The following is a 111,071-nucleotide window of genomic DNA, read 5'->3' as shown; positions in this document are numbered from 1 at the left end:
TCGTTCGCCATCACGGTCCGGCCCGTCCGAACACAAAGCATCATATAGCTTGATGGATTCCTCACGGCCATGAACGTCAGGGCATACGACGACGCGCTGCAACCCGGTGGCCTCGGCACCCGTGAAAACGGATGTACCCCGTCTTACCGATCACCATGGCGGGGGCCGGATGTCCCCGGCCCCCGCGGAACCTAGGGTCTCTTGCCGGGGGACGGGGTGAACGCCACCGGGAGCGAGACGAGTCCGCGCAGCCACGGGGAGGGGCGCCGGGTGAGCGACTCGGCGGGGACGGCCAGATCGATGTCGGGCAGCCGGTCCAGGACCACTTCGATCGCCGTCCGGGCCATGACCTCCGCCATCTCCTGCGCGGGGAAGGGGCAGCGGTGTTCACCGTGCCCGAAGGCGAAGTGCGCGTGGTTCCCGCCGGTCGGCGCGGAGTGGTGGGTGCGCACATAGGGATCGTTGTTGGCGGCCTGGAAGCCGAGCAGCAGCAGATCGCCGGCGCGGATGTGCCGCTCGGCCAGGAGAGTGTCGCGCGAGGCCCAGCGGCCCGAGATGATCTGTACCGGCGTCTCCTCCCACAGCACCTCGTTCATGGCCTCGGCGACGCTGTTGCGGCCGCCGAACAGGGAGGCCGCGAACCGGTCGTCGGTCAGCATCAGCCGGATGGAGTGGCCGATCCAGTCCGCCACCGGCTGGTGGGCCCCGGCCGCGATCTCTATCAGGTCACGAGTGATCTCCTCGTCCGTGAAGCCCGTGTTCGCCGTGAGCATCCGCCCGACGATGTTGTCCGTGGGACGCCGTCGCTCGGAGGCCACGTGCTCGACCGTCTTGGCGAACAGGTACTCCATGCCCGCCGCCGCCCCCTCCTGACCGTCGACCATGTCGTTGAGCGCGGACACCAGCCCCGGGCCGTCCTCCTCCAGGAAGCCGAACAGCACGGCGAGGACACGCATGGGAAGCAGCGTCGCGTAGTCGGTGACGAGGTCCGCCCGGCCGCTTCCGCACACCGCGTCGATCAGTTCGTCCGCGAAACGCTCGGTGTCGCGGCGCAGCGCGAACAGGTCGACCTCGCCCAGCGCGGCGTTGAGCGCCGGCTTGCGCTCGATGATGTGTCTGCTGCCCTCGGCGGGAGTCGGCGGGAACTGCCGCAGGATCATCGGCAGGAGCGGCCAGTCCTCGGGAAGGTCGTGCCACTGGTTCCACAGTCCGAAATCCCGGCTGAACAGCACCGGATCGCCGGTCACCTGGTGCAGTTCCTGGTAGTTGACGACCAGCCAGGCCGGTACGCCGCCGTCCAGCACGACCGGCACAACGCCCCCGTGCTCACGCCTCAGCTCGCGGTAGGCGAGGCCGGACTCGGCCGGCATCGCGGGCCCGCTCAGGGGTACGGGGGAGGTCACACCAGCTCCTTCCGGGATGCGGGACTACGGGACTCCAGGAGCCGCCGCACATGCTCGACCAGCTCGATCAGCACGTTCTTGACGGACTCCCGCGAGCGCGCGTCACAGTCGATCAGCGGGACGTACGGGTCCAGGTCGAGGGCGGCACGCACCTCGTCGGCCGGATGGCGGGGACCGCCGAAGTCGTTGCAGGCGACGACGAACGGGATGCCCTGTTGCTCCAGCCGGTCGATGGCGTACCAGGAGTCGTCGACGCGTCGGGTGTCGACCAGGACGACGGCGCCCAGGGCCCCGGAGAAGAGCCGGTCCCACAGGAACCAGAATCGTTCCTGCCCCGGCGCGCCGAAGATGTACAGCACATTGCGGGCGTCCAGGGTGATGCGGCCGAAGTCGAAGGCGACCGTGGTGGCGGACTTGGCCCGCACCGCGCTGACGTCGTCGACCGTCTCACCGGCCTGGGTCATCGTCTCCTCGGTGCTGAGCGGCCGGATCTCACTGACCGAACGGACCAGGGTCGTCTTGCCGACGCCGAAGCCGCCGACGATCACGATCTTCAGGCCGTTGTCGGCCTGGGCACCCAGCGGGGCGCGGGTTTCAGAGCTTGCGGAGTCCAACGAGCACCTGCTCCAGGAGACGGGAATCGGGAAGCGGGGTGGCCCGCGGGTGACGGGCGCTCACACGGCCTGTCGCGAACAGGTCCGACAGCAGGACCTTCGTGATGCTCACCGGCAGCCCCAGGGTGGCGGCGATCTCCACGACCGCTGTCGGCCGGTCGCACATCCGCAGGATCGCGGTGTGCTCCGACTGCATGCCCGAGGTCGGCGCGCACTCCGCGACCACGAGCGTCACCAGGTCGAACCGGGCCGCCGGATCCGACCGGCTGCGGCCACCGGTGATGGTGTACAGGCGGTCGGGGGTGTCGTCCCTGCCCGGCCTGCTCATGACGCACGGGGAGGCGCTACGAGGTGCTCGCCGAGCTGCTCCACCAGTTCGCTCATGGTGTGCCCCACGAGACCGGGATCCACGTCCTCCGCGGTGACCACGGCGAGGTGGGCACCCGCGCCGGCCTCCACGATGAACAGGACTCCGCCGTAGAACTCGGTCATGGCGGAGCGCACTCCGCCGGTGCCGTCGCCGAACTCCATCGACGCGCCCTGGGACAGCGCCTGGATTCCGGCGGCGATCGCGGCGAGCTGGTCGGCCTGGTCGGCGGAGAGCTCGGGGGTACGACACAGCTTCAGCCCGTCCCGGGACAGCACGAGCGCGTGCCGGGCGCCGGGAGTGCGTTCCAGCAGGCCCTCGATGAGCCAGGTGAGCCTGTCGTCAGCGGTTTGGATGCCCGTCATGAGGTGGTTCTGCCTTCCGGGGACGAAGGATTGTCGGCCGTTTCGCGGGGGGCGGCGGACTGGGTGGGGTCGGGGGCGGGTGCTTCCGTGGTGCGGCCTTCGGCGCGTTCCCGCGCGGTGCCGCGCACCGCCTGGCGGAAACTGCTGAAGCGGGCGGTCCGCGTCTTGGTGTCCTCCGGGGTGAGCGGTTGCCGTGCGGAGCCGCCGGCGGCCCGGTCGCGGTTGTGTTCGGCCGCGGCGAGCGCCTGGCCGCGGCGGCGGCGGGGGAGAGCACCTGTGCCTGTGCCGTCGGGGGCGGCGGCTGGCCGGGCGTCCGGTGCGGGCAGGGCCGGCGCGGCCGTTCCCCCCGCTCCGGGGCGCAACGGGGCGGAGATCTCGGGGTGGGAGGCGTGGTGACCCGGGTGCGCCGGCACGGCCGGGGCCGGCTGGTGGACCGCCGGGGGCTGCGCCGCCGGGTGGGTGAGGATCTCGTGCGGGATCAGCAGCAGTACGCCGGTGCCGCCGCGCGAGGAGGGGCGGAAGGACACCCGCAGGCCGTACTTCTGGGCGAGCCCGCCCACGACCGCGAGGCCCAGCCGGGTGCCGCTGAGACCGGCGAGATCGGTGACGGCGCCGGAGACCGCGTGCTCCGCGCGGCGCAGCTGCACCTCGCTCATGACCAGACCCGCGTCCTCCACCGAGACGATCACGCCGGACGGCACTTCTTCGATGTACACGTGGACCTCGGCGGTCGGTGGCGAGAAGTTGGCGGCGTTGTCGAGGATTTCGGCCAGGGCGTGCATCACGCCCTCGGCGGCGTGTCCGGCGACCGCGGCCTCGCTGGAGGCGTGCACGCGCACCCGCTGATAGCCGCTGATCCGCCCCATCGCGCCGCGGAGGATCGACTCCATCGCGATGGGCCTGGCCCAGCGGCGGCCGGAGCGGGCGCCGGTGAGGACGGCCAGGGAGTCGGCGAGCCGGCCCGCCTGGGCGGTGCGGTGGTCGAGGTGCAGCAGGTCGGCGAGGACCTCCTCGTCCGTGTGCCGCTCCTCCATCGCGCGCAGTTCGGCCAGCATGCCGGTGGCGAGGGCCTGGAGCCGGCCGGCGACGTTGCCGATCACGGAGACCGCCGCGTCCCGGGCGGTGGTCGCCCGGCGCACTTGGCCGGACAGGGCGGAGTTCTCCCCGGTGAGCCGTGACAGCTCCGCGGTGAGCCGCTCGCGCTCATGGGTGTGCTCGTCGGTGAGCAGAGTGCGCTGGGATGCCAGTTCGGTGCTCAGGCGAGCACGTTCCCGCGTGAACTCCTCCTCCTGTCTCTCGCATTCGCGCTGCAGCCGGTCGGTGTCCCGGCTCATGTGTTCCAGGTCGCGGTACGCCAGTCGGGCCGCGCGTCTGCCGTGGACGGCCAGGGCGGCGGCCGCGCACACCAGTAGGGCGGCGACACCTCCGCTCCAGGCGACGTGGCCGCGTGCCCCGCTGGGCGCCGTCGCGGCGACCGCCGCGACGGCGAGGCCGCTCACTACGGCGGCGGCGAGCGCGGCGAGCGCGGCGGCGAGACGGGGGGAGCGTTCGCCGGTCGGTTCAGGGGCGGTCATGAATGGTGTCCTCAGTCGTGCTTCGGCGTCGTCCGGAGCAGGCATGGCGGGCAGGCCCGCCGGGTGTCGGCCGTTCCCGACACCCAACCGGCCTGAATATATAAAATGTTAAGTCAGATTGCGCCACCTTCGGACGCGCATCTCAGAATCCGGCCGGCGAGGACAGTCCCCTCGACGGCCCGGGAGCGGCATCCGAGTCGCCGCCCTGGGCGATCCACCGGACCACGTGCTGCAAACGGTCGAAGAAACGGGGTACGTTGACGCGGGCCTCGGGTGTGTCCGGATGGGTGACCTTCATGTAGGTGCGGTCCCAGCGGCGGTTCACCCACATCATGACCTCGCTGCTCGGGCTGGAGTCGTAGAGCCCGTTGCAGTTGGTGGCATCCCAGTCGCGGGAGCCCTGCGCGTGTCTGCCGTCGATGTAGGAGACGATCGGGAGCACCGCGGTGTCGTCGGACTGCAGGGGCAGACCCGCGAGTTCGGCGACCCGCAGCGGAGACACCCGGGCCAGCTTGCAGGCGCCGCGGAACCCGGTGCCGGCGGCCGCCAGGAGTTCGGCCAAGGGCAGGGGCCGGCCGCCCTGCTCCTCAGCGGTCAGCGGGAAGGCGACCGGCACGAGATTGATGAACCATCCCTGGGCGGTGAGCCAGCGCGGCTCGTTGCGGGTGTGGACCACGGACAGACCGCGGTACACCTCGCGCCCGCCCAGCTCGCGGTGGACCACACCCAGCGCGGCCAGCAGACCGGCGGAGAAGCCGGCACCGTGCGGCCGGCACACCTTGGCGAAGGCGTCGGCCTCGTCGGCGGTGAGCAGGTCGAGTTCGAAGGAGAGGCTGGGACGTGTCTCGCCGGCCGGCACCCCGAGATCGAGGGGGAAGGACGGCATCGGTCCCGACAGCAGGAAGTTGACCCAGCTCCGCACCCCGGGCGAGTCGGCCTGGAGGGCGGCGGCCCGCTCGCGCTCCAGGGCGCCGGCGTCGACGTAGCTGCCGGCCTCGGGCAGGACGGCCTCGACGCCCTCCAGCTCGGCCCGGTACAGGGCGCGCAGCTCGTCGAAGACGAGGAGGACGGAATAGGCGTCGCTGTGCGCGTGGTCGACGGCGAAGTAGACGGTGGACGAGTCCTCACCGACCACTGCCCCGGCGGTGAACGGCGGCCAGGCGAACGGGTTGGTGTCGCTGCCGAACTGTTCGCGCAGATGTTCCCGTACGGCGTCCGGGGAGGCGAAGACGCCGCGGGAGACGGGCTGTACGTCGACGTCCTCGGCGGCGACCTTGTGCCGGACCAGGCTCGTACGGACGCCGGCCGGGGTGGTCCCTTCCCCGGCCGGCAGGTCCGCGAGAGTGACGCCGGGGGCGGTCCCGTCCGGCTGGGCCGAGAACCAGGTGAGCACCGTCTCGTGGCGCAGCGTCCACTTCTTCAGGGCCACGGCCATGGCCGCGGTGTCCATCCGGCCCGGCAGGTCGAAGGCGAGCCCCACCCAGGGGGACTGGGGCCGGCCGGCCCGGAGATTGGCGAGGTAGCGCAGGAGGTGGTTCTCCTGCACCGGGGAGGGCGGCACCGGATGCACCGGTGCGTGCCGCGCCTTCTCGACGAGGTGGTCGGGAACCCGGAACTCGACCAGTTCGCCGGCCCGGGGCGCGTAGTCGGACAGGAAGGTCATCAGCACGGCGTGGGTTCCTTTCCTCTGCTGTCGTCCGCACAGGGCACGTGCGTGTGCGGGCGGTGGCGGGGCGCGGCGGACGGCAGCTCCCGGCCGCCGGCGATCTGCCGCACCAGGCGGCCGGTCTCGGCGAGGTAGGGCAGGACGGCGGCCCGGCCCGGCCCGGAGTCGGGGAAGCGGTGGCTCAGATAGACGCCCTCGCGGGTCCGCATGAGCCACAGGTAGACCTCGTGCGGGTGGATACGGCGGCTGCGCAGCGCGGCGGCCTTCCACTCGGTCCACCGGCCGGCTCCGGGCAGGGAGCGGATGTCCATGTACGAGATCATGAACCGGGGTTCGAGGGGGAGCCCGAGCAGTTCGGTGAGGCGGGCCAGGGGTGCGCAGGCCAACGGGCGGGCACGCCGGAGGGCTTCGCCGGACTCCTTCAGCACCTGCTCGAAGCCGTCGCCGCCGCGCACCGCGACACTGACCGGTGCGATGCCCACGTACCAGCCCAGGGACCGGTGGAACCGCCGCTCGCTGCGGGTGTGGAAGGGCGTCACGGTGCGGAAGCTCTCCCGACCCGACAGGTGCCGGCCGGACAGGGCGAGGCAGGCGAGGAGGCCGGAGAGGAAGTCGCCGCCGCCTCGTCTGCACACCATCTCGAAGGCGCGTGCGCCGTCGGCGTCGAGCAGCCATTCCAGGCCGCCGGTCTGGGCGACCGGTCGCGAGTGTTCCCCGTCGGCGAGGGGGACGACGAACTCGGGCAGTCTGTCACCGCCTTCGGCCACGAACTCCCGCCACTGCCGGACGGTCTCGTGGTCGCCGTGCAGCCGGGCGGCGTCCTGGCGTTCGGGACCGGCGAAGTCCAGGTAGCTACCCACCTCGGTGAGGCGGGCCCGGCGGCCTTCGAGTGCCGCGCCGTACAACTCGTTTATCTCGTGGGCGATCAGGAGGACCGCGTAACCGTCGACGTTGTGGTGGTCCAGGCCGACGCAGACGGTGGTGGAGTCGGGGTGCCGCACCGTGAGGAACACGAAGGACGGCCAGGCCAACGGGTCGGTGTTCCCGTCCAGGATCGCTTCGAGCCGGGCGGACAGCGCCCGGGGGTCGTCGAAGTGGCCGTGTTCGGCGCGGATCAGTCCGACGGCGCCCGGCCGCAGGGTGCTCCGGTACATCCCCAGCACGTCCCCGTCGGCGTACGGATCCAGCCGGCTGCGCAGCACCTCGTGCCGGTTGATCCAGTCGGTGAACGCCTTGCACAGGGCGTATTCGTCCAGTGGGCCCGGCAGTTCGAAGGTCGTGGCCAGCCAGGAGGGGCCCCGGCCGCTGGTCGCGGAGTTCAGGGCCTCGCCGAGGTGTGCTTCCTGGAGATACGACGCAGGCCGCGCGTCGGGCATCCAGTCGGAGCTGTGGGGTGGACCGGCTGTCGGGCGCCATACCGTCAGCTGCCCGGCTGTGACCTCGAGGTCCCAGATGTCGATGAACTTCACGGCCTGCCTCGTCTGTTGCCCAGCCGATACCTGATGGGGAGGGTGCTTCGGGGTGCCGGTGGGGAGGGCGGTGTGGGGGCGTGCGGGGAGGAGCGGTGCGTGGGGGTGTGGGGGAGGGCGGCGCGTAGTGGGGGGTGCCGAGCCGCGTGCGGCTCCGGTACGGCCCGCAGGCCGGGCCGGAGCCGCACGCGCTCAGCTCACTGGGACTGCGCGGGCACGATGACGGACGACGGTCCGTCGGCCCCCGAGATCCCCGTGTCGTACGCCGGGGCGGACTCGGTGAGCCGGCCGTCGGCGCCGATCGTGAAGGTGTGCAGCTTCGCGGTGTGCGGCTCCGCCCCCGAGGCGATGTCGACCGCGTAGAGGTGCTTGCCGTCGGGGTTCAGGAACGTGCGGGCCGGGCTGTCGCCGTCGGCACCGCTGGGGAAGGGCGAGCCCGGCAGCTTGACCAGCGCCCCGTTCCCCTGGATCTCGTAGCCCTCGATGTTGTGCGACAGCACGTTGGGGACGTACATGTAGCGGTTGTCGGGGGTGATGGTGACGGAGTGCGGCGTCGAACCCGCCGCGAACGGCGAACCGGAGATCGGGGTCAGTGAGCCGTCGGCCGCGATGGTGAAGCCGGAGACGGTGTTTTCGGTTTCGTTGACGTTGTAGAAGTGCTTTCCGTCCGGCGAGATGGTCGGGAAGCACGGCCCGGAGCCGCTCGCGACCCGCTCCAGCGGCGTCGAGGGGGTTCCGTCGCTGTGGAGGGCGAGCCTGACGATCTGGCCCTGCCGGTAGTCGCTGACGTAGAGGTTCTTGCCGTCGGGCGACACGGTCGACATCAGCAGACCGCTGGACGCCCCGATGTTCACCGGCTGCCCGACCTGCGCGGGGATCCCGTTGTCCGCCACCGTGTAGGTGGTGACGATGCCGCCCTTGTCGAAGAATCCGGTGCCGCTCGTGGCGTACATGTGCCGGCCGTCGGGGGAGAAGCTCAGTCCCATCGTGGTCGCGTTGCCCGGGATCAGGATCTTCGAGGTCTGCACCCGCGTCAGCTGCCCGCTGTCGGCGATCGCGTACACCAGGATCTCGCCGGAGCTGATGTTCGGCACGGTGTACAGGTACCGGCCGTTGGGAGAGGCCGCGACCACGAAGGCGCCGTAGCCGGAGGCGAACGGCGATCCCGGTACGCGCTGGGGCGCGGCACCCTCGTCAGCGCTGACGTTCACGCCCGCGAGGTTGTTGGACAGCACCCCGCCGACGTAGATGTGGCTCACGGCGGAGGACTGCGCGGCCACCGGGGCCCGGTCCGCGCCGAAGGCCGCCGGTGAGGAGGTGCCGAGCAGCGACAGCACCAGGGCGCCGGCCGCGGCGTATGCCAGGCGCCTGCGGCGCGTGGGGTGCGGTCCGGACCGACGCGGACAGGTGCCGGCGAGTTCGGAAGTGGTTGTGCTAGCCATGTCGTGCTCCATGAGGTTGTGGGGGCCGTGGAGTGGAATGTGTCGATGGCGCTGAACCGCGTAATGCGAACAGCGTCTTTGCGGCTCGTTCTCCACGATAGGAAAGGATCCGGTGCGCGCATGTCCAAAGAATTGGACACTCATTTCCGGGCTCGGGACGAAGGGGGCGAGAAGTACATTGGGCGCAGATGTCGACGCCGTCTGAACTGCAGGAATTGATCTGTTGACACGAATAAGGAAGATCTTTGAGAGAATTCCGGCTGGTCGTCGCGATTCCGGTGATCCAGGCCGCGCGAGCGCGCGACTTTTCGTCCGGGTTTCTTCATTTCCCCTGCTGGGCGAAGCGCAGGTCCGGGCCGGTTCGATGAAATCCGGTGACCGCGAATTTCATTGCCTGATCGTGCCGGTTTCGGCGACCGGGGCGGCGGGCTTCGGAAGCACGCCCGTGAACGCCGGGCGGGCCGGGCGATGGTCCGGCGCGCCCGGCGTCAGTGGATGCGCAGCGCCCGCATGCGGTTGTAGAGGGTGGAGCGGCTCACACCGAGTGCGCGTGCCGCCTCGCGCCTGTTCCCGTTCGCGGCCTCGATGGCGGCGATGATGACCTCACGTTCCGCCTGGCGGAACGGCGAGGCGGGCGAGGGGGCGCGGTGCGAGGCCGGCAGGTCCGAGGGAAGGATGTCCCCGGCCGTACGGATCTGGGCGAGGCCGCGCACCGTCCTGCGCAGTTCGGCCAGGTTGCCCGGCCAGGACTGGGCGGCCAGCACGCGCAGGGTCTCGGCGGTGAGGCGGATGCGGCCGAACGCCGAGGTCTCGGCCAGCATCTCCTGCGCCAGCTGCGGTATCTCGTGCCTGCGGCGGCGCAGCGGCACCAGGTCCTGGCGTGTGGCGCACACCCCCACCAGCGGCGCGTGCACTCCTTCGAGGTGCTCACCGAGCGTCGAGGTCAGGACGATCCTGCGCCGGGCGCCGGGGAGCGACTTGGCCAGCAGCATCGTCAACCGCTCGGACAGGAACTCGATGTTCTCCACGACGACGGCCGGCCCGTCCTTCTCCAGCAGCGTCGCGAGGGTCGCGGCCCACGGAGTCTCGCCCCGCAGGGCGGCCGCCGCCGCGTCGAGGGTGGTGGCGCCGGGGCCGGCCACCCGCCGTGCCTCGGTGGTCCGGCCGCTGCCGGGTTCGCCGACGACGAGCAGCGGCCCCTCGGCGGTCGCGCCGGTGCGGGACCTGCCGCGCCGGGTGCTGCGCTGCGGGACGATGTCGACGAGCACGCCGTCGGTGCCGTCGATCGTCGTGCAGATGAGCTGGACCGGGCGGCCGGAGGCCAGGGTGAGCCGGTGGGTCCGCTCGTGGGCGGGCCCCAGGGCGTCGGCGCATGCCTGGACGGCCGGGTGATCGGCGGGCTGGAGCAGGTCCAGCGCGGCCGGGTTGGCCAGGACGAGTCCCGGACCGAGGACGACGACCGCATGCCCGCGGTGGCGTGTCGCCGCCTGGAACGCGGCCAGCAGCCGCCGCTGGGCGAGGGGCGAGTCCTGCCGGAGCCGGTCCTCGATGTCCCGGGCCATGTGCCGGACCAGGGACGGCAGTACGGGGTGCTCCGCTCCCGCGGGGCAGCCGATGTTGACGACACCTTCGACCCGGCGGGTCACCGGATGGACGATCGGGTGCCCGAAACAGGAGAACGGATCGAAGGCCCGCATGAAGTGCTCGTGCCCGCGCACGAGCACTGCCTGGCCGGTCTCCAGCGTGGTGCCCAGCCCGTTGGTGCCCACCCGTTCCTCTTCGACCAGGACACCCGGTGCGATGCCGAGATCCGTGATCGCGTCACCGATCACCGCGTCGGTGTGGCGCGTGTCGAGGACACACGCCGTCCGGTCGGCGAGCAGCAGCACGACCGGAAACCCGTCGACCTCGTCCTGTGTCCGTTCCAGCACCGGATCCGCCGCGCGGGACAGACGGTCCTCCGCGTCGACCGTGCCCTGGACGAGACAGGGCGCCGCGTCCTCACGCACACCGTGGCGACGCGAGCGCGTCCATGACGACTCGATCAACGGTCGGACCTGCGCGGCCCCTCCTAAGGGAGCGGCGTTCATGCCGGCCCCTTGGGCTGGTGCCGGCTCCGGTCGACGGTCGAGCGGTTCCCGGAAGCGGCTCCGGACACCGAACGGCCGGCACGGCCCGGGCCCGCCGTCGGGCGCCCCTTGTGTCCCATGGCTGTCCCTGTACTCGATGCGGGCATGCTCCGCGTGCCTCCCGTGACTCGGCGGTGGGGTCCCACCGCCCACCTGATGCGGGAGAATCTCGTATCATATAAAAAATTTCAAGGGTCCTGACGGGATGGGCTGCGCGACAGCCCTGGTGTCGCGGTGGCTGCCGGGACGGATCGACGGGCCATCCATATCCGACAGACGTAGTATTTCGGGCGGGGGCGACATCCTCCCGAAGGAGGCAGATGGGCGGGTCAACCGCTGGAGCCGCGGAGGGAATGTACGCATCCGCCGACGTCGCGACCGCGGTGCTGGACGCGAGCGGCACGGTGGTGCGCTGGTCCCAGGCGGCTGAGGAGCTGCTGGGCTGGACCGCCGATGAGGTATGCGGCCGTCCGGTGAGAGACCTGTTCGCGGACGCCCCCACCCACGCGGCGGACGGCCCCCGCCTTCCCCTCGACGGCCGGGCGCTGCTGCGGCACCGCTCCGGCGATCCGGTCGACATCACCTACCGCGTGTTGCGTCTGCAGCCCTCCGCCGACTACCTCATGCTCGCCGCGCCCAGCCAGCGGGTGACCGACTGGGAGCAGGGCGCCCACGTCCTGGCCGGCCTGCTCAGCCAGGACCGCATCGCCTTCCGGGTGCACGACGCGGACCTGAACGTCGTACGGACCAACATTCCGCCGGGCGCGGCCGACGCGGACTCCGCATCCCCCTTCGCCGCCCGTCAGGTGCGGCAGACATCCGAGCGGGACACCGAGACGGCGCTGCGCCGCGTGCTGGAGACAGGTGTCCCCCTGGTGGGCGAGTACCTGGGCATGACGGCGCGGATCCCACAGCGGGACGAGGTCTCTCTGTCGGCCTTCCGGATGGGTGACGCCCAGGAGCCCCCGGCGGGTGTCGTGGCCCTCTACCTCGACACACTCGGTCAGCAACGGGTCCGCCGCGACCTGGCCCTGCTGCACCGGACCGCCACGCGGATCGGCGGCTCCCTGGAGGTCGCCCGGGTCGTGAGGGACCTGGTGGACATCCTCGTGCCCGCCTTCGGGGACCTGGCGTGGGTGGATCTCGCCGACGCCGTACCGGGCGGCGACGAGCCCCCCAGGCTGGCCGGCGGCGGGAAACTGCACATGCACCGCGCGGCGGTGGCCTCAGCCGGGGACAGCCCGTGGCCCGCCCATCTGCTCCGGCTCGGGCAGCAGACCCCGCCGGTGCCGCCCTCGGCCACGCTGCGGGCGGTCCAGGAGGGCCGGGCGGTGCTCCTGGACCGGACGGTGGTGGCCGACGTCCTCGGGAACGACGAGTCACTGGTCCGGCTGTTCGTCCCCGATCGCGGACACTCGGGTGTGTGGGCTCCCCTCTTCGCGCGCGGACTGGTGCTGGGAAACATCACGGTCTGGCGCACCGACCAGCCGGACCGGTACGACGAGCGGGACGCGGACCTGCTGGCCGAGATCGCCTCGCTGGCCGCACTGAGCGTGGACAACGCCCGCCGTTACACCCGCGAGCGCCGCTCGGTGCTGGCACTGCAGCAGCGTCTGCTGCCCCCGCCCACGGGCGACCATCCGGCGGCGGAGACGGCGGGCTTCTACGTGCCGGCCGGGGACGGCGCCGAGATCAGCGGCGACTGGTACGACGTCGTACCCCTGCCCTCCTTCCGGGTGGCCCTGGTCGTCGGCGACGTGGCCGGCCACGGGCTGTACGCCACCGCCACCATGGGCCGGCTGCGCACCGCCGTCCGGACGCTCGCCGACCTGGAGCTCGACCCCGTGGAACTCCTCACCCATCTCGACGACCGGGTGCAGCAGCTCACCAGGGAGTCCGACCCCGGCAGTCCCGTCGGCGCCACCTGTCTGTACGCCGTCCACGATCCCGTCACCGGGCGCTGTGCGATGGCGAGCGCCGGTCACCCGCCGCCCGTCGTGGTCCGGCCCGACGGCACCGCCGAGGTGATCGACGTCGTCCCCGGGCCGCCCCTGGGCGTGGGGGGCATGCCCTTCGAGATGGTCGTCGTCGACCTGGAACCGGGCAGCGTCCTCGCCCTCTACACCGACGGACTGATCGAACGGGAGGACGGCGACCTGGACGCCGGAGTGCGGTGGCTGGCGGACAGCCTCGCCGAGCTGTGCGGTCCCGACCGGTCCCTTGACGAGGCGGGCCGGACGCTGATGTCCCGGCTCCGCGGCACCTCGCACCGCGACGACGCCGCCCTGCTCCTGTCCCGGGTCCGGGCGATCACGGCGAACGACATGGCGCACTGGCAGTTCGCCGCGGACCCGGCCGCCGTGGCCCAGGCCCGACGGGTGGTCACCGAACAGCTGGCCGCCTGGGGGCTGGAGGAGATGGCCTTCACCACCGAGCTGATCGTCAGCGAGCTGTTCACCAACGCGGTCCGCTACGCCGGCGGCCCGGTCGGCCTGCGGCTGATCCGGGACGGCGTGCTGGTCTGCGAGATCACCGACCCCAGCAACACCCAGCCCCGCCTGCGCCGGGCCCGCTGGACCGACGAGGGCGGCCGCGGGCTGTTCCTCGTCGCCCAGCTCAGCGTCCGGTGGGGCTGCCGTTACGGCCGGCACGGGAAGACCATCTGGGCCGAGCAGTCGCTCACCCCCACGCCGGTCGACCTCGCCTCCCTGGTGTGACACAGGATCGCGATCGCGTGTCCGCCCCGTTCCCGCCCCACGAAGAAGACATTGACATGATATATATTATATACAAAACTAAAGCGACTGGTGAGTTCGACGAGATGTGCGCAAGCGCGGGACAGGAGTGTCGGCGGTGGCGGTCCTCGACGTGGGGCAGGAAGAGTGCACGCTCGTCGAGCCGGGACGGATGCTGATCGACGGTTCCTGGGTCCCCGCCCGCTCGGGCAGGACCGTGTCCGTGGTCGATCCGGGCACCGGCGACGTGGTCGCGCGTACCCCCGAGGGGGACGGGGTGGACGTCGACGCGGCGGTGCGGACCGCGAGGGAAGCCTTCGAGGACGGCCGCTGGACCCGGCTGTCCGGCGCGCAGCGGGCGGTGGTGCTGTGGCGGATCTCGGATCTGCTGGAGAAGCACGCCGACGAACTGGCGCGGCTGGAGAGCCTGGACGTGGGGATGCCGCTGCCTCAGGCGCGGGCGATGCTGGCCGAGGCGGTCGGCCAATTCCGCTACTACGCCGGCTGGGCGGACAAGTTCCACGGCCGCAGCGTGGAGATCGGACCCGCCGAGCGCCGCCTCCACGGCATCACGCTGAAGGAACCGGTCGGCGTCGCCGGAATGATCGTGCCGTGGAACGCGCCGATGCTCGCCGCCGCCCAGAAACTCGCGCCCGCCCTGGCCGCGGGCTGCGCCTGCGTCCTCAAGCCGTCGGAGGACGCGCCGCTCACCTCGCTGGCCTTCGGCCGCATCCTGCTGGATGCGGGGGTGCCCGACGGCGTGGTCAACGTGGTGACCGGGCGGGCCCTGGTGGGTGCGGCACTGGCCGCGCACGGCCAGGTGGACAAGCTCTCCTTCACCGGGTCCACCCATGTCGCCCGACTGGTCGTGGAGGCGGCTGCCGGCAACCTCAAGAAACTCTCCCTCCAACTGGCCGGCAAGTGCCCGGTGATCGTGCTGCCGGACGCCGACCTCTCCCAGGTGATCCCCGGCGTCGCCGCCGGCATCTTCTGGAACAGCGGTCAGGTCTGCACCTCGGGTGCGCGGCTGCTGGTCCACCGGGACGTCTACGACGAGGTCGTCCACGGAGTCGCGGAGTACGGCCGGTCGCTCAAGGTCGGCTACGCCACCGAGCCGGACGTCGATCTCGGCCCGCTCATCTCCTGCCGGCACCTGCACCGGGTCAGCCGGTACGTGGAGGACGGGATCGCGGCCGGCGCCCGTGTCGTCAGCGGGGGCAGCCGCATCGGGGAGAAGGGCTACTTCTTCGAACCCACGGTCCTGGCCGACGTCGACCCGACGATGCGGGTGGTCCGCGAGGAGATCTTCGGACCGGTGCTGGGCGCCATGCCGTTCACCGAGGTCGACGAGGCCGTGGCGGCGGCCAACGACACCGAATACGGCCTGGCCGGCAGCGTGTGGACCCGCGACGGCGCGAGGGCCTACTCCATAGCGCGCAGGCTGCGGGTCGGCCGGACCGGCATCAACGTCCACCGCGCCGGAGGCGTGCACATGCCGGTGGGTGGCTACAAGCAGTCCGGCTGGGGGCGGGAGAACGGCCCCGAGGCCATGGAGGAGTACCTGGACACCAAGTCCGTGGTGACCGTGCTGAACAGCTGAACGGACCGGAACTCCGGTCACGGAAGGCCGTCGGCCCTGCCGGCCCGCGACATCGTCCCTGCCCGGGGCCGGTCCCGGCCGGCGGTCGACCAGAACCGAGGAGATCGCATGCCCCACCCCTTCGACCCCTACAGCGTCCTGCCGCCCGTCGAGCGGTTCACGCTGAGCAGCGACGACATCGCCGACGGGCGGACCCTGGACGTCGCTCAGCGCAGCGGCCTGTTCGGCGGTCCCGGGCAGGACCGCTCCCCGCACCTGTCCTGGGCGGGGTACCCGGTCGGCACCCGGAGCTTCGCGGTGACCTGCTATGACCCGGACGCCCCGACGGGCAGCGGATTCTGGCACTGGGCGGTCCACGACATCCCCGCCACGGTGACCGAGTTGCCGGCCGGCGCGGGCGACGAGGGCGGGGCGAACCTTCCCGCCGGGGCCGGGATGCTCGCCAACGACGCGGGCCGGCGCAGCTTCCTGGGCGCCGCGCCGCCGCCCGGCCACGGTGCGCACCGCTACTTCTTCGTCGTGCACGCGCTGGACGTCGACACACTCGACCTCACCTCCGAGGCCACCCCCGCCTGGCTCGGCTTCCACCTCTTCGGCCACACCCTGGCCCGGGCCACGCTGGTCCCGGTCTTCGAGATCCCGGCCTGAGCGGGCGCCGGGCCGACGGCCAAGACGCCGGGACGGACGGCGGTCAGGACGCCGGTTCCCGTGTGTCCCACCGCCCCTGCCGTTCCAGTGCGTCCATCACCTGGCCGGCGCCCGCGTCGATGTGCCGTTCCATGAGTGTTCTCGCCCGGTGCGCCTCGTGCCGGCGCAGGGCGTCCAGCAGAAGGGGGTGCTCGTCGAGGGCCGCGTCGCCGCAGCCCTCGACCGCGGCGCAGAAGCGGCTGGGCACATGCGGGACCACGGCGTCGAGCAGCAGGGTCAGGCGGTGGGAGTCCGCCGCGAGGTTGATCCGGCGGTGGAAGGCGTGGCCGAGGTCGGTGATCCGTTCCTGGTCGCCGACGGCGACGGCCCGAGTGTGCGCCGCGAGGATCGCCTCCAGTTCGGCGACCGCTTCCGCAGTGATCCGTACGGCCGCCCGAGCGGCCAGCTCGCCCGCCAGCTGGGCCTGGGTCCAGAACAGGTCGTGCAGGTCCCTCCGGGTGAAGGGGGCGACGACGAAGCCGCGGCGAGGGACCAGTTGGACGAACCCCTCACTGCGCAGGGCGAGCAGGCCCTCGCGGACCGGGGTGTTGCTGACCCCGACCGCGGCGGCGATGAGGTCGATGCGCAGGAACTCGCCCGTGCGCACCTCGCCCGAGATGATCAGTTCGCGGACGTAGCTCGCCACCTCGTCGGGGATCGGCTTCCGCGTGATGCCGCGGTCCTTCACGTCGACTGCTGCTTCGGCCATCGTTGACTCCCGCCTCTTCGATGGATGAAGCATAATATTCGATCGATCACCTCCGGATTTCGTCCGCATGAACGGTAGGTCAGGTCTTGGGCGCGAACAGCGACGCCCCCGTGCCGGACCGGGGCGCGGGGGACGTCGTGTAGGGCGATCCGGTCAGGGCACCAGCGAGGTGCCGCGTCCGTCCGCGAAGACCTTGTCCGTCTTGACGGTCGCGGAGTCGTCCCGCACGAGCGTGCCGTCCGGCTGGACGTCGAACTTGTGCAGCGCCACGGTCGGCAGGCCGAAGCCGTCGGCGGGCACGCTGTCGGCGTCCCACAGCACCCTGCCGCTCGGCGAGAGCACCGCCATCTCCGGAGCGGTGCCCTCGGGGCCGCCTGCGAACGGACTGCCCGGCAGCTCCTTCAGCGCCCCGTCGTCCTGGATGGCGTAGGCGCTGATCGAGTTCGAGCCGGTGTTGGGCACGTAGAGGTACTTTCCGTCGTGGCTGGGGACCATGGCGTGCGGCAGGTTCCCCGCTTTGAACGGCGAGCCGGCGACCGGGGTGAGCGAGCCGTCGGCCGCGACGTTGAAGGCGGCCACGTCGGCGCCCATCTCGTTGGCGACGTAGAGGTGGCGGCCGTCCGGGGTGAAGGTGGCGAAGATCGCCCCGAGGTCGGTGGTGCTCTCCGTCTCCTGCAGGCCGCCCACCGTGCCGTCGTGGTTCAGCGCGTACCGCATGACCTGCTTCGCCCCGTAGTTGGTGACGTACAGGTTGCGGCCGTCGGGCGACACGGTCGGCATCGCCAGCGTGGCCGACCCCAGGGACTTCGGCGCGTCGACCGGCACGGGGGTGCCGTCCGGCTGGAACGCGAACACCTGCACCTTGCTGTCGAGGAGGCCCACGGTGACATAGCCGTACTTGCCGTCGGGCGAGAACGCCATGTCGACCGGCATGTCGGCCAGCGTGGCGGTCGACGGAAGGGCCGTGAGCCTGCCGTCGGCGCCGATCGAGTAGCCGCGCAGCTTCTTGTCGCCGCCGGGCGCGTACATGAACTTGCCGTTCGGCGACGGGACGACCGCCCAGTCGCCGGAGCCCGTTCCCTTGGTCGTCTGCACGAACCGGGGCTTCGTGCTGTCCGAGGCGGTGTAGGAGTCGATCCCGTCGCTCAGGAACCCGTGCAGGAAGATGCGGTACGTCGAGTCGGTGCCGGCCGCTGCGGGTGTCCCGTCGGCGGCCACCGCCGTCGAGGAGATCGTCGCCGATGCGAGCAGCGTCATCATGGCACCGGCCGCCACCATGAGCCGCCGGGGCGACGTGCGCCGCGTACGCCGTCGAAAGGTCTTCCCGGCGGGGTCGTCCGACATGTGGTTCTCCGCGTTCCAGGTCATCAGTCCACCTGCGCCTCTCGCGTCGTCGAATTGCGGGGGAGCGGTATTTCCGTACCGCCGGGGAAGAACGTTAACGGCAGGTTTCCGAGCCGGATGTCCAGAAAGTTGGACACGGTATCGGGGTGGCCGGAAACGTTCCGCACGCACCCTGCCGGAAACGGGTGAAACCCGGTCGTCCGGGACGACCGGGTTTCGGATGCCGGATTTGCGGCGGCGGTATGCGCACCGGAATACGGAAGGGCGCCGGGGCGCGCACCGCTACGTCAGATCGGCCATTGGACGCGCTTGACCTCGAAGAATTCGCGGAAACCCTCCTCGCCGCATGCACGTGCCGGACGCCACGCATTCGAGTTCGGTCCGTACTTGCTGTGGTCGGCGACAGGGACTCGCCGCCGCCACGTTTCGATACGGAATAACCTCGACCGCCGGTACGAAAAATACCCGCGGGGGCGACCTCGGCGCTGTTGTCGACGCCGGTGATCGGCGTCGCGCCCCGCTTTATGGCCCGCCCCGGAAAGCCTTTCGGGCATCGCAGGTCTCAGCGGTCCAGGAGTGTGATCACCGACTTCGTCTCCAGGTACTCCTCGACGCCCTCGGGCCCGTTCTCCCGGCCCCAGCCCGACTGCTTGAAGCCGCCGACGGGCATCTGGACCCCGCCCGCACGATGGACGTTGATCCCGATGCGTCCCGTGCGCAGCCGGCGGGCGATGGTGTGGGCGCGGGAGACGTCGCGGGTCCACACACTGCCCGCGAGGCCGTACTCGGTGTCGTTGGCGGCGGCGACGGCCTGGTCCACCTCGGTGAACGACATCGCGCTCAGCACCGGTCCGAAGATCTCCTCGCGGACCACGCGCATCGACTGGTCGACGTCGGCGAGGACCGTGGGCTCGAAGAAGTAGCCCTTGTCGCCGATGCGGTTGCCGCCGCCGACGACCCGCGCACCGCACTCGACGCCCTCCGCCACGTAGCCCGTCACACGCTCGAGCTGCCGGCGGGAGGCCAGCGGGCCGAGGTCCACACCGGGCTCGGTGCCGTAACCGATCTTCAGCGACCGGCCGTACTCCGCGATTCCCCGGACGACCTCCTCGAAGACGTCCTCGTGCGCGAACAGGCGCGTCCCGGAGGTGCAGATCTGCCCGGTGTTCCAGAAGGCGCCGAGGGCGACGCCCGGGATCACCTCGGCCAGGTCGGCGTCGGGGAGCACGATCACCGGGGACTTGCCGCCGAGTTCGAGGGCGAGCTTCTTCAGGTTGCCGGAGGCGGCCTCCACGATCAGCTTGCCGACCTGGGTGGAGCCGGTGAAGCTCAGCTTGTCCACCTGGTCGTGGGCGACCAGCGCGATGCCCGCAGTGGCGTGGCCGGTGACGATGTTGACCACACCCTCGGGAACCCCCGCCTCCAGCAGGAGTCCGCCGAGGGCCAGTACCGACAGTGAGGCGTCCTCCGAGGGCTTCGTCACGCAGGTGCAGCCGGCCGCGAGCGCCGGCGCCAGCTTCATGGACGCTCCGAGGAGTGGGGCGTTCCACGACACGATCATCCCGGCGACGCCGACCGGTTCCTTCAGTGTGATGCCCTGGAGGCGGCGCTCGGCCGGTCCGATCTCCACGGTCCGGCCGTGGATCTTGTCCGCCCACCCGGCGTAGTAGCGGAACTGACTGACCGCCTCGCCGACCATCGCCCGCGCCTGCGGCACCGGCATGCCCACGTCCATGCTGTCCAGCAGGGCGAGTTCGTCCGCGTGCTTCTCCAGCAGTTCTGCGACGCGCCAGAGCACCACGCCGCGCTGGGCGCCGGACAGGCGCCGCCAGCGCTCGTCCTCGAAGGCACGCCGGGCGGCCAGCACCGCTGCGTCGACATCGGCGGCGCCGCTGGTGGGAATGTGCGCGACGATCTCGCCCGTGCCCGGGTCCTCCACGGGGAAGGCGGCACCGGACAGCGACGGTACCCAGCGTCCGTCGATGAGCATGCGCTCCGGCTCGATGAGCGGGCCGGTCCTCGGCGCCACGTTGTCCTGTGCCATGGCCATCTCCTTCTGGAGGCGCGGCTGGTTGCTCGAAGTCTTCGCTGCCGAGACCGCCGAGAACCAGTGAGGTGAGCGAGGGGAGGGAAATCCGGGGCGGACGGCACGCGCACGTGTGCGCCGGGTCGATGTCGCGGTCTTCGCCCTCACGAGCCGGAAGAGTGGCGACTGTGCGACGTGCCGCTGCGCCCTCCGTCCGGGCGGGGCGGCGCCAGTGGAGCGTAAGCGCCGGCATCTCTACCGTCAACATTATATATGGAGTGGCGTCGATCGGTCCGTGAGTGCACTTCCTCAGCGCACCGGAAGGGCGGGGGCGACGGCTCACCGGCCTCCGATGCCGCCGGCCGCGCCGGGCTGCGGGCCCCCGGCCCCGAGGGGGCCGGCCCTGTCCCCGGACAGCTCCGTCGAGGGGCCGGGAACGGCCCATTGTGGGCGCCGGTGACCCATGCGAATCTCGATCCCGTGCCCGACGGACGTGCCGGACGTCCGAGTAGGCGAGAGAACCGATTCGTACAACACACCCCTTCCCGCCCTCCGGCGCACGGCATTCGGTGCACCATTCCGGACGGCTCGGTGGCGACGGGGGGACCGGGAGCGTATCGCTCCCAGAGGAGATGACGGCAAAATGGCCAGTGACACTGTCAAGTCGGTGCGCATCAAGGCGTGGGACTGGGACATCGCGGCGGACATCTACTTCCCGCCGGGTTTCGACGAGAAGCGGACGTACGCGACGGTGATCAGCGCGCACCCGACCGGCAGCTGCAAGGAGCAGACGTCGGGCAACGTGTATGCGACGGCGCTGGCCGCGGAGGGTTTCGTGGCGGTGGCGTTCGACGCCAGCTTTCAGGGTGCCAGCGGCGGCGAGCCGCGGTTCGTGGAGGACCCGGCGTTCCGCGTGGGCGACTTCAGCTTTGTGATCGACTACCTGGTCACGCAGCCGTACGTGGACGAGAACCGCATCGGTGTGCTCGGTATCTGCGGTGGCGGCGGTTACGCGATCAACGCCACGATGACGGAGCGGCGGATCAAGGCGCTCGGCACGGTCGTGGCGGGCAACGTCGGCCGGCTGATGCGCGAGGGCTTCGTCAACTACGACCCGATGGCCGCCCTGGAGGCCATCGCGGCCCAGCGTACGGCCGAGGCCCGTGGGGCGGACGGTATGGTCAACGACCTGCTGCCGTCGTCACCGGAGGCGGCCGAGCAGGCCGGTCTGACGGAGATCGACCTGTGCGAGGCGGTGGAGTACTACAAGACCGATCGCGGTAGCGCGCCGCACGGTGCCACCAGCTTCCTGTTCTCGCGGCAGGCGGCGCTGGTGAACTGGGACGCCTTCGACCGGGCCGAGGTGCTGCTGACCCAGCCGATGTGCGTGGTGGTCGGTGACCGGCCGGGCGCCTTCGGTTCCTACCGGGCCGGTCTCGAGATCTACGGCCGTGCGGCTTCGAAGGACAAGGAGCTGGTCGTCGTCGAGGGCGCGTCGCACTACGACCTCTACGACAAGGAGAAGCCGGTCTCCGTGGCGCTGGAGCACTTGATCCCGTTCTACCAGAAGCACCTCTGACAGCACCGGATCGCGAGGGGCGTCGTCCCGTCACGGACAGCGGCCTGCCGCCCGGCCCCGGGCGGCAGGCCGCTGTCGTGTGACCGGTTGCCGGACGCGGCCACGCCCGGCCGCCGGTCACTTGCCCCACAGCTTCTTGTACTGGTCGCGGTAGTCCTTGACCACGTCGGGGAACGTGTTCCCGGACGGCTTCGCCGGGACGTTGTCGAAGCTCTTGGACCACACCATGGGCCGGGGGTACTTCGTGTCCTCCCGCAGCGCGCTGTCCTGCTGACCGGTGAAGACGCGGGCCAACACGTCGAGGGTGCGCCACCCCTCCTCGCCCTGGTCGAGGGCCACGGAGGCGGTGAGCAGGCCGGTGGAGAGGGACGGGATACTCGCCGGGGCGGGGGCCAGCGAGTACGTCTTGGGGAGGGTGACGCCGGCGGATCGCGCGGCGGAGAACAGGTTGGTGCCCATCCCGTCGTAGCCCACGAACAGAGCGTCCATGCCGGAGTGTGCGCGCACGAAGTTCACGATGTCGCTTCCGGCGGTGGTCCCGAGCGACTGGGCCGACACCGCGGTGTCGGCCAGCGTGCAGGACGGGCACCGCCTCTTGATCTCCCGCTTGAACACCTCCACGTACTTGTTGATGATCGTGTAGCCCTGGATGTCGGCGATGCCGATGGTTCCCGGCTTGCCCATGTCGGCAAGCATCTTGTCCGCGATCGCCGTGGCGAGCTGCCCCAGGGCGTCGACGCCGTAGATCTGCATCACGATCGGGCCGCCGGAGGGGTCAGGGGCGGTGTTGGAGATCACGGGTATGTGCGCCGCCTTGAGCTTGGCGAGCTGGTTGGCGACCGGCGCCACTTCCACCGTGTTGATGATCACCGCGTCCGGGTGCAGCGCGATGGCCTGGTCGAGGGCCTGCTGGAAGAGCTGCGGAGTGGGCGCCTTCGGCTGGATGAACTTCAGCTTCCAGCCGAGGAGTTTCACGGCCTCGGCCATCTCGTTCTGCATGATGATGGTGCCGAGCCCGCCCGGTCCGGCGCCGATGTTCACAATCGTCTTGCCCCTGGGAATCGGTTTGCCGACGGGCTGGGTGATGCCGATGGACGTGGGGGCCTGCCGATAGCCCTCGGCGTCGGCCGTCGCCGCCTTGATGCCGGCGTTGTCGGCCGCGGTGGCGGTCCTGGACTCGGCCTGGTGCCCGCCGCACGCCGTCAGCAGAAGGGACAGCGCGGTGGCCGAGCCGGCCAGCGCCGCCGCGTAACGGGCCCGGCGGCCCGATCTGATGGACTTCGCCATGTTCGCTCCTTGGCAAGCGGGTGTGATCAACAGGTGTGATCGGTCGGTGTGACCGGTGGGTGTGATCAGAGGGCGTGGGGGACCAGGCGATCGGGCTCGGAAACCGGCGCCTCGTTCTTCTCCCCCCGTAGCTGCCGGGCGTTGGCACGTATCCAGGAGCGGGCGCGGATCGCCTGCTCCAGGTTCGAGGCGCCGAGGGCGAGCAGCAGGACGACACCGCTGAACATGCTCTGCGCCCATGGCGCGCCCCCGACGAGGAAGATGCCGTTGGTGCCGGTGGTGATCAGCAGGACCGAGACGACGGTTCCCCAGGCGTTGAACCGGCCGCCGAACTGCGTGGCGCCGAGGAACGCCGCCGCGTAGGCGTCCAGGAGGTAGGGCGGACCGATGTCGGGGGTGCCCGACTGGACGGACGAGGCGAGCAGGACCCCCGCGACGCCGACGGCGAAGCCGGCCACGATCAGACTGACGAACCTCAGCCGTCGCACGCGCACGCCGACCAGTTCCGAGGCCCGCTCGCTGAACCCGAGGGCGTAGATACGGCGGCCCGTGACGGTGTACGTCTGGAAGAACCAGATGTAGACCGCCACCGCCAGCATCAGGAAGAGCGGCACATAGAGTCCGGAGACACCCGTGGTCGCCACCTTGCTGAAGGGGCCGACGAGTTGCGTCCCGGTGATCGACTGCACCGAGAGGATCTGGCCGGCGGTGGCGAACAGCGCGCCGCTCGCGAGGGTGCCGATGAAGGAGTCGATGCGGGCGCCGACCACCACGACCCCGTTGAACACACCCATCGCCAGCGCGACGAGCAACGTGACCACGATCGCGGGGACCACGCCCCACCCCTGCTCCACCAGCAGCCACGCGACCAGCATGTTCGACAGACCCATGGCGTTGCCGATCGACAGGTCGAAGGTGCGGGCGGACAGCGGCACCACCAGGGCCAGGGCCATCAGTCCCGGCACCGCCATGCCGTTGAGCACGGAACGCACCGTGGTCATGGTCGGGAAGGTGTCCGGTGCCCAGACCGAGAAGACGATCACCAGCGCGAGCAGCACGTAGACGACGCCGACGTTGGTGAAGCTGAGGTGACGCAGCCAGGTCGGTCGCGTCCGGCCGCGCTCGCCTCCTCCGGCTGCGGTCGTCTCGTCAATCCTGCTCATCGTGTGCCCCTTCGACTGCGTAGGCGATTGCTGATTTGGTCATGCGGTCACCGCTGAACTCCCCGGCGACCCGGCCGTCCCGCAGGGCGACGACGCGGTCGCAGCAGGCGAGGAGGTCCTCGGTGTCGGAGGAGGCCATCACGACGGCGAGGCCGTCGGCGGCGCGGCGGCGCAACTCGTCGTAGATCACGTTCCGGGCGCCGATGTCGATGCCGGCGGTCGGCTCGGACAGGACGAGGACCTTGGGGCGCACGGACAGGGCCCGGGCCAGGACGGCCTTTTGCTGGTTGCCGCCGCTGAGGGTGGAGATCGGCCGCGGCGCGTGCGCGAGGTCCCCGTGTACCGAGGTGAGCCAGTCCCGTGCGAAGTGCCGCTCGGCGGCGGGCGCCACCACCCCTCGGGAGCGGATGGCGGCAAGGGCGCCGAGCGAGACGTTCTCCGTGGTGCTGAAGCCGTCGACGACGCCCTCGGCGCCGCGGTCCGCCGGTACGAGCACGACGCCGAGCTGCCGAGCGCGCCGGATCGACAACTGCTCGACGGCCACGCCGTCGACGGCGAAGGAACCGGTGACGCCGTCCGTGTGGGCGCCGGCGAGGACGTACGGCACCTCCTCGCGGCCCGAGCCGAGCAGTCCGGCGATGCCGACGATCTCGCCGGCGCGGACGCGCAGGTCCAGCCCGCGCAGACAGCGTCCACGCAGCTCGCCGACCTCCAGCGCCGGGGGCTCCTTCCCGGGGCTCGCCGATGTGGTCCTGGCCGGCGCGGCAGCCGGTGCGGAATCCGCCGACTTCTCCGCCGAACCGACGATCACATCGACCAGGCCTTCCATCGTGACGTCCCCGAGGGCGCCGTCCCACACCTTGCGGCCGTCGCGCAGCACCGTGGCGTGGTCGGCGACGGCCATCACCTCGTCCAGGCGGTGCGAGACGAGCACGACGGCGGCGCCGGTGGAGCTGATCTCGCGGATCAGCGCGAACAGCCGGTCCACCTCGTGCGCGGCGAGGGCGGCCGTCGGCTCGTCCAGCACCAGGACGCCCTGGGAGTCCTGCCAGTCGGCGAGCGCCCGCACGATCGCCACGACGGCCCGCTCCGGGGGCGATGCCTGGGACAGGGGCATCGTGGGGTCGAAGTGGAACCCGAACTGGGCCAGGAGTTCCCGGGACCGCCGGGCCTGCTCGCGCCAGGCGATGCGACCGAACGAGGCGCGCTCGTAGCCGGCCGCGAGGCCGATGTTGTCGACCGCTCCGAGCTCCGGGACGATGCCCAGGTCCTGGTGGACGAAGCGCAGTCTCCTGTGCTGCGCCTCCGGTGCGTCGCCCAGGGTCAGCGGTTCGCCGAACACGGTGGCCCGCGCGCCCGCGTCCGGCGTGTGTACACCCGCGAGACACTTGATCAGGGTGGATTTGCCCGATCCGTTGTGGCCGAGCAGGGCGTGCACCGACCCGGGCCGTACGTCGAAGTCGACGCCCGCCAGCGCCCTGACACCCGGGAAGGTCTTGGAGACGTTGCTCAGCCGCAGAGCGCGGTCGGCGGTGGTCCGCGCCGCTTCGCGATCGGGAGGGAGACCGCGCAGGACCCCGGGCCCGGGGCGGTCGGTATCCGTTGTGCCCATGAGATCCGCTTTCTTGGGATGACCTGCGCGACCCGACGAGAGCACAGGTGTAATATGAAGTAAAATATTTTCTGGCTGGATGGAAGTAAGCCTCGGACGGAAGGGTGGGTACCGGCCCGACCGGCCGACGACACGTGCGCCGCCGCCGGTGGGGGAGCGCGGGGGACGGGGAGAGTACGGCGGCAGACGGCGAGCGGCAACGCCGCGGACGCCGTCGAGAACCGGTCCGGTCCGACCCCGGAGGCTTCTCCCGGACCGCGCGCGACGAGGGCCGGCGACACGCACGCGACCGGCGTGAACGGCCGACCGCGCGTCCCGTCATGCGCGCAGCGCGGGGGCGTGCGCGCGGCCGGTGGCCACCCTCTTCGTCATAACGCGCGCCCGTGCATCGCACGCACCTTCCTGGGGGTCGTCGGGTTGCGGGCGTCTGGCCCTGGCGGACCGGGCAGGCCGGCGACCCGTGCTTTATTTGCGCACAAGCTCCCCGGATCAGGAAGACGTCCGCACAGGAGTGTCCAAGAACCTGGACACCCGGTTTCCGGAGGACCCGGCGCCGGTTGCTCCGGGGACACGGCACACGGCACTGCCCGGAGGCGGCACGGCGGGAACGCCTCCCGGGGCCCGGATCACCCCTCGCCGTTGTCGGCCCCGCTGGATCGCGGACCGGGCCGGCCCTCCCGTTCCCGCCAGAGCCCGCGCTCCTCCAGCACCCCGACGAGCCGGTCGGCGCCCGCCAGGATGTGCTCGCGCATCAGCTCCCCCGCACGGCGGGCTTCGTGCCGGCGCAGGGCCTCGAGCAGTTCGGGATGTTCGGTGCGGGTGGCCGCCACCTGCCCTTCGATCGCCGCGTAGAAGCGGTTCGGCAGATGCCGGACGGTGGAACGGAGCAGTAGCGCGAGTCGGCGCGCGTCGGCCGCGAGGTTGATCTCACGGTGGAAGAGGTGGCCGAGATCGGCGATGCGCTGCGCCGCCGCAGTCTCGACGGCCGCCTGGTACTCGTCCAGCACGGCCTCCAGACGGCTGATCTGCTCCGGGGTGATCCGCCGCGCCGCGCGGGCGGCCAGTTGCGCGGACAGCTGGGCCTGGGCCCAGAAGAGGTCGCGCACGTCCTGCCGGCTGAACGGCAGGACCATGAAGCCCCGGCGCGGGACGAGCTGGAGGAACCCCTCGGACCGCAGGACGAGCAGACCCTCGCGGGCCGGTGTGCTGCTGACACCGGCCGCCTCCGCGACGCGCTCGACGCGCAGGAACGCTCCCGGCCGGACCTCGCCCGAGATGATCAGCTCGCGCACATGACTCGCCACCTCCATGGGGAGAGGCTGCCGTCCGACGGCTCGATTCCGGTGATGTGCCGCGTCGTAGGTCGTCATGAGTCCGTCCGTCCTCCCGGATATGAACGCCGAGCGGCCCCCGTTGAGCCGCATCACCGCTCTTGCTTGTGCATAATATATTTTGTATCTTCCCTCTGCTTGGTACTCACAGCGAAAGGACATCCCATGGCCGGCCTTTACTTCGAGGAGTTCGAGCCCGGTGCCGTCATCGAGCACGCCAACCGGCGCACGGTCACCGAGACCGACAACGTCCTGTTCAGCACCCTCACGCTGAACCTGGCGCCGCTGCACCTCGACGCGGAGTACAGCAAGAACAGCATCCACGGCCAGCGCCTGGTGAACAGCCTGTTCATCCTGGGCCTGGTCTCGGGCATCACCGTCCCGGAGACGACCCAGGGCACCACGCTGGGCAACCTCGGCTTCCAGGAGATCAAGTTCCCCAAGCCGGTCTTCCACGGCGACACCATCCATGTGCGCACCGAGATCGTCGACAAGCGCGAGTCCAAGAGCCGTGACGACTCCGGGATCGTCACCTTCCGCCACCTCGGCATCAACCAGCGCGACGAGATCGTCTGCGACGCCCGCCGGGTGGGCCTGATGCTCAAGCGTTCCGCCGCCGAGCAGGCGACCGCGGCGTCCGCCTGAGGGCGCGGGCCAGGAAAGAGGAGCCATGCGAGACACCAGCCCGTTCGCCGCGCCGCGCGACCCCGTGTGGGTCCCCGGCGAAGCCGAGCGCGAGCGCAGCCGCCTGCTCATGGCCATGCGACGGTGGGGGTACGGCACGCTGGAGGAACTGCACCGTGAATCCGTCAAGGATCCCGAGTGGTTCTGGCGGGCCGTGGTCGAGGACCTCGGCATCGACTTCGCCGAGCCCTTCCGGCGGGTCCTCGACGAGAGCGAGGGCAAGCCGTTCCCGCGGTGGTTCACCGGCGGAGTCTTCAACGCGGCCGAGGTGTGCTCCCACCGCCACGCCACGGGACCGCTCGCCCAGAAGACCGCCGTGGTCTACGAGGGCGACGGAGGACAGCGCCGTACGCTGACCTTCGCCCAACTCGACACCGAGGTGCGGCGCTTCGCCGCCCACCTCACCGGCCTCGGCGTCGCGCGCGGGGACCGGGTCGTGCTCTTCCTCCCCGTCGTCCCCGAGGCCACCGTCGCCTTCCTGGCCTGTGCCATGATCGGGGCGATCTCGGTCCCGGCCTTCACCGGGTACGGAGCCGAGGCGCTCGCCACGCGGCTGCGGGACTCGGAGGCGGTGGTCCTGGTGACCGCCGACGGGACCACCCGCCGCGGCAAGCGCGTGCCGCTGAAGCAGACCGCCGACGAGGCGCTCGCCGCCGCGCTCACGGTCAGGCACGTCGTGGTGGTCCGCCACCTCGCCGACGGCGTCGACATGCGCGAGGGCCGGGACGTCTACTGGGACGAGCTGGAGCCGGACCCGGACCCGGTCGAGACCGTCGCCACCGACCCCGATGACCCGCTGACCATCGTCTACACCTCCGGTACCACGGGCGCCCCCAAGGGCATCGTGCACTCCCACGCCGGTCTGGCCGTGAAGGCCGCCTCGGACTTCGGCTACGGGTTCGACGTGCACAGCGACGACGTCATCGCCTGGATCAGCGACATGGGCTGGCTGGTGGGGCCGTTGCTGATCATGGGCGGTCTCCAGCTGGGCGCCACCGTCGTGTTCACCGAGGGCGTGCCCAACCACCCCACGCCGCAGCGGCTGTGGGAGATCGTGGAGCGCAACGGGGTCACCGTGCAGGGCGTCGCCCCCACCGCCATCCGCGCCGTGATGGCGGCAGGCGACACGACGTTCGGCGACCTCGGTACCCTGCGCGCGTTCGTCTCCACCGGGGAGGCATGGGACGAACCCACCTGGCACTGGCTGTTCGAGACCGTGGGCGAGTGCCGGCGGCCGATCATCAACTACAGCGGCGGCACCGAGGTGGGCGGCGGTCTGCTCAACAGCTACCCGTTCCTGCCCATGGCGCCGGCCTCGTTCAACGGGCCGCTGCCCGGCATCGACCTCGCCGTCCTGGACGAGGACGGAAAGCCCGTCGTCGGCGGGATCGGCGAGCTGGCGGTGCTCAACACCTTCCCGGGCATGACGCACGCCTTCTGGCAGGACCGCGAGCGCTACCTGGAAACCTACTGGGACCGCTGGGACGGCATCTGGGTGCATGGCGACCTCGCGGGCGTCGACCCGGACGGGACCTGGCGCATCCACGGCCGGTCCGACGACACCATCAAGGTGTCCGGCCGCAGGGTCGGGCCCGCCGAGATCGAGGCGTCCCTGCTGAAGGACCGCAGGATCGTCGAGGCCGCCGTCATCGGCGTCCCCGACCCCCGGCGCGGACAGCGCGTCGTGGCCTTCGCCGTGACCGGCGGCCCCGACATCGACGAGGACGACCTCACGGCCACCGCGGTGCGCAACGTGGGCCGTTCCTTCGCACCGACGCTGCACGTGGTGGCGACGCTGCCGAAGACCAAGAACGGCAAGATCATGCGCCGCGCCATCCGCGCCCGCCACCTCGGCGCCCCGACGGGCGACCTCTCGTCGCTCGACCCCCAGACCCCCCTGGACGACATTCCGGTCCTCGAAGGAGAGAACTGATGGCCACAACCGAACCCGGCGACCTCGAACTGATCCGGAAGTCGGTGCGTGAACTGGCACGCCGCTTCGACCTGGAGTACTGGCGCGAGAAGGACAAGAAGCACGAGTACCCCTGGGAGTTCGTCAAGGCGTTCGCCGACGGCGGCTGGCTCGGCGCGATGATCCCGGAGGAGTACGGCGGTCTCGGCCTCGGTGTGACCGAGTCGGCCATCATGATGACGGAGATCGCGGAGTCCGGCGCCGGCATGAGCGGCGGTTCGGCGATCCACTTCTACGTCTTCCCGCCGGCCCCGATCCTGCGCTACGGCTCCGAGGAGATGAAGCGCGAGTACCTGCCGAAGCTCGCCCGGGGCGAGATCCTCATGGCGTTCGGCGTCACCGAGCCGACGGCGGGGGTGGACACCTCCCGCATCCGCACCAGGGCCGAGAAGGTCGACGGAGGCTGGGTGGTCAACGGCCAGAAGGTCTGGATCACCAACGCGCAGAACGCGCACAAGATCCTGCTGCTGGCCCGCACCTCGCCGCGTGACGAGAACAAGCCGCTGGACGGCATGACCCTCTTCTTCACCGACCTGAACCGCGAGCGGATCACCGTCCGCGAGATCGACAAGCTCGGCCGTGCCGCGATCGACTCCAACGAGCTGTTCATCGACAATCTCGAGGTCCGCGACGACGAGGTGGTCGGCGAGGTCGGCCAGGGCTTCCGCTACCTGATCGACGGCCTCAACCCCGAGCGCATCGTGGTGGGCATGGAGGGCATCGGCCTGGGCCGGGCCGCACTGGATCTGGCGAGCAAGTACGCCAACGAGCGGGTCGTCTTCAACCGTCCCATCGGCAAGAACCAGGCCGTCGCCCACCCGCTCGCCGACTCCTGGATCCGGCTGGAGGCGGCCGAGCTGGTCTGCCTGAACGCGGCCCGGCTCTTCGACGCCGAGCAGAACTGCGGCAAGGAGGCGGCGGCCGCGAAGTTCCTGGGCGCCGAGGCCGGTTTCCAGGCCTGCGACCGCGCGATGCAGACCCACGGCGGGTTCGCCTACGCCAAGGAGTACCACGTCGAGCGGCTGTGGCGGGAGGCGCGGCTGCTGCCCAACGCGCCGTTCTCGCAGGAGATGGTGCTCAACTACATCTCCACCAAGGCGCTCGGGCTCCCCAGGGCCTACTGACCGGGCGGCACCGCACGGTGCCCCCGCCGCTTCCGAGAAAGACGACACTCCGGCGCGGACCGGGGGGATACCCGCCCCCGGTCCGCGCCGGAGGCGTCCGTGACCGCTCAAGAAGACGAGGACGAGATGCATGAGATGGTGATCCGCACACGGGACGACGGCCTTGCCGGTGGTGTGGAACGGGTCGGCGTGCCCGCCGGTGGCCGCGGATGAGCGGCCCGCTGAGCGGTGTGCGCGTGGTGACGCTCGCCGGCATGGGCCCCGTGCCCTTCGCGGGGATGCTCCTGGCCGACATGGGCGCCCATGTGGTCCGGGTGGCCCGGCCCGTCCACCGGCCGGCCCGGGAGCTCAGCCAGACCGACGGCATGCGGCCGGAGCACGACCTGGCCAACCGCGGCGTGGACACCGTCGCCGTCGACCTCAAGGACCCGGGCGGAGTGGAGTCGGTGCTCCAGCTCGCCGAGGCCGCGGACGTCTTCGCCGAGGGCTACCGCCCGGGCGTGGCCGAACGCCTCGGTCTCGGGCCGGAGGCGGTGCTGGAGCGCAACCCCGCCGTCGTCTACGCCCGGCTGACCGGCTACGGCCAGAGCGGACCGATGGCGAGGACGGCGGGCCACGACATCAACTACGTCGCGCAGTCCGGAGCGCTGCACGCCATGGCCCGCCACGGTGAGGCGCCCAGGCCGCCCGTCAACCTGCTCGGCGACTACGCGGGCGGCGGGACCATGGCCGCGTACGGCATCGTGTGCGCCGTCCTGGAGGCACGGACCTCGGGGCGCGGCCAGGTCGTGGACGCGGCGATGATCGACGGCGTGGCCCTGCTGACGGCGAAGCTGCAGGGACTGCGGGCCGCCGGCCTGTACGACGACGAGCCCGGCACCAACTACCTCGACTCCGGCGCCCCGTTCTACGACACCTACCGGTGCGCGGACGGCCGCTACCTCGCGGTGGGCGCGCTGGAGCCGGACTTCTACCGTGAGTTCGTCTCACGTCTCGGCGTGGACGTCACGGGCTGGCCGGCCCAGGACGACCGCAGCGCCTGGCCGAAGCTGCGCGAGCTCATCGCCGCGGCGATCGCGGCCAGGACGCGGGCGGAGTGGGCGGAGATCTACGCCGGCACCGACGCGTGCGTGACGCCGGTGCTCTCCTTCGACGAGGCGGCCGACGATCCGCACAACCGCGGGCGGCGGATGTTCCAGCGGGTCGGCGACGTCCTGCACCCCTCGCCGGCGCCGCGGTTCAGCCGGACGCAGGCGAGGCTGCCCGCCGCCCCTAGCCCCGAGCCCGTGGACCTGCGGCAGCTGATCCGGTACTGGAACCCGGGGCGCGGCTGAGACCCGCCGAGAACGGGGGGAGGGGGTACGGACACCGTCCGTACCCCCTCCCCCCGTTCTCGGCGGCCGGCCTCGTCAGTCGTCCGCGAAGAGGACCCCGGCGGCGAGCAGCTCCTCGACACGGGCGTCGTCGTACACCTCGCCGGCGATCTCACGGGTGTGCCGGCCGACGCGTGGGGCGACGCCTCCGCGGTCGGGCCGGGTTCCGGCGAACCGCCACGGCGGGCGCAGCAGTGAGACGCCGTTGTTCTCCGGCTCGAACAGCTCCAGCCACTGGGTCTGCGGGTGGCTCATGACGCCCGACATGGTCAGGACAGGGGCGAACGGGACGTCCGCGTCGGTGAGCCGCTTCTCCCACTCGGCCGCCGGCCGGGTGAGGAACTCGGCCTTCACGACCTCCACGAGCGTGAAGTAGTTGCGCTCGCGCTCCGGGTAGGTCGCGAAGCGCGGATCCTCGCCGAGGTCGTGGCGGTCCATCGCCCGGAGCAGACAGTCCCAGAACTTCTGCGAGGACGACAGGTGGATGGCGATGTCCTCGCCCGAGGCGGTCTTGAGACAGAAGTTCTGCGCCTGCGGATGCCGGCTCTCCCTGCTGGGATCCTGGCCCCCGTCTTCGAAGTACTGGCTGACCGCGTCGGCGGTGAGCGTGCTGACGGCCTCCATGACGGAGGTCTCCACGTGCTGGCCGGCGCCGGTGGCGTTTCGGCCGATCAGGGCCGCGAGGATGCCGGTGGCCGTGGCGACACCGGTGATCAGGTCGGCGAGGATGGTGCCGGACAGCTGGGGGGCGCCGGCGTCGCCCAGCAGGGAGTACAGGCCGCCGAACGACTGCCCGATGGTGTCGTAGGCGGGGCGCTGGGCGAGCGGGCCGCCGTTGCCGAAGCCGGTGACCGAGGCGTACACCAGATCGGGCCGGAGCGCGCGGCACTCCTCGGGGCCCAACCCGAGCGCGGCGAGTTTGCCGGCCCGCAGATTCTCCAGGACCACGTCGAAGCGCGGGACCAGGGCCTTCACCAGCGCCCTGCCCTCCGGCGTCTTCAGATCCACCGCCAGGCTGCGTTTGCCGGCGTTGTACTGGATGAAGTACGGGCTGCGATCGTTCTTGTGACGCCGGAAGTCCTCGCCGGTACCCGGCTTCTCGACCTTCACCACCTCCGCGCCCAGCGCGCACAGCAGTGAGCTGGCGTAGGGCGCCGAGATGTAGCCCCCGAGTTCCAGGATCCGGATGCCGTCCAGCGGCTTGTGCTGCATCGGTGACCTCGTTCCGCCGGCGTCGGGCCGGCCACTAGGAACATGTGAAATATACGATCAGGAAATGTCAAGGCTTCCGTGGCTCACGCGTACCTCTGCCGGTCGTGAGCCGGGCCCTCGGAGACAGTCGTGACCTGTGTCTCGTTGATCGCACTCGCTAGAGAATATATTTTATGTGAAACTTGAGCCGTTGGTAAGTAGGGAGCCCTGGATGACCGAACCCGTCGACTTCTGCCGGTTGGACGAGGCGATCTCTCGGTACGTCCGACCGGGGGATGCCGTCCACGTGATGATGGGGCACAGCCGCTGGAGCGCACTGGTGCGGGAACTCGCCCGCCAGCACTGGGAGAAGCCCTCCGAGTTCACCCTGATCATGGCAAGCCTGTCCTCGCTCGGGGCGGTGCTCTTCCGCGCGGGATGCCTCAAGAAGGTCGTCACCGTGTACTCGGGCGACTCGTTCCCCGTCTTCACGCCCAACCCCGTCTTCCAGCAGGCCTACGGCTCGGGCGCGGTGGACGTCGAGAACTGGTCCTTCCTCACCTACATCCAGCGGCTGCGGGCCGCGGCCACCGGCGTCCCCGCCGTCGTGACCGGCTCGGTCCGGGACTCCTCGATGGCCGGGAACGACGCCTACCAGGAGGTCGACACCGTCTTCGGCCGGGTCGGCCTGGTCGCGCCGCTGGTGCCGGACGTGACCCTCGTGCACGCCGCCGTGGCCGACCGGCAGGGCAACCTGGCGATCGCGCCCCCCATGTTCGAAGGCGTGGTCGGCGCCCTCGCCTCACGGCGCGGCGTCATCGCCACGGTCGAGAAGGTCGTCGACGACCTGCGGCCCTGGTCGACCCTGGTGCGGATCCCCGCGCACCGGGTCCTGGGCGTCGTGGAGGCACCCTTCGGCGCGCACCCCGGCGGCGTCTACCCCGGACCCGCCGGCTCGCGGCTGCCCGTGCAGGGCTACCTGGAGGACGTCCCCTTCTGGATCTCCGTCCGCGAGGCGACCCGGGGAGCGGACTTCGACGCGTGGCTGCGCGAGTGGATCCTGGAACCCGCCGACCACGAGGCGTACCTGGCGAAACTCGGCCCCGAACGGTTGGCCGACCTGGTGCGCGGGGCCGCGAAGGCCCCGATCGCGCCCCCGCGGGAGCGGCACGAGGAGCCGCCGACCGGGGCCGAACGGGCCGCGGTATGGCTGGCCGACCTGGTCGCCCGCCGTGTGGCCGAGATGCCGGCCGACACCGTGCTCGCCGGTGCGGGACTGGCCAACCTCGCGGCCTGGGTCGGCGTCGGCCGTGCCAAGGCGGCCGGTCACGAGGTCGCTCTCGCCGCCGAACTCGGGCTGTGGGACTACACACCCACCCCCGGCGATCCGTTCATCTTCAGCTTCCACAACTTCCCCTCGTCGTCCATGCTGCTGGACACCGAGCAGGTGCTCGGGAACCTGGTCAACGGCTCCTTCTTCCGGTCGATCGCCTGCGTGGGCGCGGCCCAGATCGACCGCGCGGGCGACATCAACACCACCCGGATCGACGGCGGCCCCTACCTCGTCGGTTCCGGGGGCGGCAACGACGTCATCACCAACGCCGACGAGGTGCTGGTGGTCGGCACGATGGGCCGTCGGCGCTTCGTCGACAAGTGCAGTTACGTCACCAGCCCCGGCCGGCGCGTGCGCGCCGTCGTCACGGACCTCGGCGTGCTGACGATGCGGGACGGCGAGCTCGTCCTCACGCATGTCGCGCCCGGACCCGAGCCGCTGGCCGACCGGGTGGCACGCGTCAAGGACCGGTGCGGATGGGACCTGACCATGAGCCCGCACCTCGAGGAACTGCGCGAGCCCACGGCGGCCGACGTCGCGGAGCTGCGGTCCTACGACCCGGAGGGGTACTTCCTCGGCCGCGCCCGCACCCCTGCTCCGACCACAGGCTCCACCACAGAGAGGTAGACCGAGATGTCCACCACCGTTCAGGAAACGGTCAGCGCGGAGGACTTCGCGCAGATCCGCGCGCAGGTGCGGGAGTTCATCAGGGAAGAGGTCGTGCCCCGCGAGCGGGAGATCGCGGACGCCGACGCCATCCCCGACGACCTGCGGAGCAAGGCCGCCGCGATGGGCCTGTTCGGCTACGCGCTGCCCCAGGAGTACGGAGGGCTGGGCCTCGTCATCACCCAGGACGTCGAGCTGGCCTTCGAGTTCGGCTACACGGCGCTGGCCTTCCGGTCCCTGTTCGGCACCAACAACGGCATCGCGGGCCAGGTCATCGCGGGGTTCGGTACCGACGCGCAGAAGAAGCGCTGGCTGGAGCCGATGGCGGAGGGAGCGTGCCTGGCGTCCTTCGCCCTGACCGAACCGGAGGCCGGCTCGGACCCGTCCGGAATGCGCACCACCGCCACCTGGTCGGAGGACGGCTGGTCCATCAGCGGCCAGAAGCGGTTCATCACCAACGCGCCCCTGGCGGACCTCTTCGTGGCCTTCGCCCGGGTGCGGGGCACCGAGGCGGACGGCAAGATCGCGGTGTTCCTGGTGCCCGCGGGGACGAAGGGCCTGACCGTGGGCCCCAAGGACCGCAAGATGGGCCAGGAGGGCGCCACCACCGCGGACGTCTACTTCGATGAGGTCCGCGTCGGGCACGACGCCCTGATCAGCGGCGAGGTGGAGACGGGCTTCCGGGCGGCCATGACCGTGCTGGCCCGCGGCCGCGTGCACATCTCCGCCCTGGCGACGGGCCTGGCCGAACGGGCGCTCGACGAGTCGGTCCGCTACTCCGCCCAGAACCGGCAGGGCGGCGTGCCCACCGGCGACCGGCAGCTCGTGCAGGCCATGCTCGCCGAGCAGCAGGCGCTCGTGATGGCGGGCAAGGCGCTCGCTCGGGACGCCGCGCGGCAGTACCTCGACGGGTCCGACCGCCGCATCGCACCCTCGGCGGCGAAGCTGTTCTGCACCGAGGCGGCCGGCCGCGCCGCCGACCTCGCCGTCCAGGTGCACGGCGGCAGCGGCTACATGCGCGAGGTCGCGGTGGAACGCATCTACCGGGACGCGCGCCTGCTGCGCCTGTACGAAGGCACCAGCGAGATCCAGAAGCTGATCATCGGGCGCGAGCTGATGCGTCGGGAGCGGGCCGGCGGCGCGTGACCCGCTGGGCAACCGCCCCGTGTGTACGCAGATGTCAACCGAAGGGACAACCGTGAGCCGCTATGAGCGCTTCGCCCACCTGCGGGTGGAGGGGCCGGACGAGGCCGGGGTGATCGAGCTCGTGCTCGACGCGCCCAAGTTGAACGCCGTGAGCGAGGAGGCCCACGCCGACCTCGCCGAGATCTGGCGCGAGTTCGACGCCGACCCCGCGGTGAGGGCCGTACTGCTGCGGGGCGAGGGCAAGGGCTTCTCCGCGGGCGGGTCCTTCGACCTGGTGGAGAAGCTCACCAACGACTACGACACCCGCACTCGCACGATGCGCGAGGCCCGGGACCTGGTCTACAACGTCATCGACTGCTCCAAGCCGATCGTCTCGGCGATGCACGGGCCCGCGGTCGGTGCCGGGCTGGTGGCCGGTGTGCTCGCCGACGTGTCCGTGGTGAGCCGGACAGCGAAGATCATCGACGGTCACACCCGCCTCGGGGTCGCCGCCGGTGACCACGCGGCGGTGTGCTGGCCGCTGCTGTGCGGAATGGCGAAGGCCAAGTACTACCTGATGACCTGTCGCCCGCTGACCGGCGAGGAGGCGGAGCGGATCGGGCTGGTGTCGCTGTGCGTCGAGGAGGACGACCTCCTCACGACCGCGCGCGAGATCGCCGAGGAGCTGGCGCTGGGCGCCCCGAGCGCGATCCGCTGGACCAAGCAGTCGCTGAACAACTGGTACCGGCAGGTGGCCGGCGCCATCTTCGACGCCTCACTCGCTCTGGAGTTCTACGGCTTCGGCGGGCCCGAGGTGCGCGAGGGGCTCGCCTCGCACCGCGAGCGCCGCAAGCCCCGTTTCTGACCGGGATTTCGTTTCTCAAGCCTAGGAGACCTGTCCATGAAGCCGTACCGTTCCATGTTGTTCGTCCCGGGGCACAAGCCGACCTGGGCCGCAAAGGCGATCGCCGCGGGTGCCGACGCGATCATCCTCGACCTGGAGGACTCCGTGCCGGCCGCCGACAAGGCCGATGCCAGGAAGACGGTTCGCGAGACCATCGGGCGGCTGCGGGCCGAAGGTGTCCGCGCGGACATCTGGGTGCGTCCCAACAGCGTCGACAGCGGCCTGTTCGGCGCCGATGTGGAGGAGGTCGTCGCGGCCGGCCTGAGCGGCCTGTTCCTGCCGAAGGTGTTCGACGCCGAGGAGATCGTCCGGATCGACGCGGTCGTGTCGCACATCGAGGCGCGCGAGGGACTCGACGCGGGTTCGGTCGGTCTGATCGTCAGCTACGAGACCGCGACGTCGATGGCCCACTGCGAGGAGATCGCGGCGGCCAGCCCGCGGGTCTCCAGCCTGCTCGGCGCGACCGGTCCCAACGCGGACGTCGGCCGGGAGCTGGGCTTCGAGTTCACCCCGGAGGGCTTGGAGACGCTGTATCTGCGCAGCCGCATCGTCCTGGCCGCCCGCGCCGCCGGCCTGCACCACCCGGTCAGCGGGGTCTGGCAGGACATCGCCGACCTCGACGGCTTCCGGCGCTTCGCCGAGGACAACCGCCGTCTCGGCTATCGGGGCATCGTTCTCATCCACCCCTCGCACGTGGCGATCGCGAACGAGGTGTTCACGCCCTCCCCGGAGACCGTGGACCACTACCGCCGCATGATCGCGGCCTTCCGCGAGGCCGAGGCGAACGGCAGCGCGGCGGTCGACTTCGAGGGACAGCACATCGACCTCGCGCACGCGAAGACGGCGCAGGGCGTGATCGATCTCGCCGACGCCATCGCCGGGGACTGACGAGCGGCCGGCACGAGGCCGGGCGCCGGCGCCTCCCCGGAACCGGAGAGGCGCCGGCGCCCGTTCGTTCGCGGCGCGTCGCGGGGTCAGACGACGCCGGACTGCTCGGTCAGGGTGTCATCCGCCTCGTCGGCCGCATCCTCCAACGACACCTGCCGGGTCTCGCGGAGGGCAAGGGTGCAGCCCAGGCCGACCAGGCACAGCACGGCGAGCAGGGCGCCGAAGGTCAGCCCGCCGTAGGCCGCCACGATCGGGGCCGCGATCAGCGGCGGGACGGCGCCACCGAGCACACCGGCCACGTTGTAGGCGAAGCCCGTCGCGGTGTAGCGGTACCGGGTGTGGAACAGCTCGGGCATGAAGGCGCCGACGGGTCCGTACGCGAAGCCGCTGATGAACGTGGTGACGCACGAGGCGAGCGCGAAGGTGAGGACGGAGGCGGAGTCGATGAGGGGGAACAGCACCAGGGCCCAGACGACCGCGACGGCGTTCCCGGCCACGATCACCCGGCGCCGGCCCACGCGGTCCGAGTACGCCGCACCGAGGACGATGGCCAGGCCGAACACGACACCCGCCAGGATGCCGACGGAGAGCACGGTGGTCTTGGAGAGGTGCAGCTCGGCCGTTCCGAAGTGGAGCAGGTAGCCGACCGCGAGGTAGTAGAAGGCGAAGACCATCATCAGGACGCCCGAGGCGAAGGCGATCTCCCGGGGCTGACGCCGCAGCGCGTCGAGGAACGGCACGGCGGCCTGTCCGGCCCGGTCGACCTCCTTCCTGAAGACCGCCGTCTCATCGATCCTCAGCCGGACGAGAAGGCCCACGAGGACGAGCAGGAAGCTGGTCAGGAACGGTATCCGCCAGCCGTAGGACATGAAGGCGGACTCGCTCATGGTCGCGTCGATGAGCAGGAACGTCGCGTTGGCCAGGACCAGTCCGATCGAACCGCCCAGTGCTCCGAACATCGACCAGAAGCCGCGCCGGGCCCGGGGCGCGTTCTCCGCGGCCAGAAGGGTCGCGCCGGTCCATTCGCCGCCGACCGCGAGCCCCTGCAGAATGCGCAGGACGACGATGATCACCGGAGCCGCCACCCCGATCCGGTCCGCCGTCGGCATCAGGCCGACGAGGAAGGTTGCCGCACCCATGATGATCAGCGTTGTCACCAGGGTCGTCTTGCGTCCGAGCCGGTCGCCGAAGTGGCCGAACAGGATGGAACCGAGCGGGCGGGCGACGAAGGCGACGCCGAGCGTCGCGAACGAGGCGACGGTGCCGGCGGCTGAGCCCAGCGCGGGGAAGAAGATCTTCGGGAAGACCAGCGCGGCCGCCGTCGCGAAGATGAAGAAGTCGTAGTACTCGATGACCGTGCCGGTACCGCTCGCGAGCGCGATGCGTCGCATGGAGCGCGGTGACGCGGTGCTGTTCGAGGACGTCATGGGACACCTCTTACGGATGTGCGAATGGGGACGTGGCTCATGGGGGCGCCCTCGCGACAGCCGTCCGCAGCCGCTCGCGGCGCACCCGAGCGGCTTGAGAATCATGCATGAAATTTAATATGTCGAGCCCCTGTGGCGATTTGACTGCAGTCCTGTGATGTGGAGGCCCGTCTTCGGCGGCGTGGATCCTGCGGCCGCGGGGGAGTCGGCTGTCGATCAGTGACATTCGCCCGAGCTGCAAATATCATCCATCATGTATTGCCCGAGGGATCGGACCCCTTGAGTGTGTTCGACCCGGGCTCTTTGTCACTGGAAGGTCCAATGACGTGCATCCATCACCACTGGTCGACCCCGTGGGCATACCTCTGTCCGCGGCCTTCGCCGCACCGGCCGAGGGGCGCTACACCGCCGTCGCCGACGTGACGACGGGCGAGCCCCTCCTCAGGGTCGCCGACTGCGGCGAGAAGGACGTCGACACCACCGTCGCCGCTGTCGCCGAGGCCGCGGCCCGATGGCGGACACTGACGTCCTTCGCTCGCACCGAGGCCATGCTGTGCTGGGCGCGGGAACTCGGCGCCAACCGTGATCGGCTCGCCGAACTCGTCGCCCGCGAGACCGGGGCGCTGCGCCCGGAGGCCGCGGCGGACGTCGACCGGGCCGTGGCCTGCATCCGTCACTACGCCGGACTGGTGGGCAAGGTCGACGGCCGTGTGCTCAGCGGCATCCCCGGCCACCTGGGACACACCGTGCGCGAACCCTACGGAGTGGTCGCGGGCCTCAACTCCTGGAACTCGGCGCTGTCCCTGTTCGCCTGGCAGGCCGCGCCGGCGCTGGCGTGCGGCAACGGCTACGTCCTCCGGGCCGACCCGGTGGCCCCGCTCGGGCCGATCATGATGGCGCACCTGGCGCAGACCGTGGGCGTCGAGGCCGTCGCGGCGTTCACCGGCCGGGACGGGGTGGACGCCCGTCTCGCCCGTCACCCGGCCGTCGGCATGACCGCCTTCACCGGCTCGGCCGAGGACGGCCGGGAGGTCGTCCGGGCGTCGGCCGAGCAGGTCGCCTCGCCCACCGTGGGCCTCGCGGCGCGCAACAGCGCTTTCGTCCTGGCCGGCGCCGACCTCGACGCCGCCGTACCGTGCGTCCTGCATTCCCGCTTCTCGTGCGCCGGCCAGAACTGGTTCGCCGTCGGCCATGTGTACGTCCACGCCTCGCTCCACGAGGCGTTCGTCGAGGCGGCCGTGGCCCTGGCTCGGCGGATCCGGGTCGGACCGCCGCTCGCCGCCGAGGCGCAGATGGGGCCGCTGGTCTCGCCGGACGCCTGTGAGCGGGTGGCGGCGGCGGTGGCGGCCGGCGTCGCCGCGGGCGCGCGGGTGCACGCCGGTGGCCGCCGGGTGCCCGGGTTCGACGGGGGAGCGTACTTCCAGCCCACCGTGGTCACCGGCGCGACCGCGTCGAACCCGCTGCGGGCGCGGTGGGTGGCCGGGCCGGTCCTGACCGTGTCGGTCTTCGAGGACCCCGCCGCGGCCGCGGCGGAGACGAACGCGACCGGGTCCGGCGCCCTCGCCCAGATATGGGGCCGCGACGCACGCGCCGTACAGGACCTGGCCGGCCGGCTCGACGTCGGCACCGTGTGGATCAACACCCATGACGCACTCCAGCCCGAGATCCCCATGACGCCCTGGCGCGGCAGCGGGTACGGCGCGGCCGGAGGCCCCGACGCCCTCGACGAATACACCCGGACCAAGGCGGTCGTCTGGGACCTCGCCCCCCTGAGCGAGCGGATCCCGTCCCTCACGAGGATCGCGACCGGCACCGACTCCGAAAGGCCCGACCATGCCTGACCAGCTGATCCGCGTCGAGGCGGTGGGCGCCGCCGGGAGCTGTACCGGCCGAGGGGAGTGGCTGCCGCTGGAGAACCCCGCGACCGGCGTGACCTACGCCGAGGTGCGCGAGGCCGACGAGGAGCTCGTCGACGCGGTCGTCACCGGCGCGGCCGAGGCGTACCGCACCCAGTGGCGCGGTCTCGAACCGCTGGAACGCGCCCGCCTGCTGCTGCGCTGGGCCGACGTCCTGATGGAACACCAGGACGAGCTGGCCCGCATCGAGTCGACCGACGTGGGCCACCTCTACCGCGAGTCCGCCGCCGACGTGGCGAGCGCCGCCCGGTGGCTGCGGTACTTCGCCGGGCTGGCCGACAAGATCGAGGGCCAGAGCGTCGCGGCTCATCCCGACCGGATCGCGCACGTCACCCGGGAGCCCTACGGGGTCGTGGCCGGCGTCAACAGCTTCAACGGCAACATGCTCATGTTCGGGATGAAGGCGGCGCCCGCCCTCGCCACCGGGAACTGCTTCGTGCTCAAGGCACCCGAACTCGGCCCCCTGTCGTCGTTCCGCATGGCGGAACTCGCGGTTGAGGCGGGCCTGCCGCGCGGCGTGGTGAGCGTCGTCTCGGGCCGCGGCCACGTCACCGGCGAGGCGCTGGTGGGCCATCCCGAGGTGGGCATGGTGACCTTCACCGGCGGTCTGCGGGGCGCCCGCAGCGTGATCCGGGCCGCGGCGGACGGCGTCAAGCCCCTGTGCATGGAACTCGGCGGGAAGAACGCCGTCATCCTGCTGGACGACGCCGACCTCGACCGGGTCCTTCCCCACCTCCTGCACTCCGATTTCGTCAAGTGCGGGCAGAGCTGCGCCGCCGGTTCACGCGTCTTCGTCCCGCGTCGGCGCGCCGCCGAAGCGGCCGAGCGGATGGCCGCCGCCACCCGGCGCATCCGGCCCGGCGACCCGTTCTCCCCGTCGTCCGACATGGGCGCCGTGGTCAGCGGCGGCCAGGTGGCCCGCGTGGAGGACCTGGTCCGGCGGGCCGTCGAGGGCGGCGCGACCCTGCTGGCGGGCGGGCGGCGGCCCGGCATGAGCGGCGCCCACGCGAACGGTCACTTCTTCGAGCCGACGCTCCTGGCCGACCTGGACGACGCGAACATCGCGGCGCGCGAGGAGATCTTCGGCCCGGTCGTCGGTGTGCTGGCCTACGACGACCTGGAGGAGGTGCTCGCCCGCGCCAACGGCCTGGACGTCGGGCTGACCGCCCAGATCTGGGGCGACGACCTGACCGCCATCCACCGCCTGTCCCGCGGCCTGGAGGCCGGGACGGTGTGGGTCAACACCTACCGGACGATCCACCCGAGCGCGCCGTACGGCGGCTACAAGCACAGCGGCTACGGGCGGGAGAACGGCGCCGAGGTCCTGAAGACCTACACCCGCGGCCGGACCACCGTCTGGCACCACGGTGCGGTACCGCTCCCGTACGCGGACGCCGCGCCCCATGCCTTCTGAGCCCTCGCCCCCTCACCGACCATCGCCGATGAAGATGAAGAGGACTGAACACATGACCGAAACCCTTGTCGAGCAGCTGGCGGCCTTCACCGCCGATGCCGACTACGCCCGGCTTCCGGCGGACGTCGTCGAGGAGAGCAAGCGCATCGTGCTGGACTCGATCGGCTGCGCCCTGGGCGCGATCGACGAGCCGAAGGGGCGCATCGGCATCGAGTACGGCCGCCTGACGGGCGGGACCGGCGGCGACGCGACGATCATCGGAGCCGGCGACCGGGTCTCGGTCTTCGGCGCCGCCTTCGCCAACGGCGAGCTGATCAACACCCTCGACGCCGACGCCGTGCTGCCGCCGGGGCACGTGACCCCGTACGTGCTGCCCGGCGCGCTGGCGGTCGGCGAGAGCGCGGGCGCCTCGGGCAAGGACCTCATCACCGCGGTCGCCGTCGCCCACGAGATGTCGTACCGCATCGGCAAGGCCATGGACTACCTGCGCGACTTCAAGGACGGCAAGGTCACCCCGCCGGCGGTCTACGGCTACAGCAGCACGGTGTTCGGCGCCACGGCTGCCGTGGGGAGGCTGAAGGGACAGGACCGCGGCACCCTGTCGCACGCCCTCGGCATCGCCGGAAGCATCGCCCCGGTCAACTCCTTCCGCTCCTGGAGCGAGCACGCCCCGACCTCCACCATCAAGTACCTGCTGGCCGGCGCGCTGACCCAGGCGGCGCTGACCGCGTCGCACATGGGCGAGCTGGGGCACCGCGGCGATCTGCGCGTGCTGGACGACCGCGAGTTCGGGTTCCCGCGCTTCATCGGCACCAGCCGCTGGGAGCCGGAGGCCATCACCGACCGGCTCGGCAGCGACTGGCGCTTCCCCGCCGAGCAGGCGTTCAAGCCGTATCCGCACTGCCGCATCCTGCACGCGCTGCTCGACTCGCTCACCGAGATCGTGACGGACCACGACATCAAGCCGGAGGAGATCCACGGGATCAAGGCCTGGGTCGAGGGCTTCGTCGAACAGCCGCTGTGGGTCAACCGCACCATCGAGCGCCCGCACGACGCCCAGTTCAGCATCGCGCACGGCCTCGCCGTCGGGGCGCACCGGGTGCCGCTCACCAAGGCGTGGCAGGACCCCGAGCTGGTCTTCGGCGACTCCGTCATGGGCCTGATGGACAGGGTCACGTACGAGGTCCACCCCAACTACGTGGAGCTGCTCTCCGGCCACGCCGCCAGCCGGCCGGCGAAGATCGAGGTCGAGGCACGCGGCACGACCTTCGTCGGGGAGCGCCGCTACCCCAAGGGCAGCAAGTCGCCGGAGCCGGAGTCCACCATGACCACGGACGAACTCGTGGCCAAGTTCCGCGGCCACGCCGAGGGTGTCCTCGCGGGCCCGGACATCGACCGTCTGGTGGAGCTGGTGCTGAACCTGGAGACCGTCGAGGACTTCGGGAGGGTCATGAGGCTGACCGGCCGCACCGACGGCTGACGCACGGGACGTCCGCCCGTCCGTGACCGGCGGTGTCGGCTCCGGCCCGGTCCCGCCGGTGCAGGGCGGGACCGGGCCGGAGCGTTCAGGGGCGGGTGCCGCGGGCCGTCTCGGAGGGCAGCACGCCGAACCGTTCCCGGTACTGGCGCGCGAAACGGCTGGGATGGAAGAAGCCCCAGCGCGCGGCCACCTCCGTCACCGAGCCCCCGACGCCGGAGGCCAGCTCCCGGTGCGCCCGGTCGAGCCGGACATTGCGCAGGTAGGTGGTCGGTGACATGCCCACGGTCTCCTGGAAGCCGAGCTGGAGGGCCCGCGCGCCGACCCCCACCATGGCCGCGAGGTCGGCCGTGCCCGACGCCGCCGCCGGGTGTTCGTCGATGAATTCCATGACCTGACGGACCTTCGACCTCCGCGTGGGCCGCGGGGTGCCGTGCAGCACGGGGCTCAGCTGGTGGGGCGAGGCCATGAGCAGCTGGGTCATCAGGACCGCCTCCAGTTCCCGGCAGGCCGTGGGCATGGCGGCGAGCCCGCCGGGGCGGGCCAGCTCCGTGAACATGAAGCCGACGGTCGCCATCAGCGCCTGCCCCGGCCCGCCCGCGAGGTCGAAGGCCAGGTCGAAGCGGATCCGCTCCGGCGAGCGGAGCCCGGCGAGCTTCGCGGCGTGGGCCTCCAGGAGCTCCCGGGGGAACCTGATCACGTACTGCAGCGCGTCCGGGCTCCAGTCCACCCGCAGCGGGGCGTCGGGGACGAACACCGTCCCGGCCCGGCCGGCCGCGGCCTCGCCGCGGGAGCCGCCCTGCTCGGCGGAGCTGCGCCCGCTCAGCGGGAGGTTGACGTGGTAGCACTGCCGCATCGGCGGCACGGTGAGCCTCGTGTCGGCGCCGTAGCTCAGCCGCCCCAGCGTGACGCGCGAGGACGGGGGGACGTCGAGGCGGAAGTCGAGCCGGTGGCCGAGGGCCAGCCGCATCTCGTGCCGGGCGAAGTTCCTGCTGCCCTGCTCGCGTGCGACGTCGAGGTCACGGGTGCTGATGTGCAGGGGGCGCCCGACCGCGGCCCGTTCCTGGATCTCGGACAACTGGGCCTCCTCGCACAGGGTCTCCGGACTGTCTGAGCACGGTGCACGCCCTCAGCAATATTAAATATACAAAAGCCGGGAGACTCGCACGAGCGACCTGACTCCTTCGCAATGCGGCTGCTCCCGAACGGCCCGGGGATAGTGACCCGCCTCACGCGGCCGTAGTGTCCGCGTCGACACCGGCGCCGCCTCAGCGGTGCGCATCCCCGCGGCAGAGCCGTGGCGCGGGGAGTGGCTTGAAGGAGCACCTCATGGTCTGGCAAGGCACCTGCTCACAGCTCTACATCGGCGGTTCCTGGGTCGGTCCCGCCACCGGCGAGACCCTCGACGTGATCTCGCCGTTCACCGAGGAGATCTTGGCGCGGGTGCCCGCCGGGTCCCGGGCGGACGTCGACCGGGCCGTCGCGGCCGCGCGCGAGGCGTTCGACCAGGGGCCCTGGCCCGGGATGCCGCTCAAGGAGCGGATGGAGGTCCTGCGTCGGTTCGCGGCTGTTCTGGCGGACCGGCACGAGGAGATGGCCGCCGTCATCTCGCAGGAGATGGGATGCCCGATCTCGCTGTCCAGGACGATGCAGACGACCGGCGCCCAGCTGCTCCTCGACAGCTTCCTCGACCTCGCTCCGCGCTACGAGTGGAGCACCGTGCGCCGGTCGAACACCGGCAACGCGCTGGTGACCCGGGAGCCGGCCGGCGTGGTGGCCGCCGTCGTGCCGTGGAACGCGCCCCTGCTGGTGACGGTGCTCAAGCTGGTCCCGGCGCTGCTGGCGGGCTGCACGGTCGTCCTCAAGCCCTCGCCCGAGGCCACCCTCGACACGTATCTCTTCGCCGACATGTTGCAGGACACCGGACTGCCCGCGGGCGTGGTCAACGTCGTCCCGGCGGACCGGGAGGTGAGCGAGTACCTCGTCACCCACCGCGGCGTGGACAAGGTGTCGTTCACGGGATCCACCGCGGCCGGGCGGCGCATCGCCGCGCTGTGCGGCCAGGACCTGCGCCGGGTGACGCTGGAGCTCGGCGGCAAGTCGGCGGCCGTGGTCCTCGACGACGCCGATCTCGACGTCGTCGTCCCCTCGATCCAGGCGCTGTCACTGCGCAACAACGGGCAGGCGTGCAGCAACAAGACGAGGATCGTCGTGGCACGCTCCCGGCAGGCCGAACTCCTCGAGCGGCTCGCGCAGATGGTCGGATCTCTCACCGTCGGGGACCCGGCCGACCCGGCCACCCAGGTCGGCCCGGTGGTCAGCGCGGCCCAGCGTGAACGTGTGGAGGGGTACATCGAGCTGGGCCGTCAGGAGGGGGCCAGGGTGCTGGTCGGCGGTGGCCGCCCCGCCGGGCTCGACCGAGGCTGGTTCGTCGAGCCGACGGTCTTCACCGACGTCCGGCCGTCCATGCGGATCGCGCGGGAGGAGATCTTCGGCCCGGTCCTCGGCGTCCTCGCCTTCGACGACGAGGACGAGGCCGTGGCCATCGCGAACGACTCGGACTACGGCCTGAACGGATCGGTGTTCGCCGCGGACCCCGAGCACGCTCTGGCCGTCGCCCGCCGTATCCGCACCGGGACCGTCGAACTCAACGGCTGCGGGGTCGGCTTCCACGCCCCGATCGGTGGCTTCAAGTGCAGCGGCATAGGCCGGGAGGCCGGCCTGGAGGGCTTCGACGCGTATGTGGAGCTGAAGTCGTACGGCCTGCCCGCCTCGCTCGCGGACACGCTGTCGCCTCCTGCCTGACATCCCCGTTCAGAGCCCGGGACGGGCACGAAGGAGACACCGCGCGAGGAGTCGCGTTCCGCGGGAACCACGAGCCGGAGACGGTCGAGTTCGACGTTCCCGTGCCGGCTCCCGCGTTCGGCGCCGCGCACGCGACCGACTCGAGGCGGGCCGACACGGTCGAGGCCGTCCGGGAACCGGCCGGGGGCGGGGGAGTGCGCACGGCGATGGACTGCTCCGGGTCGCCTGCCGCCCAGCTCGCCGCTGTGCGAGCCGGTGCCGCCCGGGGCAGGGCCGTCATCGAGTTCTGAGCCGCTCGCCCGGCCGGTACCCCGCCACCTGCCGAGGCGCGGCCACGGCGCGCTGCCGCTCGCACCCGGCGAAGGGAAGACACAAGTGAAGAACAAGGCCGTGGCCGTGCTCGCGGGAGCGACCGCGACCGCTCTCCTGGCGGCCGCGGGATACGCGGTCGACGGAGGCGCCGCGTCCTCCGGTGGCGGCTCGATGGAACGCGGCTTCGGGAACCCGGGCACGGACTTCCGCGCCCACGACGCCCACTTCGGCACCGACAGGATGATCGAGTTCATCAACGGTCTCGTCTCGCCCGGCACGCCGTCGACGTCCTGAGCCTGCACATCCCCGAGGTGGGCGCCCCCAGCCGGCAGAGCGACACCACCGAGAAGGCGGGCATCCACACCATCGGCGTCGACATGTTCTCCAGCCGGCTCGGCGACGCCTTCCTCGGCGTCGACGCCGAGGAAGGCGCCGAGGACATCACCCGGCGCGCCGCGCGGGACTGCGACGAGCGGGTCGACCCCGAGCGCAGGGCGGTCATCGACGGCCCGGCGACGACGCGGCCCCGACGAAAGCCGGGACCGGATGTTCTCCGTCGCGGACACGGTCGGCGACCCGCGCGACGGTGCCGACCTCGCCGTGGCGACCCGGAGCGCACCTTGCCGCTGATAACCAGATCGGATATTTTATTTTAAGTATTTGCTGAGAGGGAGGCGCGAAGCCATGCGGCGAGCAGCCATTGTCAGTCCCGTACGGACACCCGTCGGCGCCTTCGGCGGCGCCCTGCGCACGGTACCGGTGGAAGATCTCGCCGCCACCGTCATCAAGGCGGTGCTGGAGCGCACGGGGATCGACCCGGAACGCATCGACGACGTCGCCATGGCACAGTCCTACGCCAACTCCGAAACGCCGTGCATCGGCCGCTGGGCCGCGCTGCACGCCGGCCTGCCGCTGGCGGTGCCCGGCTTCCAGACCGACCGCCGCTGCGGCGGCGGCCTCCAGGCCCTGGTCACCGCGGCGATGATGGTGCAGACCGGCGCCTGCGACGTCGTCCTGGCCGGCGGCGTGGAGAGCATGTCCAACATCGAGCACTACACCACGTCCATGCGGTGGGGCCGGCGCGCGGGCAACGTGGAGATGTACGACCGCCTCGACCGGGGCCGCGAGCGCTCCCAGCCCGAGCACCGCTTCGGCCGTATCTCCGGCATGGTCGAGACCGCCGAGAACCTGGCGCTGCGCTACGGCGTCTCCCGCGAGGCCGCCGACCGGTTCGCCGTCGCCAGTCACCGGCGGGCCGCCGCGGCCTGGGAGTCGGGGGCCTTCAAGGACGAGGTCGTCCCGGTCACGGTGCCGCAACGGCGCGGCGAGCCCGTCGTCTTCGACCGCGACGAGGGCATCCGCCCGGACTCCAGCGAGGAGGTCCTCGGCAGGCTGCGCACCGTCGTACCCGGCGGCACTGTCACGGCCGGCAACGCGAGCCAGCAGAACGACGCCGCCGCCGCGTGCCTGGTGGTCGCCGAGGACCGGCTGGAGGCGCTCGGCCTGGAGCCCATCGGCTACCTGGAGGGCTGGGCGGCGGCCGGCTGCGACCCGGCCGTCATGGGAATCGGGCCGGTACCCGCAGTGGCCAAGCTGTTCGCCCGCACGGGCAAGTCCCTGGACGACATGGACCTCGTCGAGATCAACGAGGCGTTCGCCGCGCAGGTGCTGGCCGTCCTGGCCGAGTGGGACTGGCACGACACCGACCGCCTCAACGTCAACGGGTCGGGTATCTCGCTCGGCCACCCCATCGGGGCGACCGGCGTGCGGATCATGACCACGGTGCTGCACGAGCTGCGCCGCCGCGGCGGCCGGTACGCCCTGGAGACCATGTGCATCGGCGGCGGCCAGGGCATGGCCGCCCTCTTCTCCGCCGCGTGAGCCGCATCCGAAAGGCGGGACCACCCCGATGACCAAGGTCTTCCCTTCCCCCGCCGCGCTCGCCGCGGCCGTCGGCACCCATCTCGGCACCAGCGAGTGGACACGTGTCGACCAGAGCCGGATCGACCTCTTCGCCCAGGCGACCGGCGACCACCAGTGGATCCACGTCGACGCCGAGCGCGCCGCGTCGGGTCCGTTCGGCAGCACGATCGCGCACGGTTTCCTGACGCTCTCCCTGATCCCCGTGCTGGTCAAGGAGGTCTACCGGACCGAGGGTGTGTCCATGGCCGTCAACTACGGTCTGAACAAGGTGCGTTTCATGCACCCGGTCCGCGTGGGCTCCAGGGTCAGGGGCTCGGTGGACGTCCTCGCGGCCGACGAGGTCTCCGGCGGCCACCAGGTGGTGCTGAAGGTGACCGTCGAGATCGACGGCGCCGAGAAACCCGCCTGCGTCGCGGAGACGGTCACCCGCCTCTACACCTGACCGCCCCGTCCCCTTCTTTCACTCTCCCCAGCAGCCAAGGAGTACGAGCGTGTCCGCATCCCCCCTCCAGCGTGTCGCCGTCGTCACCGGTGCCGCCCGCGGCATCGGCGCCGCCACCGCCCTGCGTCTGGCCGAGGACGGCTTCGCCGTCGCCGTCCTGGACCTCGACGAGGCATCCTGCGCCGCCACCGTCACGGCCATCGAGAAGGAGGGCGGGCGCGCCCTCGCCGTGGGCGTGGACGTGGCCGACCCCGAGCGCGTCGAGTCGGCCGTCGCCCGCGTGGCCGCGGAACTCGGCCCGCCCGCCGTGCTCGTGAACAACGCCGGCATCACCCGGGACAACCTGCTGTTCAAGATGGACCAGGCCGACTGGGACGCCGTCATCGGCGTGCACCTGCGCGGCGCCTTCCTCATGACCAAGGCCGCCCAGGCGCACATGACCAAGGCCGGCTGGGGCCGCATCGTCAACCTGTCGTCCGTGTCCGCGCTCGGCAACCGCGGGCAGGTCAACTACTCGGCCGCCAAGGCCGGTCTACAGGGCTTCACCAAGACCCTCGCCATCGAACTCGGCAAGTTCGGCGTGACGGCCAACGCGGTCGCCCCCGGCTTCGTCGTGACGGAGATGACCGCCGCCACCGCGGAGCGGCTCGGTGTGCCGTTCGAGGAGTTCAAGGCGAAGCGGGCCGCTGTCACCCCTGTCCCGCGCGTGGGTGTCCCCGACGACATCGCGCACGCGGTCTCCTTCTTCGCCAGTGAGGGCGCAGGCTTCGTCACCGGGCAGGTCCTCTACGTCGCCGGCGGCCCGCGGGGCTGAGAGAGGGTACGGCGGCACGGCGGCCGTACGGCGCGATCCACTGCAACACCAGCGAGAGGAAGGCCATGACGAGGCGGTTCGACCAGGGAGCGTGGGCGGAGCCCGGCGTACAGACTGTCCAGCCGGGGGTGCACCGGGTTCCCCTCCCGCTGCCCAACGACGGTCTGCACGCCGTGAACGTCTACCTCCTGGAAGGTCTCGCCGAGGACGGCGGCCTCGTCATGATCGACGGCGGCTGGGCCATCCCCGAGGCCCGCAAGACGCTGGAGGAGGCGCTGGCCACCCTCGACCGCGACCTCGGCGACATCAGGGACATCCTGGTCACCCACGTCCACCGTGACCACTACACGCAGGCGGTGGACCTGCGCCGGCTGCTGGGCTGCCGGGTCCACCTCGGCGCGGGCGAGCGCCGTGGGCTCGAACTGCTCAACGAGATGCGCGGCGGGCTGGGCAGCGCGCTGCGCACCCTGCGCGAGGCGGGCGCCGCGGACCTGGCCGATGAGGTGCAGAGGGTCTATCCGGACCTGTACGTCCGTGACGACTGGGAGGAGCCGGACCGCTGGCTGACGGCGCAGACGCTGCGCTTCGGCGACAGCGAGCTGAGGGTCGTCCCCACTCCCGGGCATACCCGGGGGCACGTCGTCTTCCTGGACGAGCGGCGCGAGCTGCTGTTCTCCGGTGACCACGTCCTGCCGCGGATCACCCCGTCGATCGGTTTCGAGGCGGCCGACCCCGGAAGCCGGCCGCTCGCCTCCTACCTGGACTCCCTGCACCTGATGACCCGGTACGCGGACGCCCGCCTGCTGCCGGCGCACGGCCCGGTCACCGACAGCGCGCACACCCGGGTCGCCGAGCTGATCGCGCATCACGAGGACCGGCTGAACCGGACCCTCGCGGCCCTGGGGGCGGTCCCGCGCAACGCCTTCACCGTGGCTCGCGGCCTCGCCTGGACCCGCCGGGAGGTGCCGTTCGACGAACTGAACCCCATGAACCGGATGCTCGCGGTCAACGAGACGGCCGCCCATCTCGACGTCCTCGTGCTGCGCGGCCGTGTCTCGGTCGCGTGCGAGGGCGGAGTGAACCGCTACACCCGGCAGCGGTGAGACACGGGACGGTCCGCGCGGACCGCCCCGTGCACGCAGGGCCCTTCGTCTCGGCCCTGGACGGCTCCTAGACGGCGATGTCCATCTCAGGACCGATGTACTCCTCGGCGGAGACCACCTTGCCGCCCTCCACCCCGGCCACCTGGACGATGTGCACGTGGGTGCCCTCGAGCGTCGTCGACGTCTGTACGACGAAGCCCTTGTCGGTGAGCGTGTAGCGGGAGTTGCGGAACGGCGGGAGCCCGCCGCGGTTGTGCACCGCGTCGATGGCCTCCTTGAGGCTCATCCACTTGTCGTCGGAGCTGTGCCAGACCTTGCACTCCGGGTCGCAGAACTCGTAGAAGAGGTCGACGTCCGCGAGTGCGCGCAGCCACTGCTCGGCGAGCTCCTCTTTGGTCTTCTCTGACATCCGCCTCGATGCCTCTCTGCTCAGGTCCCGCCCAGGGGCAGAGCGATGTGACGGGTCGCACATCGCGATGAGAGAATCACACATAATATAAAAAATATCAACTACTTGTTCCGGCCTGCTCCGGGCTGGTCGGCGGGCATGTCCGAGGGGGGTCGGCTTTGTCCCGGGACGGAGGTGTCCCGGGCCGATCCAGGCCCCTGCTGCGGACGCCGGGGGCGTGTGAGCATGGCCGACCGAGCGTCGGCAGGCCCGGGGTGCCCGTGATGTGACGGCCGCCCCGGCGGCGGTTTCCTGCCGGAGTCCTATCCAAACCCTAGAAGATAAAATATATTACGCGCGAATCCAATCGTGCTGGAAGTGAGGCGCACGTGGTACAGGTCATCCCCCCAGTCGAAGCAGCAGTCGCCCGTTTGGTGGTCGGACTGGAGTACGGAGCCCTTCCGCCCGAGGCCGTCCAGGGCGCCCGGCGCCTGATGCAGGACCAGCTGGCCGTGCAGATCGGCTGCGCGCGCCTGCCCTGGAGCCAGGCGGTCCTGGAGCTGACGCGCGCACGCCATGTTCCGGGCGTGGCGCATGTGACCGTGGCCGGCGACGAGATGAGTGCCGCCGACGCCGCCTTCGTCAACGCGACGTTCGGCCACGGCTTCGAGTACGACGACGCCCACCGCGCCAGCTCCAGCCACCCCGGCAGCTGTGTGGTGTCCACCGCCCTGGCGGTGGGCGAGGAGCAGGGCGCCACCCTGCGCGACGTTCTGCTCGGCATCATCGCGGGCTACGAGGTCTACACCCGCATCGGCGTGCTCGCCGCGCCGGATCTGCTGGAGCGGGGCTTCCACCCGCACGCCGTCCTGTCGGCCTTCGGCTCCGCCGCGGTGGTGGCGAAGATGCGCGGCCTGGACCTGGAGCAGACCACCCACGCCCTGGCCATCGCCATGAGCCACTGTTCGGGAACCACCGAGTACACCTCCTCGGGCGGCTCCGTGAAGCGGGTGCACGCGGGGATCGGCACCCGCAACGGCATCCGTGCGGCCGAGATGGCCGAGGCGGGCATCACCGGCCCGATCGCCTACCTCACCGGGGGCAAGGGCTTCTTCCGTACCTTCGTCGGCCGCGCGGCGGCCGCGGACGCCGCCGCCGCGTTCGCTCCCGACGCGCCGTTCGAGATCACCCGCATCTGGATCAAGCCCTACTGCTGTTGCGGTATCAACCACGCGTACATCGACGGCGCCCGGCAGCTCGCCGACCGGCATGAGCTGATCAAGAGCGTGGAGTTGGGCATCCAGACCGGCGGGAACATCATCGTCGGCAACCGCAACGTCAACGCCTACGCGCCGCAGAGCATCGAGAACCTCCAGTACAGCCTGCCGTTCCAGTTCGCCCTCGCGCTCCTGGGCCGCGGCAACGGCTTCGCCGCGCACAGCGACTTCATGGACGGACGGCTCGACCTGTCCGCCGGCGGCGAGGCCGCGCAGCTCGCCGGCCGCGTCACCATCACCCCCAAGCCCGAACTCGACACGGCCCACCCCGGCAAGTGGGTCGGGGACATCACCGTCACCTACCGCGACGGCACCCGCGAGCACCTCTTCGTCGACAGCCCGCTCGGCACCGCCGAGAACCCGATGCCGCAGGCCGAGCTGGACGCCAAGTTCCGCGATCTGACTCTGGCGGCCATGGGCGAGGAACGCGGCGAGGAACTGCTGCGAGCCGTCAACGGCGACGACGGGCTGCCCATCGCGACGCTGGCGAAGCTGCTCGTCGCCTGAACCCTCCGACCGCTGCTCACCGAGCCGCTTCCGCTTCTGTTCACGGACGAGACAGAGAAGAGACAACCCATGCTCACCACCCCGGGCATACCGGCCATGACCCCCGCGATCCCCGACTTCGTCAACGGCCCGAAGAAGCTGCTGATCGACGGCGCCTGGGTCGACGCCGCCTCCGGAAAGCAGATCGACGTCGTCAACCCCGCGACGGGCAAGACGCTCGGCAGCATCGCCCAGGGCGATGCCACCGACATCGACCGCGCGGTCAAGGCCGCGCGGCGCGCCTTCGAGGGCGAATGGAGCCGCTGGACGCCGCACCAGCGCCGCAAGCTCCTGCTGAAGATCCACGACGTCGTCCTCGACCACTTCGAGGAACTGGCGATGATCGAGACCCTCGACATGGGCGCGCCGCTGTCGCGGACCAGGGCACTGGCCGAGTGGACCTCGCAGGTCCTGCAGTTCTTCGCCGGGCAGTGCGACGCCCCGGGCGTCTTCGCCCCGCAGAATTCGCTCCCCGGCAACTTCCTCACCCTGAAGCACCAGGCGCCCGTCGGTGTCGTCGGCGGCATCATCCCGTGGAACGGCCCGCTCATCGGCCTGTGGTGGATCTTCGGCCCGGCGCTGGCCACCGGCTGCACCGCCGTGCTCAAGCCCGCGGAGGACGCCTCGCTGTCGGTGCTGCGCCTGGCCGAACTACTCACCGAGGCCGGCGTGCCCGACGGAGTCATCAACGTCGTGACGGGCTACGGCGCCGACGCGGGCCAGGCCCTCGCGGAGCACCAGGACGTCGACCGCGTCGCCTTCACCGGCTCCGTGGGCACCGCCCGGTCGATCGTGCGGGCATCCGCCGGCAACCTCAAGAGGCTCCAGCTGGAGCTGGGCGGCAAGTCCCCCGACATCGTCTTCGCCGACGCGGACCTGGACAAGGCCGTGCCCGGTGCGGCCATGGGCGTCTACACCAACAGCGGCCAGGTCTGCGTCGCCGGCACCCGCATCCTGGTGCAGCGGTCGATCCATGACGAATTCGTGGAGCGCATGCGCGAGTTCACCAAGTCGATCCGGGTGGGCGACGGCCTCGACCCGAGCACCCAGCTCGGCCCACTGGTCTCCGAGCGGCAGCTGGAACGCGTCATGCACTACATCGGCGTCGGCGGCGACGAGGCCCGACTGGCCGGCGGCGGCAACCGCCTGGGCGGCGACCTCGCCTCCGGCTTCTTCGTCGAGCCCACCATCTTCGCGGGGGCGACCAACGACATGACCATCGCCCGGGAGGAGATCTTCGGCCCCGTGGCCTCGGTGATCCCCTTCGACGACGCGGACGAGGCGCTGCGCGTCGCCAACGACACGCCGTACGGCCTGGCGGGCGGGGTGTGGACGCGCAACCTGACGACCGCGCACAAGGTCGCTCAGGGGATCACGGCCGGGACGATCTGGGTCAACTGCTACGGCGTCCTCGACCCGGCCATCGGTTTCGGCGGAACCAAGATGAGCGGCTACGGCTGGAAGGGCGCCAAGGAGCACGTGGAGAGCTTCCTCTACCCGAAGGCGGTCTACATCAACCTCGACTAGCGCGGAAGCCTCGGCTGATCTCGGGCGTCGGCCGTCGCGGGCCGGCGCCCGACCGTCACGGAGCGGGACTCTTCCCCATGTGTGCGGGGCAGGCGACGAGCAGCTCTGCCCCCCGGCCTCGGATCGTCGGCGCCGCCGCCGACCGCCGGGCGGCCAGGGGCCCCAGGACGCGTGCGCCCCAGGGCCGCCTTCGCTCCCGCCCTGGTGAGCGGCGTCGAAGCCGAGGGCTTGACCGGCATCGGGGAAGGTGACGCCGGTGTTGTCCTGGACGGTGGTGCGGGAAGGGGCGACGCCGGGCCCTGTGCGCGCCCCTTCACAACAGTGCGTGAGTCCTTCGGGCAGGCCCCGTCAGACCGCCGCCCCGCGGAGAGTCTGACCGCCGTCGACGATGATCTGGGTGCCGGTCAGGTGGGTGGCGAGGTCGGAGGCGAGGAACAGTACGACTCGGCCGATGTCGTCCGGCCGGCCGATGCGGCCCAGCGGGATTCGCGTCTCCAGTTCCTTGATTCCCTCGTCGTCCATGAAGGGAGCGAGGCCGGGCGTCTTCGTGCCGCCGGGGCACACGTTGTTGACCGCGATGCCGTGCGGAGCAAGCTCCAGGGCCATCCACTTGATCATGCCGGCGACGCCGGCCTTCGAAGCGCCGTAGTGGCTGAGACCGAGCACGGAGGGGTTGACGGACTCCACGGAGTTGACCGTGATGATCCGGCCCCCGCGTCCCTGCTCGATCATCTGACGGGAGGCCGCCTGCGAACAGAGCATGACGCCCAGGAGGTTCACCTCGAGCGTGCGCCGGGCCACCTCCAGACTCACGTCGAGGAACATCGCCCCCTGGTAGACGCCGGCGTTGTTCACGTGGATGTCGAGCGCGCCGAACTCCTGGACGGCGGTACGCACCATGGCGTCGGCGTCCTCCGGCTTGCTCACGTCGGCGACGGCCGTCCTCACGCGCGCGGCGTCCTCGAACTCGGCCGCGGCGCTCTCGAGGGCTTCCTTGTTGAGGTCCGCGAGCACGACGTTGGCGCCGGCCTCGTAGAGGCGGCGGGCGACACCGAGGCCGATGCCCATGGCGGCGCCGGTGACGACTGCGGTCTTGCCGCTCAGGTCCATGAGCTCGCCGATGGATGCGGACTCGGGAGAAGTGTAGTTACTCATGTGCATCAAGTATCATGTAAAAAATATTCGGTCCAGCTCCAAGGCGGACTCGCATGCATAACGGCGCCGGTGAGCGGGACACCGTGAGGTGTCGCTCGGACTCGATGACGAGAGGGGGCGCGCCGTGCCCGAGGAGCACACGCACATACAGGCACGCAGGGTGGTCACGGGGGTGGGCGGGGACGGCAGGTCGGCCGTTCTGACGGACGAACTCACCGCCACACGTGTGACCTTGCCCGGATTCACCGTGAACGACGTCTGGCGCGTGGACGCGCTGCCACCCGGACTCGGTGACGACGACACCCTCACCGACGAGGTCGTGCTCGACCCGCCCGCGAACGGCCTGGTGGTCCGGCTCGCGACCTTCCCCCCGGACAGCTGGGTGAAGGCCGAGGAATACGGCGCCTCCATCGCGACCCTGCACGGCGAGGAGGCCGACGCCGGTGACGAGGGGATCGTCGGCCTGCACGTCACCGACACCGTCGACGTCGTCACCGTCGTCACCGGTGAGATCTACTGTGTGTTCGAGGCCGGCGAGACCCTCCTGCGGCCAGGCGACACGGTCGTCAACCGCGGCAACAAGCACGCCTGGAGCAACCGCACCGATACCCCGGCGACCGTCGTCGCGACGATGTTCCGCGGCACCCGCTGACACCCGGCAAAGGAGCCCACGTATGACATCCGCCCACGCCTTCTCGGACAAGAGCGTTCTGGTGACCGGCGCGGGATCCGGCATCGGCCGGAGTACCGCGCTGGCCTTCGCCGGGGCGGGGGCCGGCGTCGCTCTCGTCGACATCGATCCCGGCGGTCTCAAGGAGACCGCCTCGCTCATCACCGCCATCGGCGGCCGGGCGGAGACCGTCCAGGCCGACGTCTCCGTTCCCGCCGAGGTCGAGCGGGCCGTCACCGCGACCGTCGAGACCTTCGGCGGCCTCGACGTCGCCTTCAACAACGCGGCCACCTTCGATGTGGCCGGCCCGCTCGACGGCCTGGACGTGGAGGTCTGGAACCGCGTCATCGCGGTCAACCTGTCGGGCATGTTCCACTGCCTGAAGTACGAGATCGCCGCGATGCTCGCGCACGGCGGTGGAGCGATCATCAACACCGGGTCCGTCGCGAGCGAGATCGCATCGCTCGGCATCACGGCCTACACCGCGTCCAAGCACGGCGTCGTGGGCCTGACCAAGAAGGCGGCACTCGACTACGCGACTCGAGGCATCCGTGTCAACGCCGTCCTCCCCGGCGCGATCGACACCCCCATGGCGGCCAGTTTCAGCGGCGGCACCCCTGAGGGACGCGCGGCGATGACCGCGCTCGAACCCATGGGCCGGCTCGGCACACCCGAGGAGGTCGCCGAAGCGGTGCTGTGGCTCGCCTCGGAGAGCGCGTCGTTCGTGACCGGACACTGCCTCGCGGTCGAGGGCGGCTGGCTGGCGCGCTGAGCGCCGCCCAGAGCGGCCGGAGAACGGTCCAGAGCGGTCGGAGAACAGATGAGCCGGCTCCACCGATGCGGTGAAGCCGGCGGGAGAAGGCACCCCGGGCAGCGGCACGGACGGCGTCCGCCCCAGGGCCCTGCAACCGCACGACTGTCCAGGTATCTGGACAACGGTCACAGGTCTTCTCGGATAGACATGGGGATGCCTCGTCGCGGGGTTCCCGTCGCCCAGCGCGGGCCGGTCGCGATGGACGGCGACGCCCCGGCCGAGCACACGTCCACCCGGGGCGGCTTACCGATTTCCGAGAGAGGAGAACCGTATGTCCGGGTCCCCGATGGCTCGTTCACGGGTGCGGCTCGCCCCGTGCGTGGTGTCAGCCCTGTCGCTGGTCGGTTCCGTGCTGGTTGCCGCTCCCACGGCGGTCGCCGAAGCCCCGCCGTTCGCCGGCGCGGCCTCGGTGGCACCCTCGCATCGTCACCTCTACGTCGGCGGCTTCGCCTCGCCGGCGATCGCGGGGGCCTCCGTGACGCGAAGCGGTGCGATGCGCCTGGTCCCCGGATCGCCGTTCCCCTCGGGCCCGAACTCGTTGGGGATGGCCATCACACCGGACGGCCGGACTCTCTATTCGGTGAGCGCGGGGTTGCAGCTGAGTTCGCTCCCGGTCGTCCCGGGGACCGTGACCGGCTATCACATAGGCGCCGACGGCGTCCTCACCGAGACCGGCGAGACCACCGCCCCGGGGCCCGTGATCGGGGCTGCGGTCACACCGGATGGTGCGCGGCTGTTCGTGACCGTCTCCGCTTCCACGGGCTCGACGGGCGAGGTGCTGTCCTACTCCATCTCGCCTTCGGGAGCGTTGACGCCGACCGGCGCGCCGCCGGTCTCGGTCCCCAGCGGGATCAGCCAGGTGGTGATCAGCCCGGACGCGCGTCACCTGTTCGTGAGCAACTTCCTCACGAACAGCATGTCCAGCTTCGCGATCGGCTCCGACGCCGCCCTCACCCCCACCGGTGCGCCTGTCCCGACGGGGGACCGGCCGGCGATTCCGTCCGTCTCTCCCGACGGCCGTTACCTGTACGTCGGCAACGAGGGCAGCGGCGATCTCTCCGGCTATGTCATCGGGAAGAACGGGACGCTCAGTCCCGCTCCGGGTTCCCCCTACGCCAGCGGTGCCACCCCGCACGGTCCGGTCTTCACCCCGGACTCCCGGCGCATCTACGTCGCCAACGCCTCGGGCAACACGATCACCGGCTGGCAGGTCGGCCACGACGGCCGGTTGAGCCCGCTCCCCGGTTCGCCCTACTCGAGCCCGGACGTCGCCCGTGTCGTTCTCAGTCCTGACGGGAAGATCATGTACGCGATGACGGGCGCCCCGCGGCAATCCGGCCAGGTGTCCAGCTACGCGGTCCGCCCCGACGGCAGTCTGACGGCAACCGGGTTCCCGTCCCTCCGTACCGGCCTGTTCTGGCACGACGGTTCCAACGCGTTCCTCACACCGAACCAGGGGCCGATCGCGGCCCTCCGCACCGAAGGCGACGGCCGCGGACCGACCCGGACCTTCACGGCCGCGGGCTCCTCGGACCCGGACGGACGCGTCGTCCGCTACAGGTGGGACTTCGGGGACGGAGCCGGACAGACCACGAGGACACCTCACGTCACGCACCACTACGCCGCTGCCGGCCCGCGGACGGTGACGGTGACCGTGACCGACGACGAGGGCTGTTCCACCGAGCTGATCTACAACGGCACCACGGTCGAATGCCGCGGCGGCACGCAGGCCCGCGCGACGGAGCAGGTGGTCGTGGACCGTTCCTAGGACGGCCTGTCGAGGAGTTGCCGGCCGGCGACGCCCCCCCCGCTCCGTCTGCCTCGCCACGACGCCGTTCCCCCCCATGAGTCGGCCGTACGCCCCGGTTGGGGGTCGTACGGCCGAGAGGGCGGGGCTTCGCTCCGGTCAGGATGCTGTGCACGCCCCGATCGCGGGGGCGGCCGAGTTGCCGTTCTTCATCACCGTGAAGCCGAAGCTGGTCGACGCGCCCGCGGCGAGACTGCCGTTGCCATTGGGGCGCATGGTCATGACGTTGCCGCTGCTGTCCCAGCTGGGCGAGCCGTTCCAGGTCGCGACGGTCTTCTGCGGTGGGGTGACGGTGACCGTCGTCGACCAGCTGGTGATCGGCGAGCTGCCCGCGGTGATGGTCACCTTGCCGTTGAAGCGGTCGCTCCACTCCTCCTGCTTGCTGTAGGTGGCGGTGCAGGTGGCGCCGCCCGGGGTGGGGGTGCCGCCCCCGCCGGAGCCGCCGAGCGCGGTCAGCACGGCGGTGTACGCGGGCTTCTTGCCGTAGTTGGAGTCGAAGAGCAGCGGGGTGCCGCTGGAGCGCCACGAGTACTTGTCGGTGATGCCCCACACGGTGATGCCGGTGCAGCGGGTGACCGCCAGGCACGCGTTGACGACGTTGCTGTAGCTGGTGGCCTGGCCGGTGCCGGAGCCCTCGATGTCCAGCTCGGTGATCTGCACGTCCACGCCGAGGTCCGCGAAGCGCTGGAGGTTGGCCTGGTAGTCGGCGGGGACCGGGGAGGCACTGTTGAAGTGGGACTGGAAGCCCACGCAGTCGATGGGGACGCCGCGCGCCTTGAAGTCCTTGACCATGTTGTAGACGGCATTGCTCTTCGCGTTGACGCCGTCGGTGTTGTAGTCGTTGTAGCACAACTTGGCCGCCGGGTCGGCCGCGCGGGCGGTGCGGAACGCCTCCTCGATGAAGCCGTTGCCGAGCTTGTCCTGGAAGGGAGAGCTGCGGCGGGCGCCGCTGGAGCCGTCCTGGTACGCCTCGTTCACCACGTCCCAGGAGTAGATCTTGCCCTTGTAGTGGGCCATGACCTGGTTGATGTGGTTGTTCATCGCGGTTCGGAGGTCGGTGGCGCTCAGGCCGCCGACCCAGCCCGGCAGCTGGGAGTGCCAGACCAGGGTGTGGCCGCGGACCTTCATGCCCCGGCTCTGGGCGTGGCTGAAGATCTGGTCGGCGGCGGAGAAGTTGAACGAGCCGCGGTTGGGCTCCACCGCGTCCCACTTCATCTCGTTCTCGGGGGTCACCGAGGTGAACTCGGTGTCGAGCGTCGAGACGTACGGGGCTTCGCCCAGGTGGTTCGCGGCGACGGCGGTGCCGAAGTAGCGGCCCTTCGCGGCGGCGGCCGCGCCGAGCGTGCTGCCGGCGGCGTCGGCGGTCCCGGAGGTGACGGCGAGGCCGCCCGCGGCGAGCAGGCCGGTGAGCCCCAGGAGGAGGGCCCTGCGGGCAGGGGAGGACGTGCTGGATGACATGAGTGTCTCCCGAAAGTTTCGAGCACGTTTCCGATTGGATGCGGAGAAGGTATGAGCTAGGAGCGTGGGCGTCAACGGGTCGCGCGGGAGAGGAATCACCACGAGCCGAATCGTCATGCCGCTGCGGTGGTTACGAAAGATTCGGCGCGGGCACCGACGGAGTTCGATGTCCTGAGGGCCGACACGCGGCACGGCATGTGCCCTGAGTGCCCACTGGGGAGAAGCGGTAGAGCGGCGCCCCGGTGTGGAGCCTCATGACGAGGTCGCCGGGGACCCTGGCGCCGGCGGTGGGGCGCCGGCCGTCCCGGTGGGCCGCCGGTCGCCTGTGCGGGACGCATGAGCGCCGGCCCCGGCCGGGAGCGGCGGACGGTGCCCGTGGCCCGGTGCCGGGGGCGTGACTGACCGGGCCACGGGGCCGGGGAAGCGCCGGATCAGTAGCCGTAGATCATCTTGTAGGCGACCTCCGGCAGGAACTGTCCGGCCGAGGAGCCGGCTCCCACGCCGCAGTTGCCGTCGGACTCGCCCGGCGTCTTGATCCACAGGAGCATCTCGGCGCCTCCGCCCAACTGGGTGGGCGTACCGATACGGCGTCCTGAGGGGTTGCACCACTGCCCGTTGGAGCCGTTGCCGTTGCGGCTGGTGTCCACGACGAACGGCTTGGTGTAGCCGTAGCGGGCACTCAGTTCGCGGTTGACGGCATTGCCGTAGGCGGTGTTCTCGGCCGTGGTGAAGTAGTTGGAGACGTTGAGCGAGAAGCCGTGGGCCTGCCGCAGACCCGCTTCGTGGAGGCGCTGGGCCATGGTCGCCGGGCCGGCCCAGCCCGGGTTGCCGGCGTCCAGGTAGACCCAGGTGCTGGGTGCCTGGCGGTTGAACTGGGCGAGGGCGCCGGTGAGCATGCTCTGGCGTTCGGAGATCTGGGCCTGCGTCATGCAGCCGTAGTCTCCGAGGGAGTCCGGTTCGAGGACGACGACGGCCGGGCGGTTGGCGATCCCGCCGGCGAACTGGGCGATCCAGGTCGCGTAGGCGGACGGCGAGGAGGCTCCGCCGGCGGAGTGGCCGCCGCAGTAGTCGCGGTTGTAGATGTTGTAGGCGACCAGGACGGGCAGTTTGTCCTTGGAGTCGGCGGCTCCCACGTACGCCCCCGTGGCGGTGCCGATGGTGCCGCTCCAGGAGCCGAACCAGCGGGCCATCGGGGTGTCGGCGATCGAGGCGCCGATCGCGGGCGCCCGGCCGTCGCCGGGGTTGGCGGCGACCCACCGCTTGGCGCTGGAGTCGGGATCCACGTAGAAACCGCTGGTCATGGTGGTCGGGTCGGCCGCGTGGGCGGACGGGGCGACGGCGAGCACCAGCGGCAGAGCGCAGAACGCTGCGACGAGGGTGCGGAGTCTGCGGCGCATATCTGTACCTCGTTTTCCTGGCGGGGATGCGTCGCGCGCTCTCGTCCCGAGCGTGCGACGCGCTGAGGAAGTGCGGTGGTACGGCGTTCCCTTGCGTCGGACGCCGATCCGCCCGGCGGCCACGGCGGTCCTTAAGTTCCGTCCGGACGGGGCCGCCCGTGCGCTCAGCGGGCCCGAGACCGGGGCTCGGCGACGGCCGAGCCGCTTGAGCGGGTTCATGAGGCTCCTCGTACGGTCGGGTGCGGGTGGTCTGTACGGGGGATCGGGTCGGTTCAGGGCACGGACAGTTCGAACCGCGTGACGCGGACCGCGCCGCCGAGTGCCTGGGTGGCGTGGTTGAAGAGGGCGAATCGGTAGCCCATGAAGAACCGCCAGTCGTTGCCCATGGTGAAGGTGGGCCCGAGGCGGGTGAAGGCGGTGCCGTCGGTACTGAAGGAGAAGGTGCCGGACCGTGCCGCGGCGGGGCGGATGTCCGCGGTCGCGCGCAGCCAGACGCGGCCGCCGGCCACGGGCGCGCTCGCGACCTCGGTGCCGGTGCCGGTGGTGTTCCAGTTGCCGTCCATGGTCAGCCCGTTGACCATCACCACCCGCGTCGTGCCGCCGTCGCGTTTGAGGCCGATCCAGGCGGAGGAGTCCCGCAACAGCGCGAGTCCGGCGCGGTCACCGTCCCGCATGGCGGAGTGGTCGAGTTGGACCGTGGCGGTGGAGACGGGGCCCTGGATGCGGTGCGTGAGGGTGTTGCGGGCCCAGTAGAGGTCGTCGGTGACGGTCGCGGTCCGCAGGGTCAGGCCGTTGTCCACCGACCACTTGGTGGTGTCCGGGTTGTGGTTCCATTCCCACCTCGGCTTGAGGGTCGTGCCGTCGAAGGTGTCGACGCCGGTCATCGGAGTGACCTGGCGGGGTGGGGCGGGCACGGCCGGGGTGGGATAGGAGGTGCCCCAGGCGCCGTTCACCAGGTGCACGACGGGCCAGCCGTCCGAGGTCCAGGAGACCGGAGCCAGGGCGGGCATCCGGCCGCCGGGGTACGCGTCGACGAAGGCCATGTAGTACCAGGCGCCGCTCGGTGTCTGCACCAGCCCGCCCTGGTGCGGGACGCCACCGCCGGGGATCGGTCCGCGCAGGTCGAGGAGGACCTCCCGCATCGTGTACGGGCCGAAGGGGCCGCCGGACGACTTCAGGATGTACTGGCCGTTCGCGGGGCGGGTCAGGAAGATGTAGTACTGCCCGTTGATCTTGTAGAAGCGGGAGCCTTCGAGGGTGCCGACACCCGAGGGCGTCGTGAAGACCTGCTGGGTGCGGACCTGGCTGCGGCCGTCGGCCGAGAGCTGGGCCACGCTGATGGTGGTGTTCCCGTAGGCCACGTACAGGGTGTCGTCGCTGTCGACGAGCAGCCCGGCGTCGTAGTAGGGCGTGCTGATCGTCGTCAGCCTGCTCCACGGCCCCTCGGCGGCGGTGGCGGTGTAGACGTGGGTCCGGGCGAAGTCGATCTGGCCGAGCCAGTAGAACGTCCTGTTGCTCGGCCGGTAGGCCAGTGACGACGCCCAGATTCCTCTGACATAGCCGCGGGCCCCGTTCAGGTCGTACTTGGCGCCGAAGTCGAGCACGGGCACCGAGTGGCCGGCGATCTCCCAGTGCACCAGGTCGTACGAGCGCAGGACGGGGGCGCCCGGCGAGTAGTGCATGGTGGAGGCCGAGGCGTAGTAGGTGTTTCCGACGCGGATGACGTCGATGTCCGCGAAGTCCTGCCAGATCACCGGGTTCGTGAACTCCGCGGCTGCCCCGAGGGCGGTCGCCCGGGTGGGAGCGGAGGCGGCGGCGCGAGAGCCCCCGGCCGCAGGGAGGAGGGCACCGGCGGCCAGGCCGGTGGCGGCCGCCAGCGTGCGGCGACGGGAAAGGGGTTGATGTGTGCCTGACATATCCATGGACGGCGTTCCCCTCGTGTGACCGGGCCGGTGTGCGGGGTGCCCCGGAGGCGCCCCGCTACGGGCCGGACGGGAGTGGATCCCTTGGTTCGTAATGTCGAACGTGCAACGAAATGTCGAGCATCCTGGATGATAAGGGGTCCGTGACGCCCGTCAATACCTCTCGCATCGTTCGAGTGACAGACCGAAACATTCGAACCACTCGAACCGAAGGTCGCGCCGAGGTGTGCCGCCGGGTGGCGGAGAAGTGCGGTCTTCCCGCTTTTCGGGCCAAGGGGCTGTTGACATGGCAGGTCATCTGCCGGCTACGCGAAGCGGGCCGACTTTCCGAATGGCCACCGAAATTTCGAACGGCTCATCGGCTGCGCATCGTCATGGGTAGGACATCACCGATGGGTGTCGGCGACGTCCTGGACGTCACCGAGCCGTCGGCGGCGCAGTCCCAGTGAACGCGTCGAGCCGACGCCGGACACATGTCGGGCGGCGGTACGGCCAGTCCGTCGAGTCCGTTCAGTCCGTCGTTGTCCCGTCCCTCTCTGCCGGGTGGAGAGGGACGGGAGAACTGCTTGCCTCCTACTGCTTGGGAGGCTTGACGGCGATGTCGAGGTAGAAACTGTCGATGCTGCGGACCGCCGCCTCGAACTCGTCCAGGTTCACGGGCTTGGTCACGTAGGCGTTGGCGTGATGGCTGTAGGCGCCGGTGACGTCGTCGGGGGCGGCGGACGTGGTCAGCACCACGACCGGGATCGTCCGCAGCTCGGGGTCCTCCTTCACGACGGCCAGGAACTCGCGTCCATTCATGCGCGGCATGTTGAGGTCGAGCACGATGAGGTCGGGGCGCTCGTTGTTCCGGTCGCGCAGATAGTCCAGTGCCGCGACCCCGTCGGAAACCTGGGTGAGGTTGCGGGTACCGCGCTCGGCGAGCGCGTCCTGGATGAGCATGGCGTCGGCGATGTCGTCTTCGACCAGCAGGACGGCGTAGGGGCGCGTAGCGGTGCCAGCCATGTGTCACGAGCTCCGGAGTGTGGGGTGAGAAATCGGGGGGTGTGCGCTATTGGTGATCAGCCCGGGCCAGCGGCGTCGAGCTCCCTGCCGGCTCATGCTGACAGCCTGGCCGATCTCGGGATACCCGGCCCCGCTCGCGGCCGCGGCATGCGCCGCTTGGTCCTCCAGCAGCTTCACGGCCTGCTTCACCTCGGCCAGGACCTGTAGGCGCACGAGCGCTCGCCGGCGTGCGGCATCGGCCCCGTCCTTCGGGTCCGCAGGCGAGTGGACGCCGTCCTGGGCGAGTCGCCAGGTGAGATCGTCCACAACCTGAACCACAAGCGCGGCCGCGTCGCCGGGCAGAGGCGGCGTGAAAATCGGACCAGGCATGCCATCACCCTACGGCGTTGATCTCGGTCGGGACAACACGTGTTGTCGGGGCGTGGGTACAGTGTGCTTGCCATATGACAACAGCGGCTCACTCGTCGAGGGATACATGCGCACCGCGAACAAGAACGAGCCGCCCCACGAGGGCGCGTTCGCCCACTGGACGGTGCGGCGCTGGCTCCGAGCCGGGGTTGCCACCACCCTGATCGTCCTGGCCGTACTGGGCTCACTCGGCGGCTGGGCGATGTGGCGTACATCACATCTCACGGCGGAACTGGTGGAACGGCGCTCTCCCGCCCTCATCGATGCCCTGCGGTTGGAGCAGGCGCTGGTCAACCAGGAGACCGGAATCCGCGGGTACGGCCTCTCCGGCCGTTCGGACTTCCTCCAGCCGTACGTCCGGGGCGTGGCCGACGAGAAGAGCGCCCTGCGTCGGCTGAGGCCGCTGGTCCAGGGAGACACCCAGGCCGCCGCCGACCTGGCCGAGGCCGAGCGGCTGGCCGGCACCTGGCAGGAGCGCATAGCCCGCCCCATCGCGGACGCCTCCACCGAGGAGGCGGTGAGACTCACCACGCAGAGAGCCGCAGAGGGCAAGTCCGCGTTCGACGCGCTACGGCGGGCGATGGCACGGCAGCAAGCCCATCTGCAGAGCGAACGCGAGGCGTCCACGCGGGCACTGCGACAGTCGGAGAACCTGCGCGACTGGACGTTCGCGATCATCGCCGCCGTCATCGCCTCGGTCGCGGTACTGGTCTTCGAGGGACTGCGTCGTGGCGTCACCGGTCCCCTCACGCGGCTCGGCTCGGACGCCCGGGAGGTCGCGCAGGGCCGCTTCGACCGCTCCCTCGTCGGGATCGGCCCCGCGGACCTGCGGCAGCTGGCCTCGGACGTCGATTCGATGCGTGCGCGCCTGGTGGAGGAGCTGCAGTTCAGCGAGGACGTCCGGCGCCAGATGGACGAGCAGGCGGAGGACCTGAGGCGCTCGAACACCGAGCTGGAGCAGTTCGCCTACGTCGCCTCACACGATCTGCAGGAGCCGCTGCGCAAGGTGTCCAGCTTCACCCAGCTCCTGCAACGCCGCTACGGCGGACAGCTGGACGCGAAGGCCGATCAGTACATCGCCTTCGCCGTCGACGGCGCCAACCGCATGCAGATCCTCATCAACGACCTGCTGGCCTTCTCCCGCGTCGGCCGGGTCCACAACGATCATCAGACCGTCGACCTCGAAGAGGTGATGAGCAGGGCCCTCGACAATCTCAGCGTGGCCATCGGGGAGACCGACGCCGAGATCACCCACGACCCCCTGCCCACCGTCGTCGGAGACACCACACAGCTGGGGATGCTCTGGCAGAACCTGTTGTCGAACGCCGTCAAGTTCCGCAGCCCCGACCGGCCGCCCCGCGTCCACGTCGGTGCAGTGTGCGACGGGGGAGTGTGCGAGTTCTCCGTGACCGACAACGGCATCGGCATCGCGCCCGAGTTCCAGGAGAAGGTCTTCGTCCTCTTCCAGCGCCTGCACACCAAGGACGCCTATCCGGGCACCGGCATCGGCCTGGCGATGTGCAAGAAGGTCGTCGAGTTCCACGGCGGTGCGATCGGAATCGACCCCGACTACAAGCTCGGCACCCGCGTCGTCTTCACCCTCCCCGTCGCCGGAGCCTCGTCCGCGAGTCCGGAAAGAGAGACTCAGCCGTGACCGATCCCGCCTCCAGCCGCGTCGAGCAGTACACCGTTCTGCTGGTGGAGGACGACGACGGGGACGCTCTGCTGGTCGAGGAACTCCTCTACGACACCGGACTGCCGCACACCCTCGCGCGCTGCCGTACCGCCGCCGAGGCCCGCGCGGCCCTCGCCGCGGAAGCCGCCGACTGTGTCCTCCTCGACCTGCACCTGCCCGACGCGTCCGGAGTGGAGACGGTCCAGGCGATCCAGTCGGACACTCAGGCCGCCATCATCGTCCTGACCGGACTCGACGAACCCCATGCGGGAGTCGACGCTCTCGCCGCCGGTGCCCAGGACTACCTCGTCAAGGGCAAGGTCGATCCCGACCTGATGCAACGGGCCGTCCGCTACGCCGTCCAGCGAAAGCAGGCGGAGCGGGCCAACGCGGCCCTCCAGATCGGCCGACTGCGCGCCGAGGAGAACGCGCGCCTGGAACGCGGCCTGCTGCCCCAACCGCTCCTGTCCTCTTCCGCCGTCACCGCCTCGAGCCGCTACTACCCCGGGCGGGCCCAGGCTCTGCTGGGCGGTGACTTCCTCGACGTCGTCCAGACCGACGACGGGCAGATACACGCCGTCATCGGAGACGTCAGCGGCCACGGTCCCGACGCGGCGGCACTGGGTGTCTGCCTTCGTATCGCCTGGCGCGCCCTGACGCTCGGCGGCCACCGCGACCAGCAGCTGCTGCGCCTGCTGGAACAGATCCACATCGCCGAACGCGCCGGCAGCGATCTGTTCACCACCTGCACCCTCATCACCATCGACCCGAAGGCCGGCACCCTCACCCTGCACCTGGCCGGTCATCACGAGCCCCTCCTCCTCACGTCGGACGGTGCTCGGGTGGTTCCCGCGACCCACGGAGTCGCTCTCGGCATTCTTCCCGGAGAGGGCAAGTGGCCCCCCACCACGATCACCCTGCCTGCCCGCGGCGCGCTCGTCGCCTACACGGACGGCCTCATCGAGGGCTTCGTGGACGACACGGGCGCCCGGCTCGGCACCGACGGCCTGCTGCGCATCATCGACACCATCCGCGCCCCCGAACCCGGCCTGCACCTCGACCAGCTCATCGCCCGCACCCGCACGCTGAACGCCGACCGGCACACCGACGATCTCGCCGTCCTGCGTCTGGACTGGAACGCCGGGGAGACCGGCCGCACCGCGAGCGCGTGGCGCACCGCGCCGTAGCTCCGACGGCCTGCTGCTGGGTGATCCTCGCCGGGCACCGCTGCGGCCGGTGCGAGCAGGACCGCTGGCACGAACAGGGCGACGATCCCGCAGCGGCGGGCGCCGGGCCGGAGCGCGTGGGGCAGCCAGGACGGCATCCCGCACCCCTCGCGGTCATACGGGTGGAGCGATCATCGCACCGGATTGAGGGAGGGCCACGCGGGCACGTGCACTCCGGAAAGCAGCCCCGCTCCCGCCTGCGCGGCGGCCGAGCGGCAAGGACGAGGTGAGTGAGCATGGCCGAGAGATCGAAAACGGTGACGGCGCAACGGTTCCGCCCGGTGGACACCGATGGCACCGATGGCACCGATGACGCCCATGACGCCCATGACGTTCGGACTCCACCGTTGCTGCCCAGGAGCTATGACCTGGCCGACTACGCCGAGGCTGTGGTGCGAAGCGCTCAGGAAGCGGGCGTGTCACCGCTGTTGGTGATGACCGTGCTCCACAACGAGGCGTACAAGCCGCACCATCCGCTGCTGGAACGGCTGTGGCAGTGGTGGAAACCCGGCGCGTCCTTCGGCGTGGCCAACATGCATCGTGCGACGTTCGAGCGAGTGCGGCGGACGCACGGTCTGTCGGGGCGGTGGCAGGACCTTCGCGACGATCCCGCCTTCGCCATTCACGCGGCCGCCCTGCACCTGAAGGATCTCGACCGGAGCCTTCCACAGCGGCATGTGCGCCGCTACACCCGCGACGAACTCCTTGCTCTGGGCTACAACACGGGCGAACGCAACATGCGGGCCTTCGCCCGGGGCATCCCCCCGGGCCCCATGGCACGCTCGTACCTGCGTCGCTTCCGGGTCCACCAGAGCCGGGCAGGTGAGGCCCTGGCGGGCGGTGGCACGACGAAGGACCCCGCGGCCCCGTGAGCGGGAGCGTTCGTCCCCACCTTCGGTGACCTCGCCGGGCCAGTGCTTCGCCCCGCTGTCCAGGGCGACAAGGGCCCCCGTCGTACGGCACCTAGGCGGCCCGCTCCTCGAACGCGCCCCGCGAGGGGCACGGGAGACCCACACGTTTGTACGGGCAGGGCCGGGCAACGTGAAGTCCATGACTGAACCGAACAAGGTGACAGACCGGAAGTCCGCACAGGAGCAGGAGTCCGCGTCGAAGGCCCGACGGGCGGCCGGCAAGGCCACGGCACCCGTCGGCCGCGCGACGGAGAGGGCCGCGGCGGCCACCGATGACGCCGTGTCGGCCGCGGAGTCCGGCACCGAGCGAGCGGCTGCGGCGACGCGCACGGCCGCCGACTCGGCGACCCGGGGCGTGGAGTCGGCCCGCAGGGCCTTGGTCACGGCGTCCGGCCGGGCCGCCACCACAGCCAGGACGGCGTGGGCGGTGGTGGCCCACCGCAAGTTGGTAGCCGTAGGTGTGGGCGCGGGTGTCACCGCGCTGGGCGCGGCCTCGTACGCGCTGGGCCGCCGGGCCGAGCGGCTCACCCACGGGCCCCTGACTCGCCTCACCAGCGGCCGGATATGACACACACCGGCCCGGTCGTCAGCTCTTGCGCCGTTCGTCGACACGGACGAGCCCGGCGACCGCGGTCCGGGGACAGGGGTCCCCGGGGCAGGCGGTGACGCGGCCGGGACCGCTCGCCGTCTGCCTCGTCCCGCTGCTGGGGACGACTGTGTGCCTCCGGGGGAGGGGGCGACGTCCCGTGCGGCGTCGGGCGGCCGGCCCCTGCCTGCCGGCGTGCCCGGAGCCTCTGACGAGGCAGCCGTGACAGCGCGGCAGGCATGCGCACCACCACTCGGCACGACCACGACTCCCGGGCGCCCGACGGTGCCCCACCCTCGACGGGGTCAGGGTGCTCGTGGCCGGCCGGCTTCCGTACGCGTCCTCCTTCCATGACGGTACCGACACCGGGTGAGCCCGGTCACCGGCCGGAGCAGGACGACCGACAAAGGGGGGACAACATGACACACACTCAGATCGAAGCCGTGGCACCAGGCCGGCCCGAGGCAGCCGCGGCGGAGCCGGACGGTTCGGGCCGTCCCGCGGACGCCGCCTGGCGCCTGCGGCGCAGACTGGAGCGGCTCATCGGCATCGCCGCCACCGAGGGCAACGCGCTGACGGTGCTGCGCAACGGCGACGAGATCTTCCCCGCCATGCTGTCCCGCATCCGAGCGGCACAGCACACCATCGACATGATGACCTTCGTCTACTGGAAGGGGGACATCGCCCGCGAGTTCGCCGCCGCTCTGGCCGAGCGTGCCCGCGCCGGAGTGCGGGTCCGGCTGTTGCTCGACGGGTTCGGCAGCCGGCTGATCGACGACGGCCTGTTGCGGGAGATGGACCGCGCGGGCGTGCACGTCGCCTGGTTCCGCAAACCCCTGCTGCTGTCTCCGTTCAAACAGAACCACCGCTGCCACCGCAAGGCGCTGATCGTGGACGAGCGGTTCGCCTTCACCGGTGGAGTGGGCATCGCCGAGGAGTGGTGCGGTGACGCGCGCGGCCCGCACGAGTGGCGGGAGACCCACGTCGAGGTCCGCGGCCCCGCGGTCGACGGCATCGCGGCCGCCTTCGCCCAGAACTGGGCCGAGTGCCACGACGAACTGTTCGACGACCGGGACCGCTTCACGGCGCACGAGCCGGCCGGTGACGCGGTGGTACAGGTCGTGCGCGGCTCGGCCAGCCTGGGCTGGCAGGACATGCAGACCTTGATGCGGGTGGTCATCGAGTCCGCCGAGCGGCGGCTGCGCCTGGCCACCGCCTACTTCTGCCCCGACGACTTCTTCGTCTCGCTGCTGTGCGCCGCCGCCCGCCGGGGCGTGCGCGTGGAGATCCTGCTACCGGGTCCGCACACCGACAAGCGGGTGTGCCGACTGGCCGGGCAGCACCACTACGAGGAACTGCTGGCCTGCGGCGTCCGCATCTTCCAATACCAGCGCACGATGATGCACGCCAAGATCGTCACGGTGGACGGCACAGCCGCGCTGGTCGGCTCGACCAATTTCAACCGCCGCTCGCTCGATCACGACGAGGAGGTCATGCTCGCCGTGCTCGACCCCGGTGTCACCGCGAGCCTCGACGCGGACTTCGACGAGGACCTCGCCGCATGCGAACCGATCCGCCCGGGGCGCTGGAAGCGCCGTTCCGTGGTCCGTCGGGCGGCGGAGGCGGCGGTGACGCCGTTCCGGCGCTACCTGTGACGCCGATCCGCGGCTCTGTCACAGATCTTGGGGAGCGGTCGCAGAGGGTGACCGCTCCGTTCGATTGCGAAGGTCCGGGTTCGCATGAGACGGCGTACGCCCCGCCGTCCGGCGGGTGGGGTTGACGCTCCGTCAGGTGTGCGGTGGCCAGGCTCGTGCTCGGCTGTGGCCGGTGACGGTGCTGGTCATGCAGGCCGACATATCGTTCTGGGACTCGCTGGGGCACTGTCACGTTGGCTGACCGGTGGGATGATCTTCTGGTTGATCAGCCTGGGATGGATCGTCCGTGGGGAGCGCGTCGCTGTCGTACAAGGGGCATCGGTACCCGGTCGAGGTCATCTCCCACTGCGTGTGGCTGTATCACCGCTTCCCGCTCAGCTTCCGCGAGGTCGAGGAGCTCGTGCTCGAGCGCGGGATCGTCGTCTCCTACGAGACGATTCGCCGCTGGTGCGCCAAGTTCGGACAGACCTACGCCAACGAGCTGCGCCGCAGGCAGCCCCAGGCCGGAGACAAGTGGCACCTGGACGAGGTCTTCATCAAGATCAACGGGCGGTTGCAGTACCTGTGGCGGGCCTTCGACCAGGACGGCCTCGTGCAGAACCGGCGGGACAAGGCTGCGGCCAGGCGCTTCTTCCGCCGTCTTCTCACAAAGACTCGCACTGTGCCCAGGGTCATCATCACCGACAAGCTCCGCTCCTACAAAGCGGCCCACCGCGAGGTCATGCCTTCCGTCGAGCACCGCTCGCACAAGGGCCTGAACAACCGGGCGGAGAACAGCCACCAGCCAACCCGGCAGCGCGAACGGGCGATGAAAGGCTTCCGCTCCGTGGGCGGGGCCCAGCGGTTCCCGTCCGCGTTCAGTGGCATCGCGCCCCACTTCCGGCCCCGCCGACACCTGATGCCCGCACACCACTACCGCACCGAGATGACCGTCCGCTTCGCGATCTGGGAGCAGATCACCGGCGTCGCCAGCCTCTCCACCACGGCCTGAGCACAGCCCGGAACCGGTCCCCACCACGCTGCAACACGCTGTCAGGCACTCACGCACCCAACAACGTGACAGCGCCTGATGAAGGTTTACTCGCCCGAGTTCAAGGCGGACGCGGTCGCGCTGTACCTGTCGGACCCGAGCCACACCTTCGAGGGCATCGGCAAGGATCTGGGGATCAGCCGGGAGACGCTGCGCAACTGGGTGCGGGCCGAGCGGGCCCGCCGCGGTGAGAGCGGCACGACGAGCACGAAGGACATCCCGGTGAGCGAGGCCACGAGGCAGGATCTGGAGGCCGAGATAACGGCCCTGCGCGCGGAACTGAAGACCGTCTAAACGCGCTCTTCTCTATGGCTAGAGGCGGGTGAGCTTTTCGTGTCTTTACTGCCGATCTGATGCCCCTTGGAGTCATAGTTGTTGGTGTGCGTGTGAGTCGTACCGCCCTTGTCTGTGTACGACTTCGAGTCTGAGCTGCCGGTCTGATGCCCCTTGGAGTCATAGTTGTTGGTGTGCGTGTGAGTCGTACCGCCCTTGTCTGTGTACGACTTCGAGTCTGAGCTGCCCGCCTTCCCGTTGGACTCATTGTAGTCCGTATGGGTATGAACCTTCCCATCGGGCGACTTGTCACTTACCGAGTCCGCCTTTTTTATGATGTTCCCCTTGTCATCCTTGACGTCGATATGCAAATGGGTCTTCCCATCCTGCATATGTGCATGTGAATCCATACTTCCCTTTCTTTCTCCACCGCTGTCCCTTTGGGTAAAATCACTGTGCTGGTTAATACCCCTTTGGCCAGCCCTAAACTCATCCAACTCTTGGCGCGTTATTTGAGGAGCGTCGGCCGCTTTCGCGATCTCACCTCGATCGTTAGCTCCACTGCGTGGCGAATCTGATCGCCTATCCTCGAATTCGCGCCGCCGTTCACTCCCGACTTCTCCCATTGCTTTATTCCCTCCTCGGGGCAGCGGTACGGTCAGCAGGGTCGAACAGTCCACTCCATCCAGGCGGCCAGCGAGGCCTCGCCTACGGCGAGCGCTTTCGGGCACAGAGCCGGGCGGCCGCCAAGCAGGTCGGCTAGCCATTCGTGCCGGGGAGGGAACCTGCCACCGGTGGCTACTGGGGCCCTGCTTGCCCATCGCTAGCCGCGTTGGACTGGGTGCCAGCAATCTTTGGCTCCGTGTCGTCCGCCAGCAGCGCCGCAAAAGCGGTTGACATCGGCATCTCCGTAGGATCGGCGACCCGTTCCATCAGGCTGTTGTTGTCGGCGACTGTCTCGGCCAGCAGGTCTGAGACCGCCCGGCGCACGGTAGCTGGATGAGCCCACTTCTCGGCTGTCATCATCTGCTGCCCGAAGCACAGGGCCGTGCGGTCAACGATGTCGCGGAGCCGTTCCGTTGTCTCCTGGTTTGAACTCGTATCCGGGAATTCCACAAGTTGATAAGCGGCGTCCTTGCAGACGTCCCACACTGCGGGACGGCCTTCGGCGCCCGATGTGCGATCGGCGGCACGGGCTTGGGCCCAGACATCCGTGAAGTCGCCTGATATGACAAGTTCGGTGACCGGCACCCGGCACAGACACGGCCCCGGCCTGTCCGCCCAGATGCGGGCACAGTCCTGGAACGGTCCATAGCCGCCGCCTTGGAGTGCGAGCAGCTTCTTGCGTAGCTCCTCCGCAGCTTCGTCCGCCGGCTTCCCGTCAAAGTGGGCGTCGACAGCCCGGCCAATGAGGCCAGCGACCGTTGCCGTCTCACCGTAGCTCCAGCCGGCCCGCGCGCCACGGATGTCGGCCAGCTGCTGGGACGCGTGCCGGATGAACCTGCGAAGCGTCGCTGAAACGTCTGCCCCGCGGGGTAGACGAGGTGAAAGCACGGCGAGCATGTCGGGCCAGTTGCGTTCCAGACCGCCCGGAGTTTGCACCGCGGACAGTATTATCCGCGCGAACGTCCTGAGTACCTCCCGGTCGACGAGTTGGCGTGCCATCTTGCACGCCGCTGGATCGGTCAGGCAGCCAGCGTCACAGTCACCCGATGCTGGCATCAGCCCGGTCGCCCGAGCGCGCATCTGGTCGCGCACCTCTGCGTCGGTCGGCCAGCTGCCCGTGCCGCCTTTGGCCTGCGGAACCTTTACCAGTAGGGGCGCGTCCTCGCTGTCCGTGAACACCGCGGCCCGCCCTACGGGCAGGCTTGCCATCGCGACGTCCTGTCGTGCGGTCATCACCATGGTGTCGCCGAGGACTTGACGGTCGTCGCCAGCCACGATGCGGTGGGCCACCTTCAGGTTCGTGTTCTTGAGCACGTCCCGTGCGACCTTGGTGGGGATCTGGTCGACTACAACGACGCCCTGCCCGTAGGCCCGGATCTCCGACAGCAAGGCGGTGAACGTCTCCACGGCCTTGCCCTTGACGTCCGCTTCCCCCTCCGAGCTGGACTTGCTGGAACCGGTGTCGGCGAGCAGCCGGTGGGCCTCCTCCACGACGAGGAGGTGGCGCAGCTCTTCCGTGTCGCCCTCGATGCGGCGCTGTTCCACTAGCCGCACCATCAGCAGGCCCATCATGAAGGCCTTGTCGTCGTCATCGCCCATGCCTTCGAGTTCGAGCACGGTCGGCTGCCCCAGCAGTCTTGAGACGGGCAACGAGTGGCGGGTGTCGAGCATGCAGCCCTTGCCTCCCGTCCGCAGGCTGTTGAGGCGGGTGCACAGAGCTGCGCGCATGTCGCCGGTCACCTTTTCCTCGTATCCGAGCTGGGGTACGATCTCTTCGACCTTGCGGACCAATTCGCTGAGGGTGGGGAAGGCGTCAGCGCGGTCGGACCCGGCGTCGAGACGATGGTTGGCTCCGGTGGTGATGTCCCAGCCGCGCTCGGCGTAGACGGCGTGCAGGCTCGTCTCGAGGATCTGGGGCAGCGGCGTCCACATGCCGAAGCTGGCGTTGAACGCTGAGCGGAGCAGGTCCAGGTGCACGGCAACATGTATGCCTTCGGGCACCTCGAAGGGGTTGAGGCGGAACGGCGAGACGTTCTCGTTACCGAGAGTAATTACCTGGAGTAGCGGGCCGAGCTGAGGGTCGCGCAACAGCACCCGGTACTCAGTCTTTGCCGGTTCGAGCACGAGAAACGGCACACCCCGCTCGGCCGTCTGTCGCAGCAAGTGGAAGACCGTGTTCGTCTTGCCGGAGCCGGTGACGCCGGTGACGAACGCGTGCCGAGTCAGACTCGTCGCACAGATCCCATACGCGGTGGACGAGGTGTAAGAACGCTCGACGACCGAACCGAGCATCAGCGCGTCCGCGCCCAGCCGCGGCGGCACGGTGTCGAAGTCGGGGATTGCGGAGATGGAGAACCCGTGCGTCTCCGTCTCGGGGAAGCGTATGTACGCCGCTAGTTGCGAGGACGTCAATAGGGTCTGGTGCTGGAACGGTTGGTAATACAAGCCCGGCACGGGGCCGCCGTCCGTTGGGTCGGGCAATGCCCAAGCCGCCGCCAGCCCTGGCACGTCCCTGCGCTCCCACACCCGCACTGGTTCGGGCAACGAGTCCTTGCCCGAGAACACGCCCCGCCACAGACTGCTGGTCTCCGCGAAGCTCTCGTCGTCGGAAAGCAGGTACACGGCGGTACGCCAAGCTCCGCTGCTCTGCCCCTCCGTGAGGCAGCGCAACTGACCGGCGAGCAGTTCGAGGTAGTGATCGGCAAGCGGACTCGGCGCCCCATCCAGCTTCACGCCAGTCTGAACCGAGCGCATCTCGTTGATCAGACTCAGCCGCTGCGCACGCACCGATTCCTCATCCACGGGCTGCGCAAGGACCAGCGCCATCCAGCGTGCGCTTCCAAGGCCCTGAAGCAGCCGATCGAACTGTCCCATTCCGTCCAGTTCCTCGGGCGACTTCAGCGTGGGTACTCCCAGAACAAGAGCACCGGAGGGCCAGGTACCGACGGCTGGTTCGTCGGCGGCCAGGTCGACAGCCGGGTACAGCGCGCGCAGCGCGGACTCCAGCAGTCGCCCATCGCAGCGTGCCGACGGCACCTGCCCGCCGGCCGGTAGCCAGGTCCCAATTCGCAAACTGATCCGGCCCGGCTCGCCCCCAGCCAGGAAAGCCACCGGCACCTTGTACTGATGCAGCCCGACGAGCAGATCACGAGTGACCGGGTCAACCGCTTCCTTGCCTTCAGGCTTACGTCGCTTGTCGAACCGTCCGACACCCTCCACCCGCACCAGGGTCCGCAGCCCCGGCGGCGCCTCGGTGTATGTAGAAACTGCGGACAGCGGAGGCGGCTCGAACCCGGCGCGCTGCAAATAGTCCAGGCTGCCAGCGGTCAGACCCTCGATCGTCATGACGCAGCACCGCTCTCAAGGTCCTGGGAACCCGGGCGGAGGACCGGAATCGAAGAAACCGGACACGACCCAGGCGAGGAGCGCGAGGAAGAACACGCCGAATAGTACGGAGCAACTGATCACGACAGCCTTCGGTACACTCTTGGCGTGAACCGACGCGCCCGTGCTGAGGTTTTGGAGCCGGGAGACACGCAGAGTTCCACCCTTCATCCGGCCGCTAGCGCGCACCCAGTCGCCGTCACTGACGGATCCCTCGAAGGCGTAACCGCGCATCTCCACGGGAACGAGTGCAGTCCGGTTACCCGAAGCGTCGTAGCGCTCCACGCGGAAAGTCCAGATCGTCTCAGTCTGATTCTCGCCGCGGGACTCGGACCGCATCTGTATTCCGCGCGTCTGGCCATCGATGACGGTCGCTCGGCCCCCGACGGGGGCTGGGACGATGGACCGCGAGGGGCCATTATGGTCACGCGACGGGCTGTTCGGCCCGCCATCTCGTGCTGAGGGCGGTGGGCCACTCGACGCTCCGCCGCGTGCCGGGGGCGGACGCCAGGCACCGCCCTGTGGGCGGCCGTGCTGCTCTAGGGCCGGCTTAGGGGGTGGCCATGTCCCATCCGCAGCGGAGGGGGCCGACGGCCACTGTTGTCCAGAAGCTTCCTGCGGCGGCGGAAGGGACGGGGGCGATGTCGGCGGGAGCGGGGCGACGTCAGCCTCCTGGCCGCAGCGCCCACAGAAGTGGTCGTCCGGCGCCAACGCTGCCCCACAGCGGGCACATGCCAGATCACTGGCCATATGCCCACCCTACCGCCGTACTGGGCATTCCCGCAGGTTGAGCCCGCAGCTCGGGCTTGGGCGACCTGATGCCCCGCGCCGGGAAGCACGGCCGCGCGGGACCGGCACCACCATCCGCAGCGTGGTCGAGGACCTCGCGCAGAACACGCGCCGAGCTGGCCCGCGCCAAGCTCGTCTCCACCCTCGGCAGCGTGCCGAACCCGGAGGCGGAGGCGAAGGCCCGGGCTCTGCTGGAGCGCCTGGGCGCCGGCTCGCGCGGTCCGCGGGCGGCGGCGTAGTGGCGGGGATCGCGGTCGTCCTGGACCACACGACCGCGGGGCCGTTTTACGACCCGAAGGATCCGTTCAACGAGGCGGTCGCGGCGCTCTACGTGCAGGCCTCCGGCGGACTGGGTAACCTGTCTGCGCCGGTGCTATTGCTGACGGTCGGCGACGCCGAACGGCCGGGGTTGCTGGGCTACATCAAAGGCCTGCAGTTCATTCGGACAGGCGTTCAGCTTCCGGTTGAGACCTACGCAGCCACGCAGTCCGACCCTCCACACTACGGGTCGCCGACCTTAAGGGAGGTGCTCAATAACGGGTCAGGTCGACCGTTGCGGAAGGGCCGTTCGCCGGACCATCCGCGCCGATCAGAATTGACTGCGCCGGCAGTTCAGTCGGGACCTGGTAGACCAGCCACTCGTAGCCCGTGCTGGGGGTTGAGGATAACATTCAGCTCCTGGTTCTTGATGTAGTTGTAGCCCAGCCCTCTGCGACGTGCTGTGCCTTCGCGTCCGAGAGGGAGACGTCGAACTGCTTCCCACCGGCAGTCAGCACGAAGAACTGGGTGAGGAAGAACGCGGGCCGGCTGCCGGTGTTCGTGGCATGGACTGCCACGATGACCCACTTCAGGCCCGGGATCCGGCTGAGTATCGAGCGGGGGCTCCGCGGAGCCGAACTCCCTGGCGTACGCCTGCACGGCCGCCGGGGCAACTGTGTCGGAGACATCGTCGACGGTCAGCCGGAGGGTCCCGGTGTTGTTGCTACCTGGCAGGGCAAACGACTTTCCGATACGGGACATCTGCTCGTGGTCCGACCCGGACGTCTGCGCAGAGGAGCGGCGGAGTAGGAGTCCGCGTGGTGGTGCTACTTCCGTCTTCCGATCCGCCGGTACCTGTACGCCGATCCGCCGGTACGTGTGACGCCGTTCCTCCGGTACCTGTGACCGCCGCCCGGACTCGCCGGGCCGGCCGCACCCTCCCGACCCCGGTCAGCCGAGCGGAGCCTCGCGACCGGGGTCGACGCCGGAGCGGAAGCGGGCGCCTCGGGGGCACACTTTCGCGGCAACCGTCGCTGATCCCGCCGGGCGCTCATCCGGAGAACCCCACCGCGGGGGAGGCCTCCCCCGCGGCGAGTCGGGACCGGACGACGGATCCGAAGCGGTCGCGCTGGTGCGGACCGGTGCTGCCGCACACCTATGCCGGAGCCGGACGCCCTGACCGAGAAGGCGGGGCGGTCTCACGTGCCGAGACGCGTGGTGGACGCACCTTGTGCCGTGTGCTTTGATCCGGCCATGGAGACCGCAGGTCAGGCACGCACCGTGCTGCTCGACCCGTTCTGGGTGGGCCGCCGCGCCGATCAGTTCGACCAGATCTGTCGCTGACCACTCGCTCCCTTCCTCCCCTTCCGCACCCGCGTACCGCCGTGCTCTCGCGCGTACCGGACCGGCGTCGGCGGCCGCCTTTGCGGTGATCACGCCGCGTGGCCCCCGGAGCTCGCAGCCCGCGGAGTGCCCGGGAGTGGGGCCGGGGGCGCCGCCACCGCCGTCCTGACCCCGCCCGCCGTGGCGCCGTGGCCGGGCCGGACGCCAGGCCCGGCGCCCGCCCCGACCGCCGCCCCACCGGTCTCTCTCCCGGTGCCTGCCGGGCGCCCCGCTTCCGCGGAACGCCCGGTCTCCCGGTCCGCGCCGGCCGTCCCGCTTCCCCGGAACGCCCGGTCTCCCGGTCCGCGCCGCCCGCCCGCCCCCGCCTCCCCGGAGCGCACACCGCCGTGCGATGACCGTCCACCGGCACCCGAACCGTCCACCGGAGGAACTCCCCATGACTGACCGCCACACCCGACTGCCCGGTCTGCACCTCGCCCTGGAAGCCGACGGCGGCGGTGCCCACCCAGCCGCCCAGGCGGCCCCGACCCCGCAGGCGGTGCGGGAGTCGGCCCTCGCCGCCGAGCACGCCGGCTTCGCACTCGTCACGTTCGCCGACGCGCCCCTGCCGCCCGGCACGCTCGCGGAGCCCTTCGGCCGTATCGAGGCCGGTACCCGTGCCGCGTACGTGTCCGGCCTCACCGACCGTCTCGGGCTCGCGCCCACCCTGCATGTCACGACCACCGAGCCGTTCCACCTCGCGACCCAACTGGCCTCCTTGGACCACGCGTCGCACGGCCGGGCCGCCTGGCTGGTGGGGGCGGCGGCCGGACCGGACGACCTCGCCACCGTCGGACGGTCCCCGCTCTCCGCCGATGCTCTGCACCAGGAGATCACGGACGTCGTCGACACCGTCCGCGCCCTGTGGGACTCGTGGGAGGACGACGCGGTCGTCAAGGACGTCGCCTCGGGCCGCTTCCTGGACCCGGACCGCGTGCACCACATCGACTTCCAGGGGGCCACCTTCACGGTGAAAGGCCCCCTGATCACCCCCCGACCGCCGCAGGGGCAGGTCGTGGTCCTCGCTCCGGACGCACTGGAGATCGACGAGCGCGCCGACGTGGTCCTGGTGGCCCGGCCCACGACCGCCGGAATCGCCTCCCGCGCCGCCACCGCCCGGGAGGGCGGCGCACCCCTGGTCTTCGCCGAGGTGGAGGTGGTGCTCGACACAGCCGTCCCGGCCGCCGACCGGCTGGCCGTGCTGGACCGCACGGCCGACTGGCCGCGGACCGGCCGGCTGCGCCACACCGGCTCCCCGGAGACGCTGACCGAACTCCTCACCGAACTGGCCCGGTCCGTGGACGGCGTACGGCTGCACCCCGCCGTCCTCGCCGACGACCTGCCCGTCCTGGCCGACCGGGTGCTTCCCGCCCTGACCGCCGCCGGACTCCACCACCCGCCCCGCCCCGACGACACGCTGCGTACCACGCTCGGTCTGCCCCGCCCCGCCAGCCGCTTCGCCGCCACGACCACGAACGCCTGAGGTGACCGCCATGACCGAACCGTCCGCCCGTCCCCGGCTCCACCTCGGCCTGTTCTTCACCGGCGTGGGAGCCCAGCTGATCTGGACCGACCCCGAGGCCCCCTCGCACACGGCGATCGAGACCTTCGTCGACGTCGCCCGGACCCTGGAGCGGGGACTCTTCGACGCCTTCTTCCTCGGCGAGGGACTGCGGGTGCGGGAGAACCGGGGAAGGATCTTCGACCTCGACGTGGCCGGCCGCCCCGACGCCATCACCCAGTTGTCCGCCCTGGCCGCCGTCACCGAGCGGATCGGCCTGGTGGCCACCCAGAACACCACCTACAACTACCCGGCCGACCTCGCGCGCCGTCTGGCCAGCCTCGACCTGCTGTCCGCGGGCCGGGCCGGCTGGAACATCGTCACCACCGACAACGCCTGGACCGGGGCCAACTTCCGGCACGGCGGCTGGCTGCGGCACGAACGCCGCTACGAGCGCGCGGGACAGTTCGTCGACGCGGCCAAGGAACTGTGGTCGTCGGGGGACGGCCGGGAACCCGTCCGTCCGGTCGAGCGGGACACCGACCTGGTCCGGCTGCGGGCCACCGCCACCGTGCCGGTCAGCCCCCAGGGCAGGCCCGTGCTCTTCCAGGCGGGGGACTCCGAGGGCGGGCGCGAACTCGCCGCCCGCCACGCCGATGTGGTTTTCTCCGCCAACACCGAGTACGGCAAGGCCGTCGCCTACGCGGCCGACCTGCGCGACCGGCTGGCCCGGCACGGCCGCTCCCCGGATGCGCTGCGGATCCTGCCGGGCGCGACCGTCGTCCTCGGCGACACCCCGGCGGAGGCGGAGGAGAAGGCCCGCTGGGTGCGCGGCGAGCAGATCAACGGGCCCCGGGCGGTCGCCTTCCTGGAACAGTACTGGGGCACCGACCTGTCCGCCTACGACCCGGACGGTCCGCTGCCCGACATCGAGCCCAGCGAGGACGAGCTCGACCCCTCGCGCGGCACGATCCCCCTCGCGCAACGCACCGGCAAAACGGCCCTGATCCGCAAGTGGCGCGAGCTGGCGGCCGAACGAGACCTGTCGATACGGCAGTTGGTGCTGGAGGTGGCGCCGGGCCACCCGGCGTTCGTCGGCACGCCGTCGGCCGTCGCCGACGAGTGGACCCATTACGTCACCACCCGGGCCGTCGACGGATTCAACATCGTGCCGCACCTGCTCCCGTCGTCGGTCACCGACATCGTCGACAAGCTGGTCCCCGAGCTCCAGAGCCGGGGCGTCTACCGCACGGAGTACCGGGGCCGCACCCTGCGCGACCACCTGGAACTGCCACCGCTCCCCGCCCCGCGGGCCGACTGAGCGAACGGAGACGGAGGACCGGGAGTGCCGCGTGGCGGGTCCGGTGGCCCCGCTGCGGTCCGGGGCACGACAGCGCCGGCCCCTTTCGCGCACTGGCGCCGGAGTGCGTCCGGCTCGAACGGTTCGGCATCGCCCGGTACCGGGCCGCCGGTGACATCGACGAGTACCGGCGCGTGTCCGGCCACCCCGAGCGACTCGCGGCCTCGCGGGAGAATCGTCCCCGTGTCGCCGCAGTCACCGCGTGAGCCATCCGGAGGAGAGCCGCTCATGACCACATTCCCCACCGCGCCCGCCGTACGGACCACCCCGGAAGGCCTCCTGTGGGAACCCTGCGCGCGCTGGGTTCGCGGCCGCCACGGCGAGGTGACGGTCGTCGACAGCCGCCACCCCGTGCTGGTGTGGGAGCCGGGTGTCCCCGTCCCGCTGTACGCCTTTCCCCGCACGGAGGTCCGCGAGGACCTGCTGCGCCCCGCGAAGAACCCCCCGGCGGGCACGCACACGGGCTCGCAGATCTTCTACGACCTCGAAGTCGACGGCGCCCTGCTGGAGAACGCCGCCTGGACCTTCCCGGCCGCCGACCTGGCCGACCACATCGCCTTCGAATGGTTCCACCGCGTCGGCCGGGGCCTCGACCACTGGTACGAGGAGGAGGAAGAGATCTTCGTCCACCCCCGCGACCCGCACAAACGGGTGGACGCCCTCCCGAGCAGCCGTCACGTCGTCGTCGAGATCGACGGGACGGTCGTCGCGGACACCCACCGTCCGGTCCTGCTCTTCGAGACCGGTCTGCCCACGCGCTACTACATCCCGCGCGAGGACGTCCGCCTCGGCCTGCTCGAACCCACCGACCACCACACCGGCTGCCCCTACAAGGGCACGGCGGAGTACTGGTCGTGGCGCGGCGAGTCGGACATTCCCGCGAACGTCGTCTGGAGCTACCCGGACCCGCTGCCCGCGGTGGCCCCGATCAAGGGGCTCCTCGCCTTCTACGACGAGGCCGTCGACATCACCGTCGACGGCGAACGCCGGGAACGCCCCGTCACGCACTTCACCGGGGCACTTTCAAAACGGTCGCACGGCTGACCGCGCCTGCCGGACCGGGTCGGGCACGGGCAGGGCGGCGACGAGCCGGCGGGCGGGCGTGGGCGAAGTGAGGGGCCGGCGTGGACATGCGTGGTGTCATCGCGGGCAGGAGACGCCTGTCCTGCTTTCCATCTAAGGCGGCGCCGTGACGGCCTCCCCGCACATTCCCGCACCCCCTGCCGCCACCACGGGAGCAGCCGAGCACACCGAAGAACTGCCCTGGATCGAGGACGCGGGCAAGGTCGCCCCGATGGACGCGCGCGAGCTGTCCCGGCTGTTCCTGGACCGGCTGCAGATCCTGGAGGAAGGCACCCGCGAGTACCGGTACGCCCGCACCACGCTGATCGAGATGAACCTCTCCCTGGTCCGCTTCGTGGCCCGCCGGTTCCGCAACCGGGGCACCGGCGACATGGAGGACGTCACCCAGGTCGGCACGATCGGCCTGATCAAGGCCATCGACCGGTTCGACCTCTCCCGCGAGGTCGAGTTCACCTCCTTCGCGATCCCCTGCATCGTCGGCGAGATCAAGCGTTTCTTCCGCGACACCACGTGGGCCGTTCACGTGCCGCGGCGCCTGCAGGAGCTGCGCGTCGTCCTGGCCAAGAGCAAGGAAGCCCTCGGCACCGAGTTGCGCCGCGCCCCCACGGTGAAGGAACTCGCCGCCCACCTGGACCTGAGCGAGGACGAGGTCATCGAGGGTCTGGTCGCCACGAACGGCTACGTCGCCGGCTCCATCGACACCACGGGCAACGAGGACGCGTCCGGCGAGGGCGGTCCGTCGTACGCGGACGTCCTGGGCGAGGACGATCCTGCCCTCGAACTGTTCGAGGACCTGCACACGCTCGGCCCGCTGCTGCTCCGGCTCGACGAACGGGAGCGCGCCATCCTCGCGATGCGCTTCGGCCAGGAGATGACCCAGGCCGACATCGGGCGTGAACTGAAGGTGTCGCAGATGCACATCTCACGCCTTATCACCCGCATCCTCGCCAAGCTCCGGGCGGGTCTCGTCACTGCGTGAGCGACCCGAGCGGTCGGGCCGCGTTCGAGTCGGCCGCTGCCTACGCCGCCTTTAGGAAGTGTTCGGCCTCATCGATCAGGCCGGTCGCCGTGAGGCTTCGCGACGGGTCGGTGGCCGTGGCCATCAGCCGGGCCGCGGTGGTCGGCTCCGTCTCCGGTGGGATCACCAGCAGGTCCCAGCGGCCCACGGTGTAGGAGAGCAGCAGCAGCTTGTGCGGGTCCTGCTCGGCCTCGAACCAGCCGACGTGCACCACGTGCCCGTGGACAGGCACCTTTCGCGGGATGTCAGGCCAGAACGTGGGGTTCACCGTCACCCGGGTGATCCGCCCCCACAGGGGGTCGAGGACTTCGACGAGCGCCGGAAGCTCCGCCTTCAGGTCGCGGGAGCGAGGCCACCAGGCACCGTCGATCAGGGCCGGAGCGGTGTCGGCGGGTGCCAGGGCGAGTCGGGGACATGCCAGAGGGAAGAGCGGCTGCTCGACCGCGGGAGTCAAGGCAATGGTCGCGGTCATGATGCGGACCCAACCCCGGGCCGGTCACAACCGGCCCGGTTGTCGTGAATCGCCGAGAACGGCGTCGGCTCGGCAGCCGGTGTACGAGGTGCTCTCGGTAATCACCAGGGTACTCCTCGTCGAGGGGCGACGGAGCGACGCGGAGCCGCGGGCTGTACGGCGCACGGTTGCCGAGGACCGTGCCCCGACACGCCGGCTTCGGCGAAGGGCAGAGGAGGGGAGTCGGTCGCGGGGGAACCCCTGCCGTGACCGTGTGAGATCCGCCCGGCGGGGAACCCGGCTGATTTGAGGGCCTGTCCGCGACCGGCCTCGCGGACGGCGCCTTCCGGGCAGTGTTCGCGGTCGGTCCCCGTGGCTCCCAAGCCACCTGCCCCTTTCGCAGAGAGCTTTCCATCATGACCAGTGTCACGGCCCGTGCCCCGCGTCCGGAAAGCTCCGGCAGCGACTTCGCCCGACTGTCGAAGAAGATCGCGGATGCCGGACTGCTGGGGCGTCGCCCCGGCTACTACACACTCCGGATCACTGCGGTGGCCGGACTCTACGCCACGGGATGGATCGCCTTCGCATTCGTCGGCCGATCGTGGTGGACGTTGGCGGTCGCCGCCTTCCTGGCCGTCGTCTTCGGACAGGTCGCCCTCGTCGCCCATGATGTGGCCCACCGTCAGGTGTTCCGCCGACGCCGGGCCAGCGAGACGTCCGGACGGATCGCCGGAGCCGGCATCGGCATGGGGTACGGCTGGTGGCAGGACAAGCACACCCGCCACCACGCCAACCCCAACAACGAGGACCTCGACCCCGACCTCGACCCCGACCTGCTGGTCTGGTCCCAGGCTCAGGCCCGGGCCGCCACGGGCCTTCCCCGCCTGATCGGCCGCTGGCAGGCTTTCCTGTTCTTCCCGCTCCTGACGCTGGAGGGCTTCAACCTGCACGTGTCGAGCGGGAGGGCGCTGGCCAATCGCTCGCTCAGGCACCGGGCGCTCGACGGCACCCTGCTGTTCGCGCACTGCGCGGTCTATCTGACCGTCCTGTTCTGGTTTCTGCCGCACGGTATGGCGATCGCCTTCCTCGCCGTCCACCAGGGCCTGTTCGGCCTCTACCTCGGCTCCCTCTTCGCCCCCAACCACAAGGGCATGCCGATCCTGAAGGGCGACGACCGCCCGGACTTCCTCCGTCGCCAGGTGCTCACCTCGCGCAACGTGAGCGGCGGCTGGTTCCTCGACATCGCCCTGGGCGGGCTGAACCACCAGATCGAGCATCACCTGTTCCCCAGCATGCCCAGCCCCAACCTGCGCAAGGCACGGACCATCGTCCGGCGCCACTGCGAGGAACTGGGCGTGAGTTACCTGGAGACCGGGCTCATCGCCTCCTACCGACAGGCGCTCACCAGCCTCCACCAGGCCGGAGCACCCCTCCGGCAGCACCGCGTCCGTGCCTAGGCACTCCGGCCACCGCCACCGCCACCGCCACCGCCACCGCCGCCGACGCGGAAGCGTCGGCGGCGGTGGCTCGCCGGCACGGATTGAGGACGGGTCTCACCTGGTGAGCAGCCGGTTGAAGAAGGAGCGGTAGCGACGCAGCGCCCTGCGCAGTTCCTCCGTGTCGACCTGCTCCCCCTGCCCCCACTGGTCCTCCAGGTCCTTCTTGTGCTGGGCGAACGTGGTGGCCAGGGTCTGCATGACGTCCGCGACGAGGGTGTCGGCATCGTGAACGGCCTCTCGCGGGTCGTCCACGAACCTGTTCTGGGTCTTCTGCCAGCGGTCGCGGAAGGCCCGGTCCTCGTCCTCCGTCAGAAGCTGGGGAGCCTCGTCCTCCGAGGAGCCCTCCGAAGTGTCCGATGAGGTGTCCGGGGCGGTGTCCGGGGCGGTGGTGTCCGGGGCGGTGGCTCGGGTGTCGGATTCGGCTGCTGACCGGTCTTCGTCGGCCTCGTCGGCCGGGGGCTCTGTCCGGGGCGTCGGGGTGCTCTCACCGGGGTACATCGGGGCACGCTCGGAGGCTTCCCCTGTTTCTCCGGGCTCCCCGGTGGTGGCGCCGGCAGGCCGTGCGAGGTCCTCGGTGGTCGGGCCGCCGGTGGTGCGGTCGTCGTTGCGGTGCATGGGGTCCTCCATGCCGGGTCGGGCCGGGGGCGGCGTCAGGACCGGGCGGGCTGGGCCCGGCCGCCGTCGGAGAGCAACTCGTCGAACAGTGCGCGGTAGTGCACCATGGCACCCCGCAGCTGCTCGGTCGTCGCCTGGTTTCGGGTACTGAGGGACTCCACCTCGTGCGCGGCGCGGTAGTGCTCCAGGGTGCGCCCGTGCTCCACCGAGAGATCCTTCATCTGCTGGTCGAACCCCTCGGTCGGGTAGCCGCGGTCGTGCATGAGGGAGGTCACCAGTTGGTCCGCGTCGTGCACCGCGTCCTCGGGCCGGTCCACGAACTCGTTCTGGACGCTGCTCCATTCCCGCGTGTAGCGGTCACGCGAACCCGGGGGCAGCGGCTTGATGTCCAGTGCATCGTGCCGCTTCTCGCGCCCCCTGAGTTCCCGCTCGGCGGCGCGCCGGCTGTCGGAGTCTTCGACGGTCCGTTCGTACTCCTCCGGGCCGAAGCGTTCACGCAGGTGACGGCGTCGCATCATGAGCGAGACCGCCACAGCGGCCAGGGCGAGTACCACCACGATCGCAATGATGATCGCCAGAAGCGTTCCCGTGGACATGGGTGTCACGCTCCTCGTGGGAGTGGTGAGTGATGTCCCCCGAGTGCCCGTTTAGGTGATTTTCATCCCTTTAGTGATGATCTGTCCTGCGGGGGTGACCTGGTCCCGCCGACCCGGGCCCATGCGGTCGCGGACGCCGACGGCCTCGGGGCCGTGGGCGGCGACGAATGCCGCCGTGGGCCGGCGGTGCCCGGGCCTCTGCTCCGGGGCCACGGGCCGGCCGGTGCTGCGTCAGCGGCTCGTGCCGGTGTCGCCCTCGTCATGCGGGGGATTCTGCCTCTCGCCGCGATGCGGGGGATTCCGCTGCCCCTCGCCGCCCGGCGCGGAGGGGTCCCCCTGCTCCTCCAACAGTTCGAGGAGCGCGGCATCCGCCCTCTTTCGATCTTCCTTCGTCAGCTCGACCGGTGCGTTGTTGTAGACGGTGTAGCGACTCGGATCGATGATGTTGGCGGCCCGCAGGGTGAACGTCAGCAGACGGCGCCACCCCTTGCGGTGCCCGACTCGTGCCTGCAGTTGGACCGTGTAGTCACGCGCCTCCGGCATGAACCCGGAGAACGGCGCCTCGAACTCGACGAAGAGTTGTTGTGCTTCCCTGCCGGGCACGACGAAGCCGGCCGGCAGCTTCGCGTCCTCGTCCGGCCCCGGCTGGAGGTGAGACGGTGTGGACACCCACAGAAGCGGCAGGTGGGAAGCGGGCTCGTCGGGGAAGGTCAGGATGAGGTCCTGGACGACGATCGGTTTGGGGCCGGTGTTGTGAAGGACGAGCGGGAGCCGCAGGCGGGCCGTGGACGAGTGGACGATCACCGCGAAGGCATGAGGCTCCCACGTCTTCAGGTGGCCTTGTCTGGCGTTGAGCCACCAGAACGACGCGACGGTGAAGAGCAGTGCGCAGGTCGACACCACGCCGGCGCCTGTGAGCGATGAGGACGCGGCCTGCTCGGTCGCGGTCATCAGCGGAACCACGAACTCAGTCTGCCAGCCCCGACGCGGGCTCGCTCACAGGCTCGGGGGCCTTCGCCGACTGCGGGCGGCGGCTCGCTCCTGCGCGGGCCGGGCGCCCTGTCTCCGACTACGGCCCGCCCGCTGGGGAGGGCTGCACCTCTCGTCGGTGACTCGCCAGCCGCCGGAATGAGCGGTTACCTGGAGACGTGGCACCCCGCGGGCGGCAGCAGCCGCGTCGACGGGTACCCGGCCGGACAGCGCGCGAAGGACAACGGCGCCCTTGACGCGCCCCGCCTCCTGCCCGGACACGGCTGTCGCGGCCGGCGGGGCCGGCTCCCAGGCCCCGCCCCCTTCAGTTCCGGCGAACGTAAGGACTTCCCTCATGCGCGGAGCAGTGATCCACGCCCCCGGCGATGTGCGTGTCGAGACCCTGGACGACCCGCAGATCCTCCATCCGACCGACGCGATCATCCGCACGGCCGTCACCTGCGTGTGCGGCTCCGACCTGTGGCCCTGGCGCGGCCTGGACGCGACCGAGGCGGCGCACCCGATGGGCCATGAGTACGTCGGCTTCGTGGAGGAGGTCGGCAGCGAGGTCACCGCCGTGGAGCCGGGCCAGTTCGTCGTCGGCTCGTTCGCGACCTCGGACAACACCTGCGCGAACTGCCGCAACGGCTGGCAGTCCAACTGCCTGAACCGCGAGTTCATGAGCACCTGCCAGGCCGACTACGTGCGCATCCCCAACGCCCAGGGCACCCTGGTCGCCACCGACGAGGTGCCGGGCGAGGAACTGTGGCCCAGCCTGCTGGCCGTCTCCGACGTGATGGGCACCGGTTGGTACGCCGCCGACGCCGCCGAGGTCGGGCCCGGCTCCACGGCGGTGGTGGTCGGCGACGGGGCGGTCGGCCTGTGCGCGGTGATCGCCGCGAAGGACAGGGGCGCGGAGCGGATCATCGCGATGAGCCGTCACGAGTCCCGGCAGAAGCTCGCCCGGGAGTTCGGCGCGACCGACATCGTCACGGAGCGCGGCGACGAGGGCGTCGCCCGGATCAAGGAGATGACCGGCGGCATCGGCGCCGATTCGGTCCTGGAGTGCGTCGGCACCGCTCAGGCCATGCAGCAGGCCCTGCGCTCCGCGCGTCCCGGCGGCAACGTCGGCTTCGTCGGCGTCCCCCACGACGTGGCCGTCGACGGCCAGGAGCTGTTCTTCTCCCACGTCGGCCTGCGCGGCGGCCCCGCGCCCGTGCGCCGCTACCTGCCCGACCTGATCGACCGCGTCCTGTCGGGACGGATCGACCCGGGCAAGGTCTTCGACCTCACCCTGCCATTGGAGCGGGTCGCCGAGGGCTACCAGGCGATGGACGAGCGCCGCGCCATCAAGGCCCTCCTGGAGCCCTGACTCCGCACGCCGCGGCTCGTCCGGCGGCACGTCACCCTCGTGCTCCCGGGGTGAGCGGGAAGTCGGCGCCGAAGGGTGTTCACGTTCCCGGTCGGCTGTCCGGACCGAGGGTCTGCGCGATGGCCGCCCGTGTCTCCTCGCGCGGCTCCCGATCCGTCGACAGCAGCGCGTGCAGGATCATTCCTTCCAGCAGGGCGTCCAGGCGGGCGGCGGTCTCCGGCCCGGTGAAGCGGGCCAGGACGGCGCGGCCGGCCCTCGTCCACTCGTGTGTCAGCGCACGGAGAGCGGGATCGCGCAGCGCGGCCAGGTGCAGTTCGAAGCCGAGGACCGCGCTGCGGTGCCGGGAGGGTCCTCCCCGGACCATGTCCACCAGGACGTCGATCAGGTCGTCGCGCGTCGCCACCTCGGTGAAGAGGGCTTCGTACTCGGCGGTCCGTCGTCCGACGTACCGGGCGAACGCCTGGGTCCGGAGTTCGGCCAAGCTCGCGAAGTGATAGGTGACCGAGCCCAACGGCACGTCCGCGGCAGAGGCCACCTTGCGGTGCGTGATCCCGGCCACCCCGTCCGCGACGAGTACGTCCAGAGCGGCGTCCAGGATCCGCTCCTGACGCCGCGGATCGTGCCGCCGCGCCCGTCGACCCCGACGATCTGCCGTCGCTCGGCTGTCGGGCACTCCCGCCTCATCCATAAGAACAAACGTACACTAGGTGGGAAGCGAATGTTCTTGTCGGCCGCCGCCGCCCCGTGACCGTCCGGCCGCCCCGGCCGGCGACCGCCGGCGCGAGGCCACCTCCGTCACCTCGGTCACCGAGTGGCGGTGGGGGTTCCGGCCACGCGGCGTTCGCCGCCGTTGCGCTGCCGCCAGAACCGGTAGACCTCCACCGCGTCCTCGCGCGGTTCGTGACGCATGGGCAGACGGCGCTCGTCCCAGGGCTTGGCGAACTCCTCGTAGAAGGTGTTCAGCTCGAAGTACTTGCGGTCATCGACGTAGTGGGGCTCGTAGGCGTCACGGGTGGTGAGGAAGACGACCTCGTCCGGCGAGCAGTAGTACAGGGAGCCCAGGCACATCGGGCAGGGGTGGGCCAGGACGTAGATGGTGGTGCCGGTCAGGTGCTCGGTGCCCAGCTTCACGCACGCCTCGCGGATGGCGAGGATCTCCGCGTGCGCGGTGGGGTCGTTGGTCTGCGCGACCTTGTTGGGGCTCTCGGCGAGGATCTCGCCGTCCTTGACGATGACGGTCGCGAAGGGGCGACCGCCCTCGGTGACGTTCTGGCGGGCGATGTCGACGGTGCGCTGGGCGAAGTCCATGGTGGCCTCCTCGGAGGGACGGGCAGAGGTGAGGCGGTGGGGGAGGGGCCGGTCGCCCCGCCCCCACCGGAGGTGCGGGTCAGAAGGGCTTGGTCGGCAGGTACTTTCCGTCCAGGGTGATGACGGCGCGCTCGCCGCCCTCGGGGTCGGCGACCTTCTTCACGTCGAGCTTGAAGTTGATCGCGGAGATGATGCCGTCCCCGAACTGCTCGTGGACGAGGGCCTTGAGCGTGGTTCCGTAGACCTGGAGCATCTCGTGGAAGCGGTAGACGGTCGGGTCGGTGGGGATGCCGCCGGGGATCGAGCCGCGGGTGGGGATGGTCTGCAGCAGCATCGCCGCGTCGTCGTCCAGGCCCAGCAGCTCGGCGACCGCCGTCGCGGCGTCCTCCGGCAGGGGGTGCTGGCCGAGGACGGCGGCCGTGGTGAAGGCGACGGACAGGCCGGCGGCGTCGGCGATCCGCTGCCAGGAGAGGTTCCTGCGGGTCTTGGCCTCCACGGCCTGGGCGGCCAGGGCCTGGCGGGCGGCGGGGTCGAACTGGGCGTGCACCATGGGTGGGTACCTTTCCGGGGTGTCCCTGTGCGGATCGTGCACAGAGGGGGGCGGGGGCCCGGGGCGCGCCGACGGCGTCGGCCCGGCCCGGGAAGTCGAGGTCATGTCGTGAGTACGGCGGGGGAGTCGGTGACCTTGAGTTCCTCGACGCGGCCGGTCGCGATGTCGAAGATCCAGCCGCGCAGAGCGACCTTCCGCTCCGCCAGGGCGCGGGCGACCGACGGGTGGGTGGCCAGGTTCGCGAGCTGGGCCAGCACGTTCTGCCGCACCAGGGCCGGCACGTCCCCGGCGGTGGCGGTACGGGCCACCGAGGCGTCGGCGAGCCGCAGCCAGTCGGCGACAGCGGGGGTGTCGCTCAGATCGTGACCGTGGGCGAGGGCGGTCATCGCACCGCACGCGGAGTGCCCGCAGACGACGATGTCCGTCACGCCGAGTGCGCCGACGGCGTACTCGACGCTCGCCGCGACCCCGTCGGCGCCGGGGGTGTGGGCGGGGACGAGGTTGCCGGCGGTGCGGATGACGAACAGCTCGCCGGGTTCGCACCCGGTGATCAGCTCGGGGACGACGCGCGCGTCGGAACAGCCGATGAACAAGGTGTGGGGCGTGTGGTGGGCGGCCAGGTGGGCGAAGAGCTCCTTCTTGGCCGGGAAGACGTCCTGCTGAAAACGCGCGACGCCCTCGGCGAGATCCTGCATGAGGTGACTCCCTTTCGTGGCGGCCCGGCCCGTGCGGCCTTGCGAGATCCACCATGCATGACCTGCTTGTATAGAGTCCAAGACGTCCTGACCATGACTGCCATTGATGACATCTATAGTCGGGGCCATGGCCCTGGAACTACGTCACCTGCGCTATCTGCTCGCCGTCGCCGATCACGGCAGCTTCACCCGCGCCGCCGAGGACCTGCACATCTCCCAGCCCACGCTGTCCCAGCAGATCAGGCAGCTCGAGCGGACCCTGGGCACGCAGCTGCTGGACCGCACCGGCCGCACCGTACGCCTCACCGACGCGGGCGAGGCGTACGCCCGGCACGCCCGCGGCGCGCTGCGTGACCTGGCCGCCGCCGAGCGTGCCGTCCATGACGTGCGGGACCTTTCGCGCGGGCAGCTGCGGCTGGCGGTCACTCCCACGTTCACGGCCTACCTCGTCGGCCCCCTCACCGCGGAACTCCACACCCGCCACCCCGGCATCACCCTCACCGTGCGGGAGACGACCCAGGACGCCATCGAGACCGGGCTGCTGGCCGACGAGTTCGACCTCGGCATCGCCTTTCAGGGGCCCCACCTGCCCGGCGTCACCGCCACCGCCCTGTTCACCGAGACGCTCACCCTGGTCACCGGCGCCCACCGCCCCGCCGCCGACCCCGCCGGACCGCTACCGGTGCGCGAGCTCGCCGACCGGCAACTCGCCCTGCTCAGTGGTGACTTCGCCACCCGTGGCCACATCGACGGCTATTTCCGGCAACACCGCGTCAGCCCGCGCATCACCGTCGAGGCCAACTCCATCCAGGCCCTCACCGAGGTCGTGCAGCGCACCCCGCTCGCCACCGTCCTGCCCGACGCCATCACCCACGACCACCCCCGCCTCGTCCCGGTCCCGCTCGACCCCGCCCTCCCCACGCGCACCGTGGCCCTGCTGCGACGCGCCGACGCCTACCAGAGTGCCGCCACCCGTGCCTTCACCCGTCTCGTCCACGACCTCGTCCGCGCACGCGGATACACGCCGGCCCCCTGAACACACGCCCTCACGTGATGTGCCGCAGCAGCGCGGCGACCGCCGGGGGAGCCTCGCCCGGCGGGCGTACCACCATGATCTTCCAGTTCGGCGCGTGCCGGTCGAACCGGTACTGGGGCAGATCGGGGAAGCGGTCCGCAATGGACTTGGGCATGATGCAGACGCCGAGGTCGTTGCGGACCAGTTCCGCTGCCGCGCCGATGTCGTTCACCTCGAACGTCGTGCTGCGGTCGACGCCCGCGGCCCGGAAGGACCGGTCGATCGCGTAGCGGATGGCCCAGCCGGGCGTGAAGTCCACCAGGGGCAGCTGGGCGATGTCGGCGAGCCGGACCCGGCCGTTCGGCGTCGCCCCGGCGAGCACCCGCCGGGGTGCCGCGAGCAGGACCATGTCCTCGCGGGACAGCAGCCGGGTCACGAGCCCGCGCTGCTGCCCGCGGTCCAGCGCCACCACGGCCAGATCGACCGTGCCCTCGCGCAGCGCCTGCCGGATGTCGGCGACGGCCGCCTGCCGGAGCTGCACGACCACACCCGGATGCTCCGCGCGCAGCGCGGCCAAGGCGTGGTGGAGCCCCGCCCACACCCCCTGCATCGTGCCGACCGTCACCCGCCCCCGCAGCTGCCCCCGTACCGCGTCGACGGCCTCCCGGGCCAGTTCGGCGGCCCGGAGCGCCGCGCGTGCGGCGGGGACGAACGCCTCCCCGGCCGGGGTGAGGGCGACGCGGTGCGTGGTGCGGTGGAACAAGGGGGTGCCCAACTCGCGTTCGAGGGCGCGGACCGTGCTGGACACAGCGGACTGGACCACGTGCAGCCGCCGTGCGGCCGCCGTGAAACCGCCTGCGTCCGCCACCGAGACGACGACCTCCATCTGCCGCAGATCCATCATCCGCTCCCGAATCCAGCAGCGCTCCGTCCGCTGCGAGGACGACGGGCGGGCTTCACTCTTGGCTGCATCGTATGCGGACGGCGCGGGGTCGCGCGGACCCCGGCGCAGGCCGGCTCACGCGGGACGGCACGGCCGGCGGCGCACCCGTCTCCGACCGGATCACGTCAGCGAGACGGGAGCGTCGCGCGGGGTCGCCCGTACGAGACCGGCCCCGGTGGCGCACCGCTCCGCGACCGCGCCGCGGCCGGGACCATCCGCGCCCGCCGCCGGGCGAATGGGCCCGTCGAGCAGGGTGAGCGAACGGCCGCTGTGACCGCTGCGCACCGCGATGAGTTCCGCGGCGAAGGACACGGCGGTCTCCTGCGGCGTCGACGCGCCCAGGTCGAGGCCCACGGGCGCGTGCAGTCTGCCCAGGGCGTCCGGCGACACACCGGCCTCCGCGAGCTCGCGGATCCTGCGTGCCTGGGTGCGGCGGGAGCCGAGCGCCCCCAGGTAGGCCAGCGGCCGTCCCAGTGCCTCGGCGAGGACGGGAACGTCGACCTTGGCATCGTGCGTCATGACGCACACCACGGTCCTGTCATCCGTCCGCGTGCCCGCCAGGTACCGGTGCGGCCAGTCGACCACGACCTCGTCGGCGTGCGGGAAGCGCTCGGGCGTGGCGAAGGTGGAGCGAGCGTCGCACACGGTGACGTGGTAGCCGAGGAACGCGCCGATCTGGCTCACGGCGGCGGCGTGGGCGTCGGCCCCGAACACCAGCAGCCGGGGCGGCGGGGACCAGGCCTCGAACAGCACCCGAGGCTCGTCCGCCGCACCGATGTCGTACGTCCGTACGACAGTGGTGTCCTGGCTGAGCATCAGACGCGCGTCGGCGAGGACGGCCAGGTCCAGAACGGCGCTGCCGGTGCTGCCCAGGTGCCCGTCCTGCCACACGGCCGCGGCCCCGCCGGTCTGCCCGTCGAGTCCCGACATCACCCGGACCACGACGACCGGACGCCTCGCCGCCGCGGCCAGGTGGGCGGCGGCGAGTACCCGCGCCGTGTCGTGCCCCACGGCCTGGACGAAGACGTCGATCTCGCCTCCGCACGTCAGCCCCACCCCGAACGCGTCGTCAACGTGCCCGAAGGAGACGAACCGCGGCTCTCCCGAGGTCAGCACCTCACGCGCCACGTCGTAGACGGCGCCTTCGACGCAGCCTCCCGACACGCTGCCGAGGACCGTGCCGTCGGCGTGGACGCACAGCGCCGCTCCCGGTTCCAGCGGCGCGCTGCCCCGGACGGCGACGACGCTGGCGACGGCACAGGGGGCTCCGGCGGCCTGCCACTCCAGCAAGTGGGGTGCCAGATGTCGCATGAGTGTCTCCGATCTGCTGTCGGGTGTGGTCCGTCCGGCCGCGGGCGGACGGACGACGGGTCAGCGCGACGTGTCCGCCGGCTGCATTCCGAGGAACCTGCGGCCGTTCGCCTCCAGCGTCGCGGCGTCCATCCCCTGGCCGAGCAGGTAGCCGACCGGATCGGGCTGCGCCATGTCGAAGGGGTGGTCGCTGCCGCAGACGATCCGGTCCGGGGAGGCGTGGGCGCGCAGCAGCCCCAGGACCTCCGGATCGTGGGTGACCGTGTCGAAGTAGAGGAGGCCGAAGGACTCCGCGGGAGCCCGGGTGCTTCCCCGGCGCACATCGTCGCGCTGCCGCCAGCCGTGCCCCCACCGGCCCAGCAGGGAGGGCGCGCAGCCGCCGCCGTGCACGAAGCAGACCCGCAGGCCGGGGAGTTCTTCGAGGACGCCGCCCAGCAGGACGGCGGCGACGGCGGTCGTGGTCTCCACCGGATTGCCGATGAGGTTGACCAGGTAGTGGTGGTCCCATTCGGCGCGGGGCAGTTGCATCGGGTGCACCAGGACGGACAGGTCCAGTTCGGCGGCGACGCCGAGGACGTCCCGCAGCACGCCGCGGTCGTAGGAGCGGCCGTCCACCACGGGGGGGACGGCGATGCCCGCGATGCCCTCCGCGGCGGCGAGCCTCGTCAGCTCCCGTCGGGCGGCGGCCACGTCGTCCAGCCTTACCAGCCCGAGTCCGACGAGTGTGCCGTCCGTACGGGCCACGGCGTCGGCGAGCTGTGCGTTGTAGGCGGCGACGTAGTCGTCCGCCTCGGTGGGGGCGTGGACGGGGAAGGCGAAGGGCGGTGCGGAGACGACGCGCGCGCCGAGCCCGGACTTCAGGGTGTCGGCGACGATGGTGTCGACGTCGGTCATCGCCGTGGTCGGGAACGACAACGGGGCTTCTCCCAGGAAGAGTTCGCCGTCGCGGTCGTGCATGCCGCCGAGCGGGTTCCCGGGTGGGAGCGCGAGCAGATCGCGCGGCAGCCAGTGTGCGTGGACGTCGATGACGCCGGGGCGGATGTCACCGTGCATGGAGTTCTCCTCGATCGGCTCGGGGGAGCGGGGCTGGACCCGTGCGGGTCAGGCGGTGGCGTCCCGCTGTTCCCGGGCCGCGCGCGTGAGGGCGCGCCGGATGGGTTCGTAGCCGGTGCACCGGCAGATGTTGGAGCCGACCACGCTCGCGACGGCATCGGGGTCGTCGGCGAGGCCGGGATCGGCTTCGAGCGCTCCGGCGGCCACCATGAGGAAGCCCGGTGTGCAGAATCCGCACTGGAGCGCGCGCTCGGCCGAGAACGCCCGCTGGAGCGGGTGGGGTTCGCCGTCGGGCCCGGCAAGTCCCTCCACGGTGCGGACGGAACGGCCGTCGCACTGGACGGCCAGCACAAGGCAGGAGCGGACCGCCGCGCCGTCCATGAGAACGGTGCAGGCCCCGCAGATGCCGTGCTCACACCCCAGGTGCGTACCTGTGAGCTTCAGGTCGTCGCGCAGGACGTCGGCGAGCAGACGGCGGGGTTCCACGTCCAGGTCATGGCGGGTGCCGTTCACGTCGAGCGTGATCTTCATCGGTGGTGTCCCTCTCGTGCGGTGAGGCGGGCGTGCGAGTCCGCCGCCGCCTCCAGGAGTGTTCTGCCGACCAGAACGGCGACGGCCTGCCGCTTGTACTCCACGTCGGCGTACGGTTGGTCGACGGGTGCGGCGTCCTCCCGGGCGGCGATCCGGCCGGCCAGGGCGAAGGGGTGGCCGTCGGGCAGCCGGGGCCCCGCGGGGAGCCGACCGATGCCGGCACCGAGCAACGAGCGTTCGGCGGCTCGTGCCCGAACCGGGCGGTCCGCGGCGTTGACCAGTCCGATCCGCGCGTCGACGATCACGCCGTCGTGCACGGTGAGGGCCGCCGCGACGGCGACCTGGGCGAAGGTGAAATGCGTGCGGCGGTGTTCGATGAACCCGACGCCCGTGTCCTCCCCGAGCAGCGGAAGACGAACGGCGGTGATGAGCTCCTGTGGCCGGCGTGCCGTGTGGTGAGGCCCGAGGAAGTAGTCGCGGGCGGGGAGGTCACGGGCACCGTCGGGGCCGGTCACCTCCACGGTGGCGTCCAGGGCGACGCCGATGGCGCACCATTCCGAGGCGGGGTGGGCCCAGCCGAAGCTGCCGGCCATGGTGCCGCGGGAACGGATCGGCGGGTGGGCGATGTTGACCACGGCCCGGGACAGCAGCGAGCCGAGCGGGCCCGGGACGGCCGTGGCCGACTCGAACGCGGCGTGCCGGACCAGGGCGCCGACGCGCAGTTCGGCGCCCTCGACGCGCATGCCGTCGAGCTCGGGGATGCGGTTGATGTCGACGACCGACTCGGGCCGGATGCGTTGCAGATGCATCTCCAGGATCAGGCTCTGGCCTCCGGCGAGCACCTGGGCCTTGCGTCCGGTGTCGCCGAGTGCCTCGACGGCCTCGGCGACCGTGCGGGGTACGACGTAGTCGAAGGGTGCGGGTTTCACCGGTCGCCTTCCTCGTGTTCCGGGGCGTGCGCGGCGCGCCAGACGCTGTCCGGGGTGAGCGGCATCTGCAACAGGCCGGGATCGGCGATCCGCAGGGCGTCGGCCACCGCGTTGACGATGGCGGCCGGGCTGCCGATGCAGCCCGATTCCCCGGCGCCCTTGGCACCCAGCGGCGTGCCGGGGCTGGGGGTGCAGGTGTCCTTGATGTCGATGGGCGGAAGCTCCGCGAACGTCGGGAGCAGGTAGTCCAGGAATCCTCCGGGCAGCTGCGGGACGCCGTCACCGTCGAACGTGATGCCCTCGTAGAGGGCCTGGCCGATGCCTTGCACGGCCGATCCGAAGGCCTGTCCGCGCACCACCGCGGGATCGAGGACCACTCCGCAGTCGTCGACGGCCACGAGCCTGAGGACGCGTACGGTGCCCAGTTCGGGGTCGACCTCGGTCACCGCCGCGTGCGCGCCGAAGGGAAAGGCCATCCCGGCCTCGTACCGGTCCTCGACGCGCAACGGTCCGGTGGCCTTCACCAGATCGCCCAGGCCCGTGGCCGACGCGCCCCCGGGAGCCGCGTGCACGACGGTTCCGTCCGCCCACTCGACCTGCTCCACCGGCACGCTCCACAGCGCTGCCGCGCGCGTACGGGCCCGCTCGATCAGGAGAGTCGCCGCGTGCTGGAGCATGGCGCCGGCCACCTGTGCCGACCGGCTGGCGAACGACCCCAGTCCCTCGGGCTGCTCGTCCGTGTCGCCCTCGACGAGACGGACCCGGGTCTCCGGGACGCCGAGGACCTTGGCGACCAGAGCGGGGAAGACCGTCTCGTGGCTCTGGCCGCTGGGCGCCGCGCCGCACCGGGCGGTGACGGTGCCGTCCTCGTGCGCCTCCAGGCTGCCGAACTCGTGCAGGCCGCCCGCTTCGCCGCCCGAGCGCTCCACGTAGCAGGAGACGCCGATGCCCAGTGGCAGGGCGTCCGGGTCCCGACGGCGACGGTCCCGCTCGGCACGCCACCGGTCGTAGTCGAGTGTCTCCAGGGCCAGGTCCAGAGCGGCGGCGTAGTTCCCGCTGTCGTAGCGGCGGCCGGTCGGCGTCTCGTACGGGAAGGCGTCGGGCGGAATGAAGTTGCGCCGCCGCAGTTCGATCGGGTCCATGCCGAGCCGCCCGGCGAGCAGGTCCATCGTCCGCTCGATGGCGGTCGCCGCCTCGGGACGTCCGGCGCCCCGGTACGGATAGGTCACCATGGTGTTGGTGAGCACCGAGCGCAACGTCGCGTGGACGCGCGGGGTGGTGTACGCGCCGGCCGCCATCCACGCCGTCTGCATCGGCAGACCGACGCCGAGGTGGGGGTACGCGCCGACGTCGGCGTCGATCTTCAACTCGTAGGCGAGGAGCTTGCCGTCGGCGTCGGCGGCGAGACGCACGGTCTGGTCCTGGCCCCGGCCCCGGGTGGCGACGAGCATCGACTCCATGCGGTCCTCGATCCAGCGGACCGGTCGCCCGAGCTTCACGGCCAGGTGGGCGACGACCACGAACTCGGGGAACGCCGCGCTCTTGGACCCGAAGGCGCCTCCGGTGTCCGGGACGACGACCCGGATCCGGTCGGGGGACCAGCCGAGCAGCGCGGCCAGTTCACGGCGCAGCCGGTGCGGCATCTGGTGCCCCGACCACACCGTCAGCCGGTCCCCCTCGGGTACCGCCAGGATCGTGCGGCACTCCATGGGGCTGGGCATCAGCAGGTTCTGGCGGTAGGTGGCCTCGACGACGGCGGCGGCGTCCCGCCAGACGGCGGGGTCGACAGGCTCTCCGGCCTCGCCCCGCAGGGCGATGTTGCTCAGCCCGTCGAACAGGCGGACGGAGTCGTCCAGGGCCGCGGACGGGGTCACCACCGCGGGGAGCGGCTCGATCACGGAGGTGACCTCGGCGACCCCGTCCTCGGCCCGGTACCGGTCCTCTCCGAGGACCACCGCCAGCGCCTCGCCCGGGTAGCGCACCCGGTCCTTCACCAGCGCCGGCCACCCCCGGCCCGCGACGGCGTCCTCCGTGGAGAGCTTCGCCAGCAGGGTGTACGGCACCGGAGGAAGGTCCGGCAGGTCCGCCGCCGACCAGGCGCCCACCACACCGGGCACGTCACGGGCGGCCGTACAGTCCACGGCTCGTAACCGGCCGTGGGCGACCGTGCTTCGCACGAACGCGGCGTCCAGGCACCCCGGTACGTCGATGTCGGCGACGAACCGGCCTCTCCCGGTGAGCAGCCGTTCGTCCTCGCGTCTTGTCCATTGCGCCACGACAACCCCTCGTCGGTGTCTTCGCAGGAAGTGAGGCACTGCACGGACGACCGGCCCGTCGGCGGCCGATCTCCGGACATCCGCGGCCTGCGCGGCGCGGAATGCCAGAACGCTAAGGCGAACGCTCCGCCGGCCGTTGTCCCGGAGCGCACCGCCTGTTGCCTGGCAGTGACACAGCGTGCGAGCCGTGCGCCGGCCGGGCACCCGGCCGGCCGGTGGAGCGCCCGCGCCGCCACCCGCCCTCCGGGCCGCCCGTGCCGGTGGTCCGGCCCCCCCGCGCCACCGCCCCTTCCCGGCTCATCTCTTTTCGAGATGACTGACATTCCGAACCATCGCCGTGAGTGAGGAAGCATCCGGGGGCGGACCGACGCTTATGCCTCCGTGACGGCATCGAAGAAGCTGCCGGCCACGCCTCGGCACCGCCCGTCCACGCCGGTCTCCCGGCTCACCCCTCAAGAAGGTGCTCATGTCCGCCTCTTCCGAGCTCCCGACCTCACGCCGGCCCGCGGCCGCACCGGCCCCCCACGGCGTGCCGGGCTGGCTGGTCGCGCTCCTGGCCGTCGCCTCCGGTATGACGGTCGCCAACCTCTACTACGCCCAGCCCCTGCTGTCCGAGCTGAGCGACGTCTTCCACACCAGCACGGCCACCGCCGGCGCACTGATCACGCTCACCCAGGTCGGCTACGTGATCGGCATGCTCTTCCTGGTCCCGCTCGGCGACCGGCTGGAGAAGCGCAACCTGGTCACCGTCCTGCTCACGGTCACGACCCTCGCCCTCGTCGCGGCCGGACTCGCCACCAGCTTCCCGGTACTGCTGATCGCCTCGCTGGTCAGCGGAGCCACCTCGGTCGTCGCCCAGATACTGGTGCCCTTCGCCGCCGGCCTCGCCCCCGACCACGCCCGTGGCCGCATCGTGGGGCGGGTGATGAGCGGCCTGCTCACCGGCATCCTGCTCTCCCGCACGCTGAGCAGCCTGGTCTCGGATCTCGCCGGCTGGCGTGTCGTCTTCCTCGGCTCCGCCGCCCTGATGGCCCTGCTGGCGGTGGCCCTGCGCGCAGCCCTGCCGCGCCACGCGCCGACCACGACGATGCCGTACCACCACGTCCTGCGCTCCACCGTCCGGCTCGTGCGCACGCACCCGGCACTGCTGCGCCGCGGCCTCTACCAGGCGGCGATGTTCGGCGCCTTCAGCGCGTTCTGGACCACGGTCTCCTTCGTACTGACCGGCCCCCGGTTCCACTACTCCCCGGTCGGCGTCGGCGTCTTCGCCCTCGTCGGCGCGGCCGGCGCGGCCGTGGCCCCGTTCGCCGGGCACTGGGCCGACCGGGGACTCGTCCGCCCCGTGACCGGCATCGCCTTCGTGGTCGCCGCCCTGGCCTTCGCGCTCGCCGGGTTCGGCGGACACAGCGTCGTCCTGATCGGCCTGGCCGCGATCCTCGTCGACATGGCCGTACAGACCACCCTGATCCTCGGCCAGCACACCGTCTACCAGCTCGATCCCGCCGCCCGCGCCCGCCTCAACAGCGCCTTCATCGCCATGTTCTTCGTCGGCGGCGCGGCCGGCTCCCAGGTGGGCTCCGTCGTCTACCACGCCGGGGGCTGGGCCGCCCTGACCGTCCTCGGTGCCGTCCTTCCCCTCGTCGCCCTCCTCTACTGGACCACCGAGCGGCGACACCAGCCGGCGGCGGAGCAGGGCGCGCACACCGCGGAGTGACCGCTGACGCGCACGTCGTGCGCCCGACCGTCCGGCGGCCTGTTCAGCGTGGAACGGCGGCTGTACGATCCCCACCGTGCTGAAAGAGGATGGTCCGGCGCCGTCCCAGAGCGTCGAGCGTGCAGAGCGATTCCACCTTGCAGACCTGACACACGTACGGGCATTCCTGTCCGAGCTCGACGGCACCTGTCTGGACCCGGCTCGGCCCGGTTCGGCGTACGGGCCACTGGAGCAACTCGCCAGCAATGGCGAGTTGTTCACCACCGGCTCCGCGGTCTGGTCATGCTGGACGCCGACGGCCGGGCCTCCGCGCGTCTCGCCGCGGCAGCGGCCAAGGTCTGTCTGACGCACGGCGTCTACGTCCGCCAGGCCGACACCGCCGTTCTCCTCACACCGTGCCTCGTGCTGACCGGGGCGGAGACAGCGACCGCTCTGGACGCGCTGACGAAGACGTTCGACGACGTCCTGCGACTGCGCGATGAGTCCTGACGCCGAAGGCCCCCCCGACGACCCCGATCCGGTGACGGGCGCTCCGGCACCGCCGTCGCGGGAGCAGGTGGTGAACTGCCTGGACCAGGTCCGCATCTGGATCAGCTCCGACGGCCTCCCGGCGAAGCACCGCGCCCGGCTCGTTCGCCTGCGCGCGATGAACGGTCCGACCGGTGTGGGGAATGAGTGAATTCCCCGCATGTCTCGGAGTGGCTGATTCCCGAACTGCCGTTGCTCACGCCGATCTTCGCCACCGGAGGGCTTCCGGAGGCGGCGTCATCGCGTGCATTCCGTACGTTCGAACCCGCGGGCGAGAGGGCGTTCGCCGGGGGCCTCGGCCACCGTGTCCGCGTCACCTGCCCCAGATCCTCCGGTACGCCTCTCGGTAGCCCGAGGGGTCCCACGTCGAGGCCCCCGCGCTGTTGTCCGCGGTGGAGACGTGGACGGGCGCGACATAACCGCTGGCCGGACGGCCGGAGAAGGCGCGGTTGAACTCGTCGAGGAGCTGCCAGCCCTGCAGTGTCAGCGGTTCGGGGACGGTGGCGGCCTGGTACTGCCTGCCGTTGATGCGCTGGAAGGCGGACGGGTCGCCGTCGCCCGCGCCGATGTTGAAGGGCGGCCCCGATCCCTTCTCCCCGGCCGCGCGGAAGGCGGGCGCGGCGTCGGCGAAGTACAGGTCGTTGATCGCGACGGAGTGGGTCCACCGGCTGCCGAAGCGGGAGAGAAGGAAGGAGACCTCCCGGGGCGTGCGGCTGCTCGCGTCCGGGATCGGGATGTTCTCGTACGCCAGCAGCCGCACCCCCGGACAGGCGGCCAGCCCCTTCTTGATCAGCTCGGACTTGTGGGCGGCGAACGGGATCGAGGCGTCGGTGAAGAGGACGACCCCGGCGTGGCCGTGGGAGCGCGCGATGATCCATTGCGCGCTGATCGCGGCGACGTCGCCGACGTTGGTGGTGACGTTGGTGAAGAGCCGGGGGTTCGCGTGGGGACCGGGGGACGCGACCGCGTGCCAGCCGACGATCGGGATGTGCGCCGCGGTGGCCCGCGCGATCTGCTGCGAGGTCGAGCCGGGATCGAAGCCGCCGATGACGATGCCCGAGGGCCTGAGCGTCACGGCCTCGCCCAGCGCCGCCTGGATGCCGGTGGGCGTGCCCTCGCCGTCGATCACCCGGACGTGCCAGCCGAGGACTCCCGCCGCCTCCCGTACGCCTTGCGCGACGCCCGCGACTCCGGGGTTGGTCATGGTCTGCGCGACGTAGACGATCGTCCTGCCGGGAACGGCCGCGGGGCCGCCGGCCGGCCCGTGCCAGGGGGTGTCGGTCCGCTCCGCCCGAGCGACGGCGGCCTCGGCCTCGGCCTGGGCCGCGGGGCAGCCGCTCGGTCCCGTGGTGGACAGGTCGGGGCCGTGCGAGGAGCCGCGTGCGCAGCCCGCGAGGGCGGTGGCCGCCAGCAGCAGGGCGACGCAGACCGGTCGTGCCCGGGCGACGCGGTGGAGGCCCCCGCGGTCGTGGCGGCGCCCGGCTGCTCCTCGCGGGGGGACGAGGGGGCGTGACCGCGGGCGGGCCGTGCCGTGGGTCATGGAGTGCCGCCCGTCGTGTCGCCGCCCCGCCCCGAGGACGGCGGTTGTGCGGGGACGGCGGGCGCCTCCCGGAACGCGTCGGTCCCGGTGCGCAGGCGGCGGGCCGAGTAGCCGGCCAGGCCGACGGCGAGCAGCAGGGTACCGCCGTAGAACAGAGGGATCGTCCAGAAGTCCGCGCCCAGCTGGCCGATGCCGGTGAGGCCGACGGCGAGGACGGCGACGGCGACGACCGTGCCCAGGGCGTTGGGGCGGCCGGGGGTGATCGCGGTGGAGCCGAGGAGGGCACCGACGAACGCGGGCAGCAGATAGTCGAGGCCGACGCTGGGATTGCCGATCCGCTGCTGGGCCGCGAGCAGCACACCGGCGATGCCGACGATCAGGCCGGACGCGGTGAACCCGTAGACGGTGTACCTGCGGGTGGGGATGCCGACGAGGTCGGCGGCGCGCGGGTTCGAGCCCACGACGTAGAGGTACCGGCCGAGCGGCAGCCGCTCCAGCACCAGCCAGCAAGCGGCCGTGAGGGCGAGCACGTAGAAGGCGGGGACCGGAAGGCCGAGGAACCGGGAGTCGTAGAGATCGGTGAAGGCGGCGGGGAGACCCTCCGGGCCGGGGACGATCCGGCCGCCGCCCGTGACCCAGCCGGTCACGGCGTACATCATGCTGCCGGTCCCGAGGGTGGCGATGAAGGAGTCGATCCGCCCGAACTCCACGACGAGACCGTTGAGGACGCCCACGACCGTCCCGCCGGCGACCACCACGAGGCAGGCCCACGGCCACGGCCACCGCTCCTCGGCGATGAGCTGCAGCACCATGACGTGCGCCAGGCCGAGGCCGTAGCCGATGGAGAGGTCGAACGCGCCGGTCACGACGGGGACCATGGCGGCGAGCGCGAGGACGGCCGGGATCGACTGGCCGGACAGGAGCGAGTCGATCGTGTCCCGGGTGGGAAACGTGTGCGGCAGGACGAGGGAGAAGGTCAGGAAGAGCACAGCGGTGAGGGCCGGCAGGCCGTAGGCGCCGACGAGGTGTCCGGCCGGGCCCCGCCGGTGCGGCCGGGGCGGGGACGTGGACGACGGCGGCGGGCCGGTCACGGGTTCGTCGCGGTTCCGGAGGCGGGCATGGCCGAGGCCGCCCGGGTGAGCCCGGCGACCGTGAGGGCCGGACCGCTCAGCTCGGCCGTCACGGATCCGCGGACGAACACCAGGGCGCGCCGGCACACGGCCGCGACCTCCTCGAAGTCCGTGGAGACGAGCAGCACCGCGAGGCCGGTGGTCAGGGCCTCGTCGAGCAGGCGGTGGACGGCGGCCTTGGCTCCGACGTCCACGCTCGCGGTGGGTTCCTCCAGGATCAGCAGGCGCAGGTCCGTCCGCAGCCACCGGCCGATCATGACCTTCTGCTGGTTTCCGCCCGACAGTGTGCCGATGGGGGCCTCGGTGTCGCGGGGGCGCACCGAGAACCGTTCGATCAGGCCGGCGGCTTCGGCGCGTTCACGGCGGGGGGCGATCCACTGGAGCGCCGGGGCGCCTCCGGCGCGCGGGTTGGCCAGGAGGTTCTCCCGTACGGTCAGCTCGGCGGCGCAGCCCTCCCGCTGTCTGTCGCCGGGCACGAGGCCGACACCCAGGCGGACGGCGTCGGCGACCGTGCGGGGCCGGTACGGCCGGCCGCCGAGCAGGGCCCGGCCGTCGAGCAGCGGCCGGGCACCGGCGAGGGCCCGGCCCAGGTCCCTGTGCCCGGCGCCCGTGAGGCCCACCAGGCCCAGGACCTCCCCGGCCCGGAGTTCCAGGCCGACCGGTCCCGTGCCGGCGGTCCGCACGCCGTCGAGGACCAGGACGGCCGGGCCGTCGGCGGGGGCGCCTGCGGGGCGGCGGGGGGTCAGGTCCTCGCCGACGATGTCACGCACGAGACGGGCGGGGCCGTGGCCCGCCAGGGTGCCGTGGCTGACGAGGCGGCCGTCGCGCAGGACCGCGAAGGCGTCGGCGACCTCGTACACCTCGTCCAGACGGTGGCTGACGTAGAGGACGCCGTGTCCCTGGTCGCGCAGGGCGTGCAGGACGCCGAAGAGCCGGGCGCAGTCCGCGGCGGGCAGGCGGGCGGTCGGCTCGTCGAGGACGATGAGTTTCGCCCGGGCGGCCAGGGCGCGGGCGATGGCGACCAGCGAGCGTTCGGCGGGGGAGAGGCGGCCGACGGGCGTGGCGGGGTCGAGACGTCCGGCGACGGTCCGCAGGGCTTCGGCGCAGCGCTCCCGGGTGCGCCGCCAGGAGATCAGTCCGGCGCGGCGGGGATAGCCGACGCTCAGGGCGATGTTCTCGGCGACCGTCATCCATTCCACGAGGCCGAGGTCCTGGTGGATGAAGGACATGGCGCGGGAGGCGGCCGGGGTCCCGAGCGGATGCCCGTCCACCGTCACCTGTCCCGCGTCGGCGCGGTGGACACCGGCGAGCACCTTGATGAGGGTGGACTTCCCGGCGCCGTTGGGGCCGAGGAGGGCGAGGACGCTGCCCGCGTGCACGTCGAGGTCGACCCCGTCCAGCGCGTGGGTCCCCCCGAACCGCTTGGCGAGCCCGCGGACGCGGAGCAGGGGGTGTGCGGGGGTGTCGGGAGGGTCGTGCACGGACATCTCCGAAGGTCGGCCTGGCGAGTTCTTCCCGACTGTCGCCCTTGATCCTACTGGGCCGATCGATGCCGTTTTGGGCATTCAATGCCTTATGTGACACCAACGGGTCAGTGGCGCCTCCGGACTCAGACGCCGGCGAGGCCGCATTCGGCCCAGATGACCTTGCCCTGCGGCAGGTAGCGCGTACCCCAGCTCCGTGCGAGCTGGGCGACGAGGAACAGTCCCCTGCCGCCCTCGTCGGTGCTGGCCGCCCGGCGCAGGTGCGGGGCGGTGTTGCTGGTGTCGGAGACCTCGCAGATCAGGGTGCGGCCGTGGAGCAGCCGGACGCGGACGGGGCCGCAGCCGTGCCGGATGGCGTTGGTGACCAGCTCGCTGAGGATCAGCTCCGCGGCGAACGCGGCCTCGTCCAGCCCCCAGTCGGCCAGCCGGCGCAGGGCGCGGGCGCGGACGTCGCCCACGAGGGACGGGTCGGGCTCCAGGTCCCAGCTGGCGATCCGGTCGGGGTCCAGGGCGTGGGTGCGGGCGACGAGCAGGGCGATGTCGTCGCCGGGGTGGGCGGGCGCCACGCTGTGCAGGACCACCTGGCAGGTCTCCTCGGGCGAGCGCTCCGGGTGGGCGAGGGCCGCGCGCAACCGGTCGAGGACCCCGTCGACGTCGCGGTACCGGTCCTCGATGAGTCCGTCGGTGTAGAGCACCAGCTGGCTGCCCTCGGGGAGGTCGGCCTCGACCGCTTCGAAGGGCAGCCCTCCCAGGCCGAGCGGAGGACCGGCGGGCAGCTCCGGGAAGGACACCGTGCCGTCGGGGCGGACCAGCGCGGGGGGAGGATGTCCGGCGCGGGCCATGGTGCACCGTTGCGTGGTCGGGTCGTAGATGGCGTACAGGCAGGTCGCGCCGATGATGTCCGTCTCGTCGGCGGTGGGTTCCTCCCGGTCCAGGCGTCCCACCAGGTTGTCGAGGTGGGTGAGGACTTCGTCCGGGGGGAAGTCGAGTTCGGCGAAGCTGCGCGCGGCGGTGCGCAGCCGGCCCATGGTGGCGGCGGAGAGCATGCCGTGGCCGACGACGTCCCCGACCATGAGGCCGATACGGGTGCCGGAGAGGGGGATGACGTCGTACCAGTCCCCGCCCACGTCGGATTCGGCGGGCAGATATCTGTGGGCGACCTCGGCGGCGTCCTGGTCGGGCAGCCCGTGCGGGAGCAGGCTGCGCTGGAGGGCCAGGACCATGGTGCGTTCGCGGGTGTAGCGCCGGGCGTTGTCGATGGACAGGGCGGCACGGGCGGCGAGTTCCTGGGCCAGTGAACGGTCGTCGTCGCCGAAGGGGGCGGGGTCCCGGCCGCGGTAGAAGGCGGCGACGCCCAGGACGACACCGCGGGCCACGAGAGGGACCGCGATCAGGGAGTGGACGTGGGCCAGCAGCTCCCCGGTGTGCTCGGGGTCGTGGGAGAGCCACCCCGCGGCGACCCTGAGGTCCGGTTCCAGCACCGGTTCTCCGCCGGTCAGACAGCGCAGCTGCGGCGTGGCCGGGCCGTAGGCGACCTCCTTGCCGACCGGATGGAAGGGGCAGTCGTCGCGGATGCCGTGGACCACCGTACGGCGCAGGTCGCCGCGCGGGTCGGCGGACTCCTCCCCGCGCAGTACGGCCTCCGGCAGGTCGATCGTGAGGTAGTCGGCCAGCCGTGGCACCGCCGTCTCCGCCAGTTCCTGGGCGGTGCGGCGCACGTCCAGGGTGGTGCCGATGCGTGTACTGGCCTCGGACAGCAGCTCCAGGCGGCGTCGCGCGGCGAGGGCGTGGCGCGCCACCTCCGGCTCCCCCACGAGCAGCAAGCCTCTCGACGGGGGCGCGAAGGCGGGACGATCGTCGTCCGATCCGCGGCGGGGCAGACCCTTGCCGCCCAGGGCGGCCCGGCCGGGCGGGGCGAGGGCGACGGTGCCCGACGGCAGGACGACACGGGATGCGGCGGGCTCGGCGGGCAGGCCGGGCAACGCGTCGATCTGCCGCGGGGCGACGAGCGGATGCCGCTGCGGGGGGCCGGGTACCACGGCCTCGATGGCCAGGCCCTGGACCCCGGTGGCGCTCGTCATCGGGCGGCTCAGCAGCGTGACGCACCGGCCGTCGGACAGGGGGACGCGGACGGCGGCCCGCTGGGCGCGGGAGATCAGCTCGGTCGCCTTCTCCACGAGGATCGCGCGGTCGCGGGGATGCCGGCCGAGGGCCGCTTCGTCCAGTCCGACGGGGTGCTGACGGCCGACGGCGGCTTCGGCCTCGGTCTCCAGGTACGAGCGCAGCAGGGCGCGTTCGCGTGCGGAACTGTGCCGGAGCAGCCGCCGTTCGATGGCTCGCGCCGCCTTGCGCAGCACGGTGGCCAGCGCGGGGTCGTCGAAGTCGCGTGGGTAGCCGAAGCACAGGACGCCCTCGATACGGCCGCTGAGCGGGTCGCGGACCGGCAGGGCGCGGCAGGCGCTCGCCTGGGAGCGCTCGGCGAAGTGCTCGGCGCCGTAGACCCGGATGAGCTGCCGCTCGGCCAGCGCGAGACCGATGCCGTTGGTCCCCGCGAACTGTTCGGCGAACACGAATCCCGGCACGCGTTGGATCGCGGGGAGGCTCCTGGCCAGGGACGCCTCCCCGAAACGGCGCAGGAGGACCGTTCCGCTCGCATCGGCGACACAGATGTTCATCCGGCTGCCGGCGAACCTGTGCTGCAACCGGTCGAGCACCGGCAGGGCCGCCCGGACGATCCGGGCCTCCGTGTCGATGTCCTCCCGGAAGGGGAGGTCCGATCCGTCCGGGGAGAGCCCCAGGGATCTGCAGCGCTGCCAGGAACTGGAGATGGGCATGCGTACGCCCGCCTCGACCGGCCCGCCCTCCAGGAAACGCTCACGCGAACGGACGGGCCCTGTGCCGCCTGTCGCACGACCCGTCGGCGTGGGTGTCCCGCCGAACCGAACCACGCTTCGCCTCACTCGCGCTAGCCCGCTTTTCGGAAACAGTCTGACATAGAAGACAATACGGATATTCAGGGCGAGAGGCGCGACCGGACGAGTGCGTCATGTGCATGACCGACCGAGCGGTCGTCGCGGTGCCGGTCGTGGCCGGGTCCGTGGTCACAGGACCGCCACCGGGGTGACGGGCGAACCCGTCCCGCCGGGTACGTTCAGCGGGGCCACGACCAGCAGGAACTCATGCCGTCCGGCCTCCGCGGTGGCGGCGGACAAGGCTTCCAGATCGAGGTTGTCCAGCAGCGGGACCCCCATCGCGGCCACCGCCAGGGCATGGACCGGCGAGTGCACGCCCGCCACGGGCGAGGGCCGTACGTCATTGTCGCCGTCACCACCGAGCAGTACGACGCCACGCTCGGCCAACAGCGGTACGGCGTCCACATGGAAGCCCGCGCTCGC

At 71.1% G+C, this 111,071-nt stretch carries 89 protein-coding genes and 3 pseudogenes (1 of these 92 cut by a window edge); 44 read left to right on the top strand and 48 right to left on the bottom strand.

Annotated features, from left to right (window positions below; genetic code table 11):
* Positions 1-191: 191 nt before the first annotated feature.
* The 9 genes from ACZ7KF_RS24890 to ACZ7KF_RS24850 form a co-directional block, all read right to left on the bottom strand.
* Positions 192-1,403: a cytochrome P450 gene (locus ACZ7KF_RS24890; RefSeq protein ID WP_471079012.1), complete on the bottom strand. Its 1,212-nt coding sequence runs from the start codon at positions 1,401-1,403 to the stop codon at positions 192-194.
* The gene (locus tag ACZ7KF_RS24885) at positions 1,400-2,017 is read right to left on the bottom strand and encodes a GTP-binding protein (RefSeq protein ID WP_471079009.1); all 618 of its coding nucleotides are present in this window, start codon (positions 2,015-2,017) and stop codon (positions 1,400-1,402) included. Before ACZ7KF_RS24885 ends, ACZ7KF_RS24890 begins: the two co-directional genes overlap by 4 nt.
* Complete coding sequence (locus tag ACZ7KF_RS24880; RefSeq protein WP_471079006.1) at positions 1,998-2,345, bottom strand: DUF742 domain-containing protein; 348 nt, start codon at positions 2,343-2,345, stop codon at positions 1,998-2,000. The genes ACZ7KF_RS24885 and ACZ7KF_RS24880 overlap by 20 nt, the downstream gene beginning before the upstream one ends.
* The gene (locus tag ACZ7KF_RS24875) at positions 2,342-2,749 is read right to left on the bottom strand and encodes a roadblock/LC7 domain-containing protein (protein WP_164393293.1); all 408 of its coding nucleotides are present in this window, start codon (positions 2,747-2,749) and stop codon (positions 2,342-2,344) included. Before ACZ7KF_RS24875 ends, ACZ7KF_RS24880 begins: the two co-directional genes overlap by 4 nt.
* Positions 2,746-4,323: a sensor histidine kinase gene (locus ACZ7KF_RS24870; protein WP_471079003.1), complete on the bottom strand. Its 1,578-nt coding sequence runs from the start codon at positions 4,321-4,323 to the stop codon at positions 2,746-2,748. Before ACZ7KF_RS24870 ends, ACZ7KF_RS24875 begins: the two co-directional genes overlap by 4 nt.
* Before the next feature lie 142 nt (positions 4,324-4,465).
* Entirely contained in the window at positions 4,466-5,986 is a 1,521-nt protein-coding gene (locus tag ACZ7KF_RS24865) for a condensation domain-containing protein (RefSeq protein ID WP_471079039.1), read from the bottom strand.
* A complete protein-coding gene (locus ACZ7KF_RS24860; RefSeq protein WP_471079000.1) occupies positions 5,986-7,458 on the bottom strand; it encodes a condensation domain-containing protein in 1,473 nt (490 codons plus the stop codon). Before ACZ7KF_RS24860 ends, ACZ7KF_RS24865 begins: the two co-directional genes overlap by 1 nt.
* Positions 7,459-7,655: 197 nt before the next feature.
* Entirely contained in the window at positions 7,656-8,900 is a 1,245-nt protein-coding gene (locus ACZ7KF_RS24855; protein ID WP_471078997.1) for a lactonase family protein, read from the bottom strand.
* Positions 8,901-9,388: 488 nt separating this feature from the next.
* Positions 9,389-10,909: a sigma-54-dependent Fis family transcriptional regulator gene (locus ACZ7KF_RS24850; protein WP_471078994.1), complete on the bottom strand. Its 1,521-nt coding sequence runs from the start codon at positions 10,907-10,909 to the stop codon at positions 9,389-9,391.
* Between the two features lie 473 nt (positions 10,910-11,382).
* Here ACZ7KF_RS24850 and ACZ7KF_RS24845 point away from each other — a divergent pair, with 473 nt between their 5' ends.
* From ACZ7KF_RS24845 to ACZ7KF_RS24835, 3 genes are all read left to right on the top strand, one after another.
* The gene (locus tag ACZ7KF_RS24845) at positions 11,383-13,746 is read left to right on the top strand and encodes a SpoIIE family protein phosphatase (RefSeq protein ID WP_471078991.1); all 2,364 of its coding nucleotides are present in this window, start codon (positions 11,383-11,385) and stop codon (positions 13,744-13,746) included.
* 136 nt (positions 13,747-13,882) lie between these two features.
* Positions 13,883-15,364 (top strand): aldehyde dehydrogenase family protein, encoded by a 1,482-nt coding sequence (locus ACZ7KF_RS24840; protein ID WP_471078988.1) that lies wholly within the window; start codon positions 13,883-13,885, stop codon positions 15,362-15,364.
* Between the two features lie 108 nt (positions 15,365-15,472).
* Complete coding sequence (locus ACZ7KF_RS24835; RefSeq protein ID WP_471078985.1) at positions 15,473-16,012, top strand: YbhB/YbcL family Raf kinase inhibitor-like protein; 540 nt, start codon at positions 15,473-15,475, stop codon at positions 16,010-16,012.
* Between the two features lie 43 nt (positions 16,013-16,055).
* Here ACZ7KF_RS24835 and ACZ7KF_RS24830 read toward each other — a convergent pair whose 3' ends face one another.
* From ACZ7KF_RS24830 to ACZ7KF_RS24820, 3 genes are all read right to left on the bottom strand, one after another.
* On the bottom strand, positions 16,056-16,760 hold the full coding sequence (locus tag ACZ7KF_RS24830; protein WP_471078982.1) for a GntR family transcriptional regulator: 705 nt from the start codon (positions 16,758-16,760) through the stop codon (positions 16,056-16,058).
* A gap of 153 nt (positions 16,761-16,913) precedes the next feature.
* Positions 16,914-18,128, bottom strand: a complete 1,215-nt coding sequence (locus tag ACZ7KF_RS24825; RefSeq protein ID WP_471078979.1) for a lactonase family protein — start codon at positions 18,126-18,128, stop codon at positions 16,914-16,916.
* A 538-nt stretch (positions 18,129-18,666) separates the two neighbouring features.
* Positions 18,667-20,148, bottom strand: coding sequence for an aldehyde dehydrogenase family protein (locus ACZ7KF_RS24820; protein ID WP_471078976.1), 1,482 nt, complete (start codon positions 20,146-20,148; stop codon positions 18,667-18,669).
* Positions 20,149-20,773: 625 nt separating this feature from the next.
* Here ACZ7KF_RS24820 and ACZ7KF_RS24815 point away from each other — a divergent pair.
* Positions 20,774-21,709 carry an alpha/beta hydrolase gene (locus ACZ7KF_RS24815; RefSeq protein WP_471078973.1) on the top strand — a complete coding sequence of 312 codons (936 nt, stop codon included), beginning with the start codon at positions 20,774-20,776 and terminating at the stop codon, positions 21,707-21,709.
* 117 nt (positions 21,710-21,826) lie between these two features.
* Here the strand turns inward: ACZ7KF_RS24815 and ACZ7KF_RS24810 are convergent, their stop codons facing one another.
* The 4 genes from ACZ7KF_RS24810 to ACZ7KF_RS24795 all read right to left on the bottom strand — a co-directional run bounded on the left by ACZ7KF_RS24810 (position 21,827) and on the right by ACZ7KF_RS24795 (position 27,081).
* Positions 21,827-22,996, bottom strand: a complete 1,170-nt coding sequence (locus ACZ7KF_RS24810; RefSeq protein ID WP_471078970.1) for a sugar ABC transporter substrate-binding protein — start codon at positions 22,994-22,996, stop codon at positions 21,827-21,829.
* Positions 22,997-23,061: 65 nt separating this feature from the next.
* Positions 23,062-24,159 carry an ABC transporter permease gene (locus tag ACZ7KF_RS24805; protein ID WP_471078967.1) on the bottom strand — a complete coding sequence of 366 codons (1,098 nt, stop codon included), beginning with the start codon at positions 24,157-24,159 and terminating at the stop codon, positions 23,062-23,064.
* Complete coding sequence (locus ACZ7KF_RS24800; RefSeq protein WP_471078964.1) at positions 24,146-25,771, bottom strand: sugar ABC transporter ATP-binding protein; 1,626 nt, start codon at positions 25,769-25,771, stop codon at positions 24,146-24,148. Before ACZ7KF_RS24800 ends, ACZ7KF_RS24805 begins: the two co-directional genes overlap by 14 nt.
* Before the next feature lie 626 nt (positions 25,772-26,397).
* A complete protein-coding gene (locus ACZ7KF_RS24795; RefSeq protein ID WP_471078961.1) occupies positions 26,398-27,081 on the bottom strand; it encodes a GntR family transcriptional regulator in 684 nt (227 codons plus the stop codon).
* A 186-nt stretch (positions 27,082-27,267) separates the two neighbouring features.
* Between ACZ7KF_RS24795 and ACZ7KF_RS24790 the strand changes: the two genes are divergently transcribed.
* The 4 genes from ACZ7KF_RS24790 to ACZ7KF_RS24775 all read left to right on the top strand — a co-directional run bounded on the left by ACZ7KF_RS24790 (position 27,268) and on the right by ACZ7KF_RS24775 (position 32,216).
* Positions 27,268-27,747, top strand: coding sequence for a MaoC family dehydratase (locus ACZ7KF_RS24790; RefSeq protein WP_471078958.1), 480 nt, complete (start codon positions 27,268-27,270; stop codon positions 27,745-27,747).
* A 25-nt stretch (positions 27,748-27,772) separates the two neighbouring features.
* On the top strand, positions 27,773-29,719 hold the full coding sequence (locus tag ACZ7KF_RS24785) for an AMP-binding protein (RefSeq protein WP_471078955.1): 1,947 nt from the start codon (positions 27,773-27,775) through the stop codon (positions 29,717-29,719).
* The gene (locus ACZ7KF_RS24780; protein WP_471078952.1) at positions 29,719-30,882 is read left to right on the top strand and encodes an acyl-CoA dehydrogenase family protein; all 1,164 of its coding nucleotides are present in this window, start codon (positions 29,719-29,721) and stop codon (positions 30,880-30,882) included. The genes ACZ7KF_RS24785 and ACZ7KF_RS24780 overlap by 1 nt, the downstream gene beginning before the upstream one ends.
* Positions 30,883-31,091: 209 nt before the next feature.
* The gene (locus tag ACZ7KF_RS24775) at positions 31,092-32,216 is read left to right on the top strand and encodes a CaiB/BaiF CoA transferase family protein (protein WP_471078949.1); all 1,125 of its coding nucleotides are present in this window, start codon (positions 31,092-31,094) and stop codon (positions 32,214-32,216) included.
* Positions 32,217-32,291: 75 nt separating this feature from the next.
* On the opposite strand, the gene ACZ7KF_RS24770 is transcribed toward ACZ7KF_RS24775, so the two are convergent.
* Positions 32,292-33,467 (bottom strand): CaiB/BaiF CoA transferase family protein, encoded by a 1,176-nt coding sequence (locus ACZ7KF_RS24770; protein ID WP_471078946.1) that lies wholly within the window; start codon positions 33,465-33,467, stop codon positions 32,292-32,294.
* Positions 33,468-33,678: 211 nt separating this feature from the next.
* Here ACZ7KF_RS24770 and ACZ7KF_RS24765 point away from each other — a divergent pair, with 211 nt between their 5' ends.
* The 4 genes from ACZ7KF_RS24765 to ACZ7KF_RS24750 are packed head-to-tail and all read left to right on the top strand — an operon-like array spanning position 33,679 to position 38,362.
* The gene (locus tag ACZ7KF_RS24765; protein ID WP_471078943.1) at positions 33,679-35,406 is read left to right on the top strand and encodes a CoA-transferase; all 1,728 of its coding nucleotides are present in this window, start codon (positions 33,679-33,681) and stop codon (positions 35,404-35,406) included.
* Positions 35,407-35,412: 6 nt separating this feature from the next.
* Positions 35,413-36,591, top strand: a complete 1,179-nt coding sequence (locus tag ACZ7KF_RS24760) for an acyl-CoA dehydrogenase family protein (protein ID WP_471078940.1) — start codon at positions 35,413-35,415, stop codon at positions 36,589-36,591.
* Positions 36,592-36,643: 52 nt separating this feature from the next.
* Complete coding sequence (locus ACZ7KF_RS24755) at positions 36,644-37,435, top strand: enoyl-CoA hydratase/isomerase family protein (protein ID WP_471078937.1); 792 nt, start codon at positions 36,644-36,646, stop codon at positions 37,433-37,435.
* 36 nt (positions 37,436-37,471) lie between these two features.
* Positions 37,472-38,362 (top strand): HpcH/HpaI aldolase/citrate lyase family protein, encoded by an 891-nt coding sequence (locus tag ACZ7KF_RS24750; RefSeq protein ID WP_471078934.1) that lies wholly within the window; start codon positions 37,472-37,474, stop codon positions 38,360-38,362.
* Between the two features lie 86 nt (positions 38,363-38,448).
* Here ACZ7KF_RS24750 and ACZ7KF_RS24745 read toward each other — a convergent pair whose 3' ends face one another.
* Positions 38,449-39,789 carry an MFS transporter gene (locus ACZ7KF_RS24745; RefSeq protein ID WP_471078931.1) on the bottom strand — a complete coding sequence of 447 codons (1,341 nt, stop codon included), beginning with the start codon at positions 39,787-39,789 and terminating at the stop codon, positions 38,449-38,451.
* Positions 39,790-40,115: 326 nt separating this feature from the next.
* On the opposite strand from ACZ7KF_RS24745, the gene ACZ7KF_RS24740 reads away from it, so the two are divergent.
* Genes ACZ7KF_RS24740 through ACZ7KF_RS24730 form a run of 3 tightly spaced genes read left to right on the top strand, consistent with a single transcriptional unit; the run spans position 40,116 to position 44,599 of the window.
* The gene (locus tag ACZ7KF_RS24740; RefSeq protein ID WP_471078928.1) at positions 40,116-41,630 is read left to right on the top strand and encodes an aldehyde dehydrogenase family protein; all 1,515 of its coding nucleotides are present in this window, start codon (positions 40,116-40,118) and stop codon (positions 41,628-41,630) included.
* Positions 41,623-43,119 (top strand): aldehyde dehydrogenase family protein, encoded by a 1,497-nt coding sequence (locus ACZ7KF_RS24735; RefSeq protein ID WP_471078925.1) that lies wholly within the window; start codon positions 41,623-41,625, stop codon positions 43,117-43,119. Before ACZ7KF_RS24740 ends, ACZ7KF_RS24735 begins: the two co-directional genes overlap by 8 nt.
* Before the next feature lie 52 nt (positions 43,120-43,171).
* Positions 43,172-44,599, top strand: a complete 1,428-nt coding sequence (locus tag ACZ7KF_RS24730; RefSeq protein WP_471078922.1) for an MmgE/PrpD family protein — start codon at positions 43,172-43,174, stop codon at positions 44,597-44,599.
* A gap of 85 nt (positions 44,600-44,684) precedes the next feature.
* Here ACZ7KF_RS24730 and ACZ7KF_RS24725 read toward each other — a convergent pair whose 3' ends face one another.
* Positions 44,685-45,674, bottom strand: coding sequence for an AraC family transcriptional regulator (locus ACZ7KF_RS24725; RefSeq protein ID WP_471078920.1), 990 nt, complete (start codon positions 45,672-45,674; stop codon positions 44,685-44,687).
* A 251-nt stretch (positions 45,675-45,925) separates the two neighbouring features.
* Between ACZ7KF_RS24725 and ACZ7KF_RS24720 the strand changes: the two genes are divergently transcribed.
* The 7 genes from ACZ7KF_RS24720 (at position 45,926) to ACZ7KF_RS24690 (ending at position 51,995) form a co-directional block, all read left to right on the top strand.
* Positions 45,926-47,401, top strand: coding sequence for an aldehyde dehydrogenase (locus ACZ7KF_RS24720; RefSeq protein WP_471078917.1), 1,476 nt, complete (start codon positions 45,926-45,928; stop codon positions 47,399-47,401).
* A 375-nt stretch (positions 47,402-47,776) separates the two neighbouring features.
* A complete protein-coding gene (locus ACZ7KF_RS24715; protein ID WP_471078914.1) occupies positions 47,777-48,007 on the top strand; it encodes a hypothetical protein in 231 nt (76 codons plus the stop codon).
* Positions 48,008-48,024: 17 nt separating this feature from the next.
* A complete protein-coding gene (locus ACZ7KF_RS24710; protein ID WP_471078911.1) occupies positions 48,025-48,369 on the top strand; it encodes a hypothetical protein in 345 nt (114 codons plus the stop codon).
* Between the two features lie 28 nt (positions 48,370-48,397).
* Positions 48,398-49,594 carry an acetyl-CoA C-acetyltransferase gene (locus ACZ7KF_RS24705; RefSeq protein WP_471078908.1) on the top strand — a complete coding sequence of 399 codons (1,197 nt, stop codon included), beginning with the start codon at positions 48,398-48,400 and terminating at the stop codon, positions 49,592-49,594.
* 28 nt (positions 49,595-49,622) lie between these two features.
* Entirely contained in the window at positions 49,623-50,078 is a 456-nt protein-coding gene (locus ACZ7KF_RS24700; RefSeq protein WP_471078905.1) for a MaoC family dehydratase, read from the top strand.
* Positions 50,079-50,127: 49 nt separating this feature from the next.
* Entirely contained in the window at positions 50,128-50,892 is a 765-nt protein-coding gene (gene fabG, locus ACZ7KF_RS24695; RefSeq protein WP_471078902.1) for a 3-oxoacyl-ACP reductase FabG, read from the top strand.
* A 65-nt stretch (positions 50,893-50,957) separates the two neighbouring features.
* Positions 50,958-51,995, top strand: coding sequence for an MBL fold metallo-hydrolase (locus tag ACZ7KF_RS24690; protein WP_471078899.1), 1,038 nt, complete (start codon positions 50,958-50,960; stop codon positions 51,993-51,995).
* Between the two features lie 67 nt (positions 51,996-52,062).
* Here ACZ7KF_RS24690 and ACZ7KF_RS24685 read toward each other — a convergent pair whose 3' ends face one another.
* Positions 52,063-52,404, bottom strand: coding sequence for a hypothetical protein (locus ACZ7KF_RS24685; RefSeq protein WP_471078896.1), 342 nt, complete (start codon positions 52,402-52,404; stop codon positions 52,063-52,065).
* Positions 52,405-52,817: 413 nt separating this feature from the next.
* Here ACZ7KF_RS24685 and ACZ7KF_RS24680 point away from each other — a divergent pair, with 413 nt between their 5' ends.
* Together ACZ7KF_RS24680 and ACZ7KF_RS24675 are read left to right on the top strand one after the other, a co-directional pair.
* Positions 52,818-54,167, top strand: coding sequence for an MmgE/PrpD family protein (locus tag ACZ7KF_RS24680; protein ID WP_471079036.1), 1,350 nt, complete (start codon positions 52,818-52,820; stop codon positions 54,165-54,167).
* A gap of 69 nt (positions 54,168-54,236) precedes the next feature.
* Positions 54,237-55,733, top strand: a complete 1,497-nt coding sequence (locus ACZ7KF_RS24675) for an aldehyde dehydrogenase family protein (protein WP_471078893.1) — start codon at positions 54,237-54,239, stop codon at positions 55,731-55,733.
* Between the two features lie 348 nt (positions 55,734-56,081).
* On the opposite strand, the gene ACZ7KF_RS24670 is transcribed toward ACZ7KF_RS24675, so the two are convergent.
* Positions 56,082-56,888 (bottom strand): SDR family NAD(P)-dependent oxidoreductase, encoded by an 807-nt coding sequence (locus tag ACZ7KF_RS24670; protein ID WP_471078890.1) that lies wholly within the window; start codon positions 56,886-56,888, stop codon positions 56,082-56,084.
* Positions 56,889-57,012: 124 nt separating this feature from the next.
* Between ACZ7KF_RS24670 and ACZ7KF_RS24665 the strand changes: the two genes are divergently transcribed.
* The 3 genes from ACZ7KF_RS24665 (at position 57,013) to ACZ7KF_RS24655 (ending at position 60,140) form a co-directional block, all read left to right on the top strand.
* Positions 57,013-57,540 carry a cupin domain-containing protein gene (locus tag ACZ7KF_RS24665; RefSeq protein WP_471078887.1) on the top strand — a complete coding sequence of 176 codons (528 nt, stop codon included), beginning with the start codon at positions 57,013-57,015 and terminating at the stop codon, positions 57,538-57,540.
* A gap of 22 nt (positions 57,541-57,562) precedes the next feature.
* Positions 57,563-58,330 (top strand): glucose 1-dehydrogenase, encoded by a 768-nt coding sequence (locus ACZ7KF_RS24660; RefSeq protein ID WP_471078884.1) that lies wholly within the window; start codon positions 57,563-57,565, stop codon positions 58,328-58,330.
* A 313-nt stretch (positions 58,331-58,643) separates the two neighbouring features.
* Positions 58,644-60,140, top strand: coding sequence for a beta-propeller fold lactonase family protein (locus ACZ7KF_RS24655; RefSeq protein WP_471078881.1), 1,497 nt, complete (start codon positions 58,644-58,646; stop codon positions 60,138-60,140).
* 138 nt (positions 60,141-60,278) lie between these two features.
* On the opposite strand, the gene ACZ7KF_RS24650 is transcribed toward ACZ7KF_RS24655, so the two are convergent.
* The 5 genes from ACZ7KF_RS24650 to ACZ7KF_RS24630 all read right to left on the bottom strand — a co-directional run bounded on the left by ACZ7KF_RS24650 (position 60,279) and on the right by ACZ7KF_RS24630 (position 66,330).
* A complete protein-coding gene (locus ACZ7KF_RS24650) occupies positions 60,279-61,637 on the bottom strand; it encodes a glycoside hydrolase family 10 protein (RefSeq protein ID WP_471078878.1) in 1,359 nt (452 codons plus the stop codon).
* A 431-nt stretch (positions 61,638-62,068) separates the two neighbouring features.
* The gene (locus tag ACZ7KF_RS24645; protein ID WP_471078875.1) at positions 62,069-63,034 is read right to left on the bottom strand and encodes a glycoside hydrolase family 6 protein; all 966 of its coding nucleotides are present in this window, start codon (positions 63,032-63,034) and stop codon (positions 62,069-62,071) included.
* Between the two features lie 272 nt (positions 63,035-63,306).
* The gene (locus ACZ7KF_RS24640; RefSeq protein ID WP_471078873.1) at positions 63,307-64,956 is read right to left on the bottom strand and encodes a glycoside hydrolase family 43 protein; all 1,650 of its coding nucleotides are present in this window, start codon (positions 64,954-64,956) and stop codon (positions 63,307-63,309) included.
* Positions 64,957-65,529: 573 nt separating this feature from the next.
* Positions 65,530-65,961: a response regulator gene (locus tag ACZ7KF_RS24635; protein WP_471078871.1), complete on the bottom strand. Its 432-nt coding sequence runs from the start codon at positions 65,959-65,961 to the stop codon at positions 65,530-65,532.
* A 3-nt stretch (positions 65,962-65,964) separates the two neighbouring features.
* Complete coding sequence (locus ACZ7KF_RS24630) at positions 65,965-66,330, bottom strand: hypothetical protein (RefSeq protein ID WP_471078869.1); 366 nt, start codon at positions 66,328-66,330, stop codon at positions 65,965-65,967.
* Positions 66,331-66,436: 106 nt separating this feature from the next.
* Here ACZ7KF_RS24630 and ACZ7KF_RS24625 point away from each other — a divergent pair, with 106 nt between their 5' ends.
* The 7 genes and pseudogenes from ACZ7KF_RS24625 to ACZ7KF_RS24595 form a co-directional block, all read left to right on the top strand.
* A complete protein-coding gene (locus tag ACZ7KF_RS24625) occupies positions 66,437-68,023 on the top strand; it encodes a sensor histidine kinase (RefSeq protein WP_471079033.1) in 1,587 nt (528 codons plus the stop codon).
* Entirely contained in the window at positions 68,020-69,231 is a 1,212-nt protein-coding gene (locus ACZ7KF_RS24620; RefSeq protein WP_471078867.1) for a PP2C family protein-serine/threonine phosphatase, read from the top strand. The genes ACZ7KF_RS24625 and ACZ7KF_RS24620 overlap by 4 nt, the downstream gene beginning before the upstream one ends.
* 275 nt (positions 69,232-69,506) lie before the next feature.
* Complete coding sequence (locus ACZ7KF_RS24615; protein ID WP_471078865.1) at positions 69,507-70,142, top strand: lysozyme family protein; 636 nt, start codon at positions 69,507-69,509, stop codon at positions 70,140-70,142.
* A gap of 178 nt (positions 70,143-70,320) precedes the next feature.
* A complete protein-coding gene (locus ACZ7KF_RS24610; RefSeq protein WP_471078863.1) occupies positions 70,321-70,749 on the top strand; it encodes a hypothetical protein in 429 nt (142 codons plus the stop codon).
* A gap of 437 nt (positions 70,750-71,186) precedes the next feature.
* The gene (locus ACZ7KF_RS24605) at positions 71,187-72,422 is read left to right on the top strand and encodes a phospholipase D-like domain-containing protein (RefSeq protein ID WP_471078861.1); all 1,236 of its coding nucleotides are present in this window, start codon (positions 71,187-71,189) and stop codon (positions 72,420-72,422) included.
* Positions 72,423-72,708: 286 nt separating this feature from the next.
* Positions 72,709-73,413 carry an IS6 family transposase gene (locus tag ACZ7KF_RS24600; protein WP_471078859.1) on the top strand — a complete coding sequence of 235 codons (705 nt, stop codon included), beginning with the start codon at positions 72,709-72,711 and terminating at the stop codon, positions 73,411-73,413.
* A 78-nt stretch (positions 73,414-73,491) separates the two neighbouring features.
* Positions 73,492-73,737: pseudogene (locus ACZ7KF_RS24595) on the top strand (transposase); the annotation flags it as partial.
* 676 nt (positions 73,738-74,413) lie between these two features.
* On the opposite strand, the pseudogene ACZ7KF_RS24590 reads toward ACZ7KF_RS24595, so the two are convergent.
* Both ACZ7KF_RS24590 and ACZ7KF_RS24585 read right to left on the bottom strand, forming a co-directional pair.
* Positions 74,414-74,500 (bottom strand): annotated as a pseudogene (locus ACZ7KF_RS24590) (TetR/AcrR family transcriptional regulator); the annotation flags it as partial.
* Between the two features lie 23 nt (positions 74,501-74,523).
* Positions 74,524-77,736 carry an ATP-binding protein gene (locus ACZ7KF_RS24585; RefSeq protein ID WP_471078856.1) on the bottom strand — a complete coding sequence of 1,071 codons (3,213 nt, stop codon included), beginning with the start codon at positions 77,734-77,736 and terminating at the stop codon, positions 74,524-74,526.
* A gap of 857 nt (positions 77,737-78,593) precedes the next feature.
* On the opposite strand from ACZ7KF_RS24585, the gene ACZ7KF_RS24580 reads away from it, so the two are divergent.
* Positions 78,594-78,803 (top strand): hypothetical protein, encoded by a 210-nt coding sequence (locus ACZ7KF_RS24580; RefSeq protein ID WP_471078853.1) that lies wholly within the window; start codon positions 78,594-78,596, stop codon positions 78,801-78,803.
* A gap of 432 nt (positions 78,804-79,235) precedes the next feature.
* Here ACZ7KF_RS24580 and ACZ7KF_RS24575 read toward each other — a convergent pair whose 3' ends face one another.
* Positions 79,236-79,400: a hypothetical protein gene (locus tag ACZ7KF_RS24575; RefSeq protein ID WP_471078850.1), complete on the bottom strand. Its 165-nt coding sequence runs from the start codon at positions 79,398-79,400 to the stop codon at positions 79,236-79,238.
* A 1,202-nt stretch (positions 79,401-80,602) separates the two neighbouring features.
* Here ACZ7KF_RS24575 and ACZ7KF_RS24570 point away from each other — a divergent pair.
* The 4 genes from ACZ7KF_RS24570 (at position 80,603) to ACZ7KF_RS24555 (ending at position 85,128) form a co-directional block, all read left to right on the top strand.
* A complete protein-coding gene (locus tag ACZ7KF_RS24570) occupies positions 80,603-81,688 on the top strand; it encodes an LLM class flavin-dependent oxidoreductase (RefSeq protein ID WP_471078847.1) in 1,086 nt (361 codons plus the stop codon).
* A gap of 10 nt (positions 81,689-81,698) precedes the next feature.
* Complete coding sequence (locus ACZ7KF_RS24565; RefSeq protein ID WP_471078844.1) at positions 81,699-83,027, top strand: NtaA/DmoA family FMN-dependent monooxygenase; 1,329 nt, start codon at positions 81,699-81,701, stop codon at positions 83,025-83,027.
* A gap of 267 nt (positions 83,028-83,294) precedes the next feature.
* Positions 83,295-84,110 (top strand): DUF427 domain-containing protein, encoded by an 816-nt coding sequence (locus ACZ7KF_RS24560; protein ID WP_471078842.1) that lies wholly within the window; start codon positions 83,295-83,297, stop codon positions 84,108-84,110.
* A 250-nt stretch (positions 84,111-84,360) separates the two neighbouring features.
* The gene (locus ACZ7KF_RS24555; RefSeq protein ID WP_471079030.1) at positions 84,361-85,128 is read left to right on the top strand and encodes a SigB/SigF/SigG family RNA polymerase sigma factor; all 768 of its coding nucleotides are present in this window, start codon (positions 84,361-84,363) and stop codon (positions 85,126-85,128) included.
* A 61-nt stretch (positions 85,129-85,189) separates the two neighbouring features.
* Here the strand turns inward: ACZ7KF_RS24555 and ACZ7KF_RS24550 are convergent.
* Positions 85,190-85,639 (bottom strand): annotated as a pseudogene (locus tag ACZ7KF_RS24550) (DUF5994 family protein); the annotation flags it as partial.
* Between the two features lie 395 nt (positions 85,640-86,034).
* Between ACZ7KF_RS24550 and ACZ7KF_RS24545 the strand changes: the two are divergent.
* Positions 86,035-87,075 (top strand): fatty acid desaturase family protein, encoded by a 1,041-nt coding sequence (locus ACZ7KF_RS24545; protein WP_471078839.1) that lies wholly within the window; start codon positions 86,035-86,037, stop codon positions 87,073-87,075.
* Positions 87,076-87,171: 96 nt separating this feature from the next.
* On the opposite strand, the gene ACZ7KF_RS24540 is transcribed toward ACZ7KF_RS24545, so the two are convergent.
* The 3 genes from ACZ7KF_RS24540 to ACZ7KF_RS24530 form a co-directional block, all read right to left on the bottom strand.
* Positions 87,172-87,732 carry a hypothetical protein gene (locus ACZ7KF_RS24540; RefSeq protein WP_471078837.1) on the bottom strand — a complete coding sequence of 187 codons (561 nt, stop codon included), beginning with the start codon at positions 87,730-87,732 and terminating at the stop codon, positions 87,172-87,174.
* Positions 87,733-87,767: 35 nt separating this feature from the next.
* A complete protein-coding gene (locus tag ACZ7KF_RS24535; RefSeq protein WP_471078834.1) occupies positions 87,768-88,328 on the bottom strand; it encodes a hypothetical protein in 561 nt (186 codons plus the stop codon).
* A 231-nt stretch (positions 88,329-88,559) separates the two neighbouring features.
* Positions 88,560-89,291, bottom strand: a complete 732-nt coding sequence (locus tag ACZ7KF_RS24530) for a hypothetical protein (protein WP_471078831.1) — start codon at positions 89,289-89,291, stop codon at positions 88,560-88,562.
* A 361-nt stretch (positions 89,292-89,652) separates the two neighbouring features.
* On the opposite strand from ACZ7KF_RS24530, the gene ACZ7KF_RS24525 reads away from it, so the two are divergent.
* On the top strand, positions 89,653-90,669 hold the full coding sequence (locus ACZ7KF_RS24525; RefSeq protein WP_471078829.1) for a zinc-dependent alcohol dehydrogenase family protein: 1,017 nt from the start codon (positions 89,653-89,655) through the stop codon (positions 90,667-90,669).
* A 79-nt stretch (positions 90,670-90,748) separates the two neighbouring features.
* Here ACZ7KF_RS24525 and ACZ7KF_RS24520 read toward each other — a convergent pair whose 3' ends face one another.
* The 4 genes from ACZ7KF_RS24520 to ACZ7KF_RS24505 all read right to left on the bottom strand — a co-directional run bounded on the left by ACZ7KF_RS24520 (position 90,749) and on the right by ACZ7KF_RS24505 (position 93,222).
* Positions 90,749-91,357, bottom strand: coding sequence for a TetR/AcrR family transcriptional regulator (locus ACZ7KF_RS24520; RefSeq protein WP_471078826.1), 609 nt, complete (start codon positions 91,355-91,357; stop codon positions 90,749-90,751).
* 116 nt (positions 91,358-91,473) lie between these two features.
* Complete coding sequence (locus ACZ7KF_RS24515) at positions 91,474-91,977, bottom strand: nucleoside deaminase (RefSeq protein ID WP_471078823.1); 504 nt, start codon at positions 91,975-91,977, stop codon at positions 91,474-91,476.
* A gap of 79 nt (positions 91,978-92,056) precedes the next feature.
* The gene (cynS, locus tag ACZ7KF_RS24510) at positions 92,057-92,527 is read right to left on the bottom strand and encodes a cyanase (RefSeq protein ID WP_471078820.1); all 471 of its coding nucleotides are present in this window, start codon (positions 92,525-92,527) and stop codon (positions 92,057-92,059) included.
* 101 nt (positions 92,528-92,628) lie between these two features.
* Entirely contained in the window at positions 92,629-93,222 is a 594-nt protein-coding gene (locus ACZ7KF_RS24505; RefSeq protein WP_471078817.1) for a carbonic anhydrase, read from the bottom strand.
* A gap of 127 nt (positions 93,223-93,349) precedes the next feature.
* Between ACZ7KF_RS24505 and cynR the strand changes: the two genes are divergently transcribed.
* Complete coding sequence (gene cynR, locus ACZ7KF_RS24500) at positions 93,350-94,258, top strand: transcriptional regulator CynR (RefSeq protein WP_471078814.1); 909 nt, start codon at positions 93,350-93,352, stop codon at positions 94,256-94,258.
* A 10-nt stretch (positions 94,259-94,268) separates the two neighbouring features.
* Here the strand turns inward: cynR and ACZ7KF_RS24495 are convergent, their stop codons facing one another.
* From ACZ7KF_RS24495 to ACZ7KF_RS24470, 6 genes are all read right to left on the bottom strand, one after another.
* Complete coding sequence (locus tag ACZ7KF_RS24495) at positions 94,269-95,141, bottom strand: LysR family transcriptional regulator (RefSeq protein WP_471078811.1); 873 nt, start codon at positions 95,139-95,141, stop codon at positions 94,269-94,271.
* 159 nt (positions 95,142-95,300) lie between these two features.
* Positions 95,301-96,491 (bottom strand): XdhC family protein, encoded by a 1,191-nt coding sequence (locus tag ACZ7KF_RS24490; RefSeq protein ID WP_471078808.1) that lies wholly within the window; start codon positions 96,489-96,491, stop codon positions 95,301-95,303.
* A gap of 60 nt (positions 96,492-96,551) precedes the next feature.
* Positions 96,552-97,544 (bottom strand): amidohydrolase family protein, encoded by a 993-nt coding sequence (locus ACZ7KF_RS24485; RefSeq protein WP_471078805.1) that lies wholly within the window; start codon positions 97,542-97,544, stop codon positions 96,552-96,554.
* Between the two features lie 48 nt (positions 97,545-97,592).
* Entirely contained in the window at positions 97,593-98,075 is a 483-nt protein-coding gene (locus ACZ7KF_RS24480; protein WP_471078802.1) for a (2Fe-2S)-binding protein, read from the bottom strand.
* A complete protein-coding gene (locus ACZ7KF_RS24475; RefSeq protein WP_471078799.1) occupies positions 98,072-99,004 on the bottom strand; it encodes an FAD binding domain-containing protein in 933 nt (310 codons plus the stop codon). The genes ACZ7KF_RS24480 and ACZ7KF_RS24475 overlap by 4 nt, the downstream gene beginning before the upstream one ends.
* The gene (locus tag ACZ7KF_RS24470; RefSeq protein WP_471078797.1) at positions 99,001-101,280 is read right to left on the bottom strand and encodes a xanthine dehydrogenase family protein molybdopterin-binding subunit; all 2,280 of its coding nucleotides are present in this window, start codon (positions 101,278-101,280) and stop codon (positions 99,001-99,003) included. The genes ACZ7KF_RS24475 and ACZ7KF_RS24470 overlap by 4 nt, the downstream gene beginning before the upstream one ends.
* A gap of 529 nt (positions 101,281-101,809) precedes the next feature.
* Here ACZ7KF_RS24470 and ACZ7KF_RS24465 point away from each other — a divergent pair.
* Together ACZ7KF_RS24465 and ACZ7KF_RS24460 are read left to right on the top strand one after the other, a co-directional pair.
* Positions 101,810-102,994, top strand: a complete 1,185-nt coding sequence (locus tag ACZ7KF_RS24465; RefSeq protein ID WP_471079027.1) for an MFS transporter — start codon at positions 101,810-101,812, stop codon at positions 102,992-102,994.
* A 282-nt stretch (positions 102,995-103,276) separates the two neighbouring features.
* Positions 103,277-103,483, top strand: coding sequence for a hypothetical protein (locus ACZ7KF_RS24460; protein WP_471078794.1), 207 nt, complete (start codon positions 103,277-103,279; stop codon positions 103,481-103,483).
* 352 nt (positions 103,484-103,835) lie between these two features.
* Here ACZ7KF_RS24460 and ACZ7KF_RS24455 read toward each other — a convergent pair whose 3' ends face one another.
* The 5 genes from ACZ7KF_RS24455 to ACZ7KF_RS24435 all read right to left on the bottom strand — a co-directional run.
* A complete protein-coding gene (locus ACZ7KF_RS24455) occupies positions 103,836-105,062 on the bottom strand; it encodes a substrate-binding domain-containing protein (protein WP_471078791.1) in 1,227 nt (408 codons plus the stop codon).
* On the bottom strand, positions 105,059-106,153 hold the full coding sequence (locus ACZ7KF_RS24450; protein WP_471078788.1) for an ABC transporter permease: 1,095 nt from the start codon (positions 106,151-106,153) through the stop codon (positions 105,059-105,061). Before ACZ7KF_RS24450 ends, ACZ7KF_RS24455 begins: the two co-directional genes overlap by 4 nt.
* Positions 106,150-107,679 (bottom strand): sugar ABC transporter ATP-binding protein, encoded by a 1,530-nt coding sequence (locus ACZ7KF_RS24445; RefSeq protein WP_471078786.1) that lies wholly within the window; start codon positions 107,677-107,679, stop codon positions 106,150-106,152. The genes ACZ7KF_RS24450 and ACZ7KF_RS24445 overlap by 4 nt, the downstream gene beginning before the upstream one ends.
* A 122-nt stretch (positions 107,680-107,801) precedes the next feature.
* Positions 107,802-110,624 (bottom strand): SpoIIE family protein phosphatase, encoded by a 2,823-nt coding sequence (locus tag ACZ7KF_RS24440; protein ID WP_471078783.1) that lies wholly within the window; start codon positions 110,622-110,624, stop codon positions 107,802-107,804.
* Positions 110,625-110,777: 153 nt separating this feature from the next.
* On the bottom strand, positions 110,778-111,071 hold the end of the coding sequence (locus ACZ7KF_RS24435) for a cyclase family protein (protein WP_471078780.1). Its footprint extends 633 nt past the window's final position; the window shows 294 of its 927 coding nt (coding positions 634-927); its start codon lies beyond the right edge, outside the window — the gene reads right to left on this strand; its stop codon occupies positions 110,778-110,780.

It is taken from the genome of Streptomyces sp. NPDC038200, from assembly GCF_055600785.1.
The sequence above is the reverse complement of the archived record's forward strand: the minus strand, read 5'-3'. Positions and strand labels throughout refer to the sequence as shown.

Bases quoted from the DNA above. Each gene is read 5' to 3' on its own strand.
- ACZ7KF_RS24505 (WP_471078817.1), bottom strand. From the start codon at position 93,222: ATGCAGGATCTCGCCGAGGGCGTCGCGCGTTTTCAGCAGGACGTCTTC.
- ACZ7KF_RS24760 (WP_471078940.1), top strand. From the start codon at position 35,413: ATGTCCACCACCGTTCAGGAAACGGTCAGCGCGGAGGACTTCGCGCAG.
- ACZ7KF_RS24745 (WP_471078931.1), bottom strand. From the start codon at position 39,789: ATGACGTCCTCGAACAGCACCGCGTCACCGCGCTCCATGCGACGCATC.
- ACZ7KF_RS24445 (WP_471078786.1), bottom strand. From the start codon at position 107,679: ATGTCCGTGCACGACCCTCCCGACACCCCCGCACACCCCCTGCTCCGC.
- ACZ7KF_RS24830 (WP_471078982.1), bottom strand. From the start codon at position 16,760: ATGGCCGAAGCAGCAGTCGACGTGAAGGACCGCGGCATCACGCGGAAG.
- ACZ7KF_RS24820 (WP_471078976.1), bottom strand. From the start codon at position 20,148: ATGGCACAGGACAACGTGGCGCCGAGGACCGGCCCGCTCATCGAGCCG.
- ACZ7KF_RS24825 (WP_471078979.1), bottom strand. From the start codon at position 18,128: ATGACCTGGAACGCGGAGAACCACATGTCGGACGACCCCGCCGGGAAG.
- ACZ7KF_RS24525 (WP_471078829.1), top strand. From the start codon at position 89,653: ATGCGCGGAGCAGTGATCCACGCCCCCGGCGATGTGCGTGTCGAGACC.
- ACZ7KF_RS24555 (WP_471079030.1), top strand. From the start codon at position 84,361: ATGGACGCGCGCGAGCTGTCCCGGCTGTTCCTGGACCGGCTGCAGATC.
- ACZ7KF_RS24875 (WP_164393293.1), bottom strand. From the start codon at position 2,749: ATGACGGGCATCCAAACCGCTGACGACAGGCTCACCTGGCTCATCGAG.
- ACZ7KF_RS24770 (WP_471078946.1), bottom strand. From the start codon at position 33,467: ATGCAGCACAAGCCGCTGGACGGCATCCGGATCCTGGAACTCGGGGGC.
- ACZ7KF_RS24540 (WP_471078837.1), bottom strand. From the start codon at position 87,732: ATGCACCGCAACGACGACCGCACCACCGGCGGCCCGACCACCGAGGAC.
- ACZ7KF_RS24800 (WP_471078964.1), bottom strand. From the start codon at position 25,771: ATGGGCACAACGGATACCGACCGCCCCGGGCCCGGGGTCCTGCGCGGT.
- ACZ7KF_RS24485 (WP_471078805.1), bottom strand. From the start codon at position 97,544: ATGCACGGTGACATCCGCCCCGGCGTCATCGACGTCCACGCACACTGG.
- ACZ7KF_RS24735 (WP_471078925.1), top strand. From the start codon at position 41,623: ATGCCTGACCAGCTGATCCGCGTCGAGGCGGTGGGCGCCGCCGGGAGC.
- ACZ7KF_RS24790 (WP_471078958.1), top strand. From the start codon at position 27,268: ATGGCCGGCCTTTACTTCGAGGAGTTCGAGCCCGGTGCCGTCATCGAG.
- ACZ7KF_RS24645 (WP_471078875.1), bottom strand. From the start codon at position 63,034: ATGCGCCGCAGACTCCGCACCCTCGTCGCAGCGTTCTGCGCTCTGCCG.
- ACZ7KF_RS24700 (WP_471078905.1), top strand. From the start codon at position 49,623: ATGACCAAGGTCTTCCCTTCCCCCGCCGCGCTCGCCGCGGCCGTCGGC.
- ACZ7KF_RS24670 (WP_471078890.1), bottom strand. From the start codon at position 56,888: ATGAGTAACTACACTTCTCCCGAGTCCGCATCCATCGGCGAGCTCATG.
- cynR (WP_471078814.1), top strand. From the start codon at position 93,350: ATGGCCCTGGAACTACGTCACCTGCGCTATCTGCTCGCCGTCGCCGAT.
- ACZ7KF_RS24605 (WP_471078861.1), top strand. From the start codon at position 71,187: ATGACACACACTCAGATCGAAGCCGTGGCACCAGGCCGGCCCGAGGCA.
- ACZ7KF_RS24765 (WP_471078943.1), top strand. From the start codon at position 33,679: ATGACCGAACCCGTCGACTTCTGCCGGTTGGACGAGGCGATCTCTCGG.
- ACZ7KF_RS24815 (WP_471078973.1), top strand. From the start codon at position 20,774: ATGGCCAGTGACACTGTCAAGTCGGTGCGCATCAAGGCGTGGGACTGG.
- ACZ7KF_RS24705 (WP_471078908.1), top strand. From the start codon at position 48,398: ATGCGGCGAGCAGCCATTGTCAGTCCCGTACGGACACCCGTCGGCGCC.
- ACZ7KF_RS24845 (WP_471078991.1), top strand. From the start codon at position 11,383: ATGTACGCATCCGCCGACGTCGCGACCGCGGTGCTGGACGCGAGCGGC.
- ACZ7KF_RS24455 (WP_471078791.1), bottom strand. From the start codon at position 105,062: ATGACCCACGGCACGGCCCGCCCGCGGTCACGCCCCCTCGTCCCCCCG.
- ACZ7KF_RS24650 (WP_471078878.1), bottom strand. From the start codon at position 61,637: ATGTCATCCAGCACGTCCTCCCCTGCCCGCAGGGCCCTCCTCCTGGGG.
- ACZ7KF_RS24610 (WP_471078863.1), top strand. From the start codon at position 70,321: ATGACTGAACCGAACAAGGTGACAGACCGGAAGTCCGCACAGGAGCAG.
- ACZ7KF_RS24585 (WP_471078856.1), bottom strand. From the start codon at position 77,736: ATGACGATCGAGGGTCTGACCGCTGGCAGCCTGGACTATTTGCAGCGC.
- ACZ7KF_RS24785 (WP_471078955.1), top strand. From the start codon at position 27,773: ATGCGAGACACCAGCCCGTTCGCCGCGCCGCGCGACCCCGTGTGGGTC.
- ACZ7KF_RS24810 (WP_471078970.1), bottom strand. From the start codon at position 22,996: ATGGCGAAGTCCATCAGATCGGGCCGCCGGGCCCGTTACGCGGCGGCG.
- ACZ7KF_RS24615 (WP_471078865.1), top strand. From the start codon at position 69,507: ATGGCCGAGAGATCGAAAACGGTGACGGCGCAACGGTTCCGCCCGGTG.
- ACZ7KF_RS24655 (WP_471078881.1), top strand. From the start codon at position 58,644: ATGTCCGGGTCCCCGATGGCTCGTTCACGGGTGCGGCTCGCCCCGTGC.
- ACZ7KF_RS24865 (WP_471079039.1), bottom strand. From the start codon at position 5,986: ATGACCTTCCTGTCCGACTACGCGCCCCGGGCCGGCGAACTGGTCGAG.
- ACZ7KF_RS24780 (WP_471078952.1), top strand. From the start codon at position 29,719: ATGGCCACAACCGAACCCGGCGACCTCGAACTGATCCGGAAGTCGGTG.
- ACZ7KF_RS24565 (WP_471078844.1), top strand. From the start codon at position 81,699: ATGACCGAACCGTCCGCCCGTCCCCGGCTCCACCTCGGCCTGTTCTTC.
- ACZ7KF_RS24480 (WP_471078802.1), bottom strand. From the start codon at position 98,075: ATGAAGATCACGCTCGACGTGAACGGCACCCGCCATGACCTGGACGTG.
- ACZ7KF_RS24660 (WP_471078884.1), top strand. From the start codon at position 57,563: ATGACATCCGCCCACGCCTTCTCGGACAAGAGCGTTCTGGTGACCGGC.
- ACZ7KF_RS24805 (WP_471078967.1), bottom strand. From the start codon at position 24,159: ATGAGCAGGATTGACGAGACGACCGCAGCCGGAGGAGGCGAGCGCGGC.
- ACZ7KF_RS24570 (WP_471078847.1), top strand. From the start codon at position 80,603: ATGACTGACCGCCACACCCGACTGCCCGGTCTGCACCTCGCCCTGGAA.
- ACZ7KF_RS24580 (WP_471078853.1), top strand. From the start codon at position 78,594: ATGCCCCGCGCCGGGAAGCACGGCCGCGCGGGACCGGCACCACCATCC.
- ACZ7KF_RS24490 (WP_471078808.1), bottom strand. From the start codon at position 96,491: ATGCGACATCTGGCACCCCACTTGCTGGAGTGGCAGGCCGCCGGAGCC.
- ACZ7KF_RS24880 (WP_471079006.1), bottom strand. From the start codon at position 2,345: ATGAGCAGGCCGGGCAGGGACGACACCCCCGACCGCCTGTACACCATC.
- ACZ7KF_RS24690 (WP_471078899.1), top strand. From the start codon at position 50,958: ATGACGAGGCGGTTCGACCAGGGAGCGTGGGCGGAGCCCGGCGTACAG.
- ACZ7KF_RS24515 (WP_471078823.1), bottom strand. From the start codon at position 91,977: ATGGACTTCGCCCAGCGCACCGTCGACATCGCCCGCCAGAACGTCACC.
- ACZ7KF_RS24520 (WP_471078826.1), bottom strand. From the start codon at position 91,357: ATGGATGAGGCGGGAGTGCCCGACAGCCGAGCGACGGCAGATCGTCGG.
- cynS (WP_471078820.1), bottom strand. From the start codon at position 92,527: ATGGTGCACGCCCAGTTCGACCCCGCCGCCCGCCAGGCCCTGGCCGCC.
- ACZ7KF_RS24625 (WP_471079033.1), top strand. From the start codon at position 66,437: ATGCGCACCGCGAACAAGAACGAGCCGCCCCACGAGGGCGCGTTCGCC.
- ACZ7KF_RS24855 (WP_471078997.1), bottom strand. From the start codon at position 8,900: ATGGCTAGCACAACCACTTCCGAACTCGCCGGCACCTGTCCGCGTCGG.
- ACZ7KF_RS24730 (WP_471078922.1), top strand. From the start codon at position 43,172: ATGACCGAAACCCTTGTCGAGCAGCTGGCGGCCTTCACCGCCGATGCC.
- ACZ7KF_RS24750 (WP_471078934.1), top strand. From the start codon at position 37,472: ATGAAGCCGTACCGTTCCATGTTGTTCGTCCCGGGGCACAAGCCGACC.
- ACZ7KF_RS24835 (WP_471078985.1), top strand. From the start codon at position 15,473: ATGCCCCACCCCTTCGACCCCTACAGCGTCCTGCCGCCCGTCGAGCGG.
- ACZ7KF_RS24560 (WP_471078842.1), top strand. From the start codon at position 83,295: ATGACCACATTCCCCACCGCGCCCGCCGTACGGACCACCCCGGAAGGC.
- ACZ7KF_RS24795 (WP_471078961.1), bottom strand. From the start codon at position 27,081: ATGGAGGTGGCGAGTCATGTGCGCGAGCTGATCATCTCGGGCGAGGTC.
- ACZ7KF_RS24675 (WP_471078893.1), top strand. From the start codon at position 54,237: ATGCTCACCACCCCGGGCATACCGGCCATGACCCCCGCGATCCCCGAC.
- ACZ7KF_RS24535 (WP_471078834.1), bottom strand. From the start codon at position 88,328: ATGTCCACGGGAACGCTTCTGGCGATCATCATTGCGATCGTGGTGGTA.
- ACZ7KF_RS24460 (WP_471078794.1), top strand. From the start codon at position 103,277: ATGCTGGACGCCGACGGCCGGGCCTCCGCGCGTCTCGCCGCGGCAGCG.
- ACZ7KF_RS24495 (WP_471078811.1), bottom strand. From the start codon at position 95,141: ATGATGGATCTGCGGCAGATGGAGGTCGTCGTCTCGGTGGCGGACGCA.
- ACZ7KF_RS24720 (WP_471078917.1), top strand. From the start codon at position 45,926: ATGGTCTGGCAAGGCACCTGCTCACAGCTCTACATCGGCGGTTCCTGG.
- ACZ7KF_RS24640 (WP_471078873.1), bottom strand. From the start codon at position 64,956: ATGGATATGTCAGGCACACATCAACCCCTTTCCCGTCGCCGCACGCTG.
- ACZ7KF_RS24685 (WP_471078896.1), bottom strand. From the start codon at position 52,404: ATGTCAGAGAAGACCAAAGAGGAGCTCGCCGAGCAGTGGCTGCGCGCA.
- ACZ7KF_RS24630 (WP_471078869.1), bottom strand. From the start codon at position 66,330: ATGCCTGGTCCGATTTTCACGCCGCCTCTGCCCGGCGACGCGGCCGCG.
- ACZ7KF_RS24635 (WP_471078871.1), bottom strand. From the start codon at position 65,961: ATGGCTGGCACCGCTACGCGCCCCTACGCCGTCCTGCTGGTCGAAGAC.
- ACZ7KF_RS24545 (WP_471078839.1), top strand. From the start codon at position 86,035: ATGACCAGTGTCACGGCCCGTGCCCCGCGTCCGGAAAGCTCCGGCAGC.
- ACZ7KF_RS24870 (WP_471079003.1), bottom strand. From the start codon at position 4,323: ATGACCGCCCCTGAACCGACCGGCGAACGCTCCCCCCGTCTCGCCGCC.
- ACZ7KF_RS24775 (WP_471078949.1), top strand. From the start codon at position 31,092: ATGAGCGGCCCGCTGAGCGGTGTGCGCGTGGTGACGCTCGCCGGCATG.